Origin of the sequence: Acrocarpospora sp. B8E8 (genome assembly GCF_039871605.1) — a bacterium.
Classification (GTDB): Bacteria; Actinomycetota; Actinomycetes; order Streptosporangiales; family Streptosporangiaceae; genus Acrocarpospora; species Acrocarpospora macrocephala.
Map to the genome: position 1 here is coordinate 57,672 of NZ_JBDPLV010000001.1, position 115,343 is coordinate 173,014.

General features: G+C 69.2%; 101 protein-coding genes and 1 pseudogene (2 of these 102 cut by a window edge). 44 read left to right on the forward strand and 58 right to left on the reverse strand.

The genetic code is table 11. The features are described from left to right. On the reverse strand, positions 1-110 hold the beginning of the coding sequence (locus ABGB08_RS00235; protein WP_347584341.1) for a LacI family DNA-binding transcriptional regulator. It extends 868 nt beyond the left edge of the window; the window shows 110 of its 978 coding nt (coding positions 1-110); the start codon lies at positions 108-110; its stop codon lies beyond the left edge, outside the window. 157 nt (positions 111-267) lie between these two features. Here ABGB08_RS00235 and ABGB08_RS00240 point away from each other — a divergent pair, with 157 nt between their 5' ends. From ABGB08_RS00240 to ABGB08_RS00275, 8 genes are all read left to right on the forward strand, one after another. Continuing rightward, a complete protein-coding gene (locus ABGB08_RS00240) occupies positions 268-1,179 on the forward strand; it encodes a sugar ABC transporter permease (RefSeq protein ID WP_155360388.1) in 912 nt (303 codons plus the stop codon). Beyond that, positions 1,176-2,051, forward strand: a complete 876-nt coding sequence (locus ABGB08_RS00245) for a carbohydrate ABC transporter permease (protein WP_347584342.1) — start codon at positions 1,176-1,178, stop codon at positions 2,049-2,051. The genes ABGB08_RS00240 and ABGB08_RS00245 overlap by 4 nt, the downstream gene beginning before the upstream one ends. Further along, positions 2,051-2,941: an NAD(P)-dependent oxidoreductase gene (locus tag ABGB08_RS00250; protein ID WP_347584343.1), complete on the forward strand. Its 891-nt coding sequence runs from the start codon at positions 2,051-2,053 to the stop codon at positions 2,939-2,941. The genes ABGB08_RS00245 and ABGB08_RS00250 overlap by 1 nt, the downstream gene beginning before the upstream one ends. Beyond that, positions 2,938-3,798 (forward strand): 5-dehydro-4-deoxyglucarate dehydratase, encoded by an 861-nt coding sequence (locus ABGB08_RS00255; RefSeq protein WP_347584344.1) that lies wholly within the window; start codon positions 2,938-2,940, stop codon positions 3,796-3,798. Before ABGB08_RS00250 ends, ABGB08_RS00255 begins: the two co-directional genes overlap by 4 nt. After that, positions 3,795-4,853 carry a mandelate racemase/muconate lactonizing enzyme family protein gene (locus tag ABGB08_RS00260; RefSeq protein WP_347584345.1) on the forward strand — a complete coding sequence of 353 codons (1,059 nt, stop codon included), beginning with the start codon at positions 3,795-3,797 and terminating at the stop codon, positions 4,851-4,853. The genes ABGB08_RS00255 and ABGB08_RS00260 overlap by 4 nt, the downstream gene beginning before the upstream one ends. After that, entirely contained in the window at positions 4,850-6,874 is a 2,025-nt protein-coding gene (locus ABGB08_RS00265) for a DUF6807 family protein (RefSeq protein WP_347584346.1), read from the forward strand. The genes ABGB08_RS00260 and ABGB08_RS00265 overlap by 4 nt, the downstream gene beginning before the upstream one ends. After that, the gene (locus ABGB08_RS00270; protein WP_347584347.1) at positions 6,867-8,171 is read left to right on the forward strand and encodes a sugar ABC transporter substrate-binding protein; all 1,305 of its coding nucleotides are present in this window, start codon (positions 6,867-6,869) and stop codon (positions 8,169-8,171) included. Before ABGB08_RS00265 ends, ABGB08_RS00270 begins: the two co-directional genes overlap by 8 nt. An 85-nt stretch (positions 8,172-8,256) precedes the next feature. Then, the gene (locus tag ABGB08_RS00275) at positions 8,257-9,531 is read left to right on the forward strand and encodes a pectate lyase (RefSeq protein ID WP_347584348.1); all 1,275 of its coding nucleotides are present in this window, start codon (positions 8,257-8,259) and stop codon (positions 9,529-9,531) included. 173 nt (positions 9,532-9,704) lie between these two features. On the opposite strand, the gene ABGB08_RS00280 is transcribed toward ABGB08_RS00275, so the two are convergent. The 5 genes and pseudogenes from ABGB08_RS00280 to ABGB08_RS00300 form a co-directional block, all read right to left on the reverse strand. Continuing rightward, positions 9,705-10,343, reverse strand: coding sequence for a DUF4276 family protein (locus tag ABGB08_RS00280; protein WP_347584349.1), 639 nt, complete (start codon positions 10,341-10,343; stop codon positions 9,705-9,707). Continuing rightward, entirely contained in the window at positions 10,340-11,611 is a 1,272-nt protein-coding gene (locus tag ABGB08_RS00285) for an AAA family ATPase (RefSeq protein WP_347584350.1), read from the reverse strand. The genes ABGB08_RS00280 and ABGB08_RS00285 overlap by 4 nt, the downstream gene beginning before the upstream one ends. 204 nt (positions 11,612-11,815) lie before the next feature. Continuing rightward, positions 11,816-12,034 (reverse strand): annotated as a pseudogene (locus ABGB08_RS00290) (type I restriction enzyme endonuclease domain-containing protein); the annotation flags it as partial. Between the two features lie 95 nt (positions 12,035-12,129). Then, complete coding sequence (locus ABGB08_RS00295; protein ID WP_347584351.1) at positions 12,130-13,737, reverse strand: aldehyde dehydrogenase (NADP(+)); 1,608 nt, start codon at positions 13,735-13,737, stop codon at positions 12,130-12,132. A 227-nt stretch (positions 13,738-13,964) separates the two neighbouring features. Continuing rightward, positions 13,965-14,462 carry a DUF402 domain-containing protein gene (locus ABGB08_RS00300; RefSeq protein ID WP_347584352.1) on the reverse strand — a complete coding sequence of 166 codons (498 nt, stop codon included), beginning with the start codon at positions 14,460-14,462 and terminating at the stop codon, positions 13,965-13,967. Positions 14,463-14,499: 37 nt separating this feature from the next. Between ABGB08_RS00300 and ABGB08_RS00305 the strand changes: the two genes are divergently transcribed. Both ABGB08_RS00305 and ABGB08_RS00310 read left to right on the forward strand, forming a co-directional pair. Continuing rightward, positions 14,500-17,871: a BTAD domain-containing putative transcriptional regulator gene (locus tag ABGB08_RS00305; protein WP_347584353.1), complete on the forward strand. Its 3,372-nt coding sequence runs from the start codon at positions 14,500-14,502 to the stop codon at positions 17,869-17,871. Continuing rightward, the gene (locus tag ABGB08_RS00310) at positions 17,868-19,433 is read left to right on the forward strand and encodes a DHA2 family efflux MFS transporter permease subunit (RefSeq protein WP_347584354.1); all 1,566 of its coding nucleotides are present in this window, start codon (positions 17,868-17,870) and stop codon (positions 19,431-19,433) included. The genes ABGB08_RS00305 and ABGB08_RS00310 overlap by 4 nt, the downstream gene beginning before the upstream one ends. 45 nt (positions 19,434-19,478) lie before the next feature. Here ABGB08_RS00310 and ABGB08_RS00315 read toward each other — a convergent pair whose 3' ends face one another. From ABGB08_RS00315 to ABGB08_RS00330, 4 genes are all read right to left on the reverse strand, one after another. Then, entirely contained in the window at positions 19,479-21,164 is a 1,686-nt protein-coding gene (locus tag ABGB08_RS00315; RefSeq protein WP_347584355.1) for a ribonuclease J, read from the reverse strand. A gap of 35 nt (positions 21,165-21,199) precedes the next feature. Next, on the reverse strand, positions 21,200-22,117 hold the full coding sequence (gene dapA / locus ABGB08_RS00320) for a 4-hydroxy-tetrahydrodipicolinate synthase (protein ID WP_347584356.1): 918 nt from the start codon (positions 22,115-22,117) through the stop codon (positions 21,200-21,202). 215 nt (positions 22,118-22,332) lie between these two features. Continuing rightward, on the reverse strand, positions 22,333-22,890 hold the full coding sequence (locus tag ABGB08_RS00325; RefSeq protein ID WP_347584357.1) for a hypothetical protein: 558 nt from the start codon (positions 22,888-22,890) through the stop codon (positions 22,333-22,335). Then, complete coding sequence (locus ABGB08_RS00330) at positions 22,874-23,638, reverse strand: ATP-binding protein (RefSeq protein WP_347584358.1); 765 nt, start codon at positions 23,636-23,638, stop codon at positions 22,874-22,876. The genes ABGB08_RS00325 and ABGB08_RS00330 overlap by 17 nt, the downstream gene beginning before the upstream one ends. A gap of 71 nt (positions 23,639-23,709) precedes the next feature. Between ABGB08_RS00330 and ABGB08_RS00335 the strand changes: the two genes are divergently transcribed. The 4 genes from ABGB08_RS00335 (at position 23,710) to ABGB08_RS00350 (ending at position 26,901) form a co-directional block, all read left to right on the forward strand. Then, a complete protein-coding gene (locus tag ABGB08_RS00335) occupies positions 23,710-24,414 on the forward strand; it encodes a GntR family transcriptional regulator (protein ID WP_347584359.1) in 705 nt (234 codons plus the stop codon). A gap of 640 nt (positions 24,415-25,054) precedes the next feature. Continuing rightward, positions 25,055-25,711, forward strand: a complete 657-nt coding sequence (radC, locus tag ABGB08_RS00340; protein ID WP_347584360.1) for a DNA repair protein RadC — start codon at positions 25,055-25,057, stop codon at positions 25,709-25,711. A 166-nt stretch (positions 25,712-25,877) separates the two neighbouring features. Then, entirely contained in the window at positions 25,878-26,354 is a 477-nt protein-coding gene (locus ABGB08_RS00345) for a GntR family transcriptional regulator (RefSeq protein ID WP_246269268.1), read from the forward strand. Between the two features lie 37 nt (positions 26,355-26,391). Continuing rightward, entirely contained in the window at positions 26,392-26,901 is a 510-nt protein-coding gene (locus tag ABGB08_RS00350; protein ID WP_347584361.1) for a GntR family transcriptional regulator, read from the forward strand. Here ABGB08_RS00350 and ABGB08_RS00355 read toward each other — a convergent pair. Continuing rightward, a complete protein-coding gene (locus ABGB08_RS00355) occupies positions 26,813-27,742 on the reverse strand; it encodes a DMT family transporter (RefSeq protein WP_347584362.1) in 930 nt (309 codons plus the stop codon). The genes ABGB08_RS00350 and ABGB08_RS00355 overlap by 89 nt on opposite strands. A 79-nt stretch (positions 27,743-27,821) precedes the next feature. Here ABGB08_RS00355 and ABGB08_RS00360 point away from each other — a divergent pair, with 79 nt between their 5' ends. Next, positions 27,822-29,216 (forward strand): PLP-dependent aminotransferase family protein, encoded by a 1,395-nt coding sequence (locus ABGB08_RS00360; protein ID WP_347584363.1) that lies wholly within the window; start codon positions 27,822-27,824, stop codon positions 29,214-29,216. 239 nt (positions 29,217-29,455) lie between these two features. Here the strand turns inward: ABGB08_RS00360 and ABGB08_RS00365 are convergent, their stop codons facing one another. Beyond that, a complete protein-coding gene (locus tag ABGB08_RS00365) occupies positions 29,456-29,581 on the reverse strand; it encodes a hypothetical protein (RefSeq protein WP_347584364.1) in 126 nt (41 codons plus the stop codon). 102 nt (positions 29,582-29,683) lie between these two features. On the opposite strand from ABGB08_RS00365, the gene ABGB08_RS00370 reads away from it, so the two are divergent. The 3 genes from ABGB08_RS00370 to ABGB08_RS00380 all read left to right on the forward strand — a co-directional run bounded on the left by ABGB08_RS00370 (position 29,684) and on the right by ABGB08_RS00380 (position 31,984). Continuing rightward, complete coding sequence (locus tag ABGB08_RS00370; RefSeq protein WP_347584365.1) at positions 29,684-30,229, forward strand: CGNR zinc finger domain-containing protein; 546 nt, start codon at positions 29,684-29,686, stop codon at positions 30,227-30,229. A 267-nt stretch (positions 30,230-30,496) separates the two neighbouring features. Then, positions 30,497-31,102: a GNAT family N-acetyltransferase gene (locus tag ABGB08_RS00375; RefSeq protein WP_155351919.1), complete on the forward strand. Its 606-nt coding sequence runs from the start codon at positions 30,497-30,499 to the stop codon at positions 31,100-31,102. 9 nt (positions 31,103-31,111) lie between these two features. Then, the gene (locus ABGB08_RS00380) at positions 31,112-31,984 is read left to right on the forward strand and encodes a 1,4-dihydroxy-2-naphthoate polyprenyltransferase (protein WP_347584366.1); all 873 of its coding nucleotides are present in this window, start codon (positions 31,112-31,114) and stop codon (positions 31,982-31,984) included. Here the strand turns inward: ABGB08_RS00380 and dapB are convergent. From dapB to rimP, 14 genes are all read right to left on the reverse strand, one after another. Beyond that, positions 31,981-32,718: a 4-hydroxy-tetrahydrodipicolinate reductase gene (dapB, locus tag ABGB08_RS00385; protein WP_347584367.1), complete on the reverse strand. Its 738-nt coding sequence runs from the start codon at positions 32,716-32,718 to the stop codon at positions 31,981-31,983. The genes ABGB08_RS00380 and dapB overlap by 4 nt on opposite strands. Positions 32,719-32,784: 66 nt before the next feature. After that, on the reverse strand, positions 32,785-34,098 hold the full coding sequence (locus tag ABGB08_RS00390; protein WP_347585808.1) for a pitrilysin family protein: 1,314 nt from the start codon (positions 34,096-34,098) through the stop codon (positions 32,785-32,787). Between the two features lie 5 nt (positions 34,099-34,103). After that, the gene (locus ABGB08_RS00395) at positions 34,104-36,422 is read right to left on the reverse strand and encodes a polyribonucleotide nucleotidyltransferase (RefSeq protein WP_347584368.1); all 2,319 of its coding nucleotides are present in this window, start codon (positions 36,420-36,422) and stop codon (positions 34,104-34,106) included. Between the two features lie 297 nt (positions 36,423-36,719). After that, entirely contained in the window at positions 36,720-36,989 is a 270-nt protein-coding gene (gene rpsO, locus ABGB08_RS00400; protein ID WP_155351923.1) for a 30S ribosomal protein S15, read from the reverse strand. 143 nt (positions 36,990-37,132) lie between these two features. Next, on the reverse strand, positions 37,133-38,149 hold the full coding sequence (locus ABGB08_RS00405) for a DUF6461 domain-containing protein (protein WP_347584369.1): 1,017 nt from the start codon (positions 38,147-38,149) through the stop codon (positions 37,133-37,135). A 162-nt stretch (positions 38,150-38,311) separates the two neighbouring features. Further along, on the reverse strand, positions 38,312-39,274 hold the full coding sequence (locus ABGB08_RS00410; protein WP_347584370.1) for a bifunctional riboflavin kinase/FAD synthetase: 963 nt from the start codon (positions 39,272-39,274) through the stop codon (positions 38,312-38,314). Between the two features lie 43 nt (positions 39,275-39,317). Beyond that, positions 39,318-40,202 (reverse strand): tRNA pseudouridine(55) synthase TruB, encoded by an 885-nt coding sequence (truB, locus tag ABGB08_RS00415; RefSeq protein ID WP_347584371.1) that lies wholly within the window; start codon positions 40,200-40,202, stop codon positions 39,318-39,320. Further along, entirely contained in the window at positions 40,199-41,215 is a 1,017-nt protein-coding gene (locus ABGB08_RS00420) for a DHH family phosphoesterase (RefSeq protein WP_347584372.1), read from the reverse strand. Before ABGB08_RS00420 ends, truB begins: the two co-directional genes overlap by 4 nt. After that, positions 41,212-41,691 carry a 30S ribosome-binding factor RbfA gene (gene rbfA / locus ABGB08_RS00425; RefSeq protein ID WP_347585810.1) on the reverse strand — a complete coding sequence of 160 codons (480 nt, stop codon included), beginning with the start codon at positions 41,689-41,691 and terminating at the stop codon, positions 41,212-41,214. The genes ABGB08_RS00420 and rbfA overlap by 4 nt, the downstream gene beginning before the upstream one ends. A gap of 49 nt (positions 41,692-41,740) precedes the next feature. Beyond that, positions 41,741-42,037 (reverse strand): DUF503 domain-containing protein, encoded by a 297-nt coding sequence (locus ABGB08_RS00430; RefSeq protein ID WP_155351928.1) that lies wholly within the window; start codon positions 42,035-42,037, stop codon positions 41,741-41,743. Between the two features lie 91 nt (positions 42,038-42,128). Further along, a complete protein-coding gene (gene infB / locus ABGB08_RS00435; RefSeq protein ID WP_347584373.1) occupies positions 42,129-45,395 on the reverse strand; it encodes a translation initiation factor IF-2 in 3,267 nt (1,088 codons plus the stop codon). Between the two features lie 392 nt (positions 45,396-45,787). Continuing rightward, positions 45,788-46,075 carry a YlxR family protein gene (locus ABGB08_RS00440; RefSeq protein WP_347584374.1) on the reverse strand — a complete coding sequence of 96 codons (288 nt, stop codon included), beginning with the start codon at positions 46,073-46,075 and terminating at the stop codon, positions 45,788-45,790. Then, positions 46,059-47,060 carry a transcription termination factor NusA gene (gene nusA / locus ABGB08_RS00445; RefSeq protein ID WP_155347606.1) on the reverse strand — a complete coding sequence of 334 codons (1,002 nt, stop codon included), beginning with the start codon at positions 47,058-47,060 and terminating at the stop codon, positions 46,059-46,061. The genes ABGB08_RS00440 and nusA overlap by 17 nt, the downstream gene beginning before the upstream one ends. A gap of 11 nt (positions 47,061-47,071) precedes the next feature. After that, entirely contained in the window at positions 47,072-47,641 is a 570-nt protein-coding gene (gene rimP / locus ABGB08_RS00450) for a ribosome maturation factor RimP (RefSeq protein WP_347584375.1), read from the reverse strand. A gap of 163 nt (positions 47,642-47,804) precedes the next feature. Between rimP and ABGB08_RS00455 the strand changes: the two genes are divergently transcribed. Next, positions 47,805-48,278 (forward strand): hypothetical protein, encoded by a 474-nt coding sequence (locus ABGB08_RS00455; RefSeq protein ID WP_347584376.1) that lies wholly within the window; start codon positions 47,805-47,807, stop codon positions 48,276-48,278. Beyond that, the gene (locus ABGB08_RS00460) at positions 48,275-48,748 is read left to right on the forward strand and encodes a ferritin-like domain-containing protein (RefSeq protein ID WP_347584377.1); all 474 of its coding nucleotides are present in this window, start codon (positions 48,275-48,277) and stop codon (positions 48,746-48,748) included. The genes ABGB08_RS00455 and ABGB08_RS00460 overlap by 4 nt, the downstream gene beginning before the upstream one ends. Here ABGB08_RS00460 and ABGB08_RS00465 read toward each other — a convergent pair. The 3 genes from ABGB08_RS00465 to ABGB08_RS00475 form a co-directional block, all read right to left on the reverse strand. After that, positions 48,738-50,477 carry a proline--tRNA ligase gene (locus ABGB08_RS00465; protein WP_347584378.1) on the reverse strand — a complete coding sequence of 580 codons (1,740 nt, stop codon included), beginning with the start codon at positions 50,475-50,477 and terminating at the stop codon, positions 48,738-48,740. The two genes, ABGB08_RS00460 and ABGB08_RS00465, sit on opposite strands and share 11 nt — an antisense overlap. Before the next feature lie 70 nt (positions 50,478-50,547). After that, on the reverse strand, positions 50,548-51,231 hold the full coding sequence (locus ABGB08_RS00470) for a hypothetical protein (protein ID WP_347584379.1): 684 nt from the start codon (positions 51,229-51,231) through the stop codon (positions 50,548-50,550). A 380-nt stretch (positions 51,232-51,611) separates the two neighbouring features. Continuing rightward, positions 51,612-52,067: a hypothetical protein gene (locus ABGB08_RS00475; protein WP_347584380.1), complete on the reverse strand. Its 456-nt coding sequence runs from the start codon at positions 52,065-52,067 to the stop codon at positions 51,612-51,614. Positions 52,068-52,275: 208 nt separating this feature from the next. On the opposite strand from ABGB08_RS00475, the gene ABGB08_RS00480 reads away from it, so the two are divergent. The 5 genes from ABGB08_RS00480 to ABGB08_RS00500 all read left to right on the forward strand — a co-directional run bounded on the left by ABGB08_RS00480 (position 52,276) and on the right by ABGB08_RS00500 (position 60,278). Then, a complete protein-coding gene (locus tag ABGB08_RS00480) occupies positions 52,276-53,577 on the forward strand; it encodes an FAD-dependent oxidoreductase (protein WP_347584381.1) in 1,302 nt (433 codons plus the stop codon). Continuing rightward, positions 53,574-57,527 carry a BTAD domain-containing putative transcriptional regulator gene (locus tag ABGB08_RS00485; RefSeq protein ID WP_347584382.1) on the forward strand — a complete coding sequence of 1,318 codons (3,954 nt, stop codon included), beginning with the start codon at positions 53,574-53,576 and terminating at the stop codon, positions 57,525-57,527. Before ABGB08_RS00480 ends, ABGB08_RS00485 begins: the two co-directional genes overlap by 4 nt. A 67-nt stretch (positions 57,528-57,594) precedes the next feature. Then, positions 57,595-58,023 carry a hypothetical protein gene (locus ABGB08_RS00490; RefSeq protein ID WP_347584383.1) on the forward strand — a complete coding sequence of 143 codons (429 nt, stop codon included), beginning with the start codon at positions 57,595-57,597 and terminating at the stop codon, positions 58,021-58,023. Beyond that, positions 58,020-59,111 (forward strand): LuxR C-terminal-related transcriptional regulator, encoded by a 1,092-nt coding sequence (locus ABGB08_RS00495; RefSeq protein ID WP_347584384.1) that lies wholly within the window; start codon positions 58,020-58,022, stop codon positions 59,109-59,111. Before ABGB08_RS00490 ends, ABGB08_RS00495 begins: the two co-directional genes overlap by 4 nt. A 24-nt stretch (positions 59,112-59,135) precedes the next feature. Continuing rightward, positions 59,136-60,278, forward strand: coding sequence for an aldolase (locus ABGB08_RS00500; RefSeq protein ID WP_347584385.1), 1,143 nt, complete (start codon positions 59,136-59,138; stop codon positions 60,276-60,278). Here ABGB08_RS00500 and ABGB08_RS00505 read toward each other — a convergent pair. From ABGB08_RS00505 to thrS, 5 genes are all read right to left on the reverse strand, one after another. Continuing rightward, positions 60,264-60,941: a copper homeostasis protein CutC gene (locus ABGB08_RS00505; RefSeq protein ID WP_347584387.1), complete on the reverse strand. Its 678-nt coding sequence runs from the start codon at positions 60,939-60,941 to the stop codon at positions 60,264-60,266. The genes ABGB08_RS00500 and ABGB08_RS00505 overlap by 15 nt on opposite strands. A gap of 62 nt (positions 60,942-61,003) precedes the next feature. After that, a complete protein-coding gene (locus ABGB08_RS00510) occupies positions 61,004-61,609 on the reverse strand; it encodes a GNAT family N-acetyltransferase (RefSeq protein ID WP_347584389.1) in 606 nt (201 codons plus the stop codon). Positions 61,610-61,875: 266 nt separating this feature from the next. After that, on the reverse strand, positions 61,876-62,631 hold the full coding sequence (locus ABGB08_RS00515) for a GntR family transcriptional regulator (protein WP_155347619.1): 756 nt from the start codon (positions 62,629-62,631) through the stop codon (positions 61,876-61,878). A 463-nt stretch (positions 62,632-63,094) separates the two neighbouring features. Next, a complete protein-coding gene (locus ABGB08_RS00520) occupies positions 63,095-64,327 on the reverse strand; it encodes an aminotransferase class I/II-fold pyridoxal phosphate-dependent enzyme (protein WP_347584392.1) in 1,233 nt (410 codons plus the stop codon). 113 nt (positions 64,328-64,440) lie between these two features. Next, on the reverse strand, positions 64,441-65,724 hold the full coding sequence (gene thrS / locus ABGB08_RS00525; protein ID WP_347584394.1) for a threonine--tRNA ligase: 1,284 nt from the start codon (positions 65,722-65,724) through the stop codon (positions 64,441-64,443). Positions 65,725-65,959: 235 nt separating this feature from the next. Between thrS and ABGB08_RS00530 the strand changes: the two genes are divergently transcribed. Then, complete coding sequence (locus ABGB08_RS00530) at positions 65,960-66,721, forward strand: SDR family oxidoreductase (protein WP_347585812.1); 762 nt, start codon at positions 65,960-65,962, stop codon at positions 66,719-66,721. Between the two features lies 1 nt (position 66,722). On the opposite strand, the gene ABGB08_RS00535 is transcribed toward ABGB08_RS00530, so the two are convergent. The 8 genes from ABGB08_RS00535 to ABGB08_RS00570 form a co-directional block, all read right to left on the reverse strand. Beyond that, a complete protein-coding gene (locus ABGB08_RS00535; RefSeq protein ID WP_347584396.1) occupies positions 66,723-67,535 on the reverse strand; it encodes a hypothetical protein in 813 nt (270 codons plus the stop codon). A gap of 96 nt (positions 67,536-67,631) precedes the next feature. Then, positions 67,632-67,892, reverse strand: a complete 261-nt coding sequence (locus ABGB08_RS00540) for a hypothetical protein (protein ID WP_347584398.1) — start codon at positions 67,890-67,892, stop codon at positions 67,632-67,634. A 58-nt stretch (positions 67,893-67,950) separates the two neighbouring features. Beyond that, positions 67,951-68,208, reverse strand: coding sequence for a hypothetical protein (locus ABGB08_RS00545; RefSeq protein ID WP_347584400.1), 258 nt, complete (start codon positions 68,206-68,208; stop codon positions 67,951-67,953). A gap of 166 nt (positions 68,209-68,374) precedes the next feature. Continuing rightward, on the reverse strand, positions 68,375-69,856 hold the full coding sequence (locus ABGB08_RS00550) for a glycoside hydrolase family 3 N-terminal domain-containing protein (RefSeq protein ID WP_347584402.1): 1,482 nt from the start codon (positions 69,854-69,856) through the stop codon (positions 68,375-68,377). Positions 69,857-69,941: 85 nt separating this feature from the next. Then, positions 69,942-71,288, reverse strand: coding sequence for an alkaline phosphatase D family protein (locus ABGB08_RS00555; RefSeq protein WP_347584404.1), 1,347 nt, complete (start codon positions 71,286-71,288; stop codon positions 69,942-69,944). 52 nt (positions 71,289-71,340) lie between these two features. Continuing rightward, entirely contained in the window at positions 71,341-72,825 is a 1,485-nt protein-coding gene (locus ABGB08_RS00560; protein ID WP_347584406.1) for a tripartite tricarboxylate transporter permease, read from the reverse strand. Further along, positions 72,826-73,356: a tripartite tricarboxylate transporter TctB family protein gene (locus ABGB08_RS00565; protein ID WP_347584408.1), complete on the reverse strand. Its 531-nt coding sequence runs from the start codon at positions 73,354-73,356 to the stop codon at positions 72,826-72,828. Continuing rightward, complete coding sequence (locus ABGB08_RS00570) at positions 73,356-74,324, reverse strand: tripartite tricarboxylate transporter substrate-binding protein (protein ID WP_347584410.1); 969 nt, start codon at positions 74,322-74,324, stop codon at positions 73,356-73,358. The genes ABGB08_RS00565 and ABGB08_RS00570 overlap by 1 nt, the downstream gene beginning before the upstream one ends. 194 nt (positions 74,325-74,518) lie before the next feature. Between ABGB08_RS00570 and ABGB08_RS00575 the strand changes: the two genes are divergently transcribed. Together ABGB08_RS00575 and ABGB08_RS00580 are read left to right on the forward strand one after the other, a co-directional pair. Next, a complete protein-coding gene (locus tag ABGB08_RS00575) occupies positions 74,519-76,090 on the forward strand; it encodes a sensor histidine kinase (protein WP_347584412.1) in 1,572 nt (523 codons plus the stop codon). Beyond that, the gene (locus tag ABGB08_RS00580) at positions 76,087-76,755 is read left to right on the forward strand and encodes a response regulator (RefSeq protein ID WP_347584414.1); all 669 of its coding nucleotides are present in this window, start codon (positions 76,087-76,089) and stop codon (positions 76,753-76,755) included. Before ABGB08_RS00575 ends, ABGB08_RS00580 begins: the two co-directional genes overlap by 4 nt. Here the strand turns inward: ABGB08_RS00580 and tmk are convergent. Beyond that, positions 76,731-77,318 carry a dTMP kinase gene (gene tmk / locus ABGB08_RS00585; RefSeq protein ID WP_347584416.1) on the reverse strand — a complete coding sequence of 196 codons (588 nt, stop codon included), beginning with the start codon at positions 77,316-77,318 and terminating at the stop codon, positions 76,731-76,733. The two genes, ABGB08_RS00580 and tmk, sit on opposite strands and share 25 nt — an antisense overlap. Before the next feature lie 175 nt (positions 77,319-77,493). Between tmk and ABGB08_RS00590 the strand changes: the two genes are divergently transcribed. Continuing rightward, positions 77,494-79,773, forward strand: a complete 2,280-nt coding sequence (locus ABGB08_RS00590; protein ID WP_347584418.1) for a peroxidase family protein — start codon at positions 77,494-77,496, stop codon at positions 79,771-79,773. A gap of 12 nt (positions 79,774-79,785) precedes the next feature. Here ABGB08_RS00590 and ABGB08_RS00595 read toward each other — a convergent pair whose 3' ends face one another. The 3 genes from ABGB08_RS00595 to ABGB08_RS00605 form a co-directional block, all read right to left on the reverse strand. Then, positions 79,786-80,649 carry a LuxR C-terminal-related transcriptional regulator gene (locus tag ABGB08_RS00595; RefSeq protein ID WP_347584420.1) on the reverse strand — a complete coding sequence of 288 codons (864 nt, stop codon included), beginning with the start codon at positions 80,647-80,649 and terminating at the stop codon, positions 79,786-79,788. Between the two features lie 191 nt (positions 80,650-80,840). Next, positions 80,841-82,382 (reverse strand): glycosyl hydrolase family 18 protein, encoded by a 1,542-nt coding sequence (locus tag ABGB08_RS00600; RefSeq protein ID WP_347584422.1) that lies wholly within the window; start codon positions 82,380-82,382, stop codon positions 80,841-80,843. 223 nt (positions 82,383-82,605) lie between these two features. Continuing rightward, the gene (locus tag ABGB08_RS00605) at positions 82,606-82,911 is read right to left on the reverse strand and encodes a hypothetical protein (RefSeq protein WP_347584424.1); all 306 of its coding nucleotides are present in this window, start codon (positions 82,909-82,911) and stop codon (positions 82,606-82,608) included. A gap of 130 nt (positions 82,912-83,041) precedes the next feature. On the opposite strand from ABGB08_RS00605, the gene ABGB08_RS00610 reads away from it, so the two are divergent. Further along, complete coding sequence (locus ABGB08_RS00610) at positions 83,042-85,099, forward strand: DUF6571 family protein (RefSeq protein ID WP_347584426.1); 2,058 nt, start codon at positions 83,042-83,044, stop codon at positions 85,097-85,099. A gap of 21 nt (positions 85,100-85,120) precedes the next feature. On the opposite strand, the gene ABGB08_RS00615 is transcribed toward ABGB08_RS00610, so the two are convergent. Continuing rightward, a complete protein-coding gene (locus ABGB08_RS00615) occupies positions 85,121-85,579 on the reverse strand; it encodes a hypothetical protein (protein WP_347584428.1) in 459 nt (152 codons plus the stop codon). Between the two features lie 133 nt (positions 85,580-85,712). Further along, positions 85,713-86,447 (reverse strand): GntR family transcriptional regulator, encoded by a 735-nt coding sequence (locus ABGB08_RS00620; RefSeq protein WP_347584430.1) that lies wholly within the window; start codon positions 86,445-86,447, stop codon positions 85,713-85,715. A gap of 135 nt (positions 86,448-86,582) precedes the next feature. On the opposite strand from ABGB08_RS00620, the gene ABGB08_RS00625 reads away from it, so the two are divergent. From ABGB08_RS00625 to ABGB08_RS00645, 5 genes are all read left to right on the forward strand, one after another. After that, positions 86,583-87,851 carry an extracellular solute-binding protein gene (locus tag ABGB08_RS00625; RefSeq protein WP_347584432.1) on the forward strand — a complete coding sequence of 423 codons (1,269 nt, stop codon included), beginning with the start codon at positions 86,583-86,585 and terminating at the stop codon, positions 87,849-87,851. Between the two features lie 68 nt (positions 87,852-87,919). Beyond that, complete coding sequence (locus ABGB08_RS00630; protein ID WP_347584434.1) at positions 87,920-88,888, forward strand: sugar ABC transporter permease; 969 nt, start codon at positions 87,920-87,922, stop codon at positions 88,886-88,888. Next, positions 88,885-89,709 carry a carbohydrate ABC transporter permease gene (locus ABGB08_RS00635; RefSeq protein ID WP_347584436.1) on the forward strand — a complete coding sequence of 275 codons (825 nt, stop codon included), beginning with the start codon at positions 88,885-88,887 and terminating at the stop codon, positions 89,707-89,709. Before ABGB08_RS00630 ends, ABGB08_RS00635 begins: the two co-directional genes overlap by 4 nt. An 18-nt stretch (positions 89,710-89,727) precedes the next feature. After that, a complete protein-coding gene (locus tag ABGB08_RS00640) occupies positions 89,728-91,017 on the forward strand; it encodes a beta-N-acetylhexosaminidase (RefSeq protein ID WP_347584438.1) in 1,290 nt (429 codons plus the stop codon). A gap of 31 nt (positions 91,018-91,048) precedes the next feature. Beyond that, positions 91,049-92,461, forward strand: coding sequence for a cellulose binding domain-containing protein (locus tag ABGB08_RS00645; protein WP_347584440.1), 1,413 nt, complete (start codon positions 91,049-91,051; stop codon positions 92,459-92,461). Positions 92,462-92,504: 43 nt separating this feature from the next. Here the strand turns inward: ABGB08_RS00645 and ABGB08_RS00650 are convergent, their stop codons facing one another. The 4 genes from ABGB08_RS00650 to ABGB08_RS00665 all read right to left on the reverse strand — a co-directional run bounded on the left by ABGB08_RS00650 (position 92,505) and on the right by ABGB08_RS00665 (position 96,763). Continuing rightward, positions 92,505-93,182 carry a DNA alkylation repair protein gene (locus ABGB08_RS00650; protein ID WP_347584442.1) on the reverse strand — a complete coding sequence of 226 codons (678 nt, stop codon included), beginning with the start codon at positions 93,180-93,182 and terminating at the stop codon, positions 92,505-92,507. Then, entirely contained in the window at positions 93,179-93,793 is a 615-nt protein-coding gene (locus tag ABGB08_RS00655; protein ID WP_246268705.1) for a TetR/AcrR family transcriptional regulator, read from the reverse strand. The genes ABGB08_RS00650 and ABGB08_RS00655 overlap by 4 nt, the downstream gene beginning before the upstream one ends. A gap of 184 nt (positions 93,794-93,977) precedes the next feature. Continuing rightward, the gene (locus ABGB08_RS00660; protein WP_347584444.1) at positions 93,978-95,375 is read right to left on the reverse strand and encodes an aminobutyraldehyde dehydrogenase; all 1,398 of its coding nucleotides are present in this window, start codon (positions 95,373-95,375) and stop codon (positions 93,978-93,980) included. A gap of 20 nt (positions 95,376-95,395) precedes the next feature. Then, a complete protein-coding gene (locus ABGB08_RS00665) occupies positions 95,396-96,763 on the reverse strand; it encodes an FAD-dependent oxidoreductase (protein ID WP_347584446.1) in 1,368 nt (455 codons plus the stop codon). 111 nt (positions 96,764-96,874) lie between these two features. Here ABGB08_RS00665 and ABGB08_RS00670 point away from each other — a divergent pair, with 111 nt between their 5' ends. Next, positions 96,875-97,540 (forward strand): TetR/AcrR family transcriptional regulator, encoded by a 666-nt coding sequence (locus ABGB08_RS00670; protein ID WP_155357004.1) that lies wholly within the window; start codon positions 96,875-96,877, stop codon positions 97,538-97,540. A gap of 3 nt (positions 97,541-97,543) precedes the next feature. Here the strand turns inward: ABGB08_RS00670 and ABGB08_RS00675 are convergent, their stop codons facing one another. Genes ABGB08_RS00675 through ABGB08_RS00685 form a run of 3 tightly spaced genes read right to left on the reverse strand, consistent with a single transcriptional unit; the run spans position 97,544 to position 100,237 of the window. After that, positions 97,544-98,578 carry an ABC transporter ATP-binding protein gene (locus ABGB08_RS00675; RefSeq protein WP_347584449.1) on the reverse strand — a complete coding sequence of 345 codons (1,035 nt, stop codon included), beginning with the start codon at positions 98,576-98,578 and terminating at the stop codon, positions 97,544-97,546. Continuing rightward, positions 98,575-99,351: an ABC transporter permease gene (locus ABGB08_RS00680; RefSeq protein WP_347584451.1), complete on the reverse strand. Its 777-nt coding sequence runs from the start codon at positions 99,349-99,351 to the stop codon at positions 98,575-98,577. Before ABGB08_RS00680 ends, ABGB08_RS00675 begins: the two co-directional genes overlap by 4 nt. Next, positions 99,344-100,237 carry an ABC transporter permease gene (locus tag ABGB08_RS00685; RefSeq protein ID WP_347584453.1) on the reverse strand — a complete coding sequence of 298 codons (894 nt, stop codon included), beginning with the start codon at positions 100,235-100,237 and terminating at the stop codon, positions 99,344-99,346. The genes ABGB08_RS00680 and ABGB08_RS00685 overlap by 8 nt, the downstream gene beginning before the upstream one ends. A gap of 121 nt (positions 100,238-100,358) precedes the next feature. Between ABGB08_RS00685 and ABGB08_RS00690 the strand changes: the two genes are divergently transcribed. From ABGB08_RS00690 to ABGB08_RS00710, 5 genes are all read left to right on the forward strand, one after another. After that, positions 100,359-101,432, forward strand: a complete 1,074-nt coding sequence (locus ABGB08_RS00690; RefSeq protein ID WP_347584455.1) for a hypothetical protein — start codon at positions 100,359-100,361, stop codon at positions 101,430-101,432. 235 nt (positions 101,433-101,667) lie between these two features. Then, the gene (locus tag ABGB08_RS00695) at positions 101,668-102,633 is read left to right on the forward strand and encodes an SIS domain-containing protein (RefSeq protein WP_347584457.1); all 966 of its coding nucleotides are present in this window, start codon (positions 101,668-101,670) and stop codon (positions 102,631-102,633) included. Positions 102,634-102,667: 34 nt separating this feature from the next. After that, positions 102,668-103,300 (forward strand): MerR family transcriptional regulator, encoded by a 633-nt coding sequence (locus ABGB08_RS00700; protein WP_347584459.1) that lies wholly within the window; start codon positions 102,668-102,670, stop codon positions 103,298-103,300. A gap of 77 nt (positions 103,301-103,377) precedes the next feature. Further along, on the forward strand, positions 103,378-104,193 hold the full coding sequence (locus ABGB08_RS00705; RefSeq protein ID WP_347584461.1) for an SAM-dependent methyltransferase: 816 nt from the start codon (positions 103,378-103,380) through the stop codon (positions 104,191-104,193). A 15-nt stretch (positions 104,194-104,208) separates the two neighbouring features. Continuing rightward, on the forward strand, positions 104,209-107,562 hold the full coding sequence (locus ABGB08_RS00710; protein ID WP_347584463.1) for a hypothetical protein: 3,354 nt from the start codon (positions 104,209-104,211) through the stop codon (positions 107,560-107,562). Between the two features lie 10 nt (positions 107,563-107,572). Here the strand turns inward: ABGB08_RS00710 and ABGB08_RS00715 are convergent, their stop codons facing one another. Beyond that, positions 107,573-108,379 (reverse strand): SAM-dependent methyltransferase, encoded by an 807-nt coding sequence (locus ABGB08_RS00715; RefSeq protein ID WP_347584465.1) that lies wholly within the window; start codon positions 108,377-108,379, stop codon positions 107,573-107,575. Positions 108,380-108,459: 80 nt separating this feature from the next. Further along, positions 108,460-109,680, reverse strand: a complete 1,221-nt coding sequence (locus tag ABGB08_RS00720) for an alpha/beta fold hydrolase (protein WP_347584467.1) — start codon at positions 109,678-109,680, stop codon at positions 108,460-108,462. Between the two features lie 65 nt (positions 109,681-109,745). On the opposite strand from ABGB08_RS00720, the gene ABGB08_RS00725 reads away from it, so the two are divergent. Beyond that, entirely contained in the window at positions 109,746-110,627 is an 882-nt protein-coding gene (locus tag ABGB08_RS00725) for a hypothetical protein (protein ID WP_347584469.1), read from the forward strand. Here the strand turns inward: ABGB08_RS00725 and ABGB08_RS00730 are convergent. Further along, positions 110,624-112,039, reverse strand: coding sequence for a serine/threonine-protein kinase (locus ABGB08_RS00730; RefSeq protein WP_347584471.1), 1,416 nt, complete (start codon positions 112,037-112,039; stop codon positions 110,624-110,626). The two genes, ABGB08_RS00725 and ABGB08_RS00730, sit on opposite strands and share 4 nt — an antisense overlap. 252 nt (positions 112,040-112,291) lie before the next feature. Here ABGB08_RS00730 and ABGB08_RS00735 point away from each other — a divergent pair, with 252 nt between their 5' ends. Together ABGB08_RS00735 and ABGB08_RS00740 are read left to right on the forward strand one after the other, a co-directional pair. Continuing rightward, on the forward strand, positions 112,292-113,590 hold the full coding sequence (locus ABGB08_RS00735) for a hypothetical protein (RefSeq protein WP_347584473.1): 1,299 nt from the start codon (positions 112,292-112,294) through the stop codon (positions 113,588-113,590). A gap of 137 nt (positions 113,591-113,727) precedes the next feature. Continuing rightward, positions 113,728-115,343: the 5' portion of a serine/threonine-protein kinase gene (locus ABGB08_RS00740; RefSeq protein ID WP_347584475.1), read on the forward strand. The gene runs 622 nt beyond the window's last position; 1,616 of the gene's 2,238 nt are visible here — the first part of the coding sequence; it begins with the start codon at positions 113,728-113,730; its stop codon lies beyond the right edge, outside the window.

Here is a 115,343-nt window from a genome sequence, read left to right on the forward strand (position 1 = left end):
ACCCGGTTCCGGGTCTCCGGATTGACCAGGTGCGGCGCCGAGAACGTCCGGGAGACGGTCGAGACGTGCACCCCGGACGCCCGAGCCACGTCACGGATCGTCGCTGCCACAGAACCCCTTTCCACCGCTTTGAGCGCAGATTACTGCAAGCGGTTGCATCAGTGTCAAGCGGAGCAAATCCACCTCTTGACGTTTCCTGGGGGTGAATGCCATGTTTCATGCAACCGGTTGCAGAACTTCCCCTCCGAACTGAAGGAGTTACCGGCCATGGCGGTCGCCGTGGAAGGAAGACGCCGCCGACCTCGGCGGCCAGGAAAATCAAGAACCCCATACGTTCTGATCGCGCCGGCTGTCGTGGCGATGCTCGGGTTCCTCGTGTACCCGATGGCCAGCGTGCTCTACTACAGCCTGCAGCACTACAACGTGAGCAAACCCTGGGAGGACGGCTTCGCCGGCCTCGCCAACTTCCAGGCCCTGCTGGACGATCCGCTGTTCTGGCAGAGCCTGGGCTTCAGCGCCAAGTGGGTGCTGGTCGAGGTCACGCTGCAGCTGCTGTTCGGCCTGGCGCTGGCGCTGATCGTCAACGAGACGTTCGTCGGCCGCGGGCTCTCCCGCGCGCTGGTGTTCTCGCCGTGGGCGGTCTCCGGGGTGCTCACCACGGGCATCTGGATCCTGCTCTACAACCCGACCACGGGCGTCTTCCGCTACCTGGCGGACCTGGGCATCGGCTCGTACGACACCGCGCCGCTGGCCGACCCGAACACGGTGTTCACCGCCGCCGTGGTGGCCGAACTGTGGCGCGGGGTGCCGTTCTTCGCCATCCTGCTCCTGGCCGACCTGCAGACGATCAACAACGACCTGTACGAGGCCGCCGCCGTCGACGGCGCGAGCCGGATCCGCCGCTTCGTCCACATCACGCTGCCGCACCTCAAGGACGCGATCATCCTGTCCACCCTGCTCCGCGCGGTGTGGGAGTTCAACAACGTGGACCTGCTCTACACGCTGACCGGCGGCGGCCCCGCCCACCAGACCACCACGCTCCCGCTGTACGTGGCGGCCAAAGCCGTGCAGTCCCACGACTTCGGTTACGGCTCGGCGCTGACCACGGTCGCGTTCCTGATCCTGACCTTCTTCTCGATCGCCTATCTCAGGCTGAGCAAGTTCGGAGCGCGCACGTGACCACCACCCTCCCCCGCGCCCAGCTGCCCGCGCCGGTGCGCACGCCCCCGCCCAGGAGCCGATCCCAGCGGGTCAGCCGCTGGCAGATCTACCTGCCGCTCGGGCTCTACCTGCTGTTCACCCTGGTCCCGTTCTACTGGATGCTGGTCTTCGCGTTCCGCCCGCGCGGCTCCGACTCGCTGCTGCCGTGGCCGATCACGTTCGACAACTTCGCCACCGTGTGGACCGGCATGGGCTTCGGCGTGTTCTTCCAGAACAGCCTGCTGGTCGGCGTCGCCTCGCTCGTCTCCACCACGGTGATCGCCCTGTCCGGGGGTTACGCGCTGGCCCGCTACGCCTTCCGGGGGCGCCAGCTGTTCCTGGTCGCGATGCTCTGCACCCAGTTCATCCCGGGCGCGATGATGCTGATCCCGCTGTTCGAGATCTTCCGCACGCTCGGCCTGGTCAACTCGCTGTGGGCGCTGGTGATCGCCGAGACGGTGTTCCAGCTGCCGCTGTCGCTGATCCTGATCAGCGGATTCATCCGCAACATCCCGGTCGAGCTGGAGCAGGCGGCCTGGGTGGACGGCTGCAGCCGGTTGCGCGGCTTCTTCGCGGTCGTGCTGCCGATGCTGCGCCCCGCGCTGGTCGCGGTGGGTTCGTTCGCGTTCATCCACAGCTGGAATAACTTCCTGTTCGCGCTCATGTTCGTCAGCGAGCAGGAGAAGTTCACGCTGCCGGTCGGGCTGGCGTTCACCATCGGCGAGTTCAGCGTGGACTTCGGCGCGCTGGCCGCCGGGGGCGTGGTCGCCGCCGTGCCGGTGGTGCTGGTGTTCGCGGTCATCCAGCGCTATCTCGTGCAGGGCATGTCGGCCGGGGCGGTGAAGGGCTGATGCGCGTCCTGGTCACCGGCAGCGCCGGACGGTTCGGCCGCAGCGTGGTCGTCGCGCTGGCCCAGGCCGGGCACGAGGTGATCGGCATCGACACCGCGCCGGGCTCCCCGCCGGAGGCGGCGGTCACGCTGCCCGCCGACCTGACCGATCTGGGCGAGGCGTTCAGCGTCATGAACCGGTTCCGGCCGGAGGCGGTCGTGCATCTGGCGGCGGTGGCGACGCCGTTCAGCCGTACCGACGGGCTGACGTTCCGGGTCAACAGCGCGCTGGCCTTCAACGTCTGCGAGGCGGCGACCGCCGTCGGCGTCTCGCGGATCGTGGTGGCGAGCAGCCCGACCGTGATCGGGTACGGCGCGCCCGGCGGGTGGACGCCCGCCTACCTGCCCATCGACGAAGCCCATCCGGCCGCGCCGTGGAACGCCTACAGCGTGTCCAAGCTGGTCGCGGAGCAGGTGATGGCCACGTTCGCGCGCTCCCATCCGGAGCTGCGGCTGGCCGCGATCCGGCCGTGTTTCGTGGTCGCGCCGGAGGAGTGGGAGGGCATGCCCACCCAGTCCGGGCACACCATCAGGGAGCGGCTGGACCGGCCGGACATCGCCGGGGTGTCGCTGTTCAACTACGTGGACGCCCGGGACGCCTCCGACCTGCTGCTGGCCCTGATCGAGCGGCTCTACGAGCTGCCCAGCGGCGAGGTGTTCTTCGCCGGGGCCGCCGACGCGCTGGCCCGGGCCCCGCTGGCGGAGCTGCTGCCCCAGGTCATCGGTTCCACCGCCGGGCACGCCTCCGGGCTGACCGGCACCCTGCCGGCGTTCTCCTCGGCCAAGGCGGAACGCCTGCTCGGCTGGCAGGCCAAACGCAGCTGGCGCACCGAACTGGGAGATCTCTCGTGAACCTCACCGGCGTCCTGTTCTTCCCCGTGACCCCGTTCGGCCCGGACGGGCGGCTGGCCGGTGACGTGCTGGCCGAGCACATCGCGGCGGGCCTGCGCCACGGCCCCGGCGGGGTGTTCGTGGCCTGCGGCACCGGCGAGTTCTCCGCGCTGTCGGAGGCCGAGCACGCCCGCGCCGTACAGATCGCGACCGCGACCGTGGCCGGGCGCGTGCCGGTGGTGGCCGGGGCGGGCGGTCCCCTCGGGGCCGCGCTCGCCCAGGCCCGCGCGGCCCGCGACGCGGGCGCGGACGGCCTGCTGCTGATGCCGCCCTACCTGGCCAAAGGCCCGCGCGGCGGCTACCTGGAGTACGTCCGCGCGGTCGCCGCCGTAGGCCTGCCGATCATCGTGTACGCCCGGGACGCGGTCGTCCTGGAACCCGAGGACGTCGGCGAACTCGCCGAGATCCCCGGCGTCGTCGGCCTCAAGGACGGCATCGGCGACATCGACCGCATCCAGCGCATCGTTCTCGCCGCCAAGCCGGGCTTCACGTTCTTCAACGGCCTGCCGACCGCCGAACTCACCATGCCCGCCTACCGCGCGATCGGCGTCACCCTCTATTCCTCCGCCGCCTTCGCCTTCGCCCCAGAGATCGCCCTGGCCTTCCTCAACGGCCACGACCGCCTGCTCACCGACTTCTACGCCCCCCTGGTACGGCTCCGCAGCCGCGTCCCCGGCTACGCCGTCTCCCTGGTCAAAGCAGGGGTACGCCTCCGGGGCCTGGACGTCGGCCCGGTCCGCCCGCCGTTGACCGACCTGTCCCCTGACCATCTGGACGAGCTGGACGGGCTCATCAAGACCGGGCTCAGCCTGCTATGACGATCACCGGGCTGCGCACCGTGTTACATCGGGCCGAGTTACCCCGCCCGTGGGGCCCCGACGTGTCCGCCAATCACGTGATCGCCTGCGAGCTCACCCTGGCCGACGGGGGCGTGGGCACCGGCTTCTCGTGGACGCCAAAGATCGGCGCCACGGCGGCTCAGTCCCTGCTCGACGGCGAGATCGTCGAGTTGGTGACCGGTCTGCCCGCCCACCCCGAGCTCGTCTGGGATCACCTGTGGTCATCGCTGCGGGAAGCCGGGGGCGGCGGGCTGACCACGATCGCGCTGGCGGCGGTGGACATCGCGCTGTGGGATCTGCGGGCGCTGCGGGCCGGGCTCGGCCTGGCCGATCTGCTCGGGCGGCGGCGCGACAGCGTCCCGGTCTACGGCAGCGGCGTGAACCGCCATTATTCGCTCCCCGAACTCGTCCAGCAGGCCCGGCGCTGGACCGGCTACCCGGCCGTGAAGATCAAGGTCGGGCGGCCCGACGACATCGAGCGGGTGGCCGCCGTCCGTGCGGCGATCGGCCCGGACGTGCTCCTGATGATCGACGCCAACCAGCGCTGGAATCTCCCCCAGGCCCGGCGGGCGATCGCCTTATTGGAACCGTTCGGGCTGCACTGGGTGGAGGAGCCCCTTCCCGCCGACGACATCGACGGTCTGGCCCGGTTACGGGCGCTCGTCGACGTCCCGATCGCGGTCGGCGAGAGCAACTACACGATCTACGAGTTCCGGGACCTGCTCGCGGCGGGCGCGTGCGACATCGTGCAGCCCAACGTGGTCCGGGTCGGCGGCATCACTCCGCTCCTCCGCATCGCCGAACTCGCCAGGACCTACTCAATCCCGACATATCCGCATTTGCTGCCCGAGCTGTCGGGGCAGCTCGCGCTGGCGCTGCCGCTGCCGTGCATGGTCGAGGACGTCGAGGACGCCTCCTTCGCCGCGCTCGGGCTGATGGCCGCCTCTCCCGTCGAGCTCGGGCCCGGCGGGCTGAAAGTACGGGACCACCTGGGCCATGGGATCCGCTTCCAACCGATGGGAGGCCGCAGATGAACGGCACGGCTCGACGTGAGACCCCGGCGCCCCGCCTGACCCGGGCGCCGGTGCCGGTCGTGCTGGTCGGCGCGTACGGGCACGGGTGGTGGCACCTGGAGAATCTGCGCAGGCTCACCCAGGCCGGAATTGTCCGGCTGGCGGGGGTGTGCGATGTGCGGCCGGTGGAGCCGGAGCGGCTGCGCGGGCTCGGGCGGCCGGAGCAGTCCGAGGATCTCGGGCGGCTGATCGAGCGGACCGGGGCGAAGATCACGATTCTGGTGACGCCCATCCAGACCCACGCCGAGCTGGCGGTCCGGGCGCTGGAGGCGGGGTCGCATCTGCTGCTGGAGAAGCCGCCCGCGGCCACCTTCGCCGGGTTCCAGCGGATCTCGGCGGTGGCCGCGCGGACCGGTCTCGGCTGCCAGGTGGGGTTCCAGAGTCTGGGGTCCGCGGCGATTCCGGCCATCCGGCAGCTGATCGCCGATGGGGTCGTGGGGCGGGTGAAGGGGATCGGGGTGGCAGGAGCGTGGGAGCGCGACACCGCGTACTTCACCCGCTCCGCCTGGGCCGGGCGGCGGCGGGTGGGTGGGGTCGAGGTGGTGGACGGGGCGCTGACCAACCCGTTCGCGCATGCCGTGGCGACCGCGCTGGCCGTCGCCGGGGGCGGGGACGCCGACGAGGTGACCGGGGTGGATGTGGAGCTTTATCACGCCAATCCCATCGAGGCGGATGACACCTCGTGCCTGCGCATCCGGCTGGCGGACGGGCCGCCGATCACGGTGGCGGTGAGCCTCACGGCGTCGCGGCGGCACGAGCCGTACGTGATCGTGCACGGCACCGAGGGGCGGATCACGCTCACGTACACGCTGGATCGGGTGCGGGTGGAGCGGGTCAGCCGGGAGGTGACCACGGTGGTGCACGCGCGCGGCGACCTGCTGGAGAACCTGGTCGCGCACGTACGCGACGGTGATCCGCTGCTGGTGCCGCTGGCCAGGACGGGCGCGTTCATGCGGGTGCTGGAGACGATCCGGCTGGCGCCCGATCCGCTGCCGATCCCGGACGAGCATCAGGAGATCGACCGGGACGAGCGTGGGGCGGTCGTGCGGCGGGTGCTGCCGGGGATCGCCAACCTGACCGCGCGCAGCGCCGAGCATCTGGCGCTCTACTCCGAGCTGGACGTGCCGTGGGCCACGCCACGGGCGGTGTTGCGGGTGCGCGAGCGGGCGGTGGCCGAATACAGCTGGCGGCCGGAGCTGGCGACCACGTTGTCGCCCCGGCCGTACCTGCATCCGGTGCGGACGCTCGGCGGGGTCACGGTGACCGAGCTGAACCCGGCCGATCACGTGCACCACCTGGGGGTGTCGGTCGCGATCGCGGATGTGGGCGGGCGTAATTTCTGGGGCGGCCGGACCTATGTCCGGGATGTCGGGCCGACCTGGCTGGACGACCATGGGGTGCAGCGGCACCTCACCTTCGTCCGCCGCGACGAGCACGGATTCACCGAGACGCTGCGCTGGGCTGGGCCCGACGGGGTCGAGATCCTCGACGAGGAGCGCACCGTGACGGCGGTGCCGCTGGGCGGGTGCTGGGCGCTGGACTTCCGGTTCAGGCTGACCAACCTGACCGGATCCCGGTTGCTGGTGCAAAGCTCGGCCACCAAAGGCCGGGCGGGCGCGGGATACGGCGGCTTCTTCTGGCGGGCGCCCGGCTCCTCGACCGGCCGCTCTGCCTTCACCCCGGACGGCGGCGAGCCGCACGGCAGCCGCGCGCCCTGGCTGGCCATGTCCGGCAGCGCGGCCGAGGGCGACTGGACGCTGGTCTTCGTCCAGGACGCGGATCCCTGGTTCGTCCGGGTCGAGGAGTACCCGGGCGCCGGGCCCGCCCTGGCCTGGGATCAGCCCTTGGTGGTGGAGCACACGCTCACCCGGCGAATCGTCACGGTCGTAGCGGACGGGCGGCTGACCCGCGCGCAGGCCGAGACGCTCGCCACCCAAACGTCGGGGGGACAACCGAAAAGAAAGGCAGAGGATCATGGCTAAACGCCTGTTCATCTCCGCGATCGTCGTTATGACCGCACTGTCCGGGTGCGGCGGCGAAACAACCCCTTCTGGCGACGCCAAAACGAAGATCACCTTCTGGGACGACAACGGCGGCCCCGCCCGCACCCCGGTGTGGGAGCACATCATCGCCGAGTTCGAGAAGGCCAACCCCACCGTCGACGTGCAGTATGTCGGCATCCCCATCGCCCAGGCGCAGCAGAAATACGACACCGCCATCGCCGGCGGCGGCCTGCCCGACGTGGGCGGCGTCTCCACCGCGATGCTCGGCAACATGGTGGCCCGCAAGGCGCTCGACCCGGTCGACGACAAGATCGCGGCCGGAGCCCTGAACGGCAAGCTCAACGAGCAGGTCGTCACCACGGTTAAGGCGACCGTGCCGGACGGCAAGACCTACATGGTGCCGCTGTCGACCAACATGGGCGTCTTCTGGTACCGCACCGACTGGCTCAAGGAAGCCGGGCTCGAACCCCCGCAGACCTGGGACGCCTTCTTCACCACCGTGGAGAAGCTCACCGACAAGGACAACAACCGCAACGGCTTCACCATCCGCGGCGCCGCCGGATCCATCGCCCAGATGCTCGAAGTCGTGTACGGCCAGTCCGGCATCACCGAGATCTTCGACGCCACCGGCAAGTCCACGGTGAACGACCCGAAGAACGTGGCGGCGCTGGAACGCCTGGTCAAGCTCTACAAGGCGCACACCCCCACCGCCGACGTGACCAACGACTACCCCAAGATGGTCGCCCAGTTCGACGGCGGCAGCATCGGGATCATGCAGCACAACCTGGGCTCCTACAACGACCACGTGAAAACGCTCGGCGCGGACAAGGTGGCGGCGCTGCCGGTGCCCCGCCCCGCCGAAGGCGCGGGCCGGGTCGTGCTGTCCAACCCGGTCGCCGGGATCGGCGTCTTCTCCAGCGGCAAGAACAAGGACCTCGCGTTCAAGTTCGCCGAGTTCGCGGCGTCCAAGGAGATGGACAGCTACTGGGCCGACAAGACCGGCGTGCTGCCGGCCAACACCGACGTGAACGGGGAGGCCTGGATCGGCGAGCGGCAGCACATCGCGGCCGCCGTGGAAGTGCTCAACGACCCGGCGACCAAGATCGTGCAGATGCCGTACTACCTGCCGGAGTTCAACGCGATCACCAAGACCGACGCGGAGCCGGTGTTCCAGAAGGTGCTGCTGGGCGAGGCGCCCGCGAGCCAGCTGCTCGACCAGATCGCGAACGCGCTGACCGAGGCCCAGGCCGGGTGGAAGCAGCGCAACGGCGGGTGACCCACTCCGACCACCGCGCGTCTCCCGCCCCCTGACCTGGCGGGAGCCGCGCGGACCCTCTTTTCCTTAGGGAGTTCTTCTAACCATGCGCAAAACCGCTCTGGCGACGGCCTTACTGGCCGTTTCCGCCCTCCTGACCGCGCCCGCCTCCGCCGTGGAACTCGGCCGCCAAACGCTCCCCGCCGGTGACGGCTGGGGTTCCGAAGGCGCCGGTACGACCGGCGGGTCGGCCGCCACGACCACCTACACGGTCTCCACCCGCGCCCAGTTCGTGGCCGCACTCGCCGCCCCCAGCCCGAAGATCATCTACATCAAGGGCGTCATCGACGGCAACACCTCCGACACCGGCGCTCAGCTGACCTGCGCGTCGTACGCGACGGGTGGCTACACCCTGGCCGGATACCTGGCCGCCTACGACCCCGCGACCTGGGGCACCGCGGACCCATCCGGGCCGATGGAAGACGCCCGCGCCGCCTCCGCCGCCGCGCAGACCGCGCACATCAAACGCAAGGTCAGCTCCAACACGACCATCGTCGGCCTCCGCGGCGCCACCCTACGCGGCTTCAACCTGCACGTGGACAAGGCCGACAACGTCATCATCCGGAACATCACCTTCGAGGACGCGTACGACTGCTTCCCGCAGTGGGACCCAACCGATGGAGCGACCGGAAACTGGAACTCGCTCTACGACAACATCTCGGTGACCGGGTCGACGCACGTGTGGGCCGACCACAACACCTTCACCGACGGAACCAACCCCGACTCCTCACAGCCGGTGTATTTCGGGCGCCCATACCAGGTCCATGACGGCCAACTCGACATCACCAACGGCTCCAACTTCGTGACCGTCTCCTGGAACGTGTTCCGCGGCCACGACAAGACCATGCTGATCGGCTCCACCAACACCCCGACCCAGGACCTCGGCAAACTCAAGGTCACCGTGCACCACAACACGTTCGACACCACACTCCAGCGCCTGCCACGAGTGCGGTTCGGCCAGGTACACGTCTACAACAACTACTACGAGATCCCCGACCCTGCCGACTTCGTCTACGCCCTCGGCGTCGGCGTCCAGTCCCAGATCTTCGCCGAAAACAACTTCTTCCGCCTCGGCCGCGCCGTCGACCCGGCCACCCTCCTCTTCAACTGGGGCGGCACCGCCCTAACCACCCGAGGCGACGTCCTCCGAGTCGGCGGCAAGGTAACCCCCATCAACCTGGTGGCCGTCTACAACGCCAAAAACGACCCCGACTTCCTCCCAGACGCAGGCTGGACCCCAACGCTGCACACAGCAATCGAACCCGCCGAAGACGTCCGGCGCTCGGTGTCACGGCACGCGGGGGCAGGCGAGATCTCCTAGATCACGCAAGGAGGGACAGCTGACCGCCTGCGAGAGCCCGGGGCACCGGCCACGTACCTGTGACCGGTGCCCCGGAACCAAGCGGATAAGGCGTCCTGGAAACCTGACGCCGACCTGTGCTGATCATCTGAACATGCGCGACGAGCTTGGAGGCCAGATCATGCGTGATCAACTCACGTAGGTTCCCCGCGGCCTCCGCCGTCCGTTCCGGCGTAACCCTGGATGAGGAATTCAAGGTCTCGCCAGAGTTTGTCGAAGGACGGAGCGTTCACGCGAGCCAGGTGCAGGTCAAACTGGGCGGCCAGGCTGGTCTGGTGCTTCTTCGGACTGTACGGGCGGCCGTCCATCCGGCGCTTGGACAGCCACTCCTTGCAACCTCGGGGTTGCTCCGGGTCGGCTGGTTCCTGGAGGTCGGCCGCCAGGCCCGCGCAGCCGCGCAGCGAACTGGCGGAGGCGAGGAACCAAGCTTCGAACTCGCGGTTCGCGAGCACGACGACAATTCGTAGGTCGGGCCGGGCGCCCCGGGCGCGGGCGAGGAGCCGAGGACCAAGTTGAGCGGGACAGTCGTCATCAGCGTCAAGGAGCACCAGCACACCAGTCACGTCGTCGAGACCGGCGACTGCCCGATCGAGTTCGGACTCGATGCCGCTCTCAGCGACCAGAGAGTCTCGGCTTACTCGCCAGGGCCGGGGCACGTCCACCCAGAGATCAGGGGCAATCTCGGTGGCGAGCCTGCGGAGGAGGACTGGCAGTGCCTGTACCTCGCCTTCGCCCTCAACGATCGTGACGATCCGGAGAGACGTGTCGGTCACTCTCTGTTCTCCCCATGGGCGTCGTCAGCGGGACGAAGCTGCCCGTGACGGTGATAGTCCGCCAGGTACGACGGGTTCTTCCGCAAGGCAAGCAGCATCTTGTCGCTCAGCTCACCGATCCTGCTGACCCCGTCGACCATCTCAACGATCCGCAGGCTCGACGGCTCGATTTCCTCCGCCGACAGCAAGTCGGAGCTCTGCGTAGTAGCGATCACCTGTGTCCACTGTGAGGCCTCCTCCATCGCCGCCAAAAGCCCCGACACCTTGGCCGGATGGATAGCGAGCTCAGGTTCCTCGATGGCCACCAGCGAGATGCCGCCGGTTAGGGCATCCGGCTGGTTCAGAGCAGCGAGTACACCCGCTCCGCGAACGGTTCCCTCCGAGAGTTGCTCGCGCTGGAAGACCTGAACGGACGGATCGCCGGCATGAACATCCCCGGAGTTCACCGCCTCCCAGAAGGGCACGACGGGATCGCCACTCCAGAAACGGGCCTGAATGGTGGCGTAGTCGCCCTGCATCCGACGGTCGACACCGAGCACCGACGGGATCAGCCAGCGCAGCCACCCGTCCACCGACTCCTTGACCTCGGAATGACGGTCTGACAGTAGGCCGAGGATCTGGCCCAGGTGCTCACCCCGCTCCCCGAGCTGTGTCTGGCTGACCCTGGTGTCATCCAACTCGCGGAGCACATCAGTATCGAGGTCATAGAACCTCATTGAAACAAGCGCGCGCAGCAGGGTGTCGTACGGTGAAAGGCGACCCACGATCGGTAGGAGCAGTTCATCCGGATCCAGCCGGGCCCCTGGAAGACCGTCGCCTCGAACTTCCCGTTCCCGCGCACCGCCAACGGAATACTGCGCGTGCACCTCCTGGACCGTCAGCTGAAGACTCTCGGCAACCACCAGGACCGAACGTTCGCTCTCCGGATTTCGGCCGATCTGGATCTCATAAGTCGCCTCACCCTGGCCGGGTCCAAACGAGAGATCAAGGCCGATCAGGAAGGAGGACGCCTTGCCGCCCGTGGAATCGGCCTTTCGCAGGAGCGACCCAAGACTGCCTCGTTTAGCCACGGCACGCGAAGGGGACAAGACGAGCGCGTCGCGCACGAAGCGGATCGCGTCCAGGAAGTTGGACTTCCCCGCCGCGTTGAAACCAGCCAGGATCGTGAGCGGCTCCAACCGGACGTCACACTCAGCGATCGACCGAAAGTCCCGCACGCGAACCCTGGTCACAAATGGCGAAGCCGGCCTTGAGATCTTCTCGCTCATGTCATATCAACCCCTCGCCCCTGCACGAGTTCTACACCAAAGAGCTCGTTGACCCGAGTGACGGTGCCGAATTGCGTCGGATTGTCGCCCGAGGCGATGGCTCCAAATCGATCGCCGCGACCACGCCGTCCCGCTGGGACCCGGTAGAGCCTCTTCCAGACGACAGTCTGCCGGATGCCGGTCGCAGAATCGCCAACGCTCTCCTCACCGAGTGCCGTCCTTCGACCACACACCTGCGAAATGCTCCATCTGCCGCAGAACCAGTTCAATGACCTTGCCCTCATGGTCCAGCGGATAGTTGTAACGAGCCAGCTTGACGGTCGCCCGCAGGCAAGCCCGGACCGGCTCACAGGAGATCCAATCCTTCTTGCGATTCGCCTTCACCTGAACAACCAGCTCGCGCGCGATGACGGCACGCTGTTGACGATCAGCGACTCCAGCCCGTCGTCGGGGTCCTTGGCCCGGTTGATGACGGCCTTGCGCCGGGAGTCGCGGAGTGCGGAGCCTTCAGGAAAACCTCAACGCCTGCCGTCCACCCGGCGGGGGACGTTGAGCGGGTTGTCGTCACGCAGCTCCGGTGGGAGCAGGGTGTCCGGCCAGTTCTGGTACGCGACGGGGGCCAGCCAACGGCTAATCGCGGTAGCCCCCACCGAGGTGTGCGCGGCCGACGTGGACGCGGGCCAGGGGCCGCCGTGATGCATGGCCCAGCAGACGGCGACGCCGGTCGGCCAGCCGTTCCAGATCACGCGGCCGGCGAGGCGGGTCAGGACGTCGATGATCTGCTCGGCTTCGGCCGGGTCTGTCGCGTGTACGGTCGCTGTCAACGAGCCGGGGAGCTGTTCCAGGACCTCACCTACACGCGAGATATCCCGATATTTCACGATTAGTGCTGCGGGGCCGAAGCATTCTTCCGCGAGATCCGGGAGGTGGTCGGCGAAGCTTCCCAGGTCGGTGACGAACGCGCGCGGCACGGCACTTCCAGCATTTCCGGAAATGTCGCCCGCTGTAGCACCGCCACGTGCCGCAGGACTGTCACCAGCCAGACCACCGTCGCCCGCCGCAGCACTCTCATCCACCGCAGCATTGTTGCCAGCCACAGCATCGTTGCCAGCCGGAGCGGCCTCCTGCCCGATCGCGAGTTCCGCCGCTCCGAGTGCGAGGCGCGCGACCCCCTCCTCGTACCCGTCGCGGATCTTCGGCGTGAGCATCGGGCCGCCGGTTGTTTCGGAGACCGCGTGCGCAATGGCCTTGAGGAGCGTGTCGTCGTCGGGGACGAAGAGCAGGCCCGGGTTCGTGCAGAACTGGCCGACGCCGAGTGTCAGCGAGCCCGCGAAGCCGGTCGCCAGGCTCGTCACGTCGCCGTTCAGCGCGGACGGCAGCACGATGACCGGGTTGACGCTTCCCAGCTCGCCGTAGAACGGGATCGGGTCCGGGCGCTCGTTGATCAGTCCCTGGATGGCTTTGCCGCCGTGAATCGAGCCGGTGAAGCCGACCGCGGCCACGGCCGGATGCTGGACGAGGTATCGCCCGGCGTCCGCGCCCTGAACCAGTCCGAGCAGTTCGGGCTCGGGCAGGGCGGCCTGGATGACGGTGGCGACCAGCCCGGAAAGTACGGGATGTCCGGGATGTGCCTTCACCACGACCGGGCAGCCCGCGGCCAGCGCCGACGCCACATCGCCTCCGGCGACGGAGAACGCGAACGGGAAGTTGCTGGCGGCGAACACGCCGACCACGCCGGGCAGCGGCTGGTTCATCCGCCGGATGTCCGGGCGCGGGGGCGTCAGCTGAGGATCGGCGTGGTCGATGATCGCGTCTAGGTATCCGCCGTCGCGCAGAACTTCGGCGAACAGGCGGAACTGCCCGGCCGAACGGGCGATCTCCCCGCGTAGCCGTACCTCGCCGAGGGCGGTCTCCGTGTCGGCGGCGCGCCACAGGTCGTCGGCGCTCGCCATCAGCGCGTCCGCGACCGCTTCCAGCACGATCGCCCGTTCGGCGGCGGGCGTGACTCGCCAGGCCCGCCCCGCCGTGGCCGCAGCCTCGACGATCGCCGCGACCCGCTCCTCCGTGCTCTCGGAGATCGGCTCGCCGACCGCTCGGCCGGTCCGCGGATCCAACGCAATGATCATTACAACCGCCTCTCAGTAATATGTGCCACCTTATTGGGAAGGCACCCGTATCACGAAGGTGGGCCGTCATCGGACCTAGGACTCAAAGCAGCCCCGGTGGAGAAGGCCACATTGTTCCCGGCCACCAGTGGACGAGGCTCCTATCACCAAAGGCAACCTCCGCGCCGTTGGTCGTATATCGCGGCCAAGCCCGCCGCGCGGGAGGGCGCGGCCGTAGGCACAGCCCCTCAGCTGACCTGGTCGAGCCAGGGCGTGTGTGCGCCGCCGAAGGGGCCGGTGCCTTGGGCGACCGCCGTCATCAGCCAGGTCGCTGAGCGTTCCGCGTTCTCGATGACGTCGAGTGGGTATTCGAACCAGACCTGGTGCTCCGCGAACTCGTCCACGTCGTCGAGGAAGACCGTGCCGTCGGCGCGTTTGATCACGTCGAGGTCCAGGTCGACCATGGTGACCTCGCCGTCCCGCCACTCCGGCACGGTGGTGATGTCACAATAAATCGCCATTTTGTGGCCGGTGGCGTTGAAGGTCGCCGTCCACCAGGTCTCCCGGGGGAAGAGCAGCACGAACGGCAGTTTCCACACCACGGGTGGTCCTTCGCCCAGTCTGCCGATCGTTCCGGCGGGGCAGCCGACCCAGACGCCGTGCTCGTCCTCGCCCAGCCGCCGGGCCGGGTGGTTCCAGTGCAGGGTGCCGCCGTACTTGCGGTAGACCACCTCGATGCCAGACATCAGCCGACAATAACTGATCGTGCGTCAGAATTGACGTATGCGTTTTGGCGTCCTGGGCCCGACGGAGGTCCGGCGAGACAGCGGGGAGATCGTCGCCGTCGTCGGTCCGCGCCTGCGCGTCCTGCTCGGGATGCTCGTTCTGGACGCGGGCCGGGTGGTCACCACCGACCACCTGATCGACGGCCTGTACGGCGCGGAGCCCCCGGCCGGGGCCGCGAACGCCCTGCAGGCCCAGGTCTCCCGGCTCCGCCAGCTGCTGGAAGCCCCGGTGATCGTGCGCCACCCGGCGGGATACCAGCTGGACGTCGACCCCGAGTCCGTGGACGCGCGCCGCTTCGAACGGCTGGCGGCGGCGGGGCGTGCCGCCCTGGCCGCCGGGAACAACCGCCGGGCCGCCGACCTGCTCCGCGAGGGGCTGGACCTGTGGCGCGGCCCCGCGCTGGCCGACCTCGGCGAGACCCTCGCGCCCTCCGCCGTCCGCCTCGAAGAACTCCGGCTCAACGCGCTCGAAGACCACGCGGAAGCCGTACTCGGCCTGGGCAGCGAGCTCGGCGGGCAGGATCTCGCCACCGAACTGGGCGACCTGGTCGCCGCGCATCCCCTGCGGGAGCGCTTGCGCGGCTTGTTCATGCGCGCACTGGTCGCCACCGGACGGCAGGCGGAGGCACTGGCGACGTACGAGGACGGCCGGCGTTTGCTGGCCGAGGAACTGGGCGCGGATCCTTCACCCGAACTGGCCGAGATCCACCTGGCCATCCTGCGTGCGGAGGCCCCACCCCCGAGAAAGGACCTCCCCGCCCAGCTCACCCCACTGATCGGCCGCGCCGACGAACTGGCGGTGATCGGCGGCCTACTGGCCGAAGCCCGCCTGGTCACCCTGACCGGCCCTGGCGGCACCGGCAAGACCCGCCTGGCCATCGAAGCAGCCACCCAAGCGGCGAACGCAAGACGTCCAGAAATATCCGGACACACGGAGGGACCAACTCACCCAGCCGACCCGAGAGGTTCAGGGCGTCCGAGAGATTTGGGAAACCCGGGAGGCCCACGATCTCCCGAAGGCTCGGGACCTCCCGCAGGCCGACGACCTAAAGCAGGCTCGGGACCTCCCGGAGACTCACAATCTCCCGCAGGCTCACGATCTCCCGGAGACCCACGCCCTCCGAGAGGGCCGGGGATCGAGGTCTGCTTTGTTGAGTTGTCGCCCCTGGTGGATGGTTCCGAGGTGACGCAGGCCGTGCTGGCGGCGGTGGGGCTGCGGGAGACCGGGCTGTTGCCGGCCACCACGCGGCAGGCCACCGACCCGGTCGACCGGCTGGTGACCGCGCTGGCGGATCGGGCGCTGCTGCTGGTGCTGGACAACTGCGAGCACGTGGTCGAGGCGGCTGCCGCGCTGGCGGGGCGGCTGCTCGGGGCCTGCCCGAAGCTGCGGGTGCTGGCCACCAGCCGGGAGGCGCTGGGGATCACCGGAGAGCGGCTCTGCCCGGTCCCGCCGCTCGCCCTGCCCCCGGTGGACGCGACGCTGCCGGAGGCGCTCGCCTACCCGGCGATCCGGCTGTTCGCCGACCGCGCCAGCGCCGTACGCCCCGATTTCACGCTGACGGCCGACGAGCTGGGCCCGGTGTCGCGGATCTGCCGGGCGCTGGACGGGCTGCCGCTGGCGATCGAACTGGCCGCCGCCCGGCTGCGCTCGCTGACCGCGGCCGAGGTCGCGGCCCGGCTGGAGCACACCGACACGTTCCGGCTGCTCTCCCGGGGGAGCAGGGCCGCCGAACCCCGCCATCGCACGCTGCGCGCGGTGATCGAATGGAGCTGGGACCTGCTCGACGAGGCCGAGCGCACGCTGGCCCGGCGGCTGACGGTGTTCGCGGGCGGGGCGACGCTGGCGGCGGCCGAGCGGGTGAGCGGCCTGCCCGCCGACGAGGTCATCGACCTGCTGACCGGCCTGGCCGACAAGTCCTTCGTCGAAGTGGCGGGCGACCGTTACCGCATGCTCGACACGATCCGCGCCTTCTGCACCGAGAAACTGGCCGAAGCCGACGAAACCGAAACCCTGAAAGCCGCATTTGTCGGATATTTCCTGGAGCTGGCGGAGACGGCGGACCCGCTGCTGCGCACCGCCGACCAGCTGGACTGGCTGCGCCTGCTCGACGCCGAGCACGACAACCTGATCTCCGCCCTGCACCGCGCCGACGAGAACAGCGCCTTCCGCATGTTCTCCGCGCTGACCTCCTACTGGTGGCTGCGCGGCCTGCGCAGCGAAAGCGCCGCAATCGCCGCCGACCTGATGACCAAACTCGGCCCGGAGCCACCCGACCGCGAGGAGTACGCCCTGTGCGTGCTCACCCTCGCCACCGGCGGCGGCCACGGCCTGGACCTGCGCCCCCACCTGGAACGCGCCGACCGCATCATGCAGTCCATCAACTACATCCCCAGCCAGCCGTACGTGAACGTGCTCTGGGCTATGGTTCTCGGACCGCCCTCCCGCGAGAGGTCCGATTCCCTCCGGGACCAACAGCAGCAAATGCCGATGGACCCCTGGACCCGTGCGCTCGCCGACTTCGGCTGGGGACTGCTCGCCCTCTTCGAAGGGCGGACCGAGGACGCCGAGCGCCTGCTGCGGCCCTCCTTCCACGCCTTCCAGGCCCTGGGCGAACGCTGGGGCATGGCGATGACGCTGACCGGCCTGTCCGAGGTGGCCGAATGGCGGGGCGAGCGGGCCCGCGCGCTCACCTTCATCGAGCAGGCCATGGAGCTGGTCGAACGCCTCGACGCCACGGTGGACCTGGCCGAGCTGCTGTGCCGCAGGGCGGCCCACCGCTCCGTCGTCGCCGACCAGTGGGAGGCGGCCCGCGCGGACTACGAGCGAGCCGCCGAACTCTCCCGGCGGGCCGGCGCCCCGGAGATGCTGGCCCGCGCCCACGTCGGCCTCGGCGAGCTGGCCCGCCGCCAGGGCGACCTGCCCACCGCCCGGCGGCTCTGCGAATCCGCCGTGACCAGCTCCAGCGAGTGGTTCAGCGCCGACGAGATCCGCCTCTTCGCGCACATCGCGCTCGGCTGGATCTCCGTCGCGGAAGGCGACGCCGACCAGGCCGAGAACTGGCACCGCGCCGCCCTCGTCTCCGGCTTCTCGCACCGCAATCTGCTCATCGCCGCCCGGGTCGCCGAGGGCCTGGCCGGGGTCGAGGTCGTGCGCGGCGACCAGGTCCGCGCCGCCTCCCTGCTCGGCATCAGTACGGCCCTGCGCAGCGGCCACGACCCCGACGACCCGGATCGCACCTGGGTGGCCGAGCAGTGCCGTACCGCACTGGGCTCGGCGGCGTTCGAGCGAGCGCACCAGAGCGGCCTCGTCAGCGGCCGTCAGCGCGCGGTGGGCAGCTGGTCAGCGGCCTCCCTCACGCTGCTTCCATGACTTCTTCAATAACAAATGCCCGCAAGTGGGGCACGCTGGTCATCTCCTGTCTGGCCATGCTGCTGCTCGCACTCGACCTCACCGTGCTGCACCAGGCGATGCCCAAGCTGGTGGAGGACATGGGCCCATCGGCCACCCAGCTGCTGTGGATCCTGGACATCTACGGCTTCGCGCTGGCCGGTCTGCTGATCACGATGGGCAATCTGGGCGATCGCATCGGCCGCAAGCGGCTACTGCTGATCGGCACCGTCGCGTTCGGGGCGGCCTCCGCGCTCACCGCGTACGCACCGACGCCGGAGCTGCTGATCGCGGCGCGCGCCCTGCTGGGCGTGGCCGGGGCGACCATCATGCCGTCCACCTTGTCGATCATCAGGAACGTGTTCACCGAGCCGAAGGAGCGCACCGCCGCCGTCGGCATCTGGAGCAGCATCTCCGCCCTCGGCTTCGCCGTCGGCCCGGTGGTCGGCGGGCTGCTGCTGGACCACTTCTGGTGGGGCTCGGTGTTCCTGATCAACGTGCCGATCACGATCGCGCTGCTCATCGGCGGCTGGCTGCTGCTGCCCGAGTCGCGCAACCCGCGCTCCCGGCCGCTCGACCTGATCAGCGTGCCGCTCTCGTTCGTCGGCGTGATCGGCCTGGTGTACGCGATGAAGGTCGCCGCCCACGACGGCATCGGCGACCAGGCGGTCTGGGTGTCGGCCGTGATCGGTGTGGTCGCCCTGGTGGTGTTCGTCCGGCGGCAGACCCGGCTGGCCGAGCCGCTCATCGACGTCAAGCTGTTCCAGCACCGCGCCTTCACCGGGTCGATCGCCGCCAACGTGATCATCCTGTTCTCCATGCTGGCCATGTCGGTCGCCTTCGCCCAGTATTTCCAGCTCATCCGGGGCTGGTCGCCGCTGCTGGCCGGGCTGGCCGGGATACCCGGCGGGGCCTCGGCCGCCATCGGCGGCGGGCTCGCCGGAGTCCTGGTGAGCGCCATCGGCCGGGCCAAGGTGGTCACGTTCGGCCTGCTGCTCACCGCGTTCGGACTGTTCCTCTACAGCCTGATCGAGCTCGACACCTCCTACCTGCTCATGCTGCCCGCGATGATGCTCACCGGCGTGGGCATGGGCTTCACCTTCGCGGTCACCAACGACACCATCCTCGCCTCGGTGCCCCGGGAGCGGGCGGGCGCGGCCTCGGCCATCTCCGAGACCGCGACCGAGGTCGGCGGCTCGCTCGGCATCGCGGTGCTGGGCAGCGTGATCGGCGGCCTCTACACCCAACGTCTCATCCTGCCCGCCGGCCTGCCCGACGGCGTCGGGGACGCGGCCAGGGAGTCCCTGGGCGGCGCCGTCCAGGCGGCCACCACCCTGCCCGGGCAGCTCGCCGATGCCCTGATCGCCGCGGCCCAACGAACCTACATCGACGCCATGCAGGTGAGCGCCGTCACCGGCGCCGCCCTGCTCGCCATCCTGTCCTTCGCCATCCTGTACGCGCTGCGCGGCGTGCCCAAGGAGATCCCCGAGGTCATCCTGGACGACGAGGGCCGGGTCGTCGAGGAACCGGTCCAGGTCCCCTGAGCACACAAACGGCGCGTGACCCCGGGTCACGCGCCGTTCGGTTGTCTAGATCTCCACGACCACAGGAATGATCATCGGGCGGCGGCGGTAGGAGTCGCTCACCCAGCGGCCGAGCGTGCGGCGCAGCACCCGGCGGATCTGCTGCACGTCCGCCACCCCGTCGGCCGCCGCTTCCTGCAGGGCGCGCTCGATCTGCGGGATGACCAGGTCCAGCGACTCCGGGTCGATGCCGGAGCCGCGCGCGGTGATCTCCGGCCCGCCCGACAGCTTGCCGGTGGTCGAGTCGACCACGACCACCACCGAGATGAAGCCCTCGTCGCCCAGGATCCGGCGATCCTTGAGCGCCACCTCCGTGATGTCGCCCACGGAGGTGCCGTCCACGAACACGTAACCGGCCGGGACCGCGCCGACGACCTTGGCCTGGCCGTCCAGCAGGTCCACCACCACGCCGTCCTCGGCGATCACGATGTTCTCGTCCGGGACGCCGGTCAGCCGGGCCAGCCTGGCGTGCGCCCGCAGGTGCCGCCACTCGCCGTGCACCGGCATGAAGTTCGACGGCTTGGTCGCGTTCAGCACATACAGCAGCTCACCGGCCGCCGCGTGCCCGGACACGTGCACCAGCGCGTTGCCCTTGTGCACGACGCGGGCCCCCCAGCGGGTCAGCCCGTTGATGACCTTGTTGACCGCCGTCTCGTTCCCCGGCACCAGCGAGGACGCCAGCAGCACGGTGTCGCCCTCGGCCACCCGGATCGGGTGGTCCCGGTTGGCCATCCGGGACAGCGCGGCCATCGGCTCGCCCTGGGAGCCGGTGCAGATCAGCACCACGTCCTCCGGCGGCCACTCCTCGATCTCCCGGGAGTCCACCAGCAGGCCCGGCGGCACCTTCAAGTAGTTCAGGTCGCGGGCCACCCCCATGTTGCGGACCATCGAGCGGCCGATCAGGGCGACCTTTCTGCCGTGCTTCTCGGCCGAGTCGATCGCCTGCTGGACGCGATGGATGTGCGAGGCGAAGCAGGCCACGATGATGCGCTTCTCGGCGGTCCTGATCACGTCGTCGATGATCGGCGCGATGTCCCGCTCGCTGGTGACGAAGCCGGGCACCTCCGAGTTGGTGGAATCCGACATCAGCAGATCCACACCCTCGGCGCCGAGCCTGGCGAAACCCCCCAGGTCGGTCAGCCGGCCGTCCATCGGCAACTGATCCATCTTGAAGTCGCCGGTGTGCAGCACGATCCCCGCCGGGGTGCGCACGGCCACGGCCAGCGCGTCCGGGATGGAGTGGTTGACCGCGAAGAACTCGCACTCGAACGGCCCGAACCGGCGCCGCTCCCCCTCCACCACCTCCTGCTTGACCGGCTGGATGCGATGCTCGGTGAGCTTGGCCTCGATCAGCGCCAGCGTCAGCTTCGCGCCGACCAGCGGAAGGTCCCGCTTCTCCCGGAGCAGGTACGGCACCGCGCCGATGTGATCCTCGTGGGCGTGGGTCAGCACGACCGCCTCGATGTCGTCCAAGCGGTCCCGAATGTAGTCGAAATCCGGCAGGATCAGGTCGACGCCTGGCTGGTCAGGCTCCGGGAACAGCACCCCGCAGTCGACGATCAGCAGCCGCCCGTCGAACTCGAAGACCGCCATGTTGCGGCCGATCTCCCCGAGGCCGCCGAGCGCGACGATGCGCAGGCCGTGCTCGGGCAGTGGCGGCGGGGGGCCGAGTTCGGGGTGTGGATGGCTCATCCGCGACCCTCTTTACTATGTTCTCCTGAACGCACTCAGTCTCCTGTGATTTTGAGGCCGCCCGCGACTAGATCCGCGCGGAGCAGCGCGATTTGCTCGGTTGTTGCGTCGACCAGCGGGAGCCGGACAACTCCGGCGTCCTGGCCGATAAGTCTCAGCGCGGCCTTCGCCATGATCGCGCCACCGGCGCGGTTCATGATCCCGGAAACCACAGGGAGCAGGCGCCGGTGAATCTCCAGCGCGGCCGCGACCTCCCCGGCCCGGTAATGCTCGATCATCATCGCCAGGTCCGCGCCGGCGACATGGCCGATCACGCTGACGAACCCCGCCGCCCCGACCGACAGCCAGGGCAGGTTGAGCGTGTCATCGCCAGAATAGAAGGCCAGGTCGGTGTGCGCGCTGACCATGGAGCCGGCGAACAGGTCGGCCTTGGCGTCCTTGACCGCGCGGATGGCCGGGTGGTGCGCCAGCCGGAACAGCGTCTCCGTCTGGATCGGCACACCGGAACGCCCGGGGATGTCATAGAGCATCACCGGCAGCGCGGTCGCGTCGGCGACCGTGGTGAAATGCTGGTAAAGCCCCTCCTGCGGCGGCTTGCTGTAATACGGCGTGACCACCAGCAGGCCATGCGCCCCCGCCCGCTGAGCCGCCCGCGCCAGCTCCACGCTGTGCGCGGTGTCGTTGGTGCCGACCCCGGCGACGACCGTCGCCCGGTCGCCCACCGCCTCCAGCACCGCCCGCAGGATACGCTCTTTCTCCCCGTCCGTGGTGGTCGGAGACTCCCCCGTCGTGCCGCTCACGACCAGGCCGTCATTGCGCTGCTCGTCCACGAGGAAGGTGGCCAGGCGTTGCACACCCGGATAGTCAACCGCGCCGTCGGCGCTGAACGGGGTCACCATGGCGGTGAGCATGCGGCCGAAGGGGGCGTCAGAGGTTCGAGTTGGCGGGGCCATAAACCGAACGGTACCCGGATCCGCCGAAACGGTGGACCTCGCCACCCCGCTAGCCCCGCCCGCCCGGGCGCGCCCAACGAGAAAGAGGCCGCCGATATGTGCTCGGGGGTACACACATCAGCGGCCTCTACTCGGTGAATCGCCGTTTCTTACACGCGCGTTACAGACTCCTGGAGAGAATTTCTCCGCCTTCTGATGCTGGAGTAAGCCGCAGGTCAGCGGGCCTGCCCCAACAGCAGCCTCAGCCACACCCGCTCAGCCCGCGCCGCGACAAGCCGTTCGGTCTCATGCACCCGCTGCCCATCAGGCCCCCGGACGGTACGCCGGATGAACCGCAGCCCACCCGCCTGGCAGAGCTCGTAGATGGTCGCCCGGCACTCACACGTGTGCTGCCTGACCCTGGTCCGATCCGCCCGCGCCACCGGCAACAACCAGAGCAACACCTCACAACCCGCCTGCGCGGGAGCTACGTGCAGCCCATGCACCTCGAACCTATCGATGAAGTTATCGGAAGGCTGCGCCCGGAACTGGTGATGAAGCTTGCCGGAGGGGTCGTCTGAGGGTTCGGTGGGGGGATTGTCCGCGGGGGTGTTGTGGGGGTCGCCTGCCGGGCTGCCGTGGGAGTCGCCTGCCGGATCGTCTCGGACGGTGTCTGCGGGGCCGCCATGCAGATTGCCTGCCGGGCTGTCGCGGACGTCGCCTGCCGGATTGTCGTGGAGGTCGCCTGCCGGATTGTCGTGGGGGTTGTCGGCGTCATCAGGCTCGCGTTCCATCGGGGGTCAGGGATCCTCTGCGGTGTTCCTGCCGTGGGGGCGGACAAAAGGCGGGCCAATCTGCACGATCGGGAGGGACGTAGGGGCGAGCACGGTCCCCGTTGCGGCCGAAGTTGGATCTGGCTGGGCCTTCCAGGGCCTCTTCGAGAGGGCGCTCCAACGGATCGTGCGGGGGCGGGCGGAGCCCGGACAGAACAAAAGTGTGGGTGGGTGGGAAACCCACCGCTTGCTGGAAGGCGTTCTCGAGCGGCACGGGTGGGAGTGGTTGGAGCGCGGAGGGACAGGTGGGCGGGAGATCCGGTTCGGAGGGGTCGAGGACGGCCCAGGCGGTGGTGGAGTTGGTTATGGTCTGGTGGCCCCAGGTGTTGGCCAGGGTGCGGACGATGAAGAGGCCGCGGCCGGTGTCCTCGTCCGGGGTCGCGTGTCTGACCTGGGGAAGCGACTCGGATCCCTGGTCTGTGACTTCGACGCGAATAGAACGTTCCTGGCGTATCGCACCGACAATGACATTTCCCTCGTCTTTCGATCGGCTGTAACGCACCGCATTCGTGAAAAGCTCGGAAACGACGAGTTCGGCGTCATCGATCCGGCCGTGACCTGCGAAGAACTGCCGTACGAAGATCCGGGCGACCGCCGCCATGGGCGGGATGCCAGGCAGTTCGATAGTCCAGCGATCCGTCCATTGAGCCATGCTTTGACCCCCTAAGGTCGGTTGTTGATGCTCCGTAAAGTTGGAATCACAGATCATGTCCATTACTCTGGGTTGTCCATCGGATACGCCAAGATTGGAAAACGCTTCACAATCCGAGGGATGGATGGATGGCCAACTCCGATCCGGTTTACCTGCGCGTCGTTGAGGACCTCCGCCGACAGATCGCCGACGGCACCCTGCCGCCGGGAGCCCCGATCCCGTCCCGGCATCAGATCACCCGCAAATACGGCGTAGGCGAGACCGCGGCCCGCCACGCGCTCCGGGTGCTGGCCCAGGAAGGGCTGATCATTGGTCGCGTCGGCTCCGGCCACCGGGTCAGACAACAGCCGACCCTGCTCCCCCTGCACCGGGGCCAGGCCCCTTTCTCCGCCGACATGCAGGCTCAAGGGCGCCGCGCCACCTGGGACTGGCAAACCGAACCCGCGGAGGCCACCCCCGACATCGCGGCCCGCCTCCACCTCGACATCGCGGCCCCGATCACCAAGACCCGCTTCGTCTATCGCGGCGACGGAAAACCCGTACAACTGGCCACGTCGTACGAACCGACCGGCCTCGGCGACAGCGGCGAGGACGTGAGCAACGTGACCGGCCGCCTGTCCGCACTCGGCATGAAAATCACCGAAGTGATCGAACACGTCTCCAGCCGCGTCCCCCAGCCCGCCGAGAGCGACGTCCTCGACCTCCCCGCCGGCGTGCACGTCCTCCACATCGAACGCACCCACTGGTCCGGCGACCGCCCAGTCGAAACCAGCGACATCGTCATCCCCTGCGACCAGTTCCGCCTGGTCTACAGCCTCCCCATCCCCTCCTGACCACCACACCCAACCCCCCGAACCTCCCCGCGCAGAACTTAGACACGCGCAACCCCCATACGCGAAGCCCAGTCCCGCACCAACGCGCGCAAAACCCACCCGCACAGGACCCACGCAGACGACGCGTTCACGCTCCCGGCCAGATTGCGCGCAAACCACCACAAGGTGTGCAGGGCTGAAGTGCGTGCGGGCCGTCTTCGCCAAGTCCTTCTGCGCAAGACCGGTATGCGGACTTGGAAAGCGCCGTTGTGCAGAGGTTCGGATGGGGTTGAGGGCGAGCGGGCATAGCCGTACCCCCGTGAGAGGGTCGGGTCGTGGTTCGCCGGGGCTTGGGCGGGGGCCGGGGCCGCGGGTGTGGGTGCGGCGGGAGCGGCGGACTGAGCGGTCGCGGGCGCGGGGCGCCGGGGGGCGGATGACGGGGCGGAAGCGCTGGGGTGGTGGGCGGAGGCTGCGGCGGCGGCGGAGCAGGCGGGGGATCGCGTGGCGCCACCGTCCGGACGTGGGGGCAGGAGGTGGGAGCCGGCGCGCCGGTCCCCGTGGGGGAGCCGCGGGGAGGGCGGGTGGTGGGGTCGTGATGGGGCGGGGGGAACGTCGGTGGGGGCTGGTACAACGGGGGTGGGTCACTGAGCCGGGGGTGGAGATGCGCGTCAAGGACATGCCGGTAGCCGACCAGCCCAGAGAGCGGCTGCTGGCGTCGGGAGCGGTGGCGCTCGCGGACCGCGAGCTGCTCGCGCTGCTGCTCGGGTCGGGCTGCCGGGGGGTGAGCGCGGTCGAGCTGGCCTCCCGGGTGATCCAGCACTGCGGCGACCTGGGCGAGCTGGCCCGCGCCGAGGCCCACCGGCTGCTGGCGGTGCCGGGGGTCGGCCCGGCCAAGGCGGCTCGCATCTCCGCCGCTTTCCACCTGGTCAGACGCGCCCAGACCCAGCCGGAGCGGGTCCGGGTGACCTCCTCCTCCGATCTGGCCCACGCGGTCGCGCCCCTGCTCCACGGCCACGCCAGGGAACGCCTGGTCGTGGTCGTCTGCGACGCCGGCGGGAACATCCTGCGCCGCGCCGTCGTGAGCGAGGGCGGCAGCGACCACACACCGGCCCCGATCCGCGACATCATCACCACCGTTCTCACCTCGGGCGGCGCCGCTTTCGGCCTCGCCCACAACCATCCGAGCGGCTCGCTGGACCCGAGCCCGTCCGACCTCGCCGTCACCACCCACCTCCATCTCGCCGCCGAGACCGTCGGCCTCCGCCTGCTCGATCACCTCGTCGTCACCGACACGGCCTGGCGGCGCATCGACGCGTGAGCGCACAAGTCAGGCGGGTCGATACCCGCCTGAACACTCCCGCAGATCAAGTTAGCGACTCACTCTACGACATCGCAATGTCTCCATACGTATTGAACATGTTTACAGACGCAAGATCAGGTGTCTAGTTTGTGGCTGCATGTCCGCTTTTGGCTACGATCTGTCTGTGCTCGATCGTGAGGGGCCGAACCCCGTTTACAAGCAGATCGCGGATGCCATCGCGGCGCGCATCCGCAGCGGCGACCTGCCGGAAGGCAGCCCGATCCCGAGCGAGGCCGACCTCGTCGAGGAATACCGCATCGCCAGGACGACCGCCCGCCGGGTCGCCAGGGAGCTCAGGGAGCAGGGCCTGGCCTTCACCGTGCAAGGTGAGGGCACGTTCGTCGGGCAGCCCGGTTCGCCGCGCGGCCAGCGTAAGATCCCGCGCTACCAGGAGATCGCCGCAGAGGTGGCGGAACGCATCCGCAGCGGCGAACTCCCGCCGAATCGCCCGATCCCCAGCGAGCAGGGCCTGATCGACCAGTACGGTGTCTCCAAGGTCACCGCCCGCCAGGCCGTCCAGCGGCTACGCGAGCAAGGCTGGGTCTTCACCGTGCCGCATCGCGGGACCTATGCCAACGAGAAGGAGAAGTGGCCAAAATAGCGCCCCTCAACCGTATGGATACGTCTATGATACGAGCATGCTCGATAGAGACGGCCACATACCGCTTTACCGGCAGATTGCCGACATCGTGGGAGAACGCATCGTCAACGGGGAGCTGACCCCGGGAGAACCGGTGCCCAGCGAGACCGAACTGAAGCGCGACTTCGGCGTCGCGCAGATGACGGCCCGCCGGGTGCACCGCGAACTCCGCGACCGCGAACTCATCCATACCGTTCCCGGCGAAGGCTCCTTCGTCGGGTCCCCCGACACCCCCCGCCCTCCATACCTGGCGCCGCTCTACCGCCAGATCGCCGACGAGGTCGCGGCCACCATCAGATCCGGCGAGATCGGGGCGAACCGCCCGATCCCCAGCGAGCGCACGCTCATGCTGGAGCACGGGGTCGCCAAGGCCACCATCCGCCAGGCCATCGCCCTGCTCCGGACCGAGGGCTGGGTCTTCACCGTGCCGTATCGGGGGACGTTCGCGTCACCACCGGAACACTGGCCGGCGCCGGCGCCCCAGCCGGCGGCGCCTCCGTCGCCGTGATCCGGGCGCGCTGAGTGGCGGCCACGCACACCAGCACGGCCAGGGCGGCCAGGATGGTGGCGGGGCCGAAGTCCTCCGCCAGCAGGAGCCAGGCCCACAGCAGCGTGAGCAGGGGCTGCGCGAGCTGGGTCTGGCCCGCCCTGGCGATGCCGCCCATGGCCAGACCCGCGTACCAGGGCACGAACCCGAGGAACATCGAGATCACGCCCACCCAGGCGAACCCGGCCAGGGCCGCCACGGACGGCCGGAGCTCGGTGGTCACGGCCAGCACGATCGTCACCGGGACGGATACGGGGGCCGCGACCACCAGCGCATACGAGATGACGCGCCAGCCCGGAGTCTCCCGCGCCAGCCTGGCGCCCTCGGTGTAGCCGAACCCGGCCGACAGCAGGGCCAGCACCAGCAGCAGGTCGGCCGCCGAGAACCGCCCGCCGCCCTGGCTGAGGGTGAACACCGTGATCGACACCGCGCCCAGCCCGCAGGCCACCCAGAACATCGGCCGCGGCCGCTCCCCCGCGCGCAGCACGGCGAACGCCGCCGTCGCCGCCGGAAGCAGCCCGATCACCACGGCCGAATGCGCCGTGCTCGCGCCGCTGTGCAACGCGAGGCCACTGAACACGGGAAAGCCGAAGACCACGGTGGCCGAGGTCAGGACGTACGCACGGAGGTGGCGCCGGGGTGGCAGCAGCGGGACCCGGGCCACCAGCAGGCAGGCGACCGCGCACAAGGCCGCGAGCACCGCGCGCCCGATCGCCACCAGATAGGGATCGAACCCGCGCATCGCGAACACGGTCCCCGGAAACGTCATCGAGAAGGCCAGCACGCCGAGTGCCGCGAGCATCGTCCCCCGCCAGGCCCCGGCCCGGACTCGCGGAGTGAGCGCTACTGGATAACGATCGATAGCGCTATTCTGTTCTCTCATGAATGAGGATAGCAGTATCGCCAAAGTGGCCGACCTCCTGCGGGCGGAAGCCCAGCGGCTGGGGCCTGGGGCAAAGCTGCGATCCAGCCGGGAGCTGGTGCGCGAATTGGGAGTCAGCCCGGTGACCGTTTCGCGGGCCATCGCGCGGTTGACCGCGGAGGGGCGAGTCATCACCCGGCCGGGGAGCGGCGCGTTCGCGGCTCCCGGGCGCCCGGAGTCCTCGCGGGCGGACTCGTCGTGGCAGACGGTCGCGCTGGGGGATCGGGTGGTGGACGACACGGGGGTGGCCGGACTGCTGGCCGAACCGGGCGACGGGGTGATTCCGCTGACCGGGGGCTATCTCAACGCGGCGCTGCGGCCGGTGCGGGAGCTGTCGGCCGCGGCGGCCAGGGCGGTGCGCGGGCCCGACGCGTGGGCGCTGCCGCCGCTGAGCGGGCTGCCGGAGCTGCGGCGCTGGTTCGCGGCCGAGGTGGGGGCCGCGCGGAACGACGTGCTGGTGGTCAGCGGCGGGCAGGCCGCGCTCAGCCATGCCTTCCGGGCGCTGGCCGCGCCCGGGGAGCCGGTGCTGGTGGAGACGCCGACGTATCCGGGGGCGCTGGCGACGGCGAAGATGGCGGGGTTGCGGGCGGTCGCCGTACCGGTCGATGAGGATGGGGTGCGGCCGGAGTTGCTGGCGGAGGCGTTCGCGGTGACGGGGGCGCGGGTGTTCTACTGCCAGCCGACGCTGCACAATCCGACCGGCGCGACGCTGACGCGGGAGCGGCGGGAGCAGGTGCTGGCCGTGGCGCGGGCGGCCGGAGCGTTCATCATCGAAGATGATTTTTCGCGCTATCTGGGGACGAGTGCGCCGCCGCCGGCGCTGGTGAGCATGGACGAGCACGGCACGGTCGTGCACGTGCTGTCGTTGAGCAAGATCTCGGCGCCCAGCCTGCGGGTGGCGGCGCTGATCGCGCGCGGGCCCGCGGCGCGGCGGCTGCGGGCCAGCCAGGTGGTGGAGTCGTTCTTCGTGGCCAGGCCGCTGCAGGAGACCGCGCTGGAGTTCGTCACCGCGCCCGGCTGGCGCCGCCACCTCGCCACGGTGCGCCGGGAGATCGGCGAGCGCCAGCGCCTGCTGCTCGCGGCCCTCGCCCGCCACCTGCCCGCCGCCGAAGTCCCTCTGGTCCCGCCCGGGGGCCTGCACCTGTGGGTACGCCTTCCGGACGAGACCGACGAAGCGGCACTGGCGGAGCGGGCGCACCGGGCGGGGGTCCTGGTCAGTCCCGGCCGGATCTACTACCCCGCGGAACCGCCGGGCCCCCGGATCCGGCTCACCCACATGGCCCCCGCCGACCACGCTGAACTCACCGAAGGCGTCATTCGCCTGGCGTCCACATTGTCAGCTTCTCGGCCGTAACCAACCGAGCTTACAGCTCCTCGCCGTCGATGGCTTCGACGATTCAGGCCGCGTACGGCAGCGTGACTCACTGCCCGGCATAGCAGGCCATGCCGCGTATCGCGGTGCCGATAACAGATCATGGAGCCGTTCCCCGGTAAGCCGGGTGCGTTCAATCCCGTCACCGCATCACCAAGAGCAACAGCACAACCACAAATAGGGAAAGCCATTCTCTCAGGCGTGAACGCCCTAGGTCCTGGCTAGAACCTGCGGACGCGTTTGGGGGCCTGTTCGGCGGTGGGGATGTCGTCGTTGAGCAGGCGGGCCAGACGGGTGCGCCGCTTCTTCTGCTCGTAGGCCAGGTAGGCCAGGTAGCTGACGTGCATGACTCCTCCTGAGGAAGATAGACACCAGTAAAAGCGTTATACCGGTGTCGAATATTCCACAACCTGCAACTCCCGTACAGTGGTTTCGAGGTGATCCCGCACATGTCCGCTCCGGCTGAGCTGCTCCGCGACTTCGTGAACACCTACGACGTCGAAGGAGGGATGGACGATCTGGCCACGCCGGCCGAGCTGACGGTGTGGCTGCGGGAGCGCGGCCTGATCGATCCGGCCGCGCGCGCCGTCGACCGGGACCTGGCCGTCGCCGTACGGCTGCGGGAAGGGCTGAGGGTCACGCTGCGCCACAATCACGACGCGGTGATGGCTGACGCCCCACCCGAGCTCGCGTGGGCCCTGGCGGCGCTTCCGCTGCACGTGACCCTGGTCCAGGGCGTGCCGGGCCTGGCGCCGAGCCTGACCGGAGTCCCGGGCGGCCTCGCCAAAATCGCCGCACTGATCTCCGCCACTCATGCCGACGGAAGCTGGCCACGCCTTAAAGTGTGCGTCGAGGGTACGTGCCAGTGGGCGTTCATCGATTCGTCCAAGAACCGTTCCCGCTCATGGTGCTCGATGCGCGTGTGCGGGAATCGGACGAAAACCAGAACATATCGGGCACGACGCCAGGCGGAAGGTTCGGCGAGGCCCTCCTGACCAGTACGGTGTTACCGAGAAGCAGCAGAAGGCCCCATCCTTCAGGGTGGGGATGAATGTGGACATGGTGGCCGCCGGGCTGGCGGACACCCAAAACGACTGTGGAGAGTGGGTAAGACCAGGTGAGGCAATTCCGACCTTGGCACCGCCCGCAACCTACGACGCTCACGCGGCGTGGCAGAAGCAGTAAGGACCCCATGGCGACGTGGGGAATCCCGGGCGTTCACGCCAGGGAGGATGTCAAAGGCACAGAAAGGAGCCGGCCCAATGGGTGTTAGACCTGCCCGTCTCGAAGACGTCGACGCGGTGACGAGCACCCAGATTCGGGCGTGGAAGCAGGGCTACCGGGAGTTCCTCCCACCCGGCCCGCTGGAACAGATGACCGGAGCCGCCGCAGAGAAGATGTGGCGGCGCCAGTGGGACGAGGCCATCCTGTCCCCGCCGAGCCCCCGCCACCGGGTCCTGGTCGCGGTCGAGCGGGTCGTGATGGACACCGACCACTGGAGCGCTCTCGGGCCTGGCGGCATTCTCGCCCCGCCGTCGCATGAGCGGGCCTCCGACCGGGTGGTCGGGCTGGCCTCGCACGGGCCCGCCGAGGATCCCGACCTGCATCCGGCCACCACTGCCGAGCTGCTGACCCTACTCGTCGATCCCAACCACATCCGGCGCGGGCACGGCAGCCGGTTGCTCAACGCGACGGTCGACCATCTGCGTGAGGACGGCTACAGCGCGGTCGTGACCTGGGTCTTCGCCGACAATCATCCGATGCTCGGGTTCCTGGAGTCGGCCGGGTGGGGTGAGGACATGGCCGAGCGGGTGCTCGACATGGGCCGCCCGATCCGGATGATCCGGCTCGGCACCGACATCAGCTGAGGATTTTCTGTGGCAACCCCCGCACAATGGCTGGCCGGTGCGCGCCCGCGCACCCTGCCCGCCGCCGTCGTTCCGGTCGCCGTGGGAACCGGGGTGGCGGTTCAGGCGGGTGGGTGGGTCTGGTGGCGGGCGTTGCTCGCGCTGGTGGTGGCGCTGGCGCTGCAGATCGGCGTGAACTATGCCAACGATCACAGCGATGGCGTGAAGGGCACCGACACCGATCGGGTGGGCCCGATGCGCCTGGTCGGGTCTGGCGCGGCCACCGCTTCTCAGGTCCTCAAAGCGGCCCTCGGCTGCTTCCTGGCCGCCGCTGTGGCCGGTCTCGTTCTGGTGATCGCCACCCGGGCCTGGTGGCTGCTCGCCGTCGGCGCGCTCTGCATCCTGGCCGCGTGGTTCTACACGGGCGGCTCCCGGCCGTACGGCTACCGCGCGCTCGGTGAGCTGTCGGTCTTCGTCTTCTTCGGGCTGGTCGCGGTCGCCGGAACCACCTACGTCCAGGTGGAGCAGCTGTCCTGGCTCGCCGTCGTCGCGGCGGTGCCGGTCGGCCTGCTGGCCTGCGCGCTCCTGGTGGTCAACAACCTGCGTGACATCACTACCGACACCCCGGCGGGGAAGCGCACGCTCGCCGTGCTTCTGGGCGACCAGCGCACGCGCGCCCTCTACATCGCGTGCCTGCTGCTCCCCTACGGCGTGATCCTCGGCCTGATCCCGGCCGCGCCCTTCACGGCGCTGGTCCTGCTCTCCGGCTTCCTCGCCATCGCCCCCGTCAAGGCCGTCCGCGAGGGCGCCATCGGTCCGGCCCTGATCGCCACGCTGCAGCAGACCGGCCGCCTGCAGCTGGTGTTCGGGGTGCTCTTCGCCCTCGGGCTGGCCCTTCCCTAGAGGTCGAGGAGGGCTTCCAGGCCGTAGGTCAATCCGGGAACGTCACGGATTCTCCGTACGCCGAGGAGGGCGCCAGGCACGAACGACGCGCGGTTCATGGTGTCGTGGCGGATCGTCAGGGTTTCGCCCCCGCCGCCGAGAATGACCTCCTGGTGGGCGATCAGCGCGGAGATGCGCACCGCGTGCACCCGGATGCCTTCGACGTCCGCGCCGCGGGCTCCGTCGATCTCCTGCGTGGTCGCGTCGGGCGAGGGCCCCACCCCGGCCTTGCGCCGAGCCTCGGCCACCAGCTCCGCCGTCCGCCGAGCCGTTCCCGACGGCGCGTCGGCCTTCTGCGGATGGTGCAACTCCACGATCTCGACGGACTCGAAGTATTTCGCCGCCTGCTGCGCGAAATGCATCATCAGCACGGCCGCGATCCCGAAGTTGGGCGCGATCAGCACATTGGTCCCCGGATGCCGCGCGACCATCTCCCGCACCCGCTCCAGCCGCCCCGGATCAAACCCCGTGGTCCCGACGACCGCGTGAATCCCCCGCGAGACACACCACTCCAGGTTGCCCATCACCACATCAGGATGCGTGAAGTCCACCACGACCTCAGCCGGAGCCAGCGACTCCAGCGAATCATCCTTGTCAACGGCCGCCACGAGCTCCATGTCCTCAGCCGCGTGTACGGCCTTGCACACTTCCACCCCAACCCGCCCACGCGCCCCAAGCACCCCAACACGAATCACACCGCAAGGCTATCGCCCGGCGCAGTGACAACGCATTCGAGGCCCGCGCACCCGCGGGCCTCGAATCTAGGCGATCGCGTAACCGAAGTCCTTGTCCCCATACGGGCCGATCACGGCCAGGGTCATGGGGCGGTTGAGGATGGTTCTGGCTACCGAGGCGATGTCGTCGGGGGTGACCGTGTCGATTCGGGTGAGGACCTCGTCGACGGACATGAGCTGGTCGTAGACGAGTTCGCTCTTGCCGATTCTGGACATGCGGGAGCCGGTGTCCTCCAGGCCCAGCACCAGGCCGCCGCGCATCTGGCCCTTGCCGCGGGCGATCTCCTCCTCGGTGAGGCCGTCGGCGACGACCCGGGCGACCTCGTCACGGCAGATCTTGAGGACGTCGTCGATCTTGGAGGGGAGGCAGCCGACGTAGATGCCGAACTGGCCGGTGTCCGCGTACTGCGAGGTGTAGCTGTAGGCGCTGTAGGCCAGGCCGCGCTTCTCCCGGATCTCCTGGAACAGGCGGGAGGACATGCCGCCGCCGAGGGCCGCGTTGAGCACGCCGAGGGCGAAGCGGCGGTCGTCGGTGCGGCTGACGCCGGTGGTGCCGAGGACCAGGTTGGCCTGCTCGGTGGGGCGGTCGACGACGCGCACGCCGGAGCGTTCGGCGACGCCGGGGCCGCCCAGCCGGGGCGGGATGGGCTCGCCCAGGCCGCTGAGCGCGCCCGCCCGCTCGTAGGCGGCCGCCACCAGCTCGACCACCCGCTCGTGCGACACGTTCCCCGCCACCGAGATGACGGTGTGCGAGGGCAGGTAGAAGCGCTGGTAGTACTCGTGGATCCGGGCGCGGGTGAGCGCGTTGATGGAGGTCTCGTTGCCGAGGATCGGGCGGCCGATGGGCGTGTCGCCGTACAACTGCGCGGAGAAGGCCTCGTGCACCACGTCGGAGGGGTCGTCGTCGTGCATGGCGATCTCCTCCAGGATCACGCCACGCTCGGACTCCACGTCCGCGTCGCTGATCAGCGAGGAGGTCACCACGTCGGCCAGCACGTCGATGGCCAGCGGCAGGTCCTCGTCCAGGACCCGCGCGTAGTAGCAGGTGTATTCCTTGGCGGTGAAGGCGTTGATCTCGCCGCCGATGCCCTCGATGGAGGCGGAGATCTCCATCGCGTCCCTGGTCGCAGTGCCCTTGAAGAGCAGGTGCTCCAGGAAGTGGGTGGCCCCCATGTGCTCGGGGGCCTCATCCCGCGACCCGATGCCCACCCAGGCGCCGACCGCGACGCTGCGCACGGTCGGCATGGTCTCGGTCACCACCCGGAGCCCGCCGGGCAGGACGGTGCGGCGGACGACGCCCGCACCGTCCTTCCCGGGGAACAACGTGCTGGTGGCAGTCATCACGCTCACGAGTTGCGCTCGTCCCGCCCGCCACGGGTGCGGCTGCGGCGCGGCCGGTCGTCGCGGGGCCGGTCGTCCCGGGACTCGCGGGGCTCGGACGCGGGCTCGGGCTCGGGCTCGCCGGCTTCGGCGCGGGCGGCCCGGTCGGCGGCCTCCTTCTCCACGACCTCGACCGGAACCAGGGACAGCTTGCCGCGCGCGTCGATCTCGGCGATCTCCACCTGGATCTTCTCGCCGACGCCCATCACGTCCTCGACGTTCTCGATCCGCTTGCCGCCGTGCAGCTTGCGAATCTGGGAGACGTGCAGCAGGCCGTCCTTGCCGGGCATCAGCGAGACGAACGCGCCGAAGGCGGCGATCTTGACGACCGTGCCCAGGTAACGCTCGCCGACCTCCGGCATGTGCGGGTTGGCGATCGCGTTGATCGCGCTGCGCGCCGCCTCGGCCGCCGGGCCGTCGGTGGCGCCGATGTAGATGGTGCCGTCGTCCTCGATGGTGATCTCGGCGCCGGTGTCGTCCTGGATCTGGTTGATCATCTTGCCCTTGGGGCCGATGACTTCGCCGATCTTGTCCACCGGGACCTTGATCGTGATGATCCGCGGCGCGGTCGGGTTCATCTCGGCCGGGGAGTCGATGGCCTCCTGCATGACGTCCAGGATGGCCAGGCGAGCCCCGCGGGCCTGCTTGAGCGCGGCCGCCAGCACCGAGGCCGGGATGCCGTCGAGCTTGGTGTCCAGCTGCAGCGCGGTGATGACGTCCTTGGTGCCGGCGACCTTGAAGTCCATGTCGCCCATGGCGTCCTCGGCGCCGAGGATGTCGGTCAGCGTGATGAACTGGTCGCCCTCGCCGATGAGACCCATCGCGATGCCCGCGACCATCTCCTTCAGCGGCACGCCCGCGTCCAGCAGCGCCATCGTGGACGCGCAGACCGAGCCCATCGAAGTGGAGCCGTTGGAGCCGAGCGCCTCCGACACCTGGCGGATCGCGTACGGAAACTCCTCGCGGGTGGGCAGCACAGGGATGAGCGCCCGCTCAGCCAGCGCGCCGTGCCCGATCTCGCGCCGCTTGGGCGAACCCACCCGGCCGGTCTCGCCGGTCGAGTACGGCGGGAAGTTGTAGTTGTGCATGTACCGCTTGGTCCGCTCGGGATTGAGCGTGTCGATCATCTGCTCCATCCGGAGCATGTTCAGCGTGGTAATGCCCAGGATCTGGGTCTCCCCGCGCTCGAACAGGGCCGAGCCGTGCACCCGCGGCACCACGTGGACCTCGGCGTTGAGCTGCCGGATGTCCTTCGGGCCACGCCCGTCGATCCGGATGCCCTCGCTGATCACGCGCTCCCGCATGAGCTTCTTGGTGAGGCTGCGGAAGGCGGCGGAGATCTCCTTCTCCCGGCCTTCGAAGTCGGCCAGCAGCTTCTCCCCGGCCAGCGCCTTGACCCGGTCGATCTCGCTCTCGCGGTCCTGCTTGGCGGCGATGGTGAGGGCCGCGGCGAGCTCGCTGCGGACCGCGTTCTCGACCGCCTGCAGGGCGTCGTCCTGGTAGTCCAGGAAGATCGGGTACTCGGCGGTCTCCTTGGCGGCGACCTGCGCCACCTTGGCCTGCGCCTCGCACAGCACCTTGATGAACGGCTTGGCCGCCTCCAGGCCCTGGGCGATGGTCTCCTCGGTGGGCGCGACCGCGCCCTCGGCGACCAGCTTCAGCGTGTCCCTGGTGGACTCGGCCTCGACCATCATGATCGCGACGTCGCCGTCGGCGAGCACCCGGCCGGCCACGACCATGTCGAAGGTCGCGCCCTCCAGCTCGGTGTGGGTGGGGAAGGCCACCCACTGGCCGGTGATCAGCGCCACCCGTACGCCGCCGATAGGGCCGGAGAACGGCAGCCCGGCGAGCTGGGTGGACAGGCTGGCCGCGTTGATGGCGACCACGTCGTAGAGGTGGTCGGGGTTGAGCGACATGATCGTCGCCACGACCTGGATCTCGTTGCGCAGGCCCTTGACGAAGGACGGGCGCAGCGGCCGGTCGATCAGGCGGCAGGTGAGGATCGCGTCCTCGGACGGCCGGCCCTCACGCCGGAAGAACGAGCCCGGAATGCGGCCCGCCGCGTACATCCGCTCCTCGACATCCACCGTCAGCGGGAAGAAGTCGAGGTTCTCCTTGGGATTCTTGGACGCCGTGGTCGCGGACAGGACCATGGTCTCGTCGTCCAGGTAGACGACGGCGGAACCCGCCGCCTGGCGCGCGAGCCGCCCGGTCTCGAACCGGATCCTGCGCGCGCCGAAAGAGCCGTTGTCGATAACGGCTTCCGTGCTGTGGACACCCTCCACGGGGGACCTCCTTTAAGGTCGGTCACCCCACGTCCGTGTGTTATGCGCCGGCTCCCCGTTGGTGCAGTGCCGGTCTTCGATCGAAGCGCCCGGTTCACCATGACCGGGGGCCACTACCGAGGACCGGCCCTCTCACGCCGCGGGATCGCGCGTGTATGTGCTTGCTTGCGGACGCGGGGCACTGGTTCTCGGGGTCGAGACGACCTCCCGGCCGTCTCTCCCTTTCGGCTATTTAGTTTGTCTGCAGTTTGCCCGCAGATGAGAAAGGAGCGGCGAAGGCTCGCCGCTCCTCGCGCGCTATCGGCGCAGACCCAGCCGCTCGATCAGCGTACGGTACCGCGTGATGTCCTTGGCCTGCAGGTACTTGAGCAGGCGGCGGCGGCGGCCGACCAGCAGGAGCAGGCCGCGGCGGCTGTGGTGGTCGTGCTTGTGCGTCTTCAGGTGCTCGGTCAGGTCGCTGATGCGCCGGCTCAGCAGCGCGATCTGGACCTCAGGGGAACCGGTGTCCCCTTCGGCGGTGCCGTATTCGGTGATGATGGCCTTCGTGGTGGCGGTGTCGAGCGACACTCCAACTCCTTCTTTGGGAGGCACGCGGAACGATTTTCCAAGCCCGCGAACGACCGTGCGTGCCTACAGTCGCCGTGACGAGGCCGACGAATACTCAGCCGACGCTCAAGGTTACCACCGCAGCTCAGCACCCTGACCCGCGTTCAGGGCGTGCGCGCGCACGTCCGCAGGATGGTCCAGCGGACCTCGCCGTCCTGCCCGCCCGAGTGGATCCGCCAGCCCAGCCGGGTGGCCTCGCCCGAGGCGACGCCGTCGTCCGGGTCCAAAGCCGCGATCAGCACCTTCACCGCCAGCGCCCGGTCGCCGTCCAGACCCGGGATCAGGGTGCGCAGGCCCGCCCGCAGCGCCGCCGCGTCCAACCGGCCGTTGCCGGCCTTCGGCCTGGACACCATCGTGGTGAGGGAGCGCAGCGCGGCCGCCACCTCGGGCCCGCCCAGACCGGTGTCGGTGACGGCCTGCCGGGCGGCCAGCACGGCGATGGTCCGGCGGTGGGCGGCCGGGTCGGCCAGGATGGCCGCGAACTCGGGCTCCCGGGCGACTGGGTGCTCGCGCAGCGCCAGCGGCACCGGGTCTACCGGCAGGCGGCGCAGAATGGTGTATCGATCGAGCTCGCCGCCCAGGCGATCGATGTCCAGGCGCACCCCGGTGACCCGCTCCCCCAGCGCCAGCGCCGCCTCCGGCCAGGTGTCCTCCGGCGAGCCCTCCACGCACGGCAGGCCCTTCATCTGCTCGTCCAGCTCGTGCGGCGCGGCCCCCCAGCGGCCGGTCTGCTGCTGGACATGGGTGACCCGGACGCCCTGGCGGTACAGCGCGAACTCCGGGCGCGGGCCGAAGCGGACCGCGAACGCCGTTCCCCGCGCGGACAGGCCGCGCATCACCTCGGGACGGATCCCCTGGGCGCCGCGCGGTTCCACGCTGAGCGCCCAGCCGTCCAGGAACTCGTCCAGGACGAGGATGCCGGGGGCGTGCTCCCCGGCGCTGTCGGCCTCCTCGGCCGCCTCAAGCAAGGTCTGCGGTGAAGGTCCGACCAGGTCGATCCCGAAATGTCGGGCCGCCGAGGGTTTCGTGGCGTCGCCGATCCAGCAGACGCAGGCGCTCTCGCGCAGGACCCAGTGCTTGTCGAGCAGGTGCCGGTAGTACTCAAGAAGATCGTCAGCCATGTGCTGCCGCCAGGGGAATGCCGGGGTCCCGCCCGCGGGATGCGAGCGGGACCGAGTCGGATATTCGTACCGTGCACGCCGGTCCCAGGGGCGGGTTTCCGGCACTCTGGGAAGTCACGCAACACCAGAGAGATAGTCCACGGCGACATTACGCCCGATCGGCTACATCGCGGAGCTTTCCGCGGCAGTGAACTCCCGCGCCTCGTCCACGTCGGCATGCATTTGGTCAATGAGCCGCTGAATTGAGGCAAATTTCAGGGTGTCGCGGAGCCGGAGGCCGAAGTCCACGGCCACGTGCGCGCCGTAGAGGTCGAGGTCGTCGCGATCCAGCGCGTACGCCTCGACGGTGCGCTCCACCCCGGAGAAGGTGGGATTGGTGCCGATGGAGATGGCGGCGGGCCAGCGCTGCCCCTCGTGCGGCGACGGCGACTGGGTCACCTGGAGCCAGCCCGCGTAGACCCCGTCGGCGGGAATCGCCGTGTACTGCGGGGACTCCACGTTGGCGGTGGGGAAACCGAGCGCCCGCCCCCGCTGCTGGCCGCGCACGACCACCCCCTCGACCCGGTGCGGGCGGCCCAGCGCCTCGGCCGCGGCGGCCACGTCACCGGCGGCCAGCCGCTCCCTGACCAGGGTGGAGGAGATCGCCTCCCCGTCGCTGACCAGCGGCACGCCCACGGCCACGAAGTCATACTTCTCGCCCAGCGTGCGGAGCGTCTCCAGGTCGCCGGCCGCCTTGTGGCCGAACCGGAAGTTCTCCCCCACCACGACCCCGGCCGCGTGCAGCCGGTCCACCAGGGCGGTCTGCACGAACTCGTCCGGGGACATCCGGGAGAACGCCAGCGTGAACGGCAGCACGCACACCGCGTCCACGCCCAGCGCGCCGAGCAGTTCGGTGCGGCGGCGCTGCTGGGTGAGCTGGGGCGGGTGGCTGCCGGGGCGGATCACCTCGTCCGGATGCGGCTCGAAGGTCACCGCCACCGAGGCCGCGCCGAGCGTATCCGCCAGCGCGACCGCGCGCCCCACCATCTGCTGGTGCCCCCGGTGCACGCCGTCGAAAACGCCAATGGTGACGACCGATCTGCCCCAGTCCTCGGGCACGTCGTCCAGTCCGTGCCAGCCCCGCACGTCGACCCCAATCCTCGATGAGAAGACAAGCGTGCCACACCGGTCAGCTCACGAAGACGGCGAGGGGCTTGGCCGCCCCCTGCCGCTCCTCCACCAGGGAGAGCAGCGTGCCGTCGGGAGCGAAGACGCCGATGGGGCCCGCGCCCAGGCCGAGCGCGGGCAGCCGCCCGCCGTGCGCGACCAGCCGGGCCTCGTGCTCGGTCACGTCCCGGCGCGGGAAGGCCGCGGCCACCGCGGCCTCGATCGGCATGATCACGCACTCTTTCTGGAGCTCCTCCAGCGTCCTGGCCTCGGTGTACGGCCCAACCCGCGTGCGCCGCAGGAAGGTCAGATGGCCGCCCACGCCGAGGGAGGCGCCCAGGTCGCGGGCGAGCGCCCGAATGTAGGTGCCCGACGAGCAGGTGATCACGGCGTCCACGTCCACGACGTCGCCGTCGTGCCTGATGGCGGTCACGTCGAAGGCGTGCACGGTCAGCGGCCGAGCCTGGAGCTCCATCTCTTCGCCCGCGCGGGCCCGCTTGTACGCCCGCTCCCCGTTCACCTTGATGGCGCTGACCTGCGGCGGAACCTGCATGATCGGACCGGTGAGGGCGGCCACGCCCGTCGCGACAGCGCTCTCGGCGAGATGCCCGGCGGGCGTGACCGAGGTGACCTCGCCCTCCGCGTCGTCGGTGTTGGTGCCCACGCCGAGCCGGATCGTCGCCTCGTACACCTTCTCGGTCAGCGCCAGGTGCCCGAGCAGCCGGGTCGCCTTCTCCACGCCGACCACCAGCACGCCGGTGGCCATCGGGTCCAGCGTGCCGGCGTGGCCGACCTTGCGGGTGCCGGCGATGCCGCGCATCTTGGCGACCACGTCGTGCGAGGTCCAGCCGGCGGGCTTGTCGACGATCACGAGCCCGCTCGGCGGCGGGGTTCGTTTGCTGGTCAAGAGAGCATCTCCCGTAGCCGGGCCATCGTCTGGTCCGGGGGTTCCGTGGTGAAGAAACCGGCCGCGCCGGGATGCCCGCCGCCGCCGAGCGCCGCGCAGGCGCGGCCGACGTCCACCGCGCCCTTCGACCGGGTCGAAACGTTCCACCCGCCCGCGTCGTCCTCCTTGAGCACCACGGCCACGTCCACGCCGTCGACCTTGCGGATCACGTCGATCACGCCCTCCACCTCGTCGTACGGCAAGGCGGCGAGCGCGCGGTCCCGCCTGGTCACGCAGGTCCAGACCAGACCGGCGCCCCCGGCCCACTCCGGCTCCAGCACGGCCCTGGACAGCGCGGCGCCCAGCACCCGCAGGTAGCCGAAGGGCGAGCGGTCCCACAGCTCGCGGGCGATCGTGTCGGGGTTGAGCCCGGTCGCGAGCAGCCGGCCCGCCATGGCGTGCACGGCGGGCGTGGTGGAGGCGTAGCGGAAGGAGCCCGTGTCGGTCACCAGCGCCGCGTACAGGCAGGTCGCGATGGGCTTGTCCACCGCCAGGCCGAGGCGGCCGATCAGCTCCTCCACCAGCACCGAGGTGGCCGCGGCGACCGGATCCACCAGATGCAGCGAGCCGAAGCCGGTGTTGGAGGCGTGGTGGTCCACCACCACGAGCTCCCCCGCCGCCTCGGCGGCCGGGATGAGCAGGCCGAGCCGCGCCCGGGTGGACGCGTCGAACGTGATCATCAGGTCCGGCGCCACCGGGAACTCGCCCGGCGGCACCAGCAGGTCCTGCCCCGGGAGGAAACGCAGCAGCCGGGGCACCACGAAGGTGCGATCCCCGAAGGAGGCCACCACGCGCTTGCCCGCCTGCCGCAGCGCCTGCCCGAAGCCCAGCATCGAGCCCAGGGCGTCGCCGTCGGGGGTGACATGGCAGGCCAGCGCGATCTCGTCGTGCCCGCGGACCAGGGCGACGGCCCGCTCCCAGTCCCCTTCCGCGACCGCCGGCAGGACACGATCTGATCTGAGATCCGAGGTCACGTCGCGGCGCGTCCTACCTGCCCCGGCACTTCCTCGTCCTTTTCCTTGATGTCCTCTTCCTCGTCCCGCTTGTACGGATCGGCGTCGCCCGCGTACTCGGCGCCCTCGGCCCGCTTGGCGATCTCCTCGTCCCTGGCCTTGGCCTCGGCGAGCAGCTCGTCCAGGTGCCGGGCGCTGTCGGGCAGCGGGTCGTGGGTGAATGCCAGCGTGGGCGTGTGCCGCAGCCCGGTCTGCCTGCCCACTTCGGAGCGGATGATGCCCTTGGCGCTCTCCAGCGCGGCGGCGGTGTCCATGCGCTCGGCGTCGGACCCGAACACCGTGTAGAACACGGTGGCGTCGCTCAGATCGTTGGTGACCCGGGTGTCGGTGATAGTCACGAAACCGAGCCGAGGATCCTTGATCCGGCGTTCCAGCATCTCGGCGACGATCTGCTGAATCCGGTCCGCGAGCTTCCTGGCTCGCGCGGCGTCCATGATCGCGCTCCCCTTTCCTTCAATGTACGGCTGACGCTGGGATGCGGCCGCCTTATTCCTCGTCGTTGAACAGCCGATGTCGCGCGGAGAGCAGCTCGATCTCCGGATGGAAGGCGATCACCCGCTCGCAGGCCTCCAGCACCTCGCCGCAGTTGACGGCCGAACCGGAGACCACGGCGATGCCGATCTCGGCCCGCCGATGCAGATCCTGGTGGCCGGTCTCGGCCACGGCGACCGCCGGGAAGCGGCGTTTCACCTCGGCCACGAGGGGGCGGATCACCGAGCGCTTCTCCTTCAGCGAGTGCACCTCGCCGAGCAGGATGTCCAACGTCAGAGCACCGACATACATGTATTTGTGCGTCAATCAACCCAGACGCGGGGGTCGTGAAGACGGGCCGGTTCCCGGGCCCTGAGGGCCCGGGAACCGGTTTGGCAAAACCTCAGGCGCGAGGCTTCTCCTGCATCTCGAACGTCTCGATGACGTCGTCGATCTTGATGTCGTTGAAGCCGACACCGATACCGCACTCGTAGCCCTCGCGGACCTCGGTCGCGTCGTCCTTGAACCGGCGCAACGAGGTGACCGTGAGGTTGTCCGCCACGACCACGCCGTCGCGGATGATCCTGGCCTTGCTGTTCCTGGTGATCGTGCCGGAACGGACCAGGGAGCCCGCCACGTTGCCGATCTTCGGAACCTTGAAGACCTCGCGGACCTCGGCGGTGCCGGTCCTGACCTCCTCGAACTCCGGCTTGAGCATGCCCTTCAGGGCCGCCTCGATCTCCTCGATCGCCTGGTAGATGACCGAGTAGTAACGGATGTCGACGCCCTCGCGCTCGGCCAGATCGCGGGCCCTGACCTCGGGCCGCACGTTGAAGCCGATGATCACGGCGTTGTCGTCCGCGATCGCCAGGTTGACGTCGTACTCCGTGATCGCGCCGACCGCGCGGTGCAGCACCCGGAGGTTGACCTCCTCGCCCACATCGATCTTGAGCAGCGCGTCCTCCAGTGCTTCCACCGAACCGGACACGTCACCCTTGATGATGAGCTTGAGCTCGTCGATCTTGCCCTTCTCGTAGTCGCTGAACAGCTCCTCGAGCGTACGGCGGCGACCGGCCTTGGCCATCTCCGCGATGCGCTGGCGAGCCGCCCGCTGCTGGGCGATCTGCCGGGCCATCCGGTCGTCGGTGACGACCAGGAAGTTGTCACCCGCCCGGGGCACGGCCGCGAGGCCGAGCACCCGCACCGGACGCGACGGGTCGGCCTCTTCGACCGTGTCGCCGTTGTCGTCCAGCATCGCCCGGACCCGGCCGAAGGCCTCGCCACAGACGATCGAGTCGCCGACCCGCAGCGTGCCGCGCTGGACCAGCACGGTCGCCACGGGGCCGCGGCCCCGGTCCAGGTGGGCTTCGATGGCCAGGCCCTGCGCGTCCATGTCGGGGTTCGCGCGCAGGTCGAGCTCGGCGTCGGCGGTCAGCAGGATCGCCTCGAGCAGAGCGTCGATGCCGGTGCCCTGCTTGGCCGAGATGTCGACGAACATCGTGGAACCGCCGAACTCCTCGGCGACCAGGCCGTACTCGGTGAGCTGGGCCCGCACCTTGGTCGGGTCCGCGCCCTCCTTGTCGACCTTGTTCACCGCGACCACGATCGGCACGTCGGCCGCCTGGGCGTGGTTGAGCGCCTCGATGGTCTGCGGCTTCACACCGTCGTCGGCCGCGACCACCAGAACGGCGATGTCGGTGGACTGGGCACCACGGGCACGCATGGCGGTGAACGCCTCGTGACCCGGGGTGTCGATGAAGGTGATCTTCCGCTCTTCGCCCTCGTGCTCGGTGGAGACCTGGTAGGCGCCGATGTGCTGGGTGATGCCACCGGCCTCGCGGGCCACCACGTTGGTGTTGCGGATGGCGTCCAGCGTCTTGGTCTTACCGTGGTCGACGTGACCCATGACGGTCACCACCGGCGGACGCGGCGCGAGGTCGACCTCGTCGCCCTCGTCCTCACCGAACTCGATCTTGAAGGACTCCAGCAGCTCGCGGTCCTCCTCCTCGGGGCTGACGACCTGGACCACGTAGTCCAGCTCCGCGCCGAGCAGCTGCAGGGTCTCCTCGTTGACCGACTGGGTCGCGGTCACCATCTCGCCGAGGTGCAGCATGATCTGCACCAGCGCGGCGGGGTTGGCGCCGATCCGGTCGGCGAAGTCCGACAGCGAGGCACCACGCGGGAGGCGGATCGTCTGACCGCCGCCACGGGGAGCCTGCACGCCGCCGATCGCCGGAGCCGACATGTTGTCGAACTCCTGGCGCCGCTGGCGCTTGGACTTGCGGCCACGGGTCGGACGCCCGCCAGGACGGCCGAACGCGCCCGCCGTGCCGCCACCGCGGCCACGGCCGCCGCCACCGGGACGACCGGCGAAACCGCCGCCACCGCCACCGGGGCCGCCACCGGCGCCACCGGGACGACCAGCGCCGCCGCCACCGCCGCCGCCACCCGGACGACCGGCGAAACCGCCGCCGCCACCCGGACGACCGCCGCCGCCACCGGCGCCACCGGGACGGCCACCGCCGCCACCGCCGCCGGGACGGCCACCGCCGCCACCGGGACGCGGGCCACCGCCACCGCCGCCACCACCGGGACCGGAAGGCCGGCCCTGCGGCATCATCGACGGGTTGGGACGCGGCCCACCGGGACGGGGACCACCCGCACCCGCGGGCGGACGCGGACCACCGGCGCCAGGACCGGGACGCGGGCCACCCGCGCCGGCCGGGCCGGGACGAGGACCGCCCGCACCCGCGGGACCCGGACGGGGACCGCCGGGACGCGGACCGCGGTCGCCGTCGCGACGCGGCTCGCGCGGACCGCGGTCCTCGCGGGGACCACGATCCTCACGCGGCCCACGGTCGGGACGGTCACCACGGTGCTCGCCGCGGTCGGGACGGTCGGGACGGTCGCTGGGGCCACCCGGACGTGCCGGGCGCTGCCCCATGCCGCTGGCGTTGGACGAGAACGGGTTGTTGCCCGGACGCGGGCCACGCGGGCCCGGCTTGGGGCCACCCGGACCAGAAGGACGCTCGCCGCGGCCGGAGCCGCCGCCACCGGTCGGAACGCCGGGAACGGCGGGACGCGGAGCGGGCCGGGGGCCCGGCTTCGGGCCGCCACCGGGACCGCCGGGACCACCCGGACGGGGACCGGACTCGGACCTGGAGTCAGACCGGGAGGACGCCGCCGCGGGGCGGGGCGCCTCGGCGCGGATTTCCGGACGGGGCTGTTCCGGCGCCGGACGCGGAGCCTCGGCCTGGGGCGCGGGCTGTGGCGTCGGATGGGGCATCGGAACGGGCCGCGGCATCGGCCGCGGTCCTGGCTTCGGCCCGGGGCGAATGCCGCCCTCCGAGGCCGGAGCGGGTGGAATCGGGGAAATCGGCGCCGCCGTGGCGCCGTTTCCGGCCTGGCCGCCTGCCTGGCCTGTCACCTGGCTTGTCGCCTGGCTCTCAGCCGGCCGGGGCTGGGGCCTCGGCTGCGGCCGTGGGGTCGGCTTGCCGCCGCCCCTGGAGTCGCCCTTACCGAACGCCTCCGTCAGTTTACGGACGACCGGCGCTTCAATCGTTGAAGAAGCCGATCGCACGAACTCGCCCATTTCGGTGAGCTTGGCCATCACGACCTTGCTCTCTACGCCGAACTCCTTGGCGAGCTCGTATACCCGGACCTTCGCCACTGCACTCCCTAACTCGGCCCGGGAGGCTGTGCCGCCGGACCGTCGCTACCTGGACGTACTCATTGCCGCGTGCTCATCAGGCGCTCATAGCAATCTGACTCCGCCCATCAACTCGGCGTCCTACATGACAGTTGTTGACATCCTCCCTGGCGTGAACGCCCGGGATTCCCCACGTCACCATGGGGTCCTTACTGCTTCTGCCACGCCGCGTGAGCGTCGTAGGTTGCGGGCGGTGCCAAGGTCGGAATTGCCTCACCTGGTCTTACCCACTCTCCACAGTCGTTTTGGGTGTCCGCCAGCCCGGCGGCCACCATGTCCACATTCATCCCCACCCTGAAGGACGGGGCCTTCCGCTGCTTCTCGGTAACCATTCACCCGGCCGCTTTCTCGCGTCAAGCCTGTTCCGCCAGGTGATCCCGCAGACGCGTGACATCGAGCGATCCCTCCGCGCGAAAAGCGCGAGAGAACGCCCGGCGACGTTCTGCGAGCTCCAGACAGCCCACGGCCGGGTGCAGTGAAGCACCCCGGCCCGGAAGCCGTCCTTGCAGGTCAGGGGTGATGACACCCGCGACCACTACCAGTCGGAGTAGCTCGGACTTGGCCGTGCGAACCCGGCAGCCCACACACGTTCTCAGTGGGACAGCCTGGCCACCATATTCCAGCTTACCTTGCCGACGCATCTGCGGGATCGGCCGGTGCCTCTTGAGTGTCCGGCCTGATGTCGATGCGCCACCCGGTCAGCCGCGCGGCCAGCCGGGCGTTCTGGCCCTCCTTGCCGATCGCCAGCGAGAGCTGGTAGTCCGGCACGGTGACCCGCGCCACCCGGCCGTCGGCGTCCACGACCTCAACCCGGGAAACGCGCGCGGGTGAAAGCGCATTCCCGACGAACTCGGCCGGGTCGTCGGACCAGTCGATGATGTCGATCTTCTCGCCGTGCAGTTCGGTCATCACGTTGCGCACCCGCGAGCCCATCGGCCCGATGCAGGCGCCCTTCGCGTTGACCCCGCTCTTCCGGGAGCGCACCGCGATCTTCGTGCGGTGCCCCGCCTCCCGGGCGATCGCGGCGATCTCCACCGAACCGTCGGCGATCTCCGGAACCTCCAGCGCGAACAGCTTCTTCACCAGGTTCGGGTGGGTACGGCTGAGCGTGACGGAAGGCCCCTTGTTGCCCTTCTTCACCTGCACCACGAAGCAGCGGATGCGCTCGCCGTGCACGTATTCCTCGCCGGGCACCTGCTCGTTGTGCGGCAGGATGGCCTCGATCTTGCCCAGGTCCACCAGCACCACCCGGGGATCCTTGCCCTGCTGGATGATCCCGGCCACCAGCTCGCCCTCGCGGCTGGCGAACTCGCCGAAGTTGATCTCATCCTCGGCGTCCCGCAGCTGCTGCAGGATGACCTGCTTGGCGGTGGTCGCGGCGATGCGGCTGAAGTTGCCCGGGGTGTCGTCGTACTCCCGGACGACCGTGCCCTCCTCGTCCAGCTCGGCCGCGAGGATGGAGACGTGCCCGGAGACCCGGTCCAGCTCGGCGCGGGCCTTCTGCGCGGCGCCCTCGGTCCGGAAGTAGGCGATCAGCAGCGCGTCCTCGATCGCCTTCACGACGAGGTCGAACGAGATGTCCTTCTCCCGCTCCAGGCTGCGCAGGACGCTCATGTCAATGTCCACAAGGCTCCCCCTTAGCCCTCATCGCGGTGTGCGATGCCATCGGCGGCTCCGAGGTCGTCCTCGTCGTCGATGTCTTCGGTTTCTTCGTATTCGTCGTCGATGTCTTCGATGTCGGTGTCATCCTCGTCGTCCAGCCGACGGAATTCCACCTGGACCTTGCCCTTGACCAGGTCCCCGTACCCGAACCGCCCGGCGCCCTCGATCTCCACGCCGGCGTCGTCCACCAGCAGGATCCGGCCCTCGGCCGCGGCCCCGTCCCGCAGCTCGGCCTTGACCAGCCGGCCCCGCGCGCGCCGCCAGTGGCGGGGCTGGGTGAGCGGGCGGTCCACGCCTGGCGAGGTGACCTCCAGCACATACGGACTGCCACCGAGCAGGTCCGTCGTGTCCAGCTCCTCCGACACCGAGCGGCTCACCTCGGAGACGTCGTCCAGGCTGATGCCCCCGTCCCGGTCCACCACCACGCGGACGAGCCGGCGCTTGCCCGCCGGAGTGATCGTCACGTCCTCCAGATCGAGCCCCTCGGCGGCGACCACCGGGCTGAGGAGCTCCACAAGGCGGTCGCGTCGAGCGTCGCTGCCCATGCCGACCTCCCATTCACGGGCGTACCTCGCCCAACGTGCCCACAGCCTATCGACACAAGGGCACGGAAAGAGCAGCACTGCCCGCCGAGCCGTACGATGAGACTTCGTGACGGCAAGGAGCGGCGGGGACCGGGCTACGGGGATTTCCACGGGGATTTCTGCGGTGATTTCCCGGCGGGCTCTGCTGGGCGCCTCGGCCGGGCTGGCGCTCGCGGGTTGCGCGGCCTCGCCCGGCACGGAAACGGCCGTGCCAGAACCGCTTGATCCGCAAACGGTGCTGCTCACGGGGGTGATCGCGGCCAAGGAGCAGATGGTCTCGCTCTACCAGCAGGCGACCCTCTCCGACGCCGATCTCGCCGCCACCCTGCGGCCCTTCCAGCAGCGGCATCTGGCCCATCTGGTCGCGCTCCGCCGGCACCTGCCCGAGGACGCCCCGTCCGCGCCGCCGGGGTCGCCCGCGCCGGTCGCCAGCACCGCCCCCGACGTCTCGGTGGCCTTCCTGCGCGACGCCGAGCGCAAGGCCGCCGCGGCCAGGTCGCGGCAGCTGACCGACGCCTCGCCGGTCCTGTCCCAGCTGCTGTGCAGCATCGGCGCCTGCGAGGCGCTGCACGCCGCCGCCCTCGGACGGCTCCGATGAGCACGGCCCTGGCCCGAGCGCTCGCCGCCGAGCACGCCGCTGTGTACGCCTACGGCGTGGTCGGCGCCAGGACCTCCGGCAACCTGCGCACCCGCGCCAACGCCGCGTTCGACGCCCACCGGGCCAGGCGCGACCAGCTGCGCACCCTGATCGCCCAGCGCCGCGAGAAACCCGCGGAACCCGGCCCCACCTACCAGCTGCCCTTCGAGGTGAGCACGCCCGCGCAGGCGGTCCGGCTGGCCGCCCAGATCGAGGACGGGGTGCTGGCCGCCTACCTGGAGCTGTCCGCCGACCCCGATCCCGACCTGCGCCGGCTCGCCGCCCTGGCCATGCAGGAATGCGCGGTCCGCGGGTACGGCTGGCGCCCCGCGATCCCGGCGTTCCCCGGTATGCCCGCCGAGGGTCAGGTGGGGGCCACGCCCGGCGTGACCGACCCGACCCCCGTGCCGCCCGCCACGATCAGCCAGTAGCGGTCAGCACGCGGCTGGCGGCCTCGTCGAGCGGGATCTCGTCCTTGCTTCCCGTGGCGCGGTCGCGCAGCTCCACGACGCCCTGGGCGAGGCCGCGGCCGACGATCAGCACCGTGGGCAGGCCCAGCAGCTCCGAGTCCTTGAACTTGACCCCGGGCGACACCCCGGCGCGGTCGTCGAGCAGCACCCGCAAGCCGCGGGCCTCCAGTTCCTCGGCGAGCCCGGTGGCCACCTCGATCTGGTTCTCCTTGCCGGTGGCCACGATGTGCACGTCGGCGGGAGCCACCTCGCGGGGCCAGGACAGGCCGAGGGCGTCGTGGCGCTGCTCGGCGAGCACGGCCACCGCGCGGGAGACGCCGATGCCGTAGGAGCCCATGGTGATCCGGATCGGCTTGCCGTCGGGGCCGAGGGCGTCCAGCTGGGCGGCGTCGGCATACTTGCGGCCGAGCTGGAAGATGTGGCCGATCTCGATGCCGCGGTCGATGGACAGGCCGGAGCCGCAGACCGGGCAGGCGTCCCCGGCCCTGATCTCGGCGGCCTCGATCGTGCCGTCGGCGGTGAAGTCGCGCCCGGCGACCACGTGCACCGCGTGCTTGCCCGGCTCGTTGGCGCCGGTCACCCATTCGGTGCCGTCGACCACGCGGGGGTCGACCAGGTAGCGGATGCCGAGCTCCTTGAGCACCTGCGGGCCGATGTAGCCGCGGACCAGGCCGGGGTGCCTGGCGAAGTCGGCGGCCTCGAAGATGGCGGGCTCGCCGGGCGCGAGCGACGCCTCCAGCCGCTTGAAGTCCACCTCGCGGTCGCCGGGCACCCCGATGATCAGGGTCTCCGGCTCCTTGACGCCGGGCGTGACCACCTTGACGACCACGTTCTTGAGGGTGTCGGCGGCGGTGATGCCGAGGCCGTGCGCGTCGTTGAGGTGGTTGACCAGGGTCTCGATGGTGGGGGTGTTGGGCGTGTCCAGCACCTTCAGCGGCTCCCGCTCGCCGGCGCGGGCGGCGGGCGCGGGGGTGGTGACCGCTTCGGCGTTGGCCGCGTAGCCGCAGTTGTGGCAGGCCACGAAGGTGTCCTCGCCGGTGGGGCTGGGGGCCAGGAACTCCTCGGAGGCCGAGCCGCCCATCGCGCCCGAGGTGGCGAAGCAGATCTTGACCTCGATGCCCAGGCGCTCGAACGTCCTGATGTAGGCCTCGCGGTGCTGCTCGTAGGAGCGCTTGAGGCCGTCGTCGTCCAGGTCGAAGGAGTAGGAGTCTTTCATCAGGAACTCGCGGCCGCGCAGGATGCCCGCCCGGGGACGCGCCTCATCGCGGTACTTGGTCTGGATCTGGTAGAGCGTCACCGGATAGTCCTTGTAGGAGGAGTACTCCCCCTTGACCATGTCGGTGAACAGTTCCTCGTGGGTCGGGCCGAGCAGGTAGTCGGCGCCCTTGCGGTCCTTGAGGCGGAACAGGGTGTCGCCATACTCGGTCCAGCGGCCGGTGGCCTCGTAGTAGTCGCGGGGCAGCAGCGCGGGGAAGAGCACCTCCTGGGCGCCCATCCGGTTCATCTCCTCGCGCACGACCCTGGCCACGTTCTCCAGGACGATCTTGCCGAGCGGCAGCCACGAGTAGATGCCGGGGGCGACCCTGCGGACGTATCCGGCGCGCACGAGCAGCTTGTGGCTCGGCACTTCCGCGTCCGCCGGATCCTCACGCAGGGTGCGCAGGAACAGGGTCGACATACGCAGTAGCACGGCTACTCCTAGGCTTGTTGGCTGGCTCGTGGCTCGTTTCGATGACGTACAGGCTATCGACTCCTGGAGGTCAGAGCGCGAAGACGAGCGCGCCGTACGAGCCGGAGTAGGTGAGCGCGACCAGGAGCGCCCACAGCCGGCTGAGGGCCTCATGGCGGAAGACGAGCAGGATCACGCCCGCCAGCAGCACCGACGTGGCCACCGCGGCCTGCCAGCCCTGGTACGGCTGCCCGTTCGCGAGGAGCACGAGCTCTTCCGCGGCCTCGCCGAGGATCACCCCGGCGGCCAGCCCGGCGGCGGCGATTCCCCATCGGTCCTCGCGGGTGGCCACGTATGACAGCGGGCCGAGCGCCACCAGGGCGAGCAGCAGGATGTTCAGCCCGCCGGCCCCGCCGGCGAGCCCGTCGAAGGGCGAGATGCCGTGCGCGGCCACGCTGGCGATGAGCTGCCCGACCAGGCTGCCGAACGCGGCCAGCGCCCCGTTCACCAGCGACCAGCCGAAGCTGACGGCCTGGCTGCCGACGACCACGATCAGCACCATGAAGATGAAGGGGTCGTAGATCGACAGCGCCCAGCCGGGCACCCGGTCGGCGAGGCTGCCGCCGAGACCGCCCAGCAGGACGCCCAGGATCAGCGCGGACAGCATGTACCACTGGATCCGCCGTTCCCGCCGGTCGAGCGCGACATACTCCTGGTCAGGGCCGATCTCGCCGGCTCTGCCGTCCCGCTTCGCCTTACCAAAAGCCCAGGCCACTCGATCCCCCGATCAATGCGCATGTGGCAGGTCAATTATATTCAGTCACCACTTAACTACGAATAGCGACACACTTTAAAGGCAACTAGACGACCAATCGCTTGATCGAAGTGCATCGCTGCGGGCCCTGGGCACGGAATCGCGCGTCCTGGTGGTTGTCCCACCCGCCCAGCCCGTTGTTTCCCCTCGGGCTCCGCCCGTCCCCGTCGTCGCCGAGCTCGGGCTTCGCCCGCCCCGTCATTGCCGAACTCGGGCTACGCCTGTCCCCGTCATCGAGGGAACAGGCCGCTCCCGCCATCGGCGAAACGGTCACGCTACCCCTGTCAACAATGAATGGGTCGATGGCATTCCAACACAGCGCAAACTGGCCAAAAAGTAGGTCAGCCGCCGAGGAGTTCTTCCCAGGGGCGGCGGGCGGAGGTGTGGTGGAGCGGGTCGAGGGCCTGGGAGAGGCGCCAGAGGCCGGGGCGGGTGCGCATGCGGTCCAGGCCGAGGGGGTCCACGGCGTGCAGGACGAAGGGGGTGCCGAGGACCTGGAGGGTGCTGTTGCCGGGGTGGTGGGCGAGGTCGTCCAGGCCGGAGTCGGTGAGGCGGTCCAGGAGCAGCGCGGCGAGTTCGTGGGCGTAGGGGCCGTCGCGCCATTCGATGTTCCAGGCGTGGTCGGCGCCGAGCCACCAGCTGAGGTCGCGACAGGAGTCGAGGGCGTCGGTCTCGGCGGCCAGCGCGGCCAGCACGCGGCCGAAGGCCTCGTAGCGCACGGCGTCGCCGGGACCTTCGGCCGGGCCGCCGCGTGGGTTTCTGGCGTGTTGCCGCCGCCTCTTCGCCCCAGAGCTCACGGGAGACAACTGTGATCGCGCGCGTTACCCCCACGCAAGCCCCAATTCCCTCCGTAGTGGAACGTTCGCGGGCTCCCGACGATTTCCGCCCGGAAAGATCGACAAAAGGCTCGCGCGGGCACGATCCGTCGCGTCGGGGCGAGACGGCACTGGCCGTGCGCGGTTGGATGGGTGAAGAATCGCAAGTATCCGTGTCTTGGAGGCTCTGGTGACGTTGCGTGTGGCGATCGTGGGCTCTGGACCCGCCGGGATCTACACCGCGGAGGCTTTGACGAAACAGTCCGCAGGACCGGTCGAAGTCGACGTGTTGGAACGCCTGCCGACCCCTTATGGCCTGGTGCGGTATGGGGTGGCCCCTGACCACACCTCGATCAAGTCGATCGCCCACTACCTGAGGCGTGTCCTGGAGACTCCTGGCGTGCGTTTCCTCGGCGGGGTGGAGCTGGGCGCCGACCTTCACGTCGAGGATCTGCTGGCCTGCTACGACGCGGTCGTCTACTGCACCGGCGCGATGGTCGACCGCCAGCTGGGCATCCCGGGTGAGGATCTGCCGGGCAGCGTGGCCGCCACCGACTTCGTGAACTGGTACTGCGGGCATCCGGACGCACCCGACTTCACCCTGGACGTGGCGGAGGTGGCCGTCGTCGGCGTCGGCAACGTGGCCGTGGACGTGGTCAGGATCCTGGCCAAGACCGCCGACGAGTTGCGCGCCACCGACATTCCCGAGCAGGTGCTGACCGCGCTGGCCGAGTCCCGGGTCAAGCGCATCCACATGATCGGCCGCCGGGGCGCGGCGCACGCCAAGTTCACCCTCAAGGAACTGCGGGAGCTCGGCGAGCTGCTGAACGCCGACATCCTGACATTTCCGGACGAGGTGGCGGTCGAGGACCTGACCGACCTGTCCCGCCAGATCCGCGGCAACGTCGACGTGCTGCAGTCCTGGTCCACCCGCCCCCCGCAGGACCGGCCGCGACGCCTGGAGGTGCGGTTCTGGCTGCGCCCGGTGGAGATCCTCGGCGTCTCCCGGGTGGAGGGCATCCGCCTGGAGCGCACCCGCCTGGACGACGGCCGGGTGGTCGGCACCGGCGAGTTCGAGACGATCCCGGCCGACATGGTGCTGCGCTCGGTCGGCTACCGCAGCGTGCCGCTGCCGGGCGTGCCGTTCTCCGAGCGGAGCATGACCGTTCCCAACGAGGCGGGCCGAGTCCGCGACCGCGAGTATGTGGCGGGCTGGCTCAAGCGTGGCCCGACCGGTGTGATCGGCACCAACAAGTCCGACGCCGCGGAGACCGTCCGCACCCTGCTGGCCGAGGTCACCCCGCAGCCTTCGCGGCCGACGCTGGATGACCTGCTGGCCGCGCGTGGGGTGCGCCCCGTGACGTACCAGGACTGGCTGGCCATCGAGGCGGCGGAGGAGAAGCTGGCCAGGACGCTGGACCGGGGCGAGAAGGTGAAGCTGGTCGGGCGGGCGGCCATGCTGGACGCGTTCGGTGGTGCCGACCGCAGGTGAGCGTGCTGGAGATCCGCGTGCTGGGCCCGTTCGAGGTCCTGTTCGACGGAACTCCGGTGCCATTAGATGGGCGGCCGCGCGAGGTGCTGGCCCTGCTGGCGGCGGAGGCGGGCCGCCCGGTCAGGACCGAGACGATCCTGCGGCGGCTGGACTTCGCGTCCAAGGGCAACCTGCAGTCGTCGGTGTCCCGGTTGCGGCGCTCTCTGCCCAGCGAGGCGGTGCTCACCGTGCCGCACGGATACGCGCTGCGCGCCGACGTGGACGCGGTCAGGTTCGCCTCGCTGGTGACACGGTCCCGGACCGCGGAGGATCCGGATCCGCTGCTGGCGGAAGCGCTGGCGTTGTGGCGCGGCGAACCGTACGCGGATTTCGGCTTTCTGGAGGCGGAGCGCAAGCGGCTGGCTGCCCTGCACGGGGAGGCGGTGGAGCGGCGCAACGAGGCGCGGCTGGCCGCCGGGCAGGGGGCCGAGCTGGTCGCGGACCTGGAGGAGCTGCTGCTGCGGCATCCGACCAGGGAGAAGTTGTGGGGCCAGCTGATGCGGGCGCTCTACCGGTCGGGGCGGGTGGCCGAGGCGGCGCAGGCCTTCCAGCGCGCCAGGGAGGCGCTCCTGGAGGAAGGTTTCGAACCGGGGCCCGAGCTGGCCGGGATCCAGCGGGATGTGCTCGCCCACGACTCCCGGCTGGTGCAGGGGGACACCTGCCCCTACAAGGGGCTGGCCCGGTTCGAGCGGGACGACGCGCCCTACTTCCACGGCCGGGCGAAGCTGGTGGCCAAGCTGGTCGCGCACCTGTCCCGCGCGCCGCTGGTGGCGGTGGTCGGCGCGTCCGGGAGCGGGAAGTCGTCGGCCGTGCGGGCCGGGCTGCTGCCGCGGCTGGCCGGGGAGGCGCTGCCGGGGTCGCGGCACTGGCGGCAGGTCGTGCTGACCCCCGCGACCACCCCGGACCTGGCCGCGGCGCTGCCCGAGGAACCCGCGGTGGTCTTCGTGGACCAGTTCGAGGAGGTTTTCACCACCTTGACCGCCGAGCGACGGCGGGTGTTCCTGGACACCCTGGTCGGCTGCCCGCACAAGGTGGTGCTCACCCTTCGCGCCGACTACTACGGCGGCTGCGCCGACCATCGCGAGCTGGCCCGGCTGGTCGTGGACGCCCAGGTGCTGGTCGGCCCGATGACCAAGGACGAGCTCGCCGAAGCCATCCAGGCGCCCGCCGGCCAGGTCGGCCTCACGCTCGAGGACGGCCTGGCCGAGGCGCTCCTGGCCGAAGTCCACGACCAGCCTGGCTCGCTGCCGCTGCTCTCCACCGCCCTGCTGGACCTGTGGGAGCGCCGCGAGGGCCGTACCCTCACCCTGGCGGCCTACCAGCGTTCCGGCGGGGTGCGCGGCGCGATCGAGCGGATGGCCGAGCGCGCGTACGCCTCGCTCACCGAGCCGGAGCGGCGGATCGCCCGCTCAATCTTCCTTCGGCTGGCCGACGGCGGCGAGCGATTCGTCCGGCGGCGGGTGGCCACCGGCGAGCTGGCCGACCCGGAGGTGCGCCGGGTGCTCGGGCTGCTGCTCGACCGCCGCCTGCTGATCACCGACCACGACACGGTGGAGGTCGCCCACGAGGCGCTGCTGACCGAGTGGCCCCGGCTGCGCGACTGGCTGGAGTCCGACGCCGAGGGCCGCGCGCTGCGCCGCCACCTGTCCCCGGCCGCCCGGGACTGGGCCGACCGGGGCCGGGACCCGGCCGAGCTCTACCGGGGCGCGCGGCTGTCCGGCGCGCTGGACTGGGCGGCCGGGCACCCGGAGCTGCTGACGGCGGTGGAGCGGGAATTCCTGGACGCCTCGGCGGCCGAGGCCGAGCGGGAGTCGCGGAGCCGGTCCACCCGGCGGCTGCGGGCGATGGCCGTCTCCCTGGTGGCCGTGCTGATCATCGCCGCCATGGGCTGGACCCAGAAGACCGGGTCTGATGAGGCCCGGCTGATCGCCGACGCGGAACGGCTGGTCGCGCAGGCCGTCAGCGACCCCGACCCGGCCCGCGGCGGCCTGCTGGCCGTCCAGGCGGTGCGCATGTATCCGACCCCGCTCGCCCAGCGCACCCTGCTGGCGCTGCTGTTCGCCAATCCCCGCCTGCTGCGCGGCACCCCGGCCCTGCCCGAGCTGGTCGGCGCGACGGCGCTCAGCGGCGACCGCCGCCGGCTGGCGATCTCCTCCGAGCTGGGCCGCGTCCAGGTGTACGACATCGCCACGCTCGACCCCGTCGGACCGCCCATCGACGCGGGCCCCACCATGGTCCGCCGGATCTCGCTGGACCAGGGCGGCCGGCGGCTGATCACCATGAACCGCCCGGGCACCCCGGTCAGGATCTGGGACGTCGCCACGGCCACCCCCCGCAACCTGAGCTCCCGCCACGGCCGGATCCCCGACACGGCCGTCTTCGTGGCGGGCGACGCGATCGCCGCCGTGGTGGCCGAGCACATCGAGGTCTGGGACGTTAAGGAAGGAGACGCGGAATCCGAGCGGGTGCTGCCCAACTCCGAGACCAACAGCGGCCTGTTCACCAGCGGCGACCTCGCCCACCTGGCCGTGACCACGGTGTCCGGCCGGACCCGCGTGCTCGACCTGCGCGGCCGGCTGCTCGGCGACCTGCCGACCGTCTCCGCCGAGACCCAGGCCCTCAACCGGGACGGCACCGCGCTGCTGACCACCGCGATCGACCAGATCACCATCTGGGACGTGCCGACGGGCCGCCCGGAGGGCCCGGTCCGGTACGGCACCGACATCACCTGGGCGTCCTGGTCGGCCGAGAACGCCGAGGTGATCTCCGGCGACGGCCTGGGCCGGGTGAACGTCTGGGACGCGGCCACCCGGCAGCTGCTGCGCAGTTTCCCGGCCGCCGGGCGGGTGGCGGGGGCGGAGATCGCCGAAGGCGGCCGGACCCTGGTCAGCGTCACCCTGGACGGCGTCATCCTCACCTGGGACCTGACCGGTGAGCGCGGTTTCGGCGCCCCCGTACGGATCGGCGAGGGCGTCGACGGCCGGATCGACGGCTTCCGCGCCGCCTGGAATCCGAACGCCGTCTACGCCAGGGACGGGCAGGTGTGGGAGCTCGGCCTGACCCCAGGCTCGGCCGAGCGCCCGCTGGCCTCCTTCAACGGGGCGGACGGGGTCGTGGCCGGGGTGGGCGGGGGGAAGATCGTGGTGGCAACCACGGATGACGTGCAGGTGATCGGCGGGCTGACGCGTAAGATCTTCAACCCGCTGGCGGCGCTGTCCCGCGACGGAACCCGGCTGGCGATCACCACCCAGCCGACCGACACGACCGCCGACCGGCCGATGCTGGAGATCGTGGACACCGGCACGAATGCCACCCTGGCCACCGTTCCGCTGCCGGCCAAGGCGTCCGTCCTCGCGTACACGCCCGGCGGCACGCTGCTGGCCGGCCTCGTGAACGGGACCGTCGCCGTGCTGGACGCCGGTGGCAGGCAGGTGCGGGCTCCGCTCGCGGTGGCCAGGAGCGACGCGGAGGTCTCGGCGATCGGGTTCGGCCGGGACGGACAGGTCGCCTTCGGGGCCGACGACGGGCAGCTGTCGCTGTGGGACTCCGGGACGTGGGCGCCGCAGCGGGTGCTCTCGCGCACCCGGCCGGGGCAGTACCGCAGCATCGCGATCTCGCCCGGCAACCGGTTCGTGGCCAGCAGCCAGGCGGACGGCCGGATCTCGCTGCACGAGGGCGGCACCGGGCTGCTGATCGGGACCACGCCCGGCCCGTACGACAACACCTCCCGGTTCCTGACCTTCGACGGCAGCGCGCTGCTGAGCGTGTCCAGTGACCGGTCCGTGCACCGGTGGGACCTCGATCTGGAGTCGGCCCGGCGGCGGGTCTGCGCGGCGGCCGGGCGTGACCTCACCGTGGCCGAGTGGGACGCGTTCCTGCGGGGGTACCCGTACCAGCGGCAGTGCGCCTGACCTGGGCGCAAGCGCGGGACAAGCGTTCGGTGAGCGGTTGGCAAGCCGCAGCGGCTGCACTGGGAGCATGCGAACGACTCTCGGCCTGCTGCTGGCCGCATCCCTGACGTTCCCCGCCCTCCCCGCCGAGGCCGCCGTCTCGGCCCAGCGCTCGTTCACGGTGCACTCCGCCTGGGTGCGCCTCACCTCCGGCGCCCCGCTCAAGCGGGACGCCTTCGCCGGAACCATGACCAAGGACGGCACCCTCTGCACCCTCAACGGCACCCTCAAGGACCGCCACGGCGAAGGCTCCTCCGCCTACCTCTACATCTCCTGGAGCCCCAAGAGCAGCTGGATCGGCTTCGACCCGGGCGACGACCGCGTCGGCGTCCCGGGCAGCCAGCGTGTGATCGCCAAGTTCCGGTCTCCCCGGTTCGTGAAGCTGCGTGTCTGCGACAAGCCGAAGACCTCCAGCAGCCCCGGCTGCGGCAGCTGGAAGTTCGTGGTGGGCTCATGATCAGATGGCCGTTCCTGGGCCGGGACGAGGAGCGCGCCGCTCTCGCCGCCGCGCTGGACTCCCGCGGTGGCGTGCTGCTCACCGGCCCGCACGGGGCCGGCAAGAGCGCCCTGGCCGCCCAGTCGGGCGGCCTGCGGCTGCGCGGCACCGGCCCCAGCGTGGCGCTGGGCGCGTTCGCGCACCTGCTGCCGGCCGACGCCCCGCACGCCAACCTGCTCGCCTGGGCGGCGGAGTGGCTCGGCCCGGGATTGCTGCTGATCGCCGACGACGCGGACCGGATCGACGACGCCTCGGCCGCGCTCCTGCACCACCTGGTCACCCGTGACCAGGCCAAGGTCGTCGTGGTGGCCAGAGGCGAGGCAGCCGTGCCCGCGCCGCTGCGCGCGCTCGATCTGCCCCGCCTGGAGCTCGCGCCGCTGCGGCAGGAGCACGCCGCCCGCCTGCTGACGGCCGCGCTGGGCGGCCGGGTCGAGGGCGCGACCGTGCGCCGGTTCTGCCGCGCCGCCGCAGGCGATCTGCGCTTCCTGCGCGAGCTGGTCACCGCCGCGCTGGCCGCGGGGGCGCTGGCCCGGCTGGACGGGGTCTGGTGCTCGCGGGGGCAGTTACCGCTCAGTCCGTGCCTTCGGGAGCTGGTGCGGGCCGAGATCGGCGAGCTGGACGAGGACGAGCGCGACGTGCTGGAGCTCATCGCCGTGCACGAGTCCATCGACGCCGCCCTGCTGCTGGCCCGTGGCAACCCTGACGCGGTGCACCGGGTCGAACGCCGCGGCCTGATCACCTCCTGCCCGCGCGGCCAGTCCCTGCTGGTACGGCTCGCGCACCCGATGTACCAGGCCGTGATCCGCGAATGGGTGGGCCCGCTCCGCGCCCGGCACCAGATCCACCGCCTCTCCCCCGCCGACACCGCCATGACCGACCGGGAGCAGCAGGTGGGGCAGCTCGCCTCCTGGGGGCTGACCAACCGCGAGATCGCCGACTGGCTGGGCGTCTCGCACCGCACGGTCGGCAACCACCTGCACCGCCTGTACGCCAAGGTCGGCGTCAACGACCGCACCCACCTGGCCGAGGTGCTGACGTTTCCGCGCTGACCCCCGATCTGCCAGGATCTCCGGATGGAAACCACCTTGGGCCCGGTGGAGATCGCGGGATTCGCCGAGACCCACGGGGAGCAGCACGCCCGCTATCCGGCGGCGAGCCTCCCCTGGCAGCCCGTGCACACCGTCTATGTCCCCGCCGACCGGCTGACCTCGACCACCCCCGCTGATTGGGGCCGGGCCGCGACAGAGCTCCTGGACCGCCATCTCCCCACCCCTGAGGCCTTCGCCGCCGTGTTCGATCACGACGGCCTCCCGAGGGTGGCGGCCAAGCTGGCCACCGAGCCGATCGAGGACCTGCGCGTGGACTTCGAGGACGGTTACGGGGTGCGTCCCGACGAGGACGCCGACACCGAACGTGCGGCGGTCGCCATCGCCGCCATGCACGCGGCGGGTTCCCTCCCCCGCCGCTGGGGCCTGCGGGTGAAATCCTTCGCCGACGGCGATCCGGCCCGCGCGATCCGCACCCTGGACGGTTTCCTCACCGGCGTAATCCGAAATATCGGACAACTCCCGGCGGGTTTCACCGTCACCTTCCCAAAAGTGCTCATGTCAGCTCATCTCGGACAATTCGCGACATATCTGGACGAATTGGAGGATGGGCTTGGTTTGCCGTACCAGACGCTGGGCTTTGAGATGCAAGTAGAAGCGCCGCAGACGGTGTTGTTTCTTTCCGAGGCCACGCGAGCGTCAGGGGGGCGGCTGCGGGCCGCGCATTTCGGGGTTTTCGACTACACCGCCGCCTGCGGTTTGCCGCCGCACGAGCAACGGCTGGACCATCCGGCCTGCGATCATGCCAGGAACGTGATGCAGACGACGCTGCTCCCAGAGGGGATCGAGCTCTCCGACGGCTCGCTGGCCGCCTCGCCCGCCTCGGACTCCCGCGACGACGTGCTGGCCCTGTGGCGACGCCACGCCCAGCTGGTACGGCACTCGCTCGGCAACGGCTTCTACCAGGGCTGGGACATGCACCCCTCTCACCTGGTCAGCCGCTACGCCACCACCTACGCCTTCCACCTGCGCCACTACGACGAATATCAGTCACGCGTCCGCGCCTGGCACGAACAGCGCCAGGAGGGCGGCGTCATGGACGAACCCGCCACCGTGAAGACCATGACCGCGGCGCTCACCCGCGCCCACCACTGCCTAGGAATCGAGTAGCCGCCGCCATTCGGCCACCCGGGCCCGCTCCACCGGCGACTCCCACGACTCCCGCACCGCGCCCCCCACATGGAACGCCTTGACCCCGTAGTCGTGCAGCACCGGCACGTGCTCGCGCCGCAGGCCGCCCCCCGCCATGATCAGCGCGCCGTCCCCGGCCTCGGCCCGGGTGCGCAGGATCGGCAGCCCGCTCGCCACGCCCTTCGGCGAACCCGCCGACAGCACGGTGGCCAGGTTGGGCAGCAGCCGGACCGCCCGCCACCCCGCCTGCACGTCGGCGGCGCAGTCCACCGCGCGGTGGAAGGTCCACGGCAGCGGCGCGACCGCGTGGATCAGCGCCTCGGTGGCGCCGCGGTCCACGGCGCCCTCCGCGTCGAGGAAGCCGAAGACGAACCCGGCGGCCCCCGCCTCGGACAGCTCCCTGGCGGAGCGGCGCAGCCGGTCGAGCTCCTCGGGGCTGACCGTGAACCCCGCGTTGGACCGCAACATCACCATCTGCGGGAGCGTGCACTCCTTGGAGATCGCGGCGACCGTCTCCGGAGCCGGCGTGAGCCCGTCGGCGGACATGTCCGCCACGATCTCCAAGCGGTCCGCGCCGCCCTCCTCGGCGGCCACGGCATCGCGCACGTCCAGCGCGATCACTTCAAGCAGCGATCCGGTCATGGACCGAACATTATCGGGTCCGTTTGCGGGGCCGTACGGCATCCGCCCTGTTCAGCACCGAGTCAGTGTGATAGCAGAGCCTTTTGCTTGGGGACATATGTGGTCAGATCGTGCACACGGGCAGGCATGAAGCCACCCCGGACGCCCGCCGGGCGTTCGAACAGCGCGCCGGAGGCCCGGTGCGGCAGGTCGACCGTGCGGACATGCCGGAAGCGCTGGCCCAGGTAGTAGCGCTGCAGGCGGGAGTTGTCCTTGGAGCAGTCCAACCGGACGAAGCGGCAGCCCGCGGCCAGGGCGCGCAGGCCCGCCCAGTCCAGTAACGCCTCGCCCACGCCGAGCCCGGAGTAGTCCCGGTTCACGGCCAGCTTGTGCACGTACAGCGCGGCCTCGGGACGGTCGCCGGGGGTCCAGAACTCGGCGTCGGCGTGGTCGTCCAGCGCCATCACGCCCGCGGTCCCGCTTTCCGTGTCGAGCACGTAGAAGTTCCCGGCGCTGATGAGCGGCTCGATCCGCTCGGCCGGGAAGCCGCCGACCGGCCACTGCCGCACCCCGAGCGAGTTCAGCCAGCCGGCGGCGCGGGCCAGCAGTGAAAGCACGCCCGAAAGGTCGGCGTGGGTAGCCCTGCGAAGCGTGAGTTCTGCAGAGAGATTGAGGGTGTCAGAGCGCATGACAGGTCCTTTCGTTGCTACGGGTGTCGTTGTGATTACGTAGAGTCACGGTTTGACGCCGCACGGCTTCCAGCCGAGTGGCGGCGAGAGGGGTTCACAAGGTCGTTAAGGCCGACCGGAAAGAGCGCCCGCGTGCGAGAAGGCGGGCGTGATATCGGCGATGGCGCCGTTTCTGGCAGACGTCACCACTGCCCCGAGCGCGGCCAGGGGGTCGCTCGCGGCGGTACCTCGCGTTGGGCCGCCCGATCAGGACGGCCCGTGTTCGGTCAATGACGTTCCAGCTCGTACCTGATCAGGTGTTTGTCGGCGGGCAACACGGACACGGCGACGCGGACGGGGACGTCCTCCTCGTCGTATCCGACTCGGACATAGACCACAACCGGGGTTCCAGGTTCCAGTTGCAGCCGGGCGGATTCATCGGGGGTCGGCATCCGTGCCGAAATATCGTCGATAACACGGACCTGCGGATGCCCGAGCTCTTCCAGCACCCGGTTCGCGCCCCGCTTGATGTCGCCCGGACGGACGATCTCGGAGTCGCTCACCAGCTTCAGCGGGAAGTAGGAGTCGTTGGTGTTGTACGGCTGCCCGTCCACGAACCGTAACCGCCGCCGCACGACGGCCAGCGCCCGGTCCTCGACGAGCTCCAGCCGGGTCGCGATGTCCTCCGGCGGCTGGACGATCTGAACCTCGATGTTCTGGTCGGCCTGGCGGCCCTCGGAGGTGACCGCGTACACGAACGAGTCGAAACGGGGGCGGCTGTCGCCACGCGGCAACAGCTCGTCCTGCGGGCGCATGAGCAGCGGACGGCGTTCCCGGACGAAGGTGCCGCGCCGGCGCATCCGGAGGATGAGTCCCTCGTTCTCGAGCTCGCCCAGGGCCAGCCGCACGGTGTTGCGGCTGACCTGATGGCCGTCCATCAGCTCGGTCTCGGTGGGGATCTGATCGCCGGGCCCGAATTCGCCCGAGTAGATCGCCCGCCGGAGTTCGGAGGCCACCTGCTGGTAGAGCGACGATCGTGCCATTTTCCCTCAATCCACCCTTTTGTGCCAACAAATCTAGACGATCTCGGTCTGACTTGGAACAACCACTTGACCTGACGCTGGGATCCGCGCATTATCCAAACGTTGGTACAAATCCATCCAATGGGGGTGGGCCGGTGTTGACGGTCCGTGCGGGTAGGTGCTGCCTGCTGTCGCGCGATCCCTGTGAGGCAACGCGTTTACTGCGCTACGCGTTACATCACCAGGGTCAACACCACTACCAATGCCACATTCGAGGTCAAGTCGAATCTGCCGAGATCGACCTGATCCCGCTGACTCCGCGCGACTAACGGCACGGACGACCCCATCCCTCGCCGGGGTCGTACGCGCCACGCCGGGGCGGTACGTGTCCTGGCGGGTCCCCCACGCCCGCCAGGACACGTGTCCGTTAGAAAGAAAACGGCTCCCCTCCCGGGCCTGGGAAGGGAGCCGTGTCTTGCTCGGGTCAGCTGAGCTTCTCCGCGCCGACCAGGCGCACGCAGGTGGCCAGACCGCTGATGGCCACCTCCAGCTCCTCCAGGTCCGGATAGGTCGGGGCGATCCGGATCGTCCGGTCGGCCGGGTCGTTCCCGTACGGATGTGTGGCCCCGGCGGGAGTGAGCGCGATCCCGGCCTCCGCCGCCTTGCGCACGACCTCCTTGGCGCACCCGGCCGGCACCTCGAGGCTGATGAAGTAGCCGCCCGCCGGGCTCGACCAGCTGGCCAGACCCGTGCCGCCGAGCTCCTTGCTCAGGATGCGGTCCACGGCCTCGAACTTCGGCCGGATCAGCTCGGCGTGCCGGCGCATGTGAGCGCGCAGCCCGTCCTCGTCCCGCAGGAACATCACGTGCCGGAGCTGGTTGACCTTGTCGGCGCCGATCGTGCCCTTGCCCAGGAAGCCGAGGAACCAGGCCACGTTGGCGGGCGAGGAGCCGAAGAAGGAGACCCCGCTCCCGGCCAGCGTCACCTTCGAGGTGGAGCCGTAGACGAAGACCCGGTCGGGGTGGCCCGCCTCGGCGGCCAGCGTGAGCACGTCGGCGATCTCCGCCGGGTGGTCGGTGAGGTGGTGCACCGCGTACGCGTTGTCCCAGAAGATGCGGAAATCGGGGGCGGCGGCCGGCATCGCGGCCAGCCGGGCCACGGTCTGGGCGCTGTAGCTGACCCCGTCCGGGTTGCTGTACTTGGGCACGCACCAGATGCCCTTGATCCCGGCGTCGGCGGCGACCAGCCGCTCGACCTCGTCCATGTCCGGGCCTTCCGCGGTCATGGGAACCGGGATGAGCTCGATCCCGAATCGCTCGCAGAGGGCGAAATGCCGGTCATATCCGGGCACCGGGCAGAGGAACGCGACGCGCTCCTCGTCCGCCCACCGGCGCTCGCCGCCGACCGGGACGCCGAGCAGGCTGTACACGATCGAGTCGTGCATCATCGCCAGGCTGGAGTTCCCGCCGACGATCAGCTGTCCGGCCGGGACCTGCAGCACCCCGCTGAACAGGGTGCGCAGCTCCGCGAGCCCTTGCAGCCCGCCGTAGTTGCGGGTGTCGCTCCCGTCCGCCGCCGTGTGCGCGTCTCCCGGCAGCCGCAGCAGGTCCGCCGACAGATCCAGCTGCGCCGAGGACGGCTTCCCCCGGGTGAGGTCCAGCTTGAGGCCCTTGCCCCGGAGCTCCTCGTAGTCCCGCCGCGCCCGCTCGATCTCCACCGTTCCGCCTCCGCCCGTTGCCGCTGATTCTTTAATCAGAAACCCGTCCCATAGACAGCCGCATAGCCACCGACCAGGCAATTCACCGCCGCGGCTGTCTAGATCACGACTTTCTAATTAAACGAAAGGATAGACCCGGTTTCCGGATCCCACAGATCGAGGCGGTGTGCCCTGACGAGCGCGGCGATTCTGCCGAGCGCTTCGCCGGCGGGGAGCGGGGGGAGGGTGCGGGAGTCGCGGAGGCGGAGCGAGACGGTGCCGGCGGCGGCTTCGCGGGCGCCGATGATGGCCTGGTAGGGGGTCAGGTGGGCGGTGCGGATCCGCGCGGACAGCGAACCTTGTGCGGAAATATCGGCACGTAGGCCGAGTTCGAGGCAGCGGCTGGCGAGTGCTTCCGCCGCCGGGATCTCGTCTTCGGAGATCGGCAGGACGATCAGCTGGCGGGGAGCCAGCCAGGCGGGGAAAGCGCCGCCGTGGACCTCGATGAGATGCGCGACCGCCCGTTCGATGCTGCCGATGATGCTGCGGTGGACCATGACCGGGCGGTGGTGCGCGCCGTCCTGCCCGGTGTACTCCAGGTCGAAGCGGGCCGGTTGGTAGAAGTCGATCTGCACGGTGGACAGGGTGGACTCGCGCCCCGCGTGATCGACGATCTGAACATCGATCTTGGGTCCGTAGAAGGCGGCTTCGCCCTCCTCCGCCTCGTACGGCACTCCGGCCTCCTTCAGCACCTCGACCAGAAGCGCGCTTGCCCTTTCCCAGAGTTCGGGATCGGCGACGTACTTACCCCCGGCCCCCGGAAGGGACAGGCGGTAGCGAACCGGCTGGATTCCCAGGGCGTCATAGGCGGCGGCGATCAAGTCCAGGGCGGAGCGCGCCTCGTCCACGGCCTGATCGGGGGTGCAGAAGATGTGGGCGTCGTTGAGCTGGATCGCGCGCACCCGGGTGAGCCCGCCGAGCACGCCGGACAGCTCGGCGCGATACATGCCGCCGATCTCGGCCATCCGCAGCGGCAGCTCGCGGTAGCTGTGACCCCGCGAACGGAACATCAACGCGTGATGCGGGCACAGGCTCGGCCGCAACACCACCTGCTCCGCGCCAAGATCCATAGGCGGGAACATGTCCTCGTGATAGTGCGCCCAGTGTCCTGAAATTTCGTACAACTCGCGTTTGCCCAGAACAGGTGAGTACACGTGCCGGTATCCGGCCTTGCGTTCGACGTCGCGGATGTACTCCTCCAGCGCCAGCCGTACCGCCGCGCCATCGGGCAGCCAGTACGGCAACCCCGACCCGATCAGCGGATCGGTGTCGAACAGATCGAGCTCGCGGCCGAGCTTACGGTGGTCGTACATAACAGTCTCCTCGCGGGAATCATGGGGCGAGCGACCGGGAAACACGAAAGCCCGGGGCGTCGCCCCGGGCTTGGCACATCAGGAATCAGCGCGCCGGGACAACCTCCGGCGTCGTCGTCATGGCGGCACGCTTGATCATGGGCCTCACCTTAGTTCCAACTCCCCCGGCCCGCGAGCGTATTTCCGATAACCGTCACCCCAGGACGGCGACCTGTCGGATCTGCAACGCTTGTACCTGTTCAGCACCCACCCGATCATCGCCGAGCTTGGGGCTGCCCAGATGACACCGTCGTATCCACCTGCGCACGGTCTGCTCAACGGAAAGGTCGCCCTGGTCACGGCTGCCGCCGGCGCCGGCATCGGCTACGCCACGGCCAAACGCTGCGCCGAGGAGGGCGCCACGGTCGTCATCTCCGACCGGCACCAGCGGCGGCTCTCCGAGGCGGCCGACTCGCTGACCGCCATCACCGGGGTCAAGCCGCTCGCCGTCTCCTGCGACGTCACCTCCGAGTCCCAGGTGCTCGCCCTGTTCGACGCCTCCCTGGAGGCGTACGGCCGGATCGACATCGTGGTCAACAACGCCGGGCTCGGGGGCGCCGTGGAACTCGCCGAGATGGCCGACGAGCAGTGGTCCGCGGTGCTGGACGTGACCCTGAACGGCACCATGCGCTGCACCCGGGCCGCCCTGCGGCACATGATCCCGCGCCGCTCCGGGGTGATCGTCAACAACGCCTCGGTGCTCGGCTGGCGGGCGCAGCGCGGCCAGTCCCACTACGCCGCCGCGAAGGCCGGGGTGATGGCGCTGACCCGGTGCGTGGCGCTGGAGGCCGCGCCACACGGCATCCGGGTGAACGCGGTCGCCCCCTCCTCGGCCGGGCACCCGGTGACCACGGGCGACCTGCTCGCCGAGCTGACCGCCCGGGAGGCGTTCGGCCGCCCGGCCGAGCCCTGGGAGGTGGCCAACGTGATCGTCTTCCTGGCCAGCGAGTACGCCACGTACATGACCGGCGAGGTGGTGTCGGTGTCCAGCCGGCACCCCTGACTCAGCTCAGGAGATCCGCCAGCGCCTTGGCGAACATGTCGGGGGCGTCGAACTCGGCCTTCAGGTAGAGGTAGGGCTCGGTCAGCTCCAGCTCGATCAGCACCGGCTCGCCGTCCGGCATCCGGACCAGGTCGACCCGGGCGTACAGCAGTTCCTCGGCCACCTGCCCCAGCACCCGCTCAGCCAGCTCGAACTGGTCCTCGTCGGGGTCGCGCAGGGAGAACTTGCCGTTTCCGGCGTCCCGGTCGCCCATGTCGTGCGCCAGCATCGCGTTGCGCCGCACCGCGTGGCTGAACTGCCCGCCGAAGTAGATCAGCGACAGTTCGCCCTCATGCTCCACGGTCTCCAGGTAGGGCTGCACCATGATGGTCCGCCCCTGGCTTTCGAGTTCGACGGCGAACGCCTCGGCCTGCTGCCGGTCACCGGTCCTGATCGTGTCCCGGGCCCCGGCGGAGATGGCGGGCTTCACCACGTATTCATCCCAGACCGGGAGGTCGATGGCGCTCCAGTGAGTCGGCACGATCGGCACACCCAGGTCGCGCAGATAGGTCTTGTCGGTGTTCCAGGTGAGCACGGTGGCCGGGTTGAGCAGCCGCGTCGCCGCCCCCGCCCGGCGGGCCCAGGCCGTGAACTCGTCCCGGCGGTGCACGTAGTCCCAGGTGGAGCGGACCACGGCCGCGTCGAAGGAGGACCAGTCCACGTGCGGGTCGTCCCAGCGCACGGGCGCGCCCTCGATGTCGGCCCCGAGCCAGGCCGCGAGCATCACCTCCCGCTCGTCGTCCCAGCCGTCCCACGTGACATACGCGACCTTCATCGTTCTCCTCGTTGTACTCAGGACGTCGAACAGCCCATGAATACAACAGCGGCGCGCGCCGGGCCCTTCCGGGTCCCGGCGCGCGCGTTCCTCCGGTTAGCGGAACCGGTAGGAGAGGCCGACGCTGCCCCCGCGGGTCGCAGTGGCCGCGATGCCGTTGATGTTGTTCACGTTGGTCGAGCCGCTGCGGCCGAAGTTGGTCGCGGCGATATTGCTGAAGTTGTTGCCCGACTGGGCCGAGTCGACGTTCCGGCTGCTGTTCCTGGTCCAGGCGTCGGCCTGGGCGGGGGTCGCCACCATGGCGGCGCCACAGGCGGCGGCGAGAACGGCGGTGGTCACGGCGATCTTCTTGAACATCTCGTCTCCTTCGTCAGTGCTGCGGGACTAGTTCGGCCATGCGTATCGCGTCGGGGACCTAGTAGAAGATGTAGGTGACCGTGACGCTGCCGCCCGAAGCGGTCGCGGCGATGCCGTTGATGTTGTTGACGTTGGTGGAGCCAGTGGAGCCGGCGTTCCGGGCGGCCACCCAGCCGAAGTTGTTGCCCGACTGCGCGGAGTCCCGGTTGGAGCTCCAGTTGGAGGTCCAGGTGTCGGCGTGCGCCGGGGTGGCGATCAAGCTCGCGCCGCAGGCGGCGGTGAGGATGACGCCGGTCACGGCGATCTTCTTGAACATCTCGCTCCTTGGGGTACGCCAGAGCCGTGAGCGCGAACAAGGGACGACGGGCCCAGCCGTCCACGTTCGCTTGACTCCCGGTTGATCTGGCCGGTCAAAGCAAGAGCGAGCATATAGCTGAGCGTGGCTAAATGATAGCTCTACGTAATCAAAATTTGGGATCGGGTCAGGAGAACGCCGCCACCTGACCGGTCAGCGTCTCCGCCGCCGCCTGCCCGCACACCCGCGCGGCCCCATGCGTGGCGACGTGCACCGCCCCCAGGTCGGTGCGTCCCGGCAGCCCCATCTCCACCACGACCCCGTCGGGACGCCGCGCCAGCAGGTGCGCCAGCGCGTCCATCTGCCAGGCGTGCCGGTGGGCGTCCCGCACCACGATCACCAGCGGCCGGTCCACGGCCTGAGCGAGCACGTCGGCGGGCAGGCCGTCGGCCAGCTCCGGCTCGTGCAGGCGCGTCACGGTGGTCCCGGGCAGCAGCTTGCCCAGCGGCTCCCCCACCCCCCACGGCATGCCCTTGTCGATCGCCAGGTTCATCTCCGGCGAGAGCTCCACCACGTGCGGCGCCACCACGATCGGCAGCACGGAGCCGTCGTCCCGGCTCACCCGGATGGCCCGGCGCGCGGCGGCCAGGCCCACCGGCTCGCGCGTCAGCGGCGCGACCCGGGCGGGACGCCAGGCGGCCAGCGCCCGCACCCGCGCCGCCGCGTCGGCCAGCCGCTCCTCCGGCAGCCACCCCTCGAAGACCGCGTCCACGATCGCGTCCCTGATCAGCTCCACGATGGCCTCGTCGGCGTGCTCGCCGCCCACGCAGATCGCGTCGGCCCCGGCCGCGATGGCCCGCGCGCTCGCCCCGCCGATGCCGAACGGACCGGAGACCGCCGCCATCTCGATACCGTCCGTGACGATCAGACCTTCGAAGCCCAGCTCCCGGCGCAGCAGCTCGGTCAGGATGGCCGGGCTCAAGGTGGCGGGCGACTCCCGGTCGTACGCGGAGACGAGCAGGTGCCCGGTCATGATCGAGCGCACGCCCTCCGCGATCGCGGCCCGGAACGGGCGCAGCTCGACCGCCGCCAGGTCCTCGCGGCTCCCGCCCACCACCGGCACGCTGTAGTGCGAGTCCACCGAGGTGTCCCCGTGCCCCGGGAAGTGTTTGGCGCAGGCCGCCACTCCGGCCGACTGCAACCCGCGCACCCACGCCGCGGTGTGCCGCGCCACCAGCTCGGGGTCCGCGCCGAAGGAGCGCAGCCCGATCACCGGATTGTCCGCGTTGGAGTTGACGTCCGCGGCGGGCGCGAAGTCGATCGTGACCCCCGCCGCCGCCAGATCCCAGCCGACGTCCCGCGCGACCGCCTCGGTCAGCGCCTCGTCGTCCACGACGCCCAGCGCGTAGTTGCCGGGCCGCGAGCTGCCGGTCCTGGCTTCGAGGCGGGTCACCTCCCCGGCCTCCTCGTCGATGCCGACGACGACGTCCGGATTCTCCGCACGCAGCGCGGCGGTCAGCTCGGCCAGCTGGCTGGGCGTGTCCACGTTGCGGGAGAAGAGGACCGCCCCGGCGAGACCGTCGCCGAGGCGACGCCGCAGCCAGTCAGGGGGCGTGGTTCCCAGGAAGCCGGGGAACAGGACCGTGTCTGCCAGACGCAACAGCTCCATGCTTCGCGTCATGCGGCACCGCACTTGGACATGCCCGAAATCTAATAGGAAAGTTTCCTATTCGCTAGGGGGCTGACCTCCTATTTCACAGATCCGTTCGTTGCAGTTTGCTGTCGACGACACGGAAGCCCGCTGCTGTGACCACCGGTGCGCCGGGCTGGTCCACGAACGCGACGGCCCGGTAGTCCACCGTGAAGTCGGACATGCCGGCCGTGACCACCAGGTAGCCGCGCCGGCCGTCGAAGAACTTGAGGTGCGGGTTGAGCGCCAGCATCGCGGTTCCGTCGGTGACCGGCGGGCGGCTGGTGACCGAGCTCGTGACGAACTCCACCCCGCCGCCGAACTCGCCCGCCCACGCGTTGTGCACGTCCCCGCTCAGCACCACCAGGTCACCGGTCGCGGCGGCGAGCACGTTCGCGCGCGAGTCAGGGAAGCCGTCCCAGGCGTCCGTGCTCGGCGGTTCCAGCGGGAACTTCCGCGGCGCGAAGAACAGCGCCTGCGCGATCACCTTCCACCGCGCCGTCGACGCGCGCAGCCGGGCGGTCAGCCACTCCTGCTGCTCGGCCCCCAGCATGTCCTTGCCCTTCCGGTACTGCCGGGCGTCCACGAACAGGAAGTCCGCCACCTTGCCGTACGGCCGCCAGCGGTAGAACTGCAGGTTGTTGCCGACCGGCCGGACCCGCAGCGGCAGGTGCTCGTAGTACGCCTTGTAGGCGGCGTTGCGCCGTTTCAGGAACGCGGACTGGCTGGACCCGTCCCCCGGCAGCAGCCCCGCGTAGTTGTCCCGCACCTCGTGGTCGTCCGGCATCGTGATCCACGGCGCCGCCGCGTGCGCCGCCTGGAGGTCCTTGTCCAGCTGGTAGCGCGCGTACCTGCGGCGGTAGGCGGCCAGCGTTTTGCACTCCTCCGTCGCCTCCAGCGGCCTGATGTACCGCCCCGGCTGCGGATTGGCGGGTTTACCGTATTCGTAGACGTAGTCCCCCAGATGGAAGACCACGTCCGGCCGCTCTTCCGCCACGTGTTTGAGCACGGTGAAGAACCCGTGCTCATACCGCTGGCACGAAACCACCGCCACCTTTATCGGCTCCGTGGAATCGGGTCCCGGGGCCGTTTTCGTACGCCCTACGGGACTCGTATGCCCGTCCACGCTGAACCGATAGAAATACTCGGTCCACGCCCGCAGCCCGCTGACGCGCACGTGCACGCTGTGCGCCCAGTCGGGCTGCGCCGGCGCGGTTCCCGACTGGATGACGCGGGTGAATTCCGCGTCTTCCGCCAGCTCCCATTTGACGGAGAACATCTGATTCGGCATGCCGCCAGGCTTACTCCCGTGCAGCGGCTCAACCGCCAGCCGCGTCCACAAGATCACCCCATCAGCGGACGGTTCCCCCGAAGCCACCCCAAGGGTGAACGGAAACCCTAATTTCGCCATAGAGGGATCTTCTAGTAGCCCGATGACGTATGCGTACCAATTCGAGAGAGAATCAGGCTTTGAATGCCTTTCTGATGAGCGGGGTGAGCAGGGCCAGCGCGGCGAGCACCAGCAGGACGACGGCGACCGGGCTGCGGACCAGGGTGGTGACGTCGCCCGCGCCGATGGCGAGCGCGCGGCGGAGCTGGATCTCGGCCATCGGGCCCAGGATCAGGCCGATCACGGCGGGGGCCACCGGGAGGCCGAACCTGCGCATCGCGAAGCCGAGCAGGCCGAGCAGGTAGAGCACGATCAGGTCCACCCACGAGTTGTTCAGCGCGTAGACGCCCAGCGCCGCGAAGAGCACGATCCCCGCATACAGGTACGGCCGCGGCACGCGCAGCACCCGGGCCCACACCGGGGCCAGCGGCAGGTTGAGCACCAGCAGCATGGTGTTGCCGATGAACAGCGAGGCCACCATGCCCCACACCAGGGCGGGGTTGTGGTCGAACAGCTGGGGGCCCGGCAGCAGGCCGTACTGCTGGAAGGCGGCGAGCATGATGGCGGCGGTCGCGGAGGTGGGCAGGCCCAGGGTGAGCAGCGGGACCAGGGTGCCGGCGGCGGAGGCGTTGTTGGCCGCCTCCGGGCCGGCGACGCCCTCGATCGCGCCCTTGCCGTACTCCTCCTTGGCGGGGCCCTTGGCTATCCGCTTCTCCACCGCGTACGACAGGAAGGTGGGGATCTCGGCGCCGCCGCCGGGCAGCGCGCCGAACGGGAAGCCGAGGGCAGTGCCGCGCAGCCAGGGGCGCCAGGACCTGGCCCAGTCCGCGCGGCCCATCCAGGCCCGGCCCACGGGCATCACCTCGGGGGGCGCGTGCCGGAGCCGGGAGGCGACGTAGAGCGCTTCGCCGAGGGCGAACAGGCCGACCGCCACGATCACTACGTCGATGCCATCGAGGAGTTGCGGGATGCCCAAGGTGAGCCTGGCCTGGCCGGTCTGCTGGTCGATGCCGACCAGGCCGATGGCCAGGCCCAGGCTGAGCGAGGCCAGGCCGCGCACGACCGAGCGGGACAGCACCGACGAGACGGCGGTGAAGGCGAGGATGGCCAGCGCGAAGTAGTCCTCGGGGCCGAAGGAGATCGCGAAGTCCACCACCAGCGGCGCCGCGACCACCAGCAGCGCGGTCGCGATCGTCCCGGCCACGAAGGAGCCGATCGCGGCGGCGGCGAGCGCCTGGGCGGCCCGGCCGCGCCTGGCCATCTTGTTGCCCTCCAGCGCGGTGATCATCGAGGAGCTCTCGCCGGGGGTGTTGAGCAGGATGGAGGTGGTGGAGCCGCCGTACATGCCGCCGTAGTAGATGCCGGCGAACATGATGAACGCGCTGGCCGGGGGCACGTTGAAGGTGATCGGCAGGAGCAGGGCCACGGTCATGGCGGGGCCGATGCCGGGCAGCACGCCGACGAGGGTGCCGAGGGTGACGCCCATCAGCGCGTACAGCAGGTTGACCGGGGTGAGGGCGGTGGCGAAACCGTCGAGCAGCAGGTTCAGGGAGTCCACTCAGATCACCCCGGACAGCAGGCCGCCGGGCAGGGTGACCCCGAGCCCTTTGACGAACGCCAGGTAGGTCGCGACGGCCAGGATGATCGCCACCACGGCGGCCCTGAGGCGGTCCCGCGCGCCGAGCGCCAGGGCCAGGCCGAAGAAGAGCAGCGCACCCGCGATCACCCAGCCGAGCAGGTCCAGCAGCGCGGCGAAGATCAGGAAGATCACGCTGACCAGGCCGACGCCACGCCAGTCGGCGGGGGCCCGGGCGTCCACGTCCTCGCTCTCCTCCGGGTCGCCGTGCCCACCGCGAACCACGTCGACGACGTAGCAGATGCCGATGACGACCATCGCGGCGCCCACCAGCAGCGGGAAGAACCGGGGACCGAGGCCGAGCGTGGAGGCCGCCGCCGCCACGTTCGCGGTCCCGGCGATCACGAAGACGCCGAGCCCGAGCACGATCAGGGCGAGGGCCAGTTCGGGCCGGCGCCAGGAAGGAACGACGCCACGCGAGGTGACGTCGTTCCGCTCAGCTGGTACGGACATCAGGACACGAGTCCCATTTCCGCGATGATGCCCTTCACCCGGGCCTGCTCCGCGGTGAGGAAGTCCGCGAACGGCCGGCCGGTCTGGAACGAGTCGATCCACCCGTTCTTGGCGACCGCGTCCTTCCACGCCTGCCCATCGTGCATCTTGGTGACCAGGTCGGTGAGGGACTTGACGCCCGCCTCGTCCAGCCCGGGCGCCGCGACGAAGCCACGCCAGTTGGCCAGCTCGACGTCCAGGCCGCCCTCCTTGATGGTCGGCGAGTCGAGCGTGGGAATCCGGGCGGGGGCGCTGATCCCGAGCGAGCGCAGCTTGCCGGACTTGACGTGCTCGGCGAACTCGCCGATGCCGGAGATGCCGATCGAGACCTTGTTGCCGAGCAGCGCGTTGAGCGCCTCGCCGCCGCCGGAGTGGGCGATATAGTTCACCTGCTTGGGGTCGATGCCCGCCGCCTTGGCCATCAGCCCGGCCAGGATGTGGTCGGTGCCGCCCGCGGAGCCGCCGGCCACCGAGACCTTGGCCGGGTCGGCCTTCCACGCCGTGACCAGGTCACCCAGGCTCTGGAAGGGAGATTCCGCCGGGACCACCACGATCTCGTACTCCTCGGTGAGCCGGGCGATCGGCGTCACCTCGGCGAGGGTGACCGCGGACTTGTTCTGCTCGACCGCGCCGACCATGACCAGGCCCATGGTCATCAGCGTCCCGGCGTCGCCCTTCTCCTGCGCGAGCTGGGCCAGGCCGATGGTGCCGCCCGCCCCCGGCACGTTGAAGACCTCGACCTTCCTGGCGGGATCGACGGACTTGATGGCCTGCTCGGCCGTACGCGAGGTCTGGTCCCAGCCGCCGCCGGGCGCGGCCGGGGCCATGATGCGCAGGGCGCTCGCCCCGCCGGCCGAATCCGTTCCGGCGCCGCACGCCGTCAGCGACGCGACCACCGCCGCCAGTAGGGCGAGCCTGGATATCTTCATGATCACTCCAACACCGTGAGTTGCAATGTGGTGAGGATCGTGGGCGCGCCGGTCGCCGCTGTCGATGCTTGGCGTGCTTGCCGTCGTATTGGTGGTATTGGTCAAGCCGCCGCAATCGCGCTGTTATCCGGACCCCCGTATATTTCGGCCAGATGTCCGACGGCCGGAAGAGCAGGTGAGGGACCGTGCGACGCGTGAGCAACCCCTCCCTGGGCACCCAGCTGTTCGTGCTGCAGATGGTCATCGTCCTGCTCGCCGTGGGCGGCACCGCCACGGTCTGGGCCCAGCACACCCGCCGCCAGCTGGACGACCAGTACCGCCAGCGGGCGCTGGCCATCGCCCAGTCCGTGGCCGGGCTGCCGGAGGTGCGCGAGGCGTTCAAGTTCCCCAAGCCCGAGGTGCTGCTCCAGCCGATCGCGGCGGGCGTGCAGCGGGCCACCGGCGCCGACTACGTGGTGATCGCCAACCGGGACCAGATCCGCTACGCCCACCCCAACACCGCGCTGATCGGCCGGCGGCTTTCCACGGACGGGTCTGAGGTGCTGGAGACCGGCCAGACCTGGACCGGCTTCCAGACCGGCACCCTGGGCCGCTCGGTCCGGGGCAAGGCGCCGATCTTCGACGAGGCCGGGCAGGTGATCGGCCTGACCTCGGTCGGCGTGCTGGAGCAGACCGTCGCCGACCAGCTCGGGTCCGCCCTGCCCCCGCTGATCTGGACCGTGCTGGCCGTCCTGGTCGCGGGCTCGCTGGCGGCGGCCCTGATCGCGCAGCGGGTGCGCCGCCAGACCTTCGGCCTGGAGCCCCGGGAGATCGCCGCCCTGCTGGAGCAGCGCGAAGGGGTGCTGCACGGGGTCAAGGAGGGCGTGCTCGCGCTCGACCTGACCGGCAGGGTGACGCTGGCCAATGACGCCGCCAGGGAGCTGCTGGACCTGTCCGCCGACGCCGTCGGGCAGGACCTGGCCGAGATGCCGCTCTCCGACCGGGTCCGCGACGTGCTCGGCGGCGACGACCCCGGCGAGGATCGCATCGTGCTGCACCAGGGCCGGGTCCTCGTCCTCAACCGCACCCCGGTCTCCGTGCGCGGCCAGCACCGGGGCTGGGTGGTGACCTTCCGCGACCGCACCGAGCTGGTCCGGCTGTCCAGGGAGCTGGACGACGCGAGCACCACGACGGACGCGCTCCGCGCCCAGGCCCACGAGTTCGCCAACCGCATGCACACCGTCGTCGGCCTGCTCGAACTGGGCGAGCACGACACCGCCGTGCGCTACATCACCCAGACCACCGAGGCCTACAGCCAGTTCGCCCAGGGCATCAGGGAACGGGTCGCCGACCCCACGCTGGCCGCCCTGCTGCTGGCCAAGTCGGCCGAGGCGGCCGAACGCGGGGCCTCGCTGGTGGTGGCCGAGGAGTCCCGGGTGGACGACCTGGAGGATCCCAGGGATGCCGTGCTCGTGGTCGGCAATCTGGTCGCCAACGCGATCGACGCGCTGGAGGGCACCGGCGGCGTGGTCGAGGTGCTGGTCCGCACCGACGACGCCGGGCTGCACGTGCGGGTCCGCGACTCCGGCCCGGGCATCACCCCGGACCTGGCCGAGGAGGTCTTCCGCGAAGGCTTCACCACCAAAATCGCGCACTCCGGGGCGCGGGGGCTCGGGCTCGCGCTGACCCGCCAGACCTGCCTGCGGCGGGGTGGCTGGGTGCGCCTGCACAACGCCGACGGGGCCGTTTTCACGGCCCTCCTCCCTGCCGGGGAGGTACGGCGATGAAGGTCCTTGTCGTGGACGACGACTTCATGGTGGCCCGCATCCACGCCGGATATGTCGCCAGAACGCCTGGTTTCACCGTCGTCCGTAGCGCTCACACCGGCCGGGCCGCGCTCACCGCCGTCTCCGAGAACGCGCCCGACCTGGTCCTGCTCGACATCTACCTGCCTGACATGTCCGGTCTCGATGTGCTGCGGGCGATCCGGGGTCTGGCTCAGCCGGTCGACGTGCTCGTCATCACCGCCGCCCGCGACGTCGGCACCGTCCGCGCGGCTCTGCGTGGCGGCGCGGTCAACTATCTGATCAAGCCGTTCACCGCGGGAGCCCTCTCCGACCGCCTGATGCGCTACGCCGAGACCCGGCGCCACCTCACCGGGATCGGGGGTGAGGCCCGCCAGGAGGACGTGGATCGCCTGTTCGGCGCGTCCATCACCGTGCACCTGCCCAAGGGCCTCTCCCAGACGACCTGCGCGCTGGTGGCCGAGACGCTCCGCCGTACCGGCACCGACCTGTCCGCCGCCGAGGCCGCCGCGCTCACCGGGCTGTCCCGGGTCAGCGCCCGCCGTTACCTGGAGTACCTCTGCGCCACCGGCCGCGCCGAGCTCCGCCCGCGCTACGGCACCGCGGGACGTCCCGAACACCGTTACAGCTGGACCGGCAGCTCCTGAAGGAGCCGCTCCGCCACCGCGTCCGCGTCGCGATCCCGGCAGTCGATTCGGGTCTGCCGCCAGCCGCGTCGTGCCAGGAAGCGGTAGACCTCGTCGTACAGGGCGAGTTCCCGCGCGGGGGTGCCGATGCGCTCCAGCCGTGACAACCGGCCGCGCGCACGCAACCGCTGTTCCAGCACGTCGGGCCGGTGGTGCAGGTAGCAGGACAGGGACGGCGGGGGCACGTGCGCGTTGTATCGCCAGATCTCCTCAAGGGGAAGCTGATCCAGCTGTTGCAGCGCCAGGGACGACTGCACGTAGCGGTCGCTGATCACCACCTGCCCCGCGGCCAGCGCGGGACGGATCTCCTCCTCGACATGGAGCGTGCGGTCGGCGGCCACCGCCAGCGCCAGCGCCCTGCCGGGCCAGGTTTCCTCGCCGTCCCTCGCGAGCCGCCCCAATGGGGTATCCGTCGGTTCCGTCGTGACGTGCACGGGAAAACCGCGTTCCCGCATTCGCGCGGCCAGACAACCGACAGTGGTGGACTTCCCTACCCCATTGGGTCCTTCCACAACGATAAACATTCGCGCGTCCCCCGACCAAGCTGATTCCCTCACTTATATGAAATACCCCTTAGGGGTTTATTTCCCTTAAGGGGTATGCGTCTCATCTGCTCCATTGACGGTAATTCGGCCCGGGAAGAGTCTGGCGCCACGCGCCGGACATACACGGCCTTTGGTCCGGCGGGTTAGGGAGTAGATGATGTCATTTAATCGTGCCGCGCGGCTGGGCGCCGCGCTCGTGGTCGCGGGAGCGGTCACGTTGACCGGGATTCCGGCCGCCCACGCAGTCGTCCCATTCACGGTCTCCAGTCTCAACGGGAGTGGCAACAACGTCGCCAATCCGACGTGGGGGCAGGCGAACACGCCGTACAGCAGGGTGGGGCCCACCCGCTACGTGAACGGGCTGAGCCAGCCGTTCGGCGGGCCGAACGTGCGCAACGTCAGCAACCGCATCCACAACGACGTGAACCAGAACCTGTTCTCCGAGCGCAGGGTCACCCAGTGGGGGTTCACGTGGGGGCAGTTCATCGACCACACCTTCGGCCTGCGCGATGGGCGGGAGCCCGGCGACCCCCAGGGGGAAACCGCGAATATCCCGTTCAGCGCCTCCGACCCGCTGGAGGACTTCACCAGCACGCTCGGCTACATCCCGTTCGTCCGGTCGAATCCGGCGCCGGGCACGGGGGTCAGCAATCCCCGCCAGCAGACCAACACCAACAGTTCCTACCTGAACGGCTTCCCGGTGTACGGCCCGGACAACACCCGGCTGGAATGGCTGCGCACCGGTCCCGTGGACGGGAACCTGGCCAACAACAGCGCCTCGCTGATGCTGTCCAACGGGTACTTACCGCGCAGGGACGCCCGGGGCAACGCCGGGACCGCGCCGGTCATGGAGCTCAACGGCCGCCTGATCGGGCAGCCGGGGCGGGCCATGGTGGCGGGTGACGTACGGGCGAACGAGAACCTGTCCCTCACCGCGACCCAGACCCTGTTCGCCCGCGAGCACAACCGGATCGTCGCGCTGCTGCCCGGCTCGCTGAGCGAGGAGGACAAGTTCCAGATCGCCCGCCGGGTGGTCATGGCCGAGCAGCAGTACATCACCTACAACGAGTTCCTGCCCTCGCTCGGCGTCGCCCTACCGCGCTACACGGGCTACAACCCGGGCGTCAACGCCAACCTGGGCAACGAGTTCGCGACCGTCGGCTACCGCGCGCACAGCATGATCCACGGCGAGTTCGAGCTGGAGACCAACGCCTCCCGCTACTCGCAGGCGACGCTGACCGCGCTGACCGCGCAGGGCGTCGAGGTCGCGGTGGACGGCGACGACGCCGAGATCGCGATTCCGCTCAACCTGGCCTTCTTCAACCCCGACCTGCTGGAGCAGGTCCAGCTCGGCCCGATGCTGCTCGCGCTCGGCCTGGAGTCGGAGTACAAGAACGACGAGCAGATCGACAACCAGCTGCGCAGCGTGCTGTTCCAGATCCCGGTCTCCGGCAACCCGGAATGCCTGGACGGGCCGGGCCTGCCGGAGTGCTTCAACGGCGTCGTGGACCTGGGCGCGATCGACATCGAGCGTGGTCGTGACCATGGCATCCCGACGTACAACCAGCTGCGGCAGGCGTTCGGGCTGCCGGCGAAGACCTCCTTCACGGCGATCACCGGCGAGGCCACCGACGCCTTCCCCGCGGACCCGCAGCTGACGGCGGGCAACGAGATCAACGACCCGGACAGCCTGGACGTGCTCCAGCTGTTCGACATCGACGGCAACGCCGTCGACCTGAACGACGAGGACGCCGTCGAGGGCACCGCCACCCGCGAGGTCCGCCGCACCACGCTGGCGTCCCGGCTGCGCGCCCTGTACGGCAACGTCAACACCATCGACGCGTTCGTCGGCATGGTCGCCGAGCAGCACGTGCCCGGCAGCGAGTTCGGCGAGCTCCAGCTGGCCATGTGGGCCCGGCAGTTCCAGGCCCTGCGGGACGGTGACCGGTTCTTCTACGGCAACGACCAGGGGCTCACGTACATCAGGAACACCTACGGGATCGACTACCGGCGCACGCTCGGCCAGATCATCGACCTGAACACCGACCTGACCGCGGCCGACCTCAACAGCAACGTCTTCCTCGTTCCGGAAGCCGACCTGCCCCCGGCGACCTGCACGGTCAGCTTCACCCAGACCACCGAATGGCCGGGCAACTTCCAGGTCAACATGACCATCACCAACACCGGCACCACGCCGATCAACGGATGGGCGCTGCGCTGGGAGTGGGCCAACGGTCAGACCATCAGCGAGCTCTGGAACGGGGTGGTCAGCCAGAGCGGCCGGAATGTCACGGTGACGAACGCCCCCACTAACGGCACGATCGCCCCCGGAGCCAGCCGGGACGGCATCGGCTTCAACGCCCAGCGCGACAACTTCACCAACGCCAAACCGCCCAACTTCACCCTCAACAACCGCCGCTGCGCGACCGCCTGACCGGAGGACCGGTCACGGGCCTGCCGCCCGTGACCGGTCCACCAGCCCGAGCCGATGCGAGATGATCAGGGCCTCCGACCTGGTCCGCGCCCCCAGCCGGAGGAACAGCCGGGCCTGTACGCTCTCGACCGTCTTGGCGGTAATACCGAGCCGCCGCGCCGTCTGCCCGATGGTGTGGCCCAGCGCGATCGAATCCAGCACGTCCCGCTCCCGGGCGGTCAGCTCGGGCGGATGCGTGGCGATCCCCGCCGTGAACGCGTCCAGGCAGAGCGCGGTCATCGTGAAGTAGCCCCGGCACATGAGCGACAACATCCCGCACAGGTCCTCGGGCACGTCCTCCCGCCACACCAGCGCGCGGGCGCCGTGCCGGACCGCCTCCCCCACGGCCGCCAGATCGGGCGGCACCGAGCAGACCACCAGCGTGGGCGCCCCCAGCCGGGCCGGCAACTGCCAGTCACCCGGATCCGGGTCGATCAGCACCGCCGCCAGCGTGCCCCGCCGCCACTGCAACCAGTGCGCGCCCGTGGAATCCCGCAGCACCGCGAACGACTGCCCGCAGGCGAGGATCGTCTCGGCCACCCGGTCCCGGCACGCCCCCGGCCGCGCGTGCACGACCACCACCTCAGGCCGGGTACGGCCGCTGTCCGGCAGCGGCCGATGATGGTCGAAGAACCCCAGCGAGATGGCCCTCGCCACCGCGTGCGCCTGGCTCACCACGCCGAGTTTGCGGTAGATGCCGCGCTTGCACGCCTCCACCGCGCAGGTCGTGACGCCGAGCGACGCCGCGATCCGTGCCGTGCTCAGCCCTGACCCGAGCAAATTGAGCACCGTCAACTCCGAGGAGGTCATCGCGACCTCGTTCCCGGGTCTTTCCACCGTCCTGTCCATGTGCACGTCCCGACCCCTGGGATGCGACCACCCGGAAACTGACGCTCAGGACGACTTGTGTCAAGTCTTGGGGTAATTGTGTGACATCGAACTGGGAAGATCCATGAACGCTTCAAGACCGCGCCCGAATGGAACGGGACACCGGGCAGCGGTGCTGCGATCCGCTGCCCGGGTTACCGTCAGCGGCCCTGAAGTGCCTTGACGTTGTCGCCGAAGGTCCAGTTCCGCGAGCCGTCCCAGTTGATCGACCAGGTCATCAGGCCCTTGAGGCTGCCGTTGAAGGCGTTCCAGCTCTGGGAGACCAGCGAGGGCGTCATGTAGCCGCCGCCGGCGCCGGACTGGGCGGGCAATCCTGGCACCTGCTTGTCGTACGGCACCCGGATCGTGGTGCCCTGGATGACGAGGCCGTTGTTCAGGCAGGTGGTCTGGGCGGTGAAGCCCTGAACTGTGCCGGCTGAGTAGGAGTCGCCGGAGCAGCCGTACATGCTGCCGTTGTAGTACTGCATGTTCAGCCACCAGAGGCGGCCGTTGTCGGCGTACTTCTTGATGATCGGCAGGTAGGCGCCCCAGATGGAGCCGTAGACGACGCTGCCGCCGGTGACGTACGCGGTCTCGGGGGCCATGGTCAGGCCGAAGTTGGACGGCATCTGGGCGAGCACGCCGTCGATGATGCGAATGAGGTTGGCCTGCGACGCCGACAGCTGGTTGATGTTGCCGCTACCGGTCAGGCCGGTCTCGATGTCGATGTCGATGCCGTCGAAGTTGTACGTCCTGAGGATCGGCACGATGGTGGCGATGAAGCGGTCGGCCACCGTGCTGGAATTGAGGTCGATGCCCGCGGTCGCGCCACCGATGGACATCAGGATCGTCGCGCCCGCCGCCTTGGCCGCGCACATCTCGGCCGGGGTGGCGACCTTGACGGTGGCGTCCATGCCGTCCTGCCAGAGAGCGGTGCCGTCAGAGAGGATGACCGGGAACGCGGCGTTGATGACGTTGTAGCCGTGCGCCTTGATCCGAGCATCCGTGATCGGAATCCAGCCGAGCGGCGGGTGCACCCCGTTCGACGCGCCGTCCCAGTTCTCCCAGTAGCCCTGCAGGACCTTCCCGGCCGGCTTGGACTTCACCGCGCACGTGTTTCCCGTCGGGGAGGGCGACGGAGACGGACTAGGGCTAGGAGACGGGCTCGGACTCGGGGAAGGGCTCGGGGACGGACTCGGGCTCGGGGAGGGGGATGCCGTGCCGCCGGGGCCGTCGAAGTTGATGTCGTCGGCGTAGTAGGTGCCCTGGCCATACCAGCCGTGCACATAGACCACCGCGGTGGTCTGACCGGCCGCGGTGGTGAAGGAGAGGGTGAGCTGCTGGTAGGCCGCCGACGAGGTCCACGTCGCCGACCCGCCGTTGACACCCAGGTAAACGTAGTTCCCGCGCACCCAGGCGGACACCGTGTACGCGGTGCTCGGCCGCACACTCACCGTCTGCGAGCACTTGGCGTTGTCCGACGCGCTAGCCGCGCCCGAGAGCGCCCTCGTGCCGCTGCGAACCGGCGTGCTGACGACGGACCCGAGCCCGCCGGTACAGGACCACGGCGACAGCGCACCGGTTTCGAATCCGGGATTCGCCAGCAGATTGGCCGCGTACGCCGACGTCTGCGCGACGAGGACGCCCAGGGCCGCCAGGAGTAACGAGACTGCCAGAGTCAGCAGCCGGGGGGTTCGCTTCATGGAGAAACCCTTCTGTCACCCGGAGTGAGGTCACCGGGCACCGACGGAGCGATGGGGTTGCGAAGCCACGGTGACTAAGGCTCGCGAGCAACAGGTCTCCGAATTATCTTCCAAGATCATGGTTAATGTCCATAACGAACTCTCACTTGAACACCACCAGACGCGCCACACCGGCGACCACGCGCGCCCAAGCACCCCGTCGCGTGTTCTCACACGCGTGGATTCACCAGCCCCCGCGGGACGGGGGAATCTTGGTGGAAGGCACCTTCGTTGGCACGGCCCGCAGTTCCCCTTCGAGATCGGCGATCATTGCGTGGGCCGCCTGCCGTAACCGTGCGCGGCGCGCGCTCAAGTCCTCGGCGAACCGTCGGGCCACGGGGCCGACCCACACGGGCTGGCCGGTGAACTGGCGGTGCGGCGAATCGAGCGCCGCCTCCAGGCCCGCGACCCGGGTTCTGAGCTCCGCCAAAGTCCGTTCCATGAGCTGGTGCCGGGGGTTGGGGACCATGTGGTCTGCGGAGTGGCTCATATGCCCCTTCGCTAAACGTCGCGATTACTTCCACGTTATGGGATCTGCCATCGTTTATGCAGGTACACCAGACCAATCTGTCGTACGAATATTAGAGTGAAGCGGGGCGGCTACAGGGTGGAGAGAGATCATGGAGCAGGGACCCCCTGGAACGGGACCGTTGTCACCGGATTTCAGTGGCATCGATCCAGGTCTGATGAGCACGTTCATCGCCTCTCTCACAAGTGGCCGCGATGTCATCAAAGAAGAGATGGAAGCGATCCGCCGCCTGCTGACCAGCGCCGACCTGTCGAGTCTGGGCCTGCAGCCGGTCGGACAAATTCTGGACTGGCTCGAAACCGAATTACCGCAGCTCCGCAGACGCAATCAGGCGATTCAGGCCTCGGATAATATCCGGTCGTGGGCGCCGGGTCTGCTGAGCGGTCTGGTGCCGCTGGACGAAAAAACGATGTTGTCCCAGGCGGAGGCGCGGCGGCAGGGCAAGGCGCTGGCGGAACGCTTCGCCGGCATCCAGGCGATCGACTGGGGATGGCCCGGCGGCAAAACCAACGATGACGTGCTCGCCGAAATGGCGGCCGAGTTGGGCGCACACTGGAATGACGCGGATTTCAGCGCCTCCTTCTTCGCCACGCTCGGAGCCGAAGGCACGCTTGGGATCCCCGCCAAGCTCCGGGCGGGTATGAAAGATCCTGACGACACGATCGACCTGGTCAGCCGGGCCTTCGGTACCGCGGTCAGCTTCGGAGCGCAGGTGCCGGGCTTCGCCGGAACCCGGTATGAGATGGTGACCGGCCGGGACCCTGGACACGCATCCACGCTCTTCCAGCCACCGAAAAGTAGCGCCATCGCGGCAGACTTCGCGGAACTCAAGGACAATGCCGGAGCATACGGCCCGGAGCACGGTAATCAGGCTTTGGGCGACCTGCTCCGAACCGGCGACTTTCCCGCGGCCTGGCTTTCGACCGTGGTGAGCCGACATGCGCTGAGCGGCAAGAGCACGGTGAACGGCACGAGCCTGGCCGGATATCTCTACGCCCTGGGCAACAATCCCGAAGCCGCGAGAACGGCGATCTCTACTGCGACCAAGGAGTACGGATCCCTGGCTGCGTCGCTTCACCGACTGAACGAGAGGGTGAAAGTCTCTTCCACCTTCTCCTGGCAGGCGGACTTGCAGGAGAAGGAGAATTCACGAGCCGACGCCTTCGGCCGGATGCTGGCCGCCGCATCAGGCGCCTACGACGAGAAGGACGGGGCACACTCCCCCGAGGCTGCCCGGAACGCCTTCCAACTGATGACGACACTTCCGTCGCTGAAGATCGCGGAACCTACCCGCATACATCTCGCCGAGATCGCGGGTTCATATGCCACGGAGATCGTCGAAGGTGCGAACCTCGGTGACGCCAACCGCACCCAGCCAAGCGCATTCGGAGATGTGAAGACGATCATCCCCGGGCTTGATCCGGCATTCCGCCTCAGCCCGAAGGACACCTATGATTTCGTTAAGACATTTGCCAACTCTCCGGAAAACATCAAACCCTTCGAAGAAGGCATGGGGATCGCCGCCGACCGGCTCATCAACATGGCCGCCGCGAAGGACGGCGGCAAAGGGATCGAACATCTCAACAGCACGATGCGAACGATGGGATATGTCGCAGGACTGCAGTTAGTGGCCGAGAGCGAGGTCCAGGGAAGGCTCGACGCCATTGATCAGCAGCGGATCAAGGCGCAAATATTCGTGGCTAGTCTGGCTCTTGGTGCGGGCGGCCTTGCGATACCCGGCTTGGGCGGTCAGGTTCTGTGGCTGGGGATCTCCACTATTACACCTCCGGGCCTGGAGTCCATGTTGACGCCCGACGAGACCCGCGTATCCACGCTGACTGAAAAGACACGTGCGGCTTCGCTGGCACGGGAAGGCTGGATGGTGAACATGCTGATAGCCAACGGTTTCGAACCAAAGGTCGCGCTGACTGACGCCCGCTTTTCCCACCCGCCCATCGCCGATGGCAACGGGAATCTCCTACCTTTCGCGGAGATAGCCAAGGACAAAGAGGCCGTAAATAGCTTCAATAATTGGCTGATCGCCAATGGCTCCGGAGGGACGGACAAGAGCGAGCTCGGCGAAGCTCACAAGTGGCTGAAAACCGCCTTCCTGGGAGGGAAGACCGAAGTAGTGGACGACTTTCAGTGACTATGTGAGTGTCCACCTCGGTTATTTCAAGAGCAAGCAATCCGTTTCGCCTCGAGCGGCCATCTGTTCCTTACCTGGTGAGTAAAGCACGATCCGCGTCCGAAACTTGGCACTCACGGCCACCTTCGCGGTCAAGTGGCTCGCGATCAGTTCGTACTCGGCGTGCTGGGCCACCGAAATCAGCGCCCCGACGAGTATAGTCGCGAGTACATCAGAATCACCGGTACCGGCTCCGGCCTCAGCTTCGGCGGCGTAGGTACGCTTGTATTTTCCATTGCCACAGGGGATATCCTTTCCCCCAGGGTCTGTGATCTTTATTTCTGCGGCGGACAAATACTTCAAAGTCTGGTCGATATGACTCTTCAGCACCTCGCCGGCTTCGGCCGCGGTCGGCTCCGGAGGGACGTCATTCCCACATCCGGACAGCACAAATACGATGGCAACCGCAATCGACTTGATCCGCCACACGCGACGCGCCATCCACCCCTCCGGCCATCCGGTCCATGCATCAGACCCATAATGTCCGGGAACCAGCGCTAGTACGTGCATTTCGCAGAAACAGCAAGAACCGGCCTGTGACCTGCGCGCCGCGACCGTGTGGCCCTGGTGCGGATCAGCCGGAATCGGCGTCGAAGTTTAGTTCTGAGGTGACTCGGTAGCGGTCGCCTCGGTAGATGGATCGGGTGAACTCGACGATCCGGCCGTTCACGTCTCTGGTGGTGCGCTCCACCATCAATGCTGGGAAATGTTCCGGCACGTGGAGCAGTTCCGCCTCTGTCTCGTCGGTGACTGTGGCCTCGATGGTCTGTATGGCGCTGCGTACGTCAACCCCGAAACGTTCGCGGAGAAAGCGATAGAACGAGCCGGATTCCATGTCTGACGGAACCAGGCCGTCGACCAGCGCGTGGGGGAGGTGGAGGCGTTCGATGGCCATGGGTTCGTCGTCGACCAGGCGGAGGCGTACGACGCGGAGGACGGGGGCGGCGGGGGCTAGTTGGAGGCGGCTGGCGAGTTGGGGGCCGGCGGGGGCGGAGCCGAATTCGAGGATGCGGCTGGCCCAGTGGCCCTCGGCGGGTGGGGCGTAGAACGAGCCGCTGGGGGTGGCGGCGAGGGCCTGGGTGACGCGGTGGGGGCCGGTGAAGGTGCCTCGGCCGTGTTCTCGGACGAGTTGGCCGGAGCGGACCAGGTCGTCGATGGCGGCGCGGAGGGTGGGGCGGGAGACGCCGAGTTCCTTGCACAGGTCGCGTTCGGACGGGATGGCCTCGCCCGGCTTCTTGTCGGCGATGAAGTCGAGCAGGAAGTCGCGCACTCGGTCGCGCTTCAGCCCGGCCCGCATGTTCAGAGTCACAAACCTGACCTTACCAGCTTCTGACCAGTTGGCCAGATTAACGCTTGATAACAGGCCTTGACGGGACAACTGGTTAAGACCACTCTACTCGAAGCAGGCAGATTGCTTACCAATATCTGACCACTGGGAGTACCAATGAGGTCCCGCTTCCTTACCGCCTCGGCGGTGCTGGCGCTCGCCGCCGGCCTGACCGCGTGCGGATCCACGCCAGAATCCACCACTCCCAGCGCTGACGCGGGGCCGGTCAAACTGACCGTCTGGGTCATGCGGGACAGCTTCACCGACGGGGTCATCAGCCGGTTCAAGTCCGACTTCGAGGCGAGACACCAGGGAACCACGCTGGACATCCAGATCCAGGAGTGGGACGGCATCGGGCAGAAGGTCACCAGCGCGCTCGCCAGCAACGACGCGCCCGACGTGATCGAGGTCGGGAACACCCAGGTGGCTGAGTACGCGGCGAGCGGCGGCGTCAAGGACCTCACCGACAAGGTCGCCGAACTGGGGGGCACCGACTGGATTCCCGGGCTCGCCGAGCCGGGCAAGATCGACGGGCGGCAGTTCGGGATCCCGTGGTACGCGGCGAACCGGGTCGTGATCTACAACAAGGACCTGTTCGAGAAGGCCGGGATCGCGGCCGCGCCGAAGACGCGGGACGAGTGGATCGAGGTCACGACCAAGCTCAACAAGGGCGGCACGCAGGGCATCTACCTGCCGGGCCAGAACTGGTACACCCTCGCCGGGTTCATCTGGGACGAGGGCGGCGACCTGGCGGTGCGGGAGGGCGACCAGTGGAAGGGCGCCCTGGACACGCCGCAGGCGATCGCCGGGATCGGGTTCTACCAGAAGCTGCAGGCGCTCGGCGAAGGGCCGCGCGACTCCGACGAGGCGAAGCCGCCGCAGGCCGACGTGTTCGCGAAGGGCGACGTGGCGCAGCTGATCTCCTCCCCCGGCGGCGCGACCGCGATCGAGAAGGCCAATCCGGAACTGGCCGGGAAGCTGGGATTCTTCCCGATTCCGGGGAAGACGGCCGACAAGCCGGGCGCGGTGTTCACCGGCGGATCCGACCTGATCATCCCGGCGGCGTCCAAGAATCCCGACGCCGCTTACGAGGTCGTCAAGGCCCTGGCGGGGGAGAAGTTCCAGCTCGACATGGCCAAGGAGATGTCGTACGTCCCGAACAAGGCGTCCTTCGCCGGCGTGCTGAGCGGCAGTGAGGGCGCGGCGGCGATGGCCATCGGCGCGACCAACGGGCACGCCACCCCGAACTCCCCCAACTGGGCCGCGGTCGAGGCGAAGAACGTCATCAAGGAGTACATGACCAAGGTCCTCACCGGCGGCGACCCCGCGACCGAATCCGCCGCGGCGTCCCAGGTCATCACGGACATCCTCAACACCAAGTCGTAGCTGTAGGAGTGTCCCAAAGGTGGGCCGACCCTCCCATCCATGCTCCCCACGACCTTCCGAGGAAGCCCGTGTCCGCACCGCCCGTGGTCGCCCACCGCCAGGAAAGTCCCGCGCCGCCGGTCACCCGCCGTCGCCCGGGACGATCCCGGATGGCCGGATTGTGGCCGTATCTGCTGATCGCCCCCACCGTGCTCGGGGCCGCGTATCTCCTGCTCTACCCGCTGCTGCGCAGTGTGGTGATCTCTTTCCAGCACTTCCGGACCGGCGAGCTGATCCGTGGCGGGGCGGCTTTCGTCGGTCTGGAGAACTACCAGGAGGTCCTCGGCAGCGACGAGTTCTGGTCGGTGGTCTGGCGGACCCTCCTGTGGACGGCCGTGAACGTCGCCGCGATCATGGTGATCTCCACCCTCGTCGCGTTGATGATCGCCCGGCTGCGGAAACGCCTGCGGCTGGCCGTGATGAGTGGCCTGGTGCTCACCTGGGCGACGCCGGTTCTGGCGGCGACCACCATCTTCCAGTGGTTGTTCCAGTCGAGGCTGGGCGTGGTCAACTGGCTGCTGGCCACGCTCGGTCTCGAGTCCTTCCGGGGTTACACCTGGTTCGCGGACGGCACGTCCACGTTCGTCATCCTGGTGGTGCTCGTCGTCTGGCAGTCGGTGCCGTTCGCGGCGCTCACCCTGTACGCGGGACTGACCACGATTCCGGCGGAGCTCTACGAATCCGCGCGGATCGACGGCGCGACCGGATGGCAGATATTCAGAAATGTCACCTTCCCGATCCTGCGGCCGCTGTTCGGGCTGATCACCTCCCTCGAGGTGATCTGGGTGTTCAAGTGTTTCGCCCAGATCTGGGCGATCAGCCGCGGCGGCCCGGACGGCGCGACCACCACCCTCCCCGTGTACGCCTACCAGATCGCCCAATCCCTCCATAAATACGACCTGGGCGCGGCCATCTCCACGCTGACCGTCCTGATCCTGGTCACCGCCCTGATCACGCACCTGCGGCGGATGCTCCGGCACGAAGGAGACCAGCTGTGAGACTCCGGCGCCTCCCGCTCACCCTGGCCGCCCTGTCGGTCCTGATCGTCTCGGTCTTCCCCGTCTACTGGATGGTGCTGACCGCGTTCAAGCCCACGAGGGACATCCAGGCCGACACCCCAACGTTCTGGCCCGCGAATCCCACGCTCGAACATTTCGCCACCGCCGTGAACGCCGACGGATTCGGGTTGTTCTGGCGTAACAGCCTGCTGGTGACCGTCAGCGCGGTCCTGGCCGCCCTGGTCGTCGCGCTGCTCGCCGCGTTCGCGGTGGCGCGGATGCGGTGGCGGGGACGGCGCGGCTTCATCCTGATGGTCTTCCTCGCCCAGATGGCGCCCTGGGAGGCGCTGCTGATCTCGATGTTCATCATCGCCCGCGACACCGGCATGCTCGACAAGCTGTCCATGCTCAGCCTGATCTACTTCATGACGACGCTTCCGTTCACGATCGTCACGCTCCGGGGCTTCCTCGCGGCGATCCCGCCGGAGCTGGAGGAAGCCGCCCAGATGGACGGCGCGAGCCGGTTGGTCGCGTTCCGCCGGGTCGTCTTCCCGCTCCTCGCGCCGGGCCTGATGTCCACCTCCCTGTTCGGGTTCATCACCGCGTGGAATGAGTTCGCCTTCGCGAACGCGCTGATCATCAAGAACCAGGACGACCGCACCCTGCCCGTCTGGCTGTCGTCGTTCAGCAACATCTTCGGCACGGACTGGGGCGCCACGATGGCCGCCGCCACCCTCTTCATGCTGCCTGTCCTGCTCATCTTCCTCGTCCTGCAGCGCCGGGTGACCTCCGGGTTCACCGCTGGCGCGATCAAGGGCTGACCTGAAAGGGATCTCCACGTGATAATTCCGCGGCCCAGGCAACTGGCCGTTCTCGGGGGCACTGTCGCGTACGACCCTGAGCGTGTCCGGCTCGCACCACCAGATCCCGCACTCGGACAGGAAGGCTACCGTCTGGAAATATCCCCCACCGGCGTCGATCTCACCGCCGGCGGCGACGCGGGCCGCTTCTACGCCCGCCAAACCCTCGCCCTGTACGGCGACGCGCTCCCCCACGCCACGATCGAGGATCGCCCCAAGTACCCCTGGCGCGGCCTCATGCTCGACGTCGCCCGGCATTTCATGCCAACGGACTTCATCCGCAGATTGATCGACCTGCTGGCCCTGCACAAGCTCAACGTGCTCCAGCTGCACCTGAGTGATGATCAAGGCTGGCGCCTGGAGATCAAACGGCATCCCCGGCTCACCGAGGTGTCCGGCGATCATTACACGCACGACGACATCCGGGAGCTCGTCGCGTACGCGTCGGAGAGGTTTGTCCGGATCGTCCCCGAGATCGGGCTCCCGGGTCACGTCCAGGCCGCGCTCGCCGCGTATCCGCATCTGGGCAACGATCCCTCCCGGCCGCTACCGGTGTGGGACGCCTGGGGAATCAGCCCGCACACGCTCAACCTGGAAGAGTCCACGATCACCTTCTTCGAGGAGGTGCTGGACGAAGTTATCGAGATATTTCCGGATCAGTACGTGCATGTGGGCGGGGACGAATGCCGTCCCGGCGAGTGGGAGAGAACCCCCCGCGCGCAGGAGCGTATCCGCGAGCTCGGGCTCCCCGGCGCACACGCGGCCAGGAGCTGGATCATGACGAGGATGGCCAAGCACCTCCAGCGCAGGGGACGCCGCCTCGTCTACTGGCACGAGAAAGCGGACGGTCCTCCCGGCGCGACCACGATGACCTGGCTCGACGAGCAGAGCGGCCCGCTCGCCGCCCTCGAAGGCCGCGACGTCGTCCTAGCCCCACATACCCGGACATATCTCGACTACCCCGTCGAACTCCAGCCGGGCCCCTTCGCCCCCGATCGGGTCCTCACACTGTCCGACGCGTACCACTTCGACCCACCCCCCGCCCCGCCCGGCGCGGACGGTCGGATCCTCGGCGTGCAAGCCCAGCTCTGGACCGAATACATGCCCACCCCCGACGACGTGGAGCGCCAGACCTTCCCCCGCCTGTGTGCCTTCGCCGAAGTGGCCTGGGGCTCCCCCCAGGACTACCCGGACTTCCTCCGGCGGCTCGACCCGCACCTGGCCCGGCTGGCCGCCCAGGGCATCCATATCGGGCCGCTCATTCCGTAGACCTCGGGGGATTCGCACACCGAAAGGAAGAATGTTGTCCAGAAAGAAGTGGTTAGCCGGCGGACTGGTGTCCGCTCTCGCCCTCATCGGCCTGGTCGCCCTCCCGGCCGACGCCGCGACATCCGTCCGCTTGCAGTACAGGACCAGCGCCTCCGGCGCCACCGCCGACCAGGTCGAACCCTGGTTCAACCTGATCAACAACGGCACCACCGCGATCCCGCTGAGCGGCCTCAAGATCCGCTACTACTTCAAGGCCGACTCCGCCTCGCAGCAGTACCGCTTCGCCTGCTCCTGGGCGGTCGTGTCCTGCTCCACGGTCACCGGCACCTTCGGCACCATCTCCCCCGGCACGGCCACCGCCGACCGCTACCTGGAAGTCGGCTTCACCTCCGGCACCCTGGCCACCGGCGCCCAGTCCGGTGACATGCAGCTGCGTTTCTACCGCGCCGACTGGCAGCGCATCACCCAGAGCGACGACTACTCCTTCGGCACCAACACCTCGTACCTCGACTGGACGAAGGTGACGGTCTACCAGAACGGCACCCTGCTCTGGGGCACCGCGCCGACCGGCGGCAACCCATCGCCGTCTCCGTCCCCGTCGCCGTCGCCCTCGCCGAGCGGTCCCCCGCCGGGCGGCTCCGGCGTCGTGTTCGACGACTTCAACTACACCGACGCCAACGACAGCACCATCAGCGCACACAACTGGACCATCCGCACCAACCAGGGCGGCCCCGGCATCCCCGGAGCGACCTGGCCGCAGGGGAACATCTCCTTCCCCGTCGTCTCGGGCACCAACAAGGCGCTCCAGCTCAAGTCGGTCACCGACGGCACCTCGGCCGGCACCCAGCAGTCCGAAGTGCTGCACCAGCGCAAGTTCCTGGAGGGCACCTACGCGGCCCGCGTGAAGTTCTCCGACGCCCCGATCAGCGGCCCCGACGGCGACCACATCGTGCAGACCTTCTTCACGATCACACCGCTCAACCAGGACCTCGACCCCAATTACAGCGAGCAGGATTTCGAGTATCTGCCCAACGGCGGCTGGGGCGAGCCCGCCAACATCATGTACGCCACCTCCTGGGAGACCTACCGCAACGAACCCTGGCTGGCGGTCAACGTGCACACCGAGAACCGCATCAGCTACGACGGTTGGCACGACCTGGTCCTCCAGGTCTCCGGCGGCCAGATCAAGTACTACATCGACGGCGCGCTCTTCGCGACGCACGGTGACATCTACTACCCCGAGACGGTCCAGTCGGTGAACTTCAACCTGTGGTTCATCAGCGGCGGCCTGCTCGGCAGCTCGACCCCCCGCACGTACGTCCAGCAGGTCGACTGGTTCTACCACTCCAAGAACGAAGTCGTCGCGCCCACCGAGGTCCTCAACCGGGTCAACTCCTACCGGTCCGCCTCGACGCGCTGGGTGGACACCGTGCCCAGCGTCTGATCATCCGGCACGGCTCGCGCGTATTCGGGGCGCGCGAGCCGTCCTATTCCGCCACATTCTTAAGCGCCTCCCGCCGCGAGAGCCCGCTGATGCCGTGGTTGTTCACGTAACGCACGACCTCCCGCGGATCAGTCTTGGCGTATTCGCGCAACGCCCAGCCGATGGCCTTCCTGGCGAAGAACTCCGTATCCGACAGGCTCGGCTCGATGCACGCGTAGAGCAGCCCCAGGTCGGTCCGGTCCTTGAAGGTGTTCTGGCACAGGATCGAGGTGCGGCGCTTCCACAGATCGGGATCCCGCGCCCACTCCAGCATGGTGACCTTCATCGTGTCCGGGAACAGCCGCAGCAGCGTCCCGATGCGATGCACGGCCAGCTCGTCCACCAGATCCCACCAGGCCCCGGTGACGATCATCTCCTCGTACATCGGCAGCGTGTACAGCGTCTGCCAGTCGCGGTAGAGCCGCGACCCGGTCAGCTCGATCGCCGCATACCGCTCCTCGCGATACTCGGCCTCCCGCCACAACGTCAGCACGGCCTTGCGCCACTCCGGCGCCGAATCCAGCCGGTGCCCGGCGAACACCTTCTTCAGCGCGGTACGGCGCGGCCCCGACTGCACCCCGAGAAACGGCAGTTCCGACTTCATGTACGCGCGCATCGCGGGCGCCTTGACCGGGTCGGCGACCTCGGCCAGCGCCCCCCGCACGGCCTCGATGATGCTCATGCCTGCTGGCTGGTCCGGTCCCCGGTCGCGAGCCCGTCGAACAGGACCTTGACGTAGTGCTCGGCCAGCCCGGCCGTGTTGAGCCGCCCGCCGGGGCGGAACCAGCGCACGGCCACCCAGATGGTGTCGCGGATCATCCGGTAGGTCAGCTTGGGGTCGACGTCGCCGCGGACCTGCCCGACGGCCTGGCCGCGCTTGATCTGCTCGATCCACATGCGCTCGACCTCGTCCTCGGCCTTCACCAGGTAGTCGAAGCGGTTGTCGGGAAGCGAGCGCAGGTAGCTCCAGTCGTTCTGCATGACGGTGATCGCGGCGCGGTGCAGTTCGAGGGTGCCGAACCCGATCCTGACCATCTCCGACAGGACCGCGCGCGGATCGCCGTCCGAGTGCAGGGCGGCCCGGTAGCGGGCGATGAGGTCTTCGAGGAACGTGCGCAGCACCTCGTCGACGATCGCCTCCTTGGAGTCGAAGTGGTGGTAGAGACTCCCGGACAGGATGCCCGCCTCCTCGGCGATCTGCCGGACGGTGGTCGCCTGGAAGCCCTTGCGCGCGAAGAGCTCCGCGGCGAGTTTCACCAGGTGGTCCCGGCGCTCGGAAACGGCGCCGGCCATGCTGGTGCCCCGCCTGCCCCCGGTCTGACGCTTGACCGTGGTCGTGCTCTTTCGCTGATTCACGTGCTCCATTATGAGCCTTTCGAACAATGGCCTGTTCGCGTAACCTGCGGTGAGTCGCCTGCTCACCCCATGTTCCACCTGCGACCAAGCGCTTGTTGCATAACGGAACAAGGTTCTGCGCTCAGGCGGGCCTGAAGGAGTCGCGGGCCTCCGGGGCGGCGTGTTTGATCATGAGATGGCGGACCACGGAGTACTCCTGGACGGCCTCCTGGCTCATGTCCTTGCCGAAGCCGCTGCCCTTGACGCCGCCGTGCGGAGCCTCGGAGGCGATGGGCAGGTGATCGTTGACCCACGTGACGCCGACGTCGAGCTGGTGGGCGACGCGCAGAGCGCGGGCGACGTCCGCCGACCAGATGGAGGAGGCCAGGCCGTAGGGAGTGTCGTTGGCCAGGCGGACGGCCTCCTCCTCGGAGTCGAAGGGCAGCGCCACCAGGACCGGGCCGAAGATCTCGCCCTGCACGATCTCGCTGGACTGGTCGGCGTCGGCGATCAGGGTGGGCGGGTAGTAGAAGCCGGGGGCGTCGATGGGCTTGCCGCCGAGGAGCACGCGGCCGGAGGCGCGGGTGACGAAGCCGTTGACCCGGTCGCGGTGGGCGGCCGAGATGAGCGGGCCGATGTCGGTCTCGTCGGACCAGGGATCGCCGGGCCTGACCTGTTCCATGGCGGCGTGCAGGGCCTCCAGCGCCTCGTCGTAGCGGGATCTGGCGATGTAGACGCGGGTGGCGGCGGTGCAGTCTTGGCCGGTGTTGTACGTGGCGCCCATGGTGACGCCGAAGGCCATGTCCGCCAGCGAGGCGTCGTCGAAGACGAGGGCTGGGGCTTTGCCGCCCAGTTCGAGGTGGACCCGCTTGAGGCCGTCCACGGCGCCGCGCATGACGGCACGGCCGGTGGCGGTGGAGCCGGTGACGCCGACCATGTCCACGCCGGGGTCGGTGACCAGGGCCTGGCCGATGCCGGCGCCGCCGGTGACGACCTGGAGCAGGCCTTCGGGGGCGCCCGCTTCGGCCATCAGGGCGGCGAGGCGAAGCGTGCTGCGCGGGGTCGCGGGGGCCGGTTTGATGACGACGGCGTTGCCGGCCGCGATGGCGGGGCCGATCTTCCAGACGGCCATGATGAACGGGAAGTTCCAGGGGGCGATCGAGCCGATCACGCCGATGGGGCGGCGGATGAGGGCGGAGGTGTAGCCGGAGCTGAGCACGCCCGCGCCGGTGCCGTCCAGGGAGCGGGCCGCGCCGGCGAAGAAACGCAGGTTGTCGATGGCGAAGGGGAGCTCGCCGTCCCGGAAGACGGCGGCGGGTTTGCCGGTCTCCTCGACCTCCAGGCGGGTCAGCTCCTCGGCGTCGGCTTCCACCAGGTCGGCCAGGCGCAGCAGGAGCCGGGCCCGGTCGGCGGGGGTGGTGTCCCGCCAGTGCGTGAAGGCGTCCCGCCCGGCCCGTACGGCCGCGGCGACGTCGGTGGGAGTGCTGTCAGGGACCTCGTCGACGGGTTCTCCGGTGGCGGGGTTGATGAGGATGGTCATCGGGTGGTTCCTTACCTATTTCAACTGTCAAAGCCGATGCCGAAGTGGTCCAGGGCGCGCAGCCAGGGCCCTCGGCGGCCCTCGTTGGCGTCCGCGCGGGCCAGCGCGCGGCGGGTGAACTCGACCACCGGCCAGCGCAGGGGCTCCGGCGGGAACGGCACGGGGTGCCGCCGGACCATGCGCAGACCCGTTCTGGGGGTGTCCCTGCGGGCGAGCAGGTCCAGGCCGACCAATGCCCCGAATCGGGACGCGCCGACGCCGAGACCGGTGTAACCCAGCGCGTACGCCACCCGCCCGCCCATCGCGGTCCCGAAGAAGGGCGTGAAACGGCTGGTGGAGTCGATCATGCCGCCCCAGCGATGGGTGAAGCGCAGACCCCGCAACTGGGGAAATGTCGTGAAAAAGTGCCGGGCGAGCAGCTGGTGGGACGTGGGGCGCTGCTCGTTTCCGGTGCCGCGGAAGTTGTAGACGGCGTCGTACCCGCCCCAGAGGATGCGCTGGTCCCGGGTGAGCCGGTAGTAGTGGAACTGGTTGCCCACGTCGGTGATGCCCTGTGCGTCCGGCCAGTTCAGCGAGGCGCGCTGGCCGGCGTCCAGCGGTTCGGTGACGAGCACGTAGTCCCAGACGGGCAGCACGAAGTTACGCAACCGCCGCAGCGGGGCGGGGAACGCGTTGGTGGCCAGCAGCACCTGGCGGGCCGTCACGACGCCCCGGCCGGTGGCCACCCGGACGGCCGATCCGGATCGCTCCAGCCCGGTGACCGGCGTGTTCTCATAAATCCGGATACCCAGATCGCCCGCGACCCGCAGCATCCCCCACGCCAGCCGGGCCGGATCGACCAGCCCGCCGTTCCCCCGGATCCGCAGCCCCGCCAGATACGTCGGCGAGTTCACGTCGGCGCGCATCTCCTCGGGGCCGAGGAAGGTGACGTCCTCGCCGTACTCGCGGTGCAGTTTCTCGGCGCGGCGGAGATCGTCGACATGGTGCGGCGCGACGGCCACGCTGGTCTTGCCGACCAGGCGGAGGTCGGCGTCGATGGCGTGTTGCTCGACGAACGCCGCGATCTGCGCCAGGTTCTCCCGGCCGAGGGCCAGCAGCAGCGCTATCTCCCCAGGCCAGCGATGCACGCCATGCGCCAGCCCGTGCGTCAGCGAGTCGGAGATGAAGCCGCCGTTCCGCCCGCTCGCCCCGAATCCCACCGTGTGCGCGTCGACCAGCACGACATCGCACCCGGGGTTCTCCCGCTTGGCGAGCACCGCGGCCCACAATCCCGTAAAACCCGCGCCCACGACGAGCAAATCCGCAGTAGTACGCCGGTCCAAAGGTGGGTATGCCGGAAGAGTTTGGCCATCCGTCCAGTAGACCCGGGGAGCCGCATCCTTGAGCACCGCGTCTCCCTTCGTGCCATGTTTGTTGAATCGTGATTCAAATACCCATCGAGTTCCTACGTCAAGACCTGCGAGACTAGTTGTGAGATCGTTCAGACGGGGACGGGTGTCATGACTCAGCGCAAGAGCAAGGCAGATCGGCGGATCGAGCTGATCGACGCGGCGCGGCGCGCGATGATCCAGCACGGCGCGGAGGGCGTTCATCTGAACCAGATCGCGGAGGAGGCGGGCCTGACCTCGGGCGCCGTCCTCTACCACTATCCCGACCTGCGCGACCTGCTCATCGAGGCGCATCACGCGGGCATGGAGCGCTTCTACGAGCAGCGGATCAAGAAGATCAGCGGCATCGCCGACCCGGCCCAGAAGCTCATGGTCACGATCCGCTCCGGTCTCCCCCAGGGCCCCGACGACGCGGGCGTGCGCCTGCTCTGCGAACTCGGCGGCGCCGCCGGCCGCAACCGGGTGTACGGCACGCTGCTGACCACCCTCTACGACCGCCAGGTCTCCATGTACCAGACCATCCTGGAGGTCGGCGCCGCCCAGCACGCCTTCACCCTCGCCCAGGACTCCGAGACCATCGGCCGCAACCTGGTCGCCCTCGAAGACGCGTACGGCTACCGCATCGTGGCCAGGCACCACACGATCGGCGCGGACGAAGCCGCGGAGCTCATCCTCGACTACGCCCGCCTGGCCACCGGCCACCCGCTCAAGGCGAGCATCCCGCACCGCACCACGGCGACCCGCAGGCCATCCGTGCCCCGCACCCAAAGCGCCTGACCGCTACGCGGGCACGAGCACGGCGTCGTCCGGGTTCCAGAACAGCCCGACCGTCGCGCCCGGAGCGATCCGGGCCGACCCCTGCGTGGCCACCAGCACCTTCCGGTCATGCCCTGGCACGTCCACCGCGATGTGCGAGATACCGCCGAAGAAGCTCACGTCGACCACGGTTCCGTCGGCGGCGCCGCGTCCGGGGTCGCCGAGCCGGACCCGCTCGGGGCGCACGGCCAGGACCGCGATCCCGTTGGGCAGGTCGGTCTTGCAGGGCAGCGGGCCGAGGCCGGGGACTTCGAAGCCGCCGGCGGTGACCGTACCGGTGAAGAGGTTGTTGGCGCCGATGAAATCGGCGACGAACCGGGTGCGCGGCCGGTCGTAGAGGGCGATGGGGGCGTCGATCTGCTCGATCAGGCCGTTGTCCATGACGGCGATACGGTCGGCGAGGGACATCGCCTCCTCCTGGTCGTGGGTGACGACCACGAAGGTGATGCCGACCTCGTGCTGCAGCCGCTTGAGCTCCAGCTGCATCTCCGCGCGGACCTTCTTGTCCAGCGCGGACAGCGGCTCGTCCAGCAGCAGCATGCGGGGGCGCTTGACGATGGCCCTGGCCAGCGCGACCCGCTGCTGCTGGCCGCCGGACAGCTGCGCGGGCCGCCGCCCGGCCATCGTGTCCAGGCCGACCTTCTCCAGCACCTCGCCGACCCTGGTCTTGATCTCGCCCCGGGGCAGGCCTTCGCGCTCCAGGCCGTACGCGACGTTCTTGGCGACGCTCATGTGCGGGAACAGCGCGTAGGACTGGAACATCAGGTTGACCGGCCGCCGGTGCGGCGGCTGGCGCAGCAGGTCGGCGCCGTCGAGGCGGACGTTGCCGCGGTCCGGCCACTCGAAGCCGGCCAGGATGCGCAGCAGCGTGGTCTTGCCACACCCTGACGGCCCGAGCAGGGCGAAGAACTCCCCCGCCCGGATGTCGAGCGTGACATCGGAAAGAGCAACGACGTCCCCGAACTTCCGGGACACTCCCTCGATGGAAAGCAGCGTCATTTGAACGACTCCGTCAGTCGGGTCATCCGCTGGACGGCGATCACGGCGGTGAAGCTGACCACCAGCAGGATCGTCGCCAGGGCGTTGATGTCGGGGGTCACGCCGAAGCGGATCATGGAGTAGATCACGATCGGCAGCGTCGGTTCGGTCGGCTCGGCGGTGAAGAACGCGAGCACGAACTCGTCGAGGGAGAAGGTGAACGCCAGCAGCGCGCCGGCGGCCACGCCCGGCATCAGGCCGGGGAGCGTGATCCGCAGGAACGTGGGGATCGGGCCGGCGCCCAGGTCGCGGGAGGCCTCTTCGAGGGACATGTCCATCGAGGCCAGGCGGACCCGGACAACGACGGCGACCAGCGGGATGCCGAACGTCAGGTGGGCCAGCAGGATCGACTGCAGGCCAAGGGTGAATTGCACGGTGGAGTAGAAGATGAGCAGCCCGACCGCGAGCATGAGTTCCGGCAGGATGGCCGGGAGGGTGGCCAGCGCGTCCAGGATCCTGGACCGGGTGTAGCGGGCCAGGCCGACGGCGAGCATGGTGCCGACGACCGTGGCGATCACCGTCGTGCCCACCGCGACGATCAGCGTGTTGACCAGGCCGCGCAGCACGTTGTCGTTCTCGGCCAGCGCGCCGTACCACTTCAGGCTGAAGCCGTCGAAGCCGAACGGCGAGTCGCTGGAGTTGAACGACATCACCACCATGACCACGATCGGCGCGTAGAAGAACACGTACGTCAGCCAGAGCGGCACGTAAACGCCCAGGTTCCGCCTACGCATTGCGCACCCTCCTGGAGGCCACGGCCTGGGCGATGAGCAGCACGAACGTGAAAACAATCATGACCAGGGCCAGGGTCGCGCCGAACGGCCAGTCGCGGGCCTTGAGGAACTGGTCCCTGATCATGTTGCCCACCATGATCGCCTTTCCGCCGCCGAGCAGTTCCGGCACCACGTAGTTGCCGAAGCTGGGCACGAACACCAGCACCGCCCCGATCAGCGCACTGGGCAGCGTCAGCGGCAGCGTCACGCTGAGGAACGTGCGGAACGGGCTCGCGCCCAGGTTGGCGGACGCCTCACGCAGCCGGGGGTCGAGCTTCTCCACGGCCGAGTAGATCGGCAGAATCATGAGCGAAAGGTAGCCGTAGACGAGGCCGAGCACGATCGTGCCCTCGTTGTAGAGGAGCTCCAGCGGCTCGTCGACGAGACCGAGCCCGGTGAGCGCGTCGTTGATCAGGCCCGGCCCGGACAGCAGCACGATCCAGGCGTAGACGCGGATCAGGAAGTTCGTCCAGAACGGCAGCATGATCGCCAGCAGGGCGATGGTCTTCCAGCGCGGCGGCAGTTGCGCGATCGCGTAGGCGGTCGGGTAGCCGATCAGCAGCGCGATCAGGGTGACCAGGCCGGCGATGACCAGGGAGTCGCCGATCACGCCCAGGTAGAGGGGGTCGTTGAGGCGGGCGAAGTTCTCCAGGGTGAACTCGTAGACGACCCCGCCGAAGCGTCCTCGCGGGAAGAACATGTAGGTCAGCATCAAGATCATGGGCACGATGGCCAGCACGATCAGGGCGGTCAGTCCGGGTGCCAGGAAGAACACCGCCGCGGCGGCTCTTCCCCAGCCAGGCGGCCTCCGGGAAGTCTCCGAAGCCTTCGTGAGATTTCCGGACAAGCGGCGCTCCCTTCCTGATGATTCGCGAGTGTTGCAGGAGAACTCAACTTAGACAAGACTTTGCTGAGCACGGTGAGCTTTACATTTGTGTTTCTTGTTGAAGCGACGTTCAGGAGTAGGCGTGGACACTCCACGGTGGCGGCTGTCGGCGACGGCCACCCTGATCCCGGGGCGCCCGATCGAACCGGGCCTCTCGGAGACGCTCCTGCGCACCCTGCTGGATCCACCGGATCCTTTCGTCGTACGGAGCATGCGTCCCCTTCCGCCCATCCCGGCCGGGGAACGGGTGATTCCGGCCGATCAGACAAACCACTCGGTGATCGTAGGTGAAACCGTAGTGGTTAAGTGGTTTGCGAGGCCTTCTGAGGATTCGCCCGCGCCTGAGTTGTTCGCGCATCTGGCGGAGGTGGGGTTCCGGGCGATCGCGGAGCCGTACGCGGCGGTGTTCTGCGGGGATGAGCTGCTGGCGCTGGTGACGGCGTACCTGCCCGAGGCCAGGGATGGCTGGGAGTGGTGCGTGGATGAGGCCGTTTCTGGGGGTACGGCTTTCGCGGGCGAACTGGGGCGGATGGCGGCGGAGTTGCATGTGGCGCTGGCGACGCCGTCGAGTGTGTGGCCGGATCCTGTGCGGGTGGCGGAGGCGTCGTGGGCTGGGCGGGCGTTCGAGGCGCTGGGTGAGGCGCTTCGGGTGACCGAGGATGCGGAGGATTCGGCGTGGCTGGCCGCGCATGAGGGGGATCTCCGGCGTGAGCTCGCGCCGCTCGTGGTGGCTGGGGAGACGCCGGTGGTGCGTATTCATGGGGATCTGCATGTGGGGCAGGTGCTGCGATGGCGGGATGGGTTGGCGATCGTGGATTTCGATGGGAATCCGACGGTTTCGGGGGCTTTGCCGTACCAGCCGGTGGCTCGGGATCTCGCCCAGCTGACCACCAGCCTTGAGCATGTGGCCCAGGTGGCCGTGAAGCGGCGCGGAGCTGATCCCCAGGCGATGGCCGCGTGGTCCTGGATGACCCGCGAAGCCCTCGAAACCGCCTATGTCACGAAATTGGCGGAGGCCGGGCAGTCAGAGCTCCTGGATCGCTCACTCCTGCGTCCCTTCGAGGTCGAACAGGAATGCCGCGAACTCCTCTACGCCGCCAACCACCTCCCCCGCTGGCGCTACGCCCCCATGGGCGTCCTCCGAACATGGTTCTAGACCTCCACCGCCCAAATGCCAGACCAAGAACCCCACGAGCCCGACGTGCCCGAAGACGCCCAAGTGAACGGCCCACCCCGCCGGACCCAGGCATCCTTCCCGACGGACCCGGCCGAATGGCGGGCCCAGCGGATCTGGCCGAACTCGAGCCTCCTTGGCGCCGGTGCGGCGAGGACCAGCGCGAAGTTGATCGGCGCCGGATAACGGCGAGCAACCCACTATCGAAAGGCTCTTGATGGACGCTGCCTTGTTTCTGGCGGATTTGGAAGCGAAGCCTGAGGCGCTGTTCGCGCTTGCCGATGCGTGGGATGGGGGTGATCTCCTGGGTGGGGTGCCGTTGGATGTGCGGCGGGTTGTCTTCTTGGGGATGGGGAGTTCCCGATACGCGGCGGGGGTGGCGGCGCTGCGGTTGCGGGTGGCGGGGATTGACGCGGTGGCGGAGTATGCCTCGGCGGCTGGGGGGTATCCGGCTGATGGGTCGACGTTGGTTGTGGCGATTTCGGCGTCTGGGGGGAGCCGGGAGACGCTGGATGCGGTGGCGCGTTATCGGGGGCGGTCGCGGGTGGTCGCGGTGACCAACCAGGTTGGATCGGCGGTCGCCGAGGGCGCGGATGTGGTGGTGCCGATGCTGGCCGGGGCGGAGAACGGCGGCGTCGCTTGCCGGACATTTCAGCACACGCTGGTTTTGCTGCTGGGGCTCGTTGATCGACTGACGGGGACAGGTGGCGATATTTCGGGACTTGTGCGGCGGGTGGCGGAGGCTAGTGCTGATTTGCTCGATCGGCGGGGAGCGTGGCTGGATCAGGCGATCTCGCTGCTGGACGGGCCGCATGGCGTGTACACGATCGCGCCCGCCGAGCGATTGTCCTCCGCGCAGCAGTCGGCGCTGATGTTCCGGGAAGGCCCACGGCGTCAGGCCGACGCCTGCGAGACCGGAGACTGGTCGCACGTGGACGTCTACCTCACCAAGACCTACGACTACCGCGCCCTGTTCTTCCCCGGCTCTCGCTACGACGACCAGGCGATGGAGTGGATTCGCCAGCGCGGATCGACGGTCCTGACCGTGGGCGGCGAGCTCCCCGGACAGAAGGCGTCGATCCGCTACCGCCACGACGACGACCCCGACGTGGCCCTGCTCGCCGAAACCCTGATCGCCGAACTGATCGCCGCGTCATTCTGGCAAAGATCTCCAGTTGGATAGCATTGCTGTCTAATCCGCAGGTACCCTCTTCGGTATGCGGATCTCCCAGCTCAGCGCCGAATCCGGGGTACCCATCCCGACCATCAAGTACTACCTGCGCGAAGGCCTCCTCCCCCAGGGCGAGCAAACCTCCGCCACCCGCGCCGAATACGGCCAGACCCACCTGCGCCGTCTGCGCCTGATCCGCGCCCTCCTGGAGGTCGGCCGCCTCCCCGTCGCCGCCATCCGCAAAGTGATCGACGCCGTCGACGACGAGACCCTCGGCGTGCACAAGATGCTCGGCACCGCCCACTACGCCCTCAGCCCCGGCGTCGAACCCCACGAGGAAACCCCCGACTGGCAGGAAGCCCGCGAGATGGTCGACCAGCTCATCGCCGCCTACGACTGGCAGATCGAACCCAATGCCCCCGCCCGCGAAGAACTAGCCCAAACCATCGTCGCCCTCCGCCGCCTCGGCTCCGAACCCACCCTCGCCGACCTCACTCCGTACGCCACCGCCGCCCAAACCCTGGTCCAGACCCACGAAATCCACCAGATCCCCTTCGACGCCCCCCGCGAGACCACCGTGGAGGCCCTCATCATCGGCACCGTGATGTACGGCCGAGTCCTGGACACCATCCGCCGCCTCGCCCACGAATCCGAATCCGCCAGAATCCTCACGACCTAAAGCCACCACGCCGGCGCGTATATATCGCCTATATCGCTCTAAGATTGGCTTCCGTCCAGGGGTCGAGGAGCATGACGTTGAGCGAATCGGACGAGGTGCCACCGGGGCTCAACCCCGCTGTTCCCAGCGTCGCGCGGATGTACGACTACTGGCTCGGCGGCAAGGACAACTTCAGCGCGGACCGCGAGGCAGCCGAGGAGGTCATCCGGCTGGTCCCGGGCGTACGCGAACTCGCTCGCGAGAACCGGGCATTCCTGCGCCGCGCCGTGGAACACCTGACCAAGACCGGCGTACGCCAGTTCATCGACATCGGCGCCGGCCTGCCCACCCGGGAGAACACCCACGAGGTGGCCCAGCGCCTCGCCCCCGACGCCAAGGTCGTCTACGTCGACAATGACCCCGTCGTCTTGGCCCACGCCCGAGCCCTCCTGGCCGACAGCCCGCGGACCATCGCCATCGAAGGCGACCTCCGCGAGCCCAAATCCATCTTCGACCACCCCGAGCTGCTCGCTCACCTCGACCCCGAGCTCCCGACAGCCGCCCTGATGCTCTCCGTCCTGCACTTCATCACCGCCGACCGCGACGCCCTCGCGGTGGTCGCCCAGGTGCGCGACTCCCTCCCCGCCGGCAGCCACATCGTGATCACCCACATCTACGCCGGTGACATGCCCCCCGCCGAGCGCGCCGCGGGCCGCGCCATCTACACCCGCACCTCCACCGGCCCCGCCGCCGACCGCTCCCTCACCTGCCTCACCAACTTCTTCACCGGCACCACCCTCCTCGACCCCGGCCTCGTCCCCGTCCACGACTGGCGCCCAGACCACCCCGTTCCCCCACGAATGGACACCGGCAAGCCGTATGTCCTGGGAGGCGTCGGCACGATCACCCGCTGAGGAGCTCCTGTGTCAGTGCGGTTCAGCTACGCGGAAGCGGTACGAATTCTCGGCGGCGAAACGACCACGCTACGCGCACTCGACAAACTGCTCGGCGGCGTCCTGCTGGGCGCGTCCGCAGTTCCCGGAGTCGGCGCGGCCGCCCTCAGCCTGTTCGACGCCAAATCCGAGGCGGTACGACTCGGCCACCAACTCATCGCTTCAGTGCGCGAGAAGGTCACTGGCGCTACCCGCTACACAAGATCAGAACGTCTATACGCAGCCCAATCGATCATTCTGGCAACCTCGTTCTTCGAGGCGCTCGACGATATCGACTTGCCTTTCACGCTTCGCGACCTGGAGCTCCTTGAGACGGAGAAACATGATCTCTTCGCTTTCGCGGAGACGAGGATGTTCACGTCGAACTTCCCGATCGGGATTACCCACTCGCACGTAACGCCGGAAAAGCTGAAAGGCTTGATCTCGCAGGACCGGTACAGGATGTACTCGGATGCCGGTGAAGTTCTGCTTCGCTTTGCCCGTGGTCTGGCGATATGGGAGAACTTGACCTCGGCCCAGCAGGCCCAAGCGTCCTTGGAGATCTCGCGCAACCTGCCCACAGCTGCCAGCCACCGCTATGACGACATGTACCGGCGACTGGCAGTCGAGTTCCCCGAGTTCGCGTTCTGGGCGATCGAACGTGAGCATCATGTCACCCAAGAGCAGCTCCGGCAGGGACTCGCCGGCCTGACCGACTTACTCGCCTCGGTCTCATCTGGCCGGGTGCCACCACCGAAACTCCGCAGCCTTCTCACGCTCAACCAGGCAGCCCTGACCCGCCCCATCAGCCCCAGCGACGATCTGCCCGATGGCCTGTCCCTGCCAGACCTCTCCGAGGGATATATCAATCCCCGTTTCCGGGTCGTGCTCGGGTCGGCGGATCTCAGCCTGGAGAGATCTTGGTTAGATGCGCCGATACGCGACGACCTTCAGGACTTTCTGGCCGGACTGCTGACCTCGTTGTTCGCCAGCGTCTGCCCCCTCCTGGTTCTCGGCCAGCCGGGGGTCGGCAAATCCCTGGTCACCCAGATGATCGCCGCTCGTCTCCCAGTCGCTGACTTTCTCCCGATCCGCGTCCCTCTTCGACAGGTACCGGCGGACGCGGGAATCCAGGAGCAGATCGAAACCGCCATCCGCGTTTCCACCGGCGAGCCGATGAGCTGGCCTGATCTCGTCCGTTCCGCTGACGGAGCCCTCCCGGTGGTCCTGTTGGACGGCTTGGACGAGCTACTCCAGGCCACGGGCGTCAATCGGGCCGACTATCTGGTGCGGGCCGCCGAATTCCAGGCACGTGAGGCAGAGCTCGGCCGTCCGGTCGCCGTGATCGTCACCACCCGCACGGCGGTGGCCAACCGCTGCCGCCTGCCCAGGGGAAGCCTCGCCATCCGGCTGGAGCCCTTCTCCGACGACCAGGTGAAACTGTGGATCGACACCTGGAACAACACCAACGGCGCTCATTTCGCCGGCGTCGGCCGAGAGCCGCTTTCCTATGGCGACGTGCTCGCTCACCGCGAACTGGCCGAACAACCGTTGCTTCTCCTGATGCTCGCGCTGTACGACGCCAACGGACCGAAACCGTTGGCCCAGGGAGCTCTGCGCGAAGTCGGCACGCTCAGCTACGGCGAGTTGTACGAACGGCTGCTCCAGGGATTCGCCGCCCGGGAGATCGACAAACACGAGCCCGGCCTTTCCCCCAGCCGACGCGAGCAGGCGCTCGAACGGGAGCTGCACCGCCTTTCGGTGGCCGCGTTCGCCATGTTCAACCGAGGTCAGCAATGGGTCACCCACGATGACCTTGATCGCGACCTCACCGCACTGATCCCGGAGCAAACCTCGGCCGGGGTGGGCTTCGATCGTCCCCTGACCGCAGCCCAGACGGTTATCGGCCGATTCTTCTTCATCCACCAGTCACGGGCTTTACGGGACTCCCACGAGCTGAGCACCTACGAATTCCTGCACACCACCTTCGGTGAATATCTGATCGCGCGTTTGGTCCGGGACCTCCTGCGCGAAGAGGCCGAGCGAGCAGCGGTCTCTCAGGGGGGCATGCTAAACGGGATGTTCAACCCACGCTCCGATCCAGGGCCATCGGGCGCACTGCTGTCGTTCGCCGTACTGTCGGCCCGCGTCCCTATTCTCGTATTCCTGCGCAGCATCTCCGAACCAGTCGAACACCTGAGGCCGTTCTTATTGCGCCGGTTCCAGGAGACCTATTTCGGCGCGGAGTCGGCACGCTCGAACTACGAGCCCGCAGCGTTGTCGGCGACTCAGCGCATCGCCCGGCAAACCGCCAACCTTGTGCTGCTGACCACTGTGCTAACGGGGCCGGTCACCGCCGCAGAGTTATTCAGCGCGGATTCGGACTCGGTGCAGCATTGGCAATCCCTCGTCGATCTCTGGCGGGCAGGTACGCATCCGGATGAATGGCCCAGCCTGGCGTCCGCGCTGCAAATCGCCCGTTCCTGGGAGGGAGACGAGAGAGTCCTGACCGTGTACTGGGGCTTTTCGCACCAGTCGCTCCCGCTAGGCATCAAACGCCGAGATAACGCGGACGCGGACAAGGTCCTCTGGGTAACCGAGGATACGCTCGCCTGGGCTCACAACCAGCACCCGGCAACCGGCCTTCGACAGTGGCGGGTTCCCGCCGCTGATACCTCACTGGATACCGGGGCTGACCGATCCGTGAACTCAGAAATCTTCGACTCGATCTATGTTCATATGAGGCACGCTGTGACATCGATCGGCAGCGTCAGCGGCGAGATCTCCACCTCCGTGTTCACCACTCTCAATGAGGTATCGATCCCCAGCGCGCGGAACTATATGATCCGTCAAGGCAGGCTTGCGGCGATCTACACTCGCGCCTTCAAGATGATCTCGCTGTTCCCAGAGATGGAAACACCAACTTACCTGGATAAGACGCTGATCCACCTCGCCCGTGATCTGCCGATCATGACCACGACCGAGGGGGCTGCCCTTCTGGCCCAGGCATTACCACTGGTGGACCAATACAGCGCCTCCATGCTTGAAACCCACCGAATGGTCGCAGGCATCCTGAACCTGGTGGCACGCGACCGTGAGCAGTTGGAATTCCTCGGTCGGGTGCTTTACGAACTCGATCTGCCGGATTGGTCATACCTGGAGGCGGCCGTGACGGTCATGGAGCTGGACGTCGACCCGTCCGAAGTTCCCGTGACCGCCTTCGATGTCGTCCGCCGCATGCGCCCGGACCAGCTAATCGACATCGAACGCGGTCATCCGCACTTGTTCCACCGCGCCCGCCGCATCATCCGCGCCGACGGCGGACGCTACCGCCTTGTCTGGCCGACCTGATCGGTGGGAGCTAGAGGAGGCCGACGCCGCTGAAGCCGTCGACACCCGGGAGGAGGGGGAGGCGGGGGGAAGCGGGGTCGGGGCGCCAGTCGTCGGTGGAGACCAGGCCGGGGTCGACGAGGGTGAAGCCGTTGAAGAAGCGGAGGATTTGGGTGTGGGAGCGGGGGCGGACGGCGCCGGCGGTGGTGCGGGTGTAGACGGCGGTGCCTTCGGCTAGTTGGGATTCGTCGAGGTCGCCGTAGGAGAGGTGGCTGATGACGATGGCGCTGCCGGGGGCGAGGTGGTCGCGGAGGGTTTGCACGATGGTCTCGGCCAGGTCGTCTTCGGGGATGAAGTGGAGGACGGCCAGCAGGAGCACGCCGACGGGGCGGGTGAAGTCGAGGTGGGCGTTGACGCGGGGGTCCTTGAGGATGGCGAGGGGTTCGCGGAGGTCGCCGTCCAGGACGATGGTCTGCTGGTTGTCGGCGAGCAGGGCGCGGCCATGGGCGAGCACGATGGGGTCGTTGTCGATGTAGACGATCCGGGAGTCGGGTGCGGCGCGGAGGGCGACCTGGTGCACGTTCTCCTGGGTGGGGAGGCCGGCGCCGATGTCGAGGAACTGGCGGATGCCGGTCTCGGTGAGGAAGTTGACGGCGCGGCTGAGGAAACGGCGGTTGGCCTGGACTCCCTCGCGGACGTTGGGAGTGAGCTCGATGATCTTCTGGGCCGCGGCCCGGTCGGAGGCGAAGTTGTCCTTGCCGCCGAGGAAGAAGTCGTACATCCGGGCGACGCTCGGAATGTTCGGGTCGATCCCGGTAGGCGCCTGCTCGAACTCCATCGATCCCCCAAGCCCTCAAACACGTTCAGTGACGATCTTAACTTAGCCCAACGATATGAGGATTTATCGCCTTTCCGGGGTTATATCCGTCCGGAAGCCATGTCCATGAGGCGAGCCAAAACCTGTCCGCCGGACACCCGTACGCCATCGTGTTCCCACTCGTTGGTGACCCAGGTTCGCACGTTGCCCACCCGGCACGCGGTCTCCAGGGAGAGCGCCGCGTCCACGTACATATCGTCGTGGTAGACGGCCGCGAAGACGGGGATCTCGTTGGCGGCCAGCCGGGCAGGATCGTAGAGGGAAGGCCAGGCGGCGCGGGTGGCGAGCTGGTCGGCGGCGGGTTTGAGGGGGCGGAGGGCGCGGATGTCGTCGAACATCCAGGGGTAGATCATTTCTCCGGTGAAGAGCAGCGGAGCGGCGTCGTCGGCGAGTTCGGGGGGCAGCAGGCGGGCCGCCGACCAGTTCGTGGCGGCGCCCTGGGTGTAGATGGATTCGTGCAGGACGGCGTAGAGCGGGTTGCCGGCGAAGCTGGTTTCGGTCATGACCTGATGGAGGAAATCGTCGGTGACGCCCTCGTCGATGAGCCAGTGCAGGCGCTGCGCGCCCTCGCCGGTGCCGAGCATCATGCCGAGGGTCTGGAAGCGGCGCACGGTGAGGCGGTCGCCGTCGGGGAGGCGTACGTCGTGGGTGCGCAGCTGGTCGGCGATGGCCTCGATCCTGGCGGCATCGGCGGGGAAGCGGGCCAGGTAGCGGCGGCATTTGTCCAGGACGCGGGGGTAGGTGCGCGCGTAGACGTCGTCGGCCGTCGCGTCCAGGCCGGGCAGGCCGCCGGTGATGTAGCAGGTGCGGAGCCCTTCGGGGGCCTGGGAGAGGTAGGTCAGCGTGAGGAAGCCGCCGTAGCTCTGGCCGAGCGTGTCCCAGGGCCGGTCGGTCAGCCGCCGCCTGATCAGTTCGGCGTCGGCCACGATCGCGTCGGCCCGGAAGTGGTGGAGTTCCCCGGCCAGGTCGGGGGTGCGGGCGGTGACCGGGGTGCTGCGGCCGGTGCCGCGCTGGTCGAGCAGGAGCACGCGGTGGGTGCGGAGCGCGTGGCCGAGCCAGCCGTCGGCCGAGGTGGGGCGGGGGGACTTGCCGCCGGGACCGCCCTGGAGGAACAGCAGCCACGGCAGGTCCTCGCCACGCCGCGCCGGGTCGACCGCTTCGCGCGCGAACACCTCGATGGTCCGGCCGCCCGGGTCGGCGTGGTCCAGCGGAACGGTGAACGAATGGTCGCTGAGCGCGACACCCGGCAACACAACGGTCATTGCGCCAAGGTACCCGTTAGCGGAGTTCAACCCTCCCGTAAGGAGGACTGCCCACAATCGGGGACATGACGAACTCTCCCACCGTCTCCGGCCTGGTGAAGACCGCACTCGCCCTGACCGCGGTCAGCCTGGCCCTGATGGGTTGCGGCCCGGCCGCAACCTCCCCGAGCACCGACGCGGCCGCCCCCGAAGTGGTCAGCGTCGCCACCCAGGAACCCGAAGAAGCCACCGAACCCGCGACCGAACCGTCAACCGAACCCACCGAGGAAACCACTGGGGACACCACCGGGGCCACCGTCCAGCCCGGCGGAACCCTCATCGACGGCAGCGTCGTCTCCGGCGAGCTCACCCGAGCGGGCCAGAAAGACGTGTACGTCATAGATCTGGGCGAAGCCCGCGAGTTCTACGTCGCCGACATGAACGGCTCCACCGACCTGCAGTTCCAGGCCTTCTCCGACGTCGACGACGAACCGGTCGGCCTGCCCAACCTCAGCCTGTCCTTCGGCACCTGGGTCTTCAAGCTCACCAAGGCGGGCACCCACCGCCTGGAGGTCTGGGGCAACAACAACACCATCGGCCCGTACGGCTTCCGCATCGCGACCGTGAAGCCCCGCACGTTCCCGGTCACCATCGGCATGAAGATCGAAGAAGGCAGCCCCGCCGGGGCCGGCCGCCTGGACGTCCCCGGACGAATCGACCGTTTCGAGTTCGACTCGGACGGCGCGACGGCCATCAAGGTCGTCGGCGGCACGGGGGCGTGCACGGCGATCGAACTGGAACTCGTGGACGCGGCCTACACCAACATCGCCAACGCCCGTCAGCCGGTCCCGCTCTGCGGGGATTTCGACATAGCGCTCTCGAACGGCGACGGCAAGTACGCGCTGATCGTCCGATCGAACTCGGCGAAGACGGGCCCGTACGCGTTCCAGCTGGTTCGCGGCGGTTAGGACGAGCGGCTGAGCTCTCCTCGGTACGACAGAGAGCCGCCGCCCTCCTGCCCTACGTATACCAGCGTGTCCCCACCGGAAGACGTGAGGGTGATATCCCCGCCCACACACTGACCCTGCTGTTCCATGCTGAGATCGAGCGCGTTGCCCCGATTCCGGGTGACTCGCAGCGCTTGCTCACAGCCCGGCCGGATCGCGTATCCCTCACGATCACCCTCTCCCAGGATGATCGTGAGGTCGTACGTTTTTTTCCGGCCGTCCTGGGAGACGACGTCTCCTTTCCACGTCCCGGCGAACACCCCGGACACCAGCGTCCCCGTCGCAGGCCCCGAAGTAGTCCCCGTCGCAGGCTCCGACGTAGTCCCCGGCTCGGTTCCGGTTTCCGCACTGACAACCGGCTCCGAAGGGCCACCGGACGGCAGAGTCGTGCCCTGGTTGATCAGGAAGAAGGCGACGATCGCGACGACCACCGCCGCCCCGGTCACGATCGCGGCAATCGCCCGCCGGGAGACCCGCCGATCGCTCACCCCGAGCATGGCCGTAGGCGAAGCCATCGTCGGAGCCGTTGTCCCGATAAATCGTGTTAAATCCGGTGCGAGCACGGCGGTCGGGTCGCGCGTCGGGTCGACCAGGCGGATCATCAGTTCCTTCGCCGTCGGCCGATGTTCCGGGTCCTTCGCCAGACAATCCCGCAACACCGGCAGGAGGCTCTCCGGCACCCCCGCCAGATCCGGCGGCGCGCTCAGCAGGCGATGAAACACCGAAGCCACCGTGTCCTGCCCGAACGGCGCCCGCCCGGTCGCCGCGAACACCATCGTCGCCGCCCAGGCGAACACATCCGCCCCCGCCGACGCCGGCACGCCCCGCAACTGCTCCGGCGCCATGTACGGCGGCGTCCCCGTCAACTCCGAGGTCGCGGTCGCCCCATCCAACGGACGCGCGATCCCGAAATCCACCACCCTGGGCCCATCCGGCCCGAGCAGCACGTTCCCCGGCTTGAAATCCCGGTGCACGATCCCGGCCGCGTGGATGGCCGCGAGCGCGGAAGCCGTACCGACAGCGAGCCGATCCAGATCTCCATCCCGCAGCGGACCACCGGTTTTGACCCGATCGTGCAGCGAGGGCCCAGCCACGAACTCGCTCACCACATACGGTTCAGGCCGGTCGAGTTCGGCAGCGAACACCCGTGCCGTACAGAACGGCGCGACGCTACGCGCGGCCTCCAACTCCCGAGCCAGACGCCGCCGGGTCACCGGATCAGTGCCCCCTTTGAGCACCTTTATCGCGACCCGCTCCCCCGCCGCCGACCAGCCTTCGTACACGACGCCCTGCCCGCCCTCCCCCAACCGGGCGACGATCTCGAAGCCACCCAGCGTGCGCGGGTCGGTGCTCTCCAGCGGGCCTGCGGCCATTCGATCCTCCTGCGGGTCCTGGCCCGTATAAGGTACGCCGCACGCGGGATCAGCCGTAAATCTTGGCCCGGGGATCGCTATCCGGAGCCGCTGGCGACCGGGGAGAACCCGACGCCCTTCCAGGACGCCCGGAATTTGGTTCTTTATGGCGTTTTGCGCGAAGATCGGGACTGTGCTGCACATGGATCCCGCGCTCAGTTACGGCTTGAGCTGTGGGCAAGGTGCTGCACGAGCTCGCGGCCTAGGCCGCAGGTGACCCGGCAGCTGCCCGCCGCGCTGCTCGCCGCCGCGATCGCGCTCTCGATCGCGGGGCTGGCCTGGCGTCCCGCCATGCTCGCGGCCGGGGCGGCCACCTGGGTGGCCGGGATTCTCCTGCTCCAGCGGCTGACCCGGCGGTATCGGGCGATCGTGGTGCTGCTCGCCGCGCTCGGCGCGGTGGGTCTCGGGATCGGGATCGCGCACGGGGTGCCGCCGGACTGGCGGCTGGCGCTGGCCGCGAATCAGCCGATGATCAGCATGCTGGCGGCCATCTCGTTCGTACGGCTGGTGGCGCCCCGGGGGCGTACCGGCGAGCACAAGGCGCCGACGGGGCGGTCGGGGGTGTGGCAGACGACGATGGCCGTGCACGTGCTGGGGTCAGTCATCAACCTCACCGCGCTGGACATCGTCGCGAATCGGATATTTCGTAAGATCCCGCTGCCTCGGGCCGAGTTGATGGTGTTGTCGCGCGGCTACTCGGCGGGGGCGTTCTGGTCGCCGTTCTGGGGGGCGTCGGCGGCGGCGCTCACCTACGCGCCGGCCGCGAAGTCGCCCATCCTCATGGCGGTCGGCGCCGCGCTCGCGCTGGCTGGGCTGGCGATCAGCTGTGTGCAGATCATCCGGGCGTTCGGGCCCGCCGTCCACGACTTCCGGGGATATCCGCTCACGCTCGGGGCGCTCCGCCTGCCGCTGACGCTGGTGATCCTGGTGGTGCTGGCGCACGTGCTGCTGCCGTCCGTGCCGGTCACCGGGATCATCATGGTCTGCGCTCCGGCGCTCACGATCACCCTGCTGGTGGTGCGGACACCGCGCCGGGCGGCCAGGCGGCTGGTCGCGCACGCGCGGCGGAGCCTGCCCGCGATGAGCGGCGAGCTGTCCATGTTCCTGTCGGCCGGGCTGCTCACGGCCGGGTTCGCGGCCATGCTCGACGTGGTGCCGCTGGATCCGCCCATGCTCCGGTTCGGCGTGCCGCAGGCGTGGGCGCTCGTGCTGGTGATGGTCTTCCTGTCCGCGGTCGGGGTGCATCCGGTCATCTCGCTGGCGGTGGCGGCGAACATGCTGGCTCCGCTCGAACCGGACCCGACGCTGTTCGCCATGACCGGTCTGATCGCGTGGGGCATCCAGGCGGCGGGCGGCCCGCTGTCCGGGTTGAACGTGGTGCTGCAGTCGCGGTTCCGGGTGGACACCTTCCGGATCGCACGCTGGAACCTCAGCTACGTGTTCGCGATCCTGGTGCTGGCCTACCCGACGTTGTGGGTGGTCGCCCGCTGGAGCTGCGGCGCGACCTGCTGAGCAGCCATACCCATTCGGTTTGCAGCGAATAGGTGACATTTCTGCTCCGGTGACAAGCTGGCGTAGAGGTGAGACCTTCGTATGAGTACGCGGCGTTAGTTCTTCGCGCCGAGTGCCTGTTGGAGGGGGCTAATTCGGTGAGCGAGTGGACGGTTCCGGGGTATCGGGAGATACGTGAGTTAGGCGTCGGCGGCAGCGGGCGGGTCGTGCTGGCGACCTACGAGTCCACCGGCGCGTTCGTGGCGATCAAATACCTGAGCGAGCGGCTGCGCAACGATCCCGAGTTCCTGGCGGGCTTCCAGCGCGAGGCCCGGCTGATGGTCGAACTCCAGGACGCCCACATCGTCAAGCTCTACGAGTACGTGCAGTCCCCCTACGGCGACGCCGCCATCGTGATGGAGCTCGTGGACGGCGTGCCGCTCCGCCGGATCCTCGCCGAACACGGCACCACCAGCCCGGAGGCGGCGCTGGTCGTGCTCAAGGGCTCCCTGCTCGGCCTGTCGACCGCGCACGCCCAGGGGGTCGTGCACCGCGACTACAAGCCGGAGAACGTGCTCATCCAGGCCGACGGCACCAGCAAGCTGGCCGACTTCGGGGTCGCGGCGCTCAGCGGGGAGCAGGGGGTTCCGTCGGGGACGCCGTCGTACATGGCGCCGGAGCAGTGGTCGAGCAATCCGGCCAGCCCGGCCACCGACGTGTACGCGGCCACGTGCGTGTTCTTCGAGTGCCTGACCGGGCGCAAGCCGTACCGGGCGGATCACCTGGCGGGGATGCGGCACGCGCATCAGCATGCGCCGATCCCGACCATGGAGGTGCCGTCCTCGGTGCGCGCCCTGGTCGGGCGGGGGATGGCGAAGAACCCGATGGACCGCCCGCCGACCGCGCGGGCCTTCGTGGCCGATCTGGAGGCGGCGGCGGTCGCGGCGTACGGCTCCGACTGGGAGGAGCGCGGGCGGCGGCACCTGGCCGAGCTGGCGACCCTGCTGGCGCTGCTGTTCCCGCTGGCGCGCCCGGCGTCGGCGCCGGAGGTGGGCACCTCGCTGGCGCGGACCGTGCTGTCGGATCGGCTCGGGCATTTCGCGCCGAGGTTCGCGATCGGCGGGTCGCTGGTGGCGGCCGTGGTGATCGCGGTGCTGGTCGCCTCGAACGGGGCGACGCCCGTCTCGGAGGGCACGACGCTCCGGCCGCCGGCGCAGAGCGAGTCGCCGGAGCCGGTCGTGCCGACGGTGAAGCCGGCCGAGGAGTCCACGGAGCCGACGGAACCGACCGGCGAGACGGTGCCGGATCCGACCGATGAGGCCACTGACCCCCCGGTCGCGCAGCCGCCGGTGACCGACCCGACGACCACGCCGACCGTCACGCCCACGGTGACCGCGACGGCCACCGTCACGCCCGCCCCGCTGAAGGTGAGCGGGCTGGCGATCTCGTCGTTCGACGGGCAGTCGGCCTCGCTGCGGGTGCGCACGTCGGCCAACCGGCCGGTGTCGCTGCGGGTGGTGTTCGCCGAAGGGCCCGACACCGATCATCTGGTCGCGCGTCCCGCGCAGGTGATCCCGCTGGCGGGGGCCACCACGTACACGCCGGTGGTGCAGGACGCCTTCACCGCGCCCGCCTGCGGGAAGACCGTGTATCGCAGGATCACCATAGCCACCACGCCGAAGGCGGGGCCGGTCAGCAAGACGACGCCGATCAAGGGCCCGGCGTGCCCGCCCCCCGCCGTGCAGAGCGTGACGATCGCCAGCTGGGACGGCAC

Excerpts from the sequence above, each read along its gene's own strand:
- ABGB08_RS00240 (WP_155360388.1), top strand. The coding sequence starts at position 268 with ATGGCGGTCGCCGTGGAAGGAAGACGCCGCCGACCTCGGCGGCCAGGA.
- ABGB08_RS00250 (WP_347584343.1), top strand. The coding sequence starts at position 2,051 with ATGCGCGTCCTGGTCACCGGCAGCGCCGGACGGTTCGGCCGCAGCGTG.
- ABGB08_RS00260 (WP_347584345.1), top strand. The coding sequence starts at position 3,795 with ATGACGATCACCGGGCTGCGCACCGTGTTACATCGGGCCGAGTTACCC.
- ABGB08_RS00265 (WP_347584346.1), top strand. The coding sequence starts at position 4,850 with ATGAACGGCACGGCTCGACGTGAGACCCCGGCGCCCCGCCTGACCCGG.
- ABGB08_RS00270 (WP_347584347.1), top strand. The coding sequence starts at position 6,867 with ATGGCTAAACGCCTGTTCATCTCCGCGATCGTCGTTATGACCGCACTG.
- ABGB08_RS00275 (WP_347584348.1), top strand. The coding sequence starts at position 8,257 with ATGCGCAAAACCGCTCTGGCGACGGCCTTACTGGCCGTTTCCGCCCTC.
- ABGB08_RS00285 (WP_347584350.1), bottom strand. The coding sequence starts at position 11,611 with ATGAGCGAGAAGATCTCAAGGCCGGCTTCGCCATTTGTGACCAGGGTT.
- ABGB08_RS00295 (WP_347584351.1), bottom strand. The coding sequence starts at position 13,737 with ATGATCATTGCGTTGGATCCGCGGACCGGCCGAGCGGTCGGCGAGCCG.
- ABGB08_RS00300 (WP_347584352.1), bottom strand. The coding sequence starts at position 14,462 with ATGTCTGGCATCGAGGTGGTCTACCGCAAGTACGGCGGCACCCTGCAC.
- ABGB08_RS00305 (WP_347584353.1), top strand. The coding sequence starts at position 14,500 with ATGCGTTTTGGCGTCCTGGGCCCGACGGAGGTCCGGCGAGACAGCGGG.
- ABGB08_RS00310 (WP_347584354.1), top strand. The coding sequence starts at position 17,868 with ATGACTTCTTCAATAACAAATGCCCGCAAGTGGGGCACGCTGGTCATC.
- ABGB08_RS00315 (WP_347584355.1), bottom strand. The coding sequence starts at position 21,164 with ATGAGCCATCCACACCCCGAACTCGGCCCCCCGCCGCCACTGCCCGAG.
- dapA (WP_347584356.1), bottom strand. The coding sequence starts at position 22,117 with ATGGCCCCGCCAACTCGAACCTCTGACGCCCCCTTCGGCCGCATGCTC.
- ABGB08_RS00325 (WP_347584357.1), bottom strand. The coding sequence starts at position 22,890 with ATGGAACGCGAGCCTGATGACGCCGACAACCCCCACGACAATCCGGCA.
- ABGB08_RS00330 (WP_347584358.1), bottom strand. The coding sequence starts at position 23,638 with ATGATCTGTGATTCCAACTTTACGGAGCATCAACAACCGACCTTAGGG.
- ABGB08_RS00335 (WP_347584359.1), top strand. The coding sequence starts at position 23,710 with ATGGCCAACTCCGATCCGGTTTACCTGCGCGTCGTTGAGGACCTCCGC.
- radC (WP_347584360.1), top strand. The coding sequence starts at position 25,055 with ATGCGCGTCAAGGACATGCCGGTAGCCGACCAGCCCAGAGAGCGGCTG.
- ABGB08_RS00350 (WP_347584361.1), top strand. The coding sequence starts at position 26,392 with ATGCTCGATAGAGACGGCCACATACCGCTTTACCGGCAGATTGCCGAC.
- ABGB08_RS00355 (WP_347584362.1), bottom strand. The coding sequence starts at position 27,742 with ATGCTCGCGGCACTCGGCGTGCTGGCCTTCTCGATGACGTTTCCGGGG.
- ABGB08_RS00360 (WP_347584363.1), top strand. The coding sequence starts at position 27,822 with ATGAATGAGGATAGCAGTATCGCCAAAGTGGCCGACCTCCTGCGGGCG.
- ABGB08_RS00365 (WP_347584364.1), bottom strand. The coding sequence starts at position 29,581 with ATGCACGTCAGCTACCTGGCCTACCTGGCCTACGAGCAGAAGAAGCGG.
- ABGB08_RS00370 (WP_347584365.1), top strand. The coding sequence starts at position 29,684 with ATGTCCGCTCCGGCTGAGCTGCTCCGCGACTTCGTGAACACCTACGAC.
- ABGB08_RS00375 (WP_155351919.1), top strand. The coding sequence starts at position 30,497 with ATGGGTGTTAGACCTGCCCGTCTCGAAGACGTCGACGCGGTGACGAGC.
- ABGB08_RS00390 (WP_347585808.1), bottom strand. The coding sequence starts at position 34,098 with ATGACTGCCACCAGCACGTTGTTCCCCGGGAAGGACGGTGCGGGCGTC.
- ABGB08_RS00405 (WP_347584369.1), bottom strand. The coding sequence starts at position 38,149 with ATGGCTGACGATCTTCTTGAGTACTACCGGCACCTGCTCGACAAGCAC.
- ABGB08_RS00430 (WP_155351928.1), bottom strand. The coding sequence starts at position 42,037 with ATGTATGTCGGTGCTCTGACGTTGGACATCCTGCTCGGCGAGGTGCAC.
- ABGB08_RS00440 (WP_347584374.1), bottom strand. The coding sequence starts at position 46,075 with ATGCGTCGGCAAGGTAAGCTGGAATATGGTGGCCAGGCTGTCCCACTG.
- rimP (WP_347584375.1), bottom strand. The coding sequence starts at position 47,641 with ATGGGCAGCGACGCTCGACGCGACCGCCTTGTGGAGCTCCTCAGCCCG.
- ABGB08_RS00460 (WP_347584377.1), top strand. The coding sequence starts at position 48,275 with ATGAGCACGGCCCTGGCCCGAGCGCTCGCCGCCGAGCACGCCGCTGTG.
- ABGB08_RS00490 (WP_347584383.1), top strand. The coding sequence starts at position 57,595 with ATGCGAACGACTCTCGGCCTGCTGCTGGCCGCATCCCTGACGTTCCCC.
- ABGB08_RS00495 (WP_347584384.1), top strand. The coding sequence starts at position 58,020 with ATGATCAGATGGCCGTTCCTGGGCCGGGACGAGGAGCGCGCCGCTCTC.
- ABGB08_RS00500 (WP_347584385.1), top strand. The coding sequence starts at position 59,136 with ATGGAAACCACCTTGGGCCCGGTGGAGATCGCGGGATTCGCCGAGACC.
- ABGB08_RS00505 (WP_347584387.1), bottom strand. The coding sequence starts at position 60,941 with ATGACCGGATCGCTGCTTGAAGTGATCGCGCTGGACGTGCGCGATGCC.
- ABGB08_RS00510 (WP_347584389.1), bottom strand. The coding sequence starts at position 61,609 with ATGCGCTCTGACACCCTCAATCTCTCTGCAGAACTCACGCTTCGCAGG.
- ABGB08_RS00515 (WP_155347619.1), bottom strand. The coding sequence starts at position 62,631 with ATGGCACGATCGTCGCTCTACCAGCAGGTGGCCTCCGAACTCCGGCGG.
- ABGB08_RS00530 (WP_347585812.1), top strand. The coding sequence starts at position 65,960 with ATGACACCGTCGTATCCACCTGCGCACGGTCTGCTCAACGGAAAGGTC.
- ABGB08_RS00535 (WP_347584396.1), bottom strand. The coding sequence starts at position 67,535 with ATGAAGGTCGCGTATGTCACGTGGGACGGCTGGGACGACGAGCGGGAG.
- ABGB08_RS00540 (WP_347584398.1), bottom strand. The coding sequence starts at position 67,892 with ATGTTCAAGAAGATCGCCGTGACCACCGCCGTTCTCGCCGCCGCCTGT.
- ABGB08_RS00545 (WP_347584400.1), bottom strand. The coding sequence starts at position 68,208 with ATGTTCAAGAAGATCGCCGTGACCGGCGTCATCCTCACCGCCGCCTGC.
- ABGB08_RS00550 (WP_347584402.1), bottom strand. The coding sequence starts at position 69,856 with ATGGAGCTGTTGCGTCTGGCAGACACGGTCCTGTTCCCCGGCTTCCTG.
- ABGB08_RS00555 (WP_347584404.1), bottom strand. The coding sequence starts at position 71,288 with ATGGCGAAATTAGGGTTTCCGTTCACCCTTGGGGTGGCTTCGGGGGAA.
- ABGB08_RS00565 (WP_347584408.1), bottom strand. The coding sequence starts at position 73,356 with ATGTCCGTACCAGCTGAGCGGAACGACGTCACCTCGCGTGGCGTCGTT.
- ABGB08_RS00570 (WP_347584410.1), bottom strand. The coding sequence starts at position 74,324 with ATGAAGATATCCAGGCTCGCCCTACTGGCGGCGGTGGTCGCGTCGCTG.
- ABGB08_RS00580 (WP_347584414.1), top strand. The coding sequence starts at position 76,087 with ATGAAGGTCCTTGTCGTGGACGACGACTTCATGGTGGCCCGCATCCAC.
- tmk (WP_347584416.1), bottom strand. The coding sequence starts at position 77,318 with ATGTTTATCGTTGTGGAAGGACCCAATGGGGTAGGGAAGTCCACCACT.
- ABGB08_RS00590 (WP_347584418.1), top strand. The coding sequence starts at position 77,494 with ATGATGTCATTTAATCGTGCCGCGCGGCTGGGCGCCGCGCTCGTGGTC.
- ABGB08_RS00600 (WP_347584422.1), bottom strand. The coding sequence starts at position 82,382 with ATGAAGCGAACCCCCCGGCTGCTGACTCTGGCAGTCTCGTTACTCCTG.
- ABGB08_RS00605 (WP_347584424.1), bottom strand. The coding sequence starts at position 82,911 with ATGAGCCACTCCGCAGACCACATGGTCCCCAACCCCCGGCACCAGCTC.
- ABGB08_RS00610 (WP_347584426.1), top strand. The coding sequence starts at position 83,042 with ATGGAGCAGGGACCCCCTGGAACGGGACCGTTGTCACCGGATTTCAGT.
- ABGB08_RS00615 (WP_347584428.1), bottom strand. The coding sequence starts at position 85,579 with ATGGCGCGTCGCGTGTGGCGGATCAAGTCGATTGCGGTTGCCATCGTA.
- ABGB08_RS00625 (WP_347584432.1), top strand. The coding sequence starts at position 86,583 with ATGAGGTCCCGCTTCCTTACCGCCTCGGCGGTGCTGGCGCTCGCCGCC.
- ABGB08_RS00645 (WP_347584440.1), top strand. The coding sequence starts at position 91,049 with ATGTTGTCCAGAAAGAAGTGGTTAGCCGGCGGACTGGTGTCCGCTCTC.
- ABGB08_RS00650 (WP_347584442.1), bottom strand. The coding sequence starts at position 93,182 with ATGAGCATCATCGAGGCCGTGCGGGGGGCGCTGGCCGAGGTCGCCGAC.
- ABGB08_RS00655 (WP_246268705.1), bottom strand. The coding sequence starts at position 93,793 with ATGGCCGGCGCCGTTTCCGAGCGCCGGGACCACCTGGTGAAACTCGCC.
- ABGB08_RS00660 (WP_347584444.1), bottom strand. The coding sequence starts at position 95,375 with ATGACCATCCTCATCAACCCCGCCACCGGAGAACCCGTCGACGAGGTC.
- ABGB08_RS00670 (WP_155357004.1), top strand. The coding sequence starts at position 96,875 with ATGACTCAGCGCAAGAGCAAGGCAGATCGGCGGATCGAGCTGATCGAC.
- ABGB08_RS00675 (WP_347584449.1), bottom strand. The coding sequence starts at position 98,578 with ATGACGCTGCTTTCCATCGAGGGAGTGTCCCGGAAGTTCGGGGACGTC.
- ABGB08_RS00680 (WP_347584451.1), bottom strand. The coding sequence starts at position 99,351 with ATGCGTAGGCGGAACCTGGGCGTTTACGTGCCGCTCTGGCTGACGTAC.
- ABGB08_RS00695 (WP_347584457.1), top strand. The coding sequence starts at position 101,668 with ATGGACGCTGCCTTGTTTCTGGCGGATTTGGAAGCGAAGCCTGAGGCG.
- ABGB08_RS00700 (WP_347584459.1), top strand. The coding sequence starts at position 102,668 with ATGCGGATCTCCCAGCTCAGCGCCGAATCCGGGGTACCCATCCCGACC.
- ABGB08_RS00715 (WP_347584465.1), bottom strand. The coding sequence starts at position 108,379 with ATGGAGTTCGAGCAGGCGCCTACCGGGATCGACCCGAACATTCCGAGC.
- ABGB08_RS00720 (WP_347584467.1), bottom strand. The coding sequence starts at position 109,680 with ATGACCGTTGTGTTGCCGGGTGTCGCGCTCAGCGACCATTCGTTCACC.
- ABGB08_RS00725 (WP_347584469.1), top strand. The coding sequence starts at position 109,746 with ATGACGAACTCTCCCACCGTCTCCGGCCTGGTGAAGACCGCACTCGCC.
- ABGB08_RS00730 (WP_347584471.1), bottom strand. The coding sequence starts at position 112,039 with ATGGCCGCAGGCCCGCTGGAGAGCACCGACCCGCGCACGCTGGGTGGC.